The organism is Rhizobium sp. G187 (assembly GCF_051549525.1).
Taxonomy (GTDB): Bacteria; Pseudomonadota; Alphaproteobacteria; order Rhizobiales; family Rhizobiaceae; genus Allorhizobium.
In genome coordinates this window covers 53,524-165,718 of sequence record NZ_JBPUGM010000006.1, presented here as the reverse complement: position 1 = coordinate 165,718, position 112,195 = coordinate 53,524, and the positions used below count along the sequence as shown (strand labels likewise).

Annotated in this window: 112 protein-coding genes and 1 riboswitch (2 of these 113 running past the window's edge); of the genes, 55 read left to right on the top strand and 57 right to left on the bottom strand. The window is 60.3% G+C overall.

Annotated elements, in window-relative coordinates; all coding sequences use genetic code 11:
* Positions 1-59, bottom strand: partial view of an anti-sigma factor gene (locus ACSV9I_RS17750; protein ID WP_438330151.1) — the 5' end (the start) only. Its footprint begins 658 nt before the window's first position; 59 of the gene's 717 nt are visible here — the first part of the coding sequence; it begins with the start codon at positions 57-59; the stop codon falls past the left edge of the window.
* Positions 31-591 carry a sigma-70 family RNA polymerase sigma factor gene (locus ACSV9I_RS17745; RefSeq protein ID WP_054156238.1) on the bottom strand — a complete coding sequence of 187 codons (561 nt, stop codon included), beginning with the start codon at positions 589-591 and terminating at the stop codon, positions 31-33. Before ACSV9I_RS17745 ends, ACSV9I_RS17750 begins: the two co-directional genes overlap by 29 nt.
* Positions 592-750: 159 nt before the next feature.
* Here ACSV9I_RS17745 and argB point away from each other — a divergent pair, with 159 nt between their 5' ends.
* A complete protein-coding gene (gene argB / locus ACSV9I_RS17740; protein WP_054156239.1) occupies positions 751-1,638 on the top strand; it encodes an acetylglutamate kinase in 888 nt (295 codons plus the stop codon).
* Between the two features lie 27 nt (positions 1,639-1,665).
* On the opposite strand, the gene ACSV9I_RS17735 is transcribed toward argB, so the two are convergent.
* Complete coding sequence (locus tag ACSV9I_RS17735; RefSeq protein WP_438330150.1) at positions 1,666-3,189, bottom strand: MFS transporter; 1,524 nt, start codon at positions 3,187-3,189, stop codon at positions 1,666-1,668.
* A gap of 97 nt (positions 3,190-3,286) precedes the next feature.
* Positions 3,287-4,201, bottom strand: a complete 915-nt coding sequence (locus tag ACSV9I_RS17730) for an EamA family transporter (RefSeq protein ID WP_054156240.1) — start codon at positions 4,199-4,201, stop codon at positions 3,287-3,289.
* A gap of 317 nt (positions 4,202-4,518) precedes the next feature.
* On the opposite strand from ACSV9I_RS17730, the gene ACSV9I_RS17725 reads away from it, so the two are divergent.
* Both ACSV9I_RS17725 and ACSV9I_RS17720 read left to right on the top strand, forming a co-directional pair.
* A complete protein-coding gene (locus tag ACSV9I_RS17725) occupies positions 4,519-5,238 on the top strand; it encodes a pyrimidine 5'-nucleotidase (RefSeq protein ID WP_438330149.1) in 720 nt (239 codons plus the stop codon).
* A 111-nt stretch (positions 5,239-5,349) separates the two neighbouring features.
* Entirely contained in the window at positions 5,350-6,030 is a 681-nt protein-coding gene (locus tag ACSV9I_RS17720) for a calcium-binding protein (protein ID WP_438330148.1), read from the top strand.
* A 40-nt stretch (positions 6,031-6,070) separates the two neighbouring features.
* On the opposite strand, the gene ACSV9I_RS17715 is transcribed toward ACSV9I_RS17720, so the two are convergent.
* Positions 6,071-6,949: an LOG family protein gene (locus ACSV9I_RS17715; RefSeq protein ID WP_438330147.1), complete on the bottom strand. Its 879-nt coding sequence runs from the start codon at positions 6,947-6,949 to the stop codon at positions 6,071-6,073.
* Between the two features lie 136 nt (positions 6,950-7,085).
* On the opposite strand from ACSV9I_RS17715, the gene dapD reads away from it, so the two are divergent.
* The 3 genes from dapD (at position 7,086) to ACSV9I_RS17700 (ending at position 9,873) form a co-directional block, all read left to right on the top strand.
* Complete coding sequence (gene dapD / locus ACSV9I_RS17710) at positions 7,086-7,946, top strand: 2,3,4,5-tetrahydropyridine-2,6-dicarboxylate N-succinyltransferase (protein WP_438330146.1); 861 nt, start codon at positions 7,086-7,088, stop codon at positions 7,944-7,946.
* 150 nt (positions 7,947-8,096) lie between these two features.
* A complete protein-coding gene (dapE, locus tag ACSV9I_RS17705; protein WP_438330238.1) occupies positions 8,097-9,293 on the top strand; it encodes a succinyl-diaminopimelate desuccinylase in 1,197 nt (398 codons plus the stop codon).
* Positions 9,277-9,873, top strand: a complete 597-nt coding sequence (locus ACSV9I_RS17700) for a hypothetical protein (RefSeq protein WP_438330145.1) — start codon at positions 9,277-9,279, stop codon at positions 9,871-9,873. Before dapE ends, ACSV9I_RS17700 begins: the two co-directional genes overlap by 17 nt.
* 10 nt (positions 9,874-9,883) lie before the next feature.
* On the opposite strand, the gene truA is transcribed toward ACSV9I_RS17700, so the two are convergent.
* The 4 genes from truA to ACSV9I_RS17680 all read right to left on the bottom strand — a co-directional run bounded on the left by truA (position 9,884) and on the right by ACSV9I_RS17680 (position 13,736).
* Positions 9,884-10,639 (bottom strand): tRNA pseudouridine(38-40) synthase TruA, encoded by a 756-nt coding sequence (gene truA, locus ACSV9I_RS17695; protein WP_438330144.1) that lies wholly within the window; start codon positions 10,637-10,639, stop codon positions 9,884-9,886.
* The gene (fmt, locus tag ACSV9I_RS17690; protein ID WP_438330143.1) at positions 10,639-11,583 is read right to left on the bottom strand and encodes a methionyl-tRNA formyltransferase; all 945 of its coding nucleotides are present in this window, start codon (positions 11,581-11,583) and stop codon (positions 10,639-10,641) included. The genes truA and fmt overlap by 1 nt, the downstream gene beginning before the upstream one ends.
* A gap of 60 nt (positions 11,584-11,643) precedes the next feature.
* Entirely contained in the window at positions 11,644-12,156 is a 513-nt protein-coding gene (def, locus tag ACSV9I_RS17685) for a peptide deformylase (RefSeq protein WP_054156247.1), read from the bottom strand.
* 71 nt (positions 12,157-12,227) lie between these two features.
* Positions 12,228-13,736: a methyl-accepting chemotaxis protein gene (locus tag ACSV9I_RS17680; RefSeq protein WP_438330142.1), complete on the bottom strand. Its 1,509-nt coding sequence runs from the start codon at positions 13,734-13,736 to the stop codon at positions 12,228-12,230.
* Between the two features lie 199 nt (positions 13,737-13,935).
* Between ACSV9I_RS17680 and ACSV9I_RS17675 the strand changes: the two genes are divergently transcribed.
* The 3 genes from ACSV9I_RS17675 to ACSV9I_RS17665 all read left to right on the top strand — a co-directional run bounded on the left by ACSV9I_RS17675 (position 13,936) and on the right by ACSV9I_RS17665 (position 18,679).
* Positions 13,936-15,159 (top strand): DNA recombination protein RmuC, encoded by a 1,224-nt coding sequence (locus tag ACSV9I_RS17675; RefSeq protein WP_438330141.1) that lies wholly within the window; start codon positions 13,936-13,938, stop codon positions 15,157-15,159.
* A gap of 45 nt (positions 15,160-15,204) precedes the next feature.
* Positions 15,205-16,104: a ribokinase gene (locus ACSV9I_RS17670; RefSeq protein ID WP_438330140.1), complete on the top strand. Its 900-nt coding sequence runs from the start codon at positions 15,205-15,207 to the stop codon at positions 16,102-16,104.
* Between the two features lie 241 nt (positions 16,105-16,345).
* The gene (locus tag ACSV9I_RS17665; RefSeq protein WP_438330139.1) at positions 16,346-18,679 is read left to right on the top strand and encodes a methyl-accepting chemotaxis protein; all 2,334 of its coding nucleotides are present in this window, start codon (positions 16,346-16,348) and stop codon (positions 18,677-18,679) included.
* 62 nt (positions 18,680-18,741) lie between these two features.
* Here the strand turns inward: ACSV9I_RS17665 and ACSV9I_RS17660 are convergent, their stop codons facing one another.
* Entirely contained in the window at positions 18,742-19,686 is a 945-nt protein-coding gene (locus tag ACSV9I_RS17660) for a nucleoside hydrolase (protein WP_438330138.1), read from the bottom strand.
* Between the two features lie 200 nt (positions 19,687-19,886).
* Between ACSV9I_RS17660 and ACSV9I_RS17655 the strand changes: the two genes are divergently transcribed.
* Entirely contained in the window at positions 19,887-20,144 is a 258-nt protein-coding gene (locus ACSV9I_RS17655) for a DUF1150 family protein (RefSeq protein WP_054156253.1), read from the top strand.
* Positions 20,145-20,228: 84 nt separating this feature from the next.
* Here the strand turns inward: ACSV9I_RS17655 and trmB are convergent, their stop codons facing one another.
* The 15 genes from trmB to trpS all read right to left on the bottom strand — a co-directional run bounded on the left by trmB (position 20,229) and on the right by trpS (position 33,809).
* The gene (gene trmB, locus ACSV9I_RS17650) at positions 20,229-20,930 is read right to left on the bottom strand and encodes a tRNA (guanosine(46)-N7)-methyltransferase TrmB (RefSeq protein WP_438330137.1); all 702 of its coding nucleotides are present in this window, start codon (positions 20,928-20,930) and stop codon (positions 20,229-20,231) included.
* A gap of 7 nt (positions 20,931-20,937) precedes the next feature.
* Complete coding sequence (gene metK / locus ACSV9I_RS17645) at positions 20,938-22,176, bottom strand: methionine adenosyltransferase (RefSeq protein ID WP_054156255.1); 1,239 nt, start codon at positions 22,174-22,176, stop codon at positions 20,938-20,940.
* Positions 22,177-22,340: 164 nt separating this feature from the next.
* A complete protein-coding gene (locus ACSV9I_RS17640) occupies positions 22,341-22,760 on the bottom strand; it encodes a helix-turn-helix domain-containing protein (RefSeq protein WP_054156256.1) in 420 nt (139 codons plus the stop codon).
* A gap of 146 nt (positions 22,761-22,906) precedes the next feature.
* Positions 22,907-24,502, bottom strand: a complete 1,596-nt coding sequence (gene lnt / locus ACSV9I_RS17635) for an apolipoprotein N-acyltransferase (protein WP_438330136.1) — start codon at positions 24,500-24,502, stop codon at positions 22,907-22,909.
* 82 nt (positions 24,503-24,584) lie between these two features.
* Positions 24,585-25,928 carry a hemolysin family protein gene (locus ACSV9I_RS17630; RefSeq protein ID WP_438330135.1) on the bottom strand — a complete coding sequence of 448 codons (1,344 nt, stop codon included), beginning with the start codon at positions 25,926-25,928 and terminating at the stop codon, positions 24,585-24,587.
* Positions 25,929-25,940: 12 nt separating this feature from the next.
* On the bottom strand, positions 25,941-26,447 hold the full coding sequence (gene ybeY, locus ACSV9I_RS17625) for an rRNA maturation RNase YbeY (RefSeq protein WP_438330134.1): 507 nt from the start codon (positions 26,445-26,447) through the stop codon (positions 25,941-25,943).
* An 18-nt stretch (positions 26,448-26,465) separates the two neighbouring features.
* Positions 26,466-27,521 (bottom strand): PhoH family protein, encoded by a 1,056-nt coding sequence (locus ACSV9I_RS17620; protein ID WP_054156259.1) that lies wholly within the window; start codon positions 27,519-27,521, stop codon positions 26,466-26,468.
* Between the two features lie 39 nt (positions 27,522-27,560).
* A complete protein-coding gene (gene miaB / locus ACSV9I_RS17615; protein WP_438330133.1) occupies positions 27,561-28,955 on the bottom strand; it encodes a tRNA (N6-isopentenyl adenosine(37)-C2)-methylthiotransferase MiaB in 1,395 nt (464 codons plus the stop codon).
* 67 nt (positions 28,956-29,022) lie between these two features.
* Positions 29,023-29,823 (bottom strand): lysophospholipid acyltransferase family protein, encoded by an 801-nt coding sequence (locus ACSV9I_RS17610; RefSeq protein WP_438330132.1) that lies wholly within the window; start codon positions 29,821-29,823, stop codon positions 29,023-29,025.
* Positions 29,824-29,853: 30 nt separating this feature from the next.
* Positions 29,854-30,282: a Fur family transcriptional regulator gene (locus ACSV9I_RS17605; RefSeq protein WP_054156262.1), complete on the bottom strand. Its 429-nt coding sequence runs from the start codon at positions 30,280-30,282 to the stop codon at positions 29,854-29,856.
* Positions 30,283-30,326: 44 nt separating this feature from the next.
* A complete protein-coding gene (locus ACSV9I_RS17600; RefSeq protein WP_054156263.1) occupies positions 30,327-30,824 on the bottom strand; it encodes a GNAT family N-acetyltransferase in 498 nt (165 codons plus the stop codon).
* Position 30,825: 1 nt separating this feature from the next.
* Positions 30,826-31,473, bottom strand: coding sequence for a tRNA (adenosine(37)-N6)-threonylcarbamoyltransferase complex dimerization subunit type 1 TsaB (tsaB, locus tag ACSV9I_RS17595; RefSeq protein WP_438330131.1), 648 nt, complete (start codon positions 31,471-31,473; stop codon positions 30,826-30,828).
* A 45-nt stretch (positions 31,474-31,518) separates the two neighbouring features.
* Positions 31,519-32,082: a NifU family protein gene (locus tag ACSV9I_RS17590; RefSeq protein WP_054156265.1), complete on the bottom strand. Its 564-nt coding sequence runs from the start codon at positions 32,080-32,082 to the stop codon at positions 31,519-31,521.
* Positions 32,083-32,180: 98 nt separating this feature from the next.
* Positions 32,181-32,672, bottom strand: a complete 492-nt coding sequence (locus tag ACSV9I_RS17585) for a universal stress protein (protein WP_054156266.1) — start codon at positions 32,670-32,672, stop codon at positions 32,181-32,183.
* A gap of 72 nt (positions 32,673-32,744) precedes the next feature.
* Positions 32,745-33,809: a tryptophan--tRNA ligase gene (gene trpS, locus ACSV9I_RS17580; RefSeq protein WP_438330130.1), complete on the bottom strand. Its 1,065-nt coding sequence runs from the start codon at positions 33,807-33,809 to the stop codon at positions 32,745-32,747.
* 393 nt (positions 33,810-34,202) lie between these two features.
* On the opposite strand from trpS, the gene ACSV9I_RS17575 reads away from it, so the two are divergent.
* Positions 34,203-34,625: a YcbK family protein gene (locus tag ACSV9I_RS17575; RefSeq protein WP_438330129.1), complete on the top strand. Its 423-nt coding sequence runs from the start codon at positions 34,203-34,205 to the stop codon at positions 34,623-34,625.
* Here ACSV9I_RS17575 and murJ read toward each other — a convergent pair.
* The 3 genes from murJ to mutS all read right to left on the bottom strand — a co-directional run bounded on the left by murJ (position 34,616) and on the right by mutS (position 41,779).
* Positions 34,616-36,208, bottom strand: a complete 1,593-nt coding sequence (murJ, locus tag ACSV9I_RS17570) for a murein biosynthesis integral membrane protein MurJ (RefSeq protein WP_438330128.1) — start codon at positions 36,206-36,208, stop codon at positions 34,616-34,618. The genes ACSV9I_RS17575 and murJ overlap by 10 nt on opposite strands.
* A 2-nt stretch (positions 36,209-36,210) precedes the next feature.
* Complete coding sequence (locus tag ACSV9I_RS17565; protein ID WP_438330127.1) at positions 36,211-39,036, bottom strand: [protein-PII] uridylyltransferase; 2,826 nt, start codon at positions 39,034-39,036, stop codon at positions 36,211-36,213.
* 91 nt (positions 39,037-39,127) lie between these two features.
* Positions 39,128-41,779, bottom strand: coding sequence for a DNA mismatch repair protein MutS (gene mutS / locus ACSV9I_RS17560; RefSeq protein WP_438330237.1), 2,652 nt, complete (start codon positions 41,777-41,779; stop codon positions 39,128-39,130).
* A 198-nt stretch (positions 41,780-41,977) separates the two neighbouring features.
* On the opposite strand from mutS, the gene ACSV9I_RS17555 reads away from it, so the two are divergent.
* Positions 41,978-44,263, top strand: coding sequence for an NADP-dependent malic enzyme (locus ACSV9I_RS17555; protein ID WP_438330126.1), 2,286 nt, complete (start codon positions 41,978-41,980; stop codon positions 44,261-44,263).
* Positions 44,264-44,289: 26 nt separating this feature from the next.
* On the opposite strand, the gene ACSV9I_RS17550 is transcribed toward ACSV9I_RS17555, so the two are convergent.
* The gene (locus ACSV9I_RS17550; protein WP_438330125.1) at positions 44,290-45,207 is read right to left on the bottom strand and encodes a LysR substrate-binding domain-containing protein; all 918 of its coding nucleotides are present in this window, start codon (positions 45,205-45,207) and stop codon (positions 44,290-44,292) included.
* Positions 45,208-45,322: 115 nt separating this feature from the next.
* Here ACSV9I_RS17550 and ACSV9I_RS17545 point away from each other — a divergent pair, with 115 nt between their 5' ends.
* Positions 45,323-45,541 (top strand): hypothetical protein, encoded by a 219-nt coding sequence (locus tag ACSV9I_RS17545; protein ID WP_438330124.1) that lies wholly within the window; start codon positions 45,323-45,325, stop codon positions 45,539-45,541.
* A 43-nt stretch (positions 45,542-45,584) separates the two neighbouring features.
* Here ACSV9I_RS17545 and ACSV9I_RS17540 read toward each other — a convergent pair whose 3' ends face one another.
* The 6 genes from ACSV9I_RS17540 to ACSV9I_RS17515 form a co-directional block, all read right to left on the bottom strand.
* Positions 45,585-46,439, bottom strand: a complete 855-nt coding sequence (locus tag ACSV9I_RS17540; protein ID WP_438330236.1) for a GNAT family N-acetyltransferase — start codon at positions 46,437-46,439, stop codon at positions 45,585-45,587.
* Between the two features lie 104 nt (positions 46,440-46,543).
* Positions 46,544-47,035 carry a signal peptidase II gene (gene lspA, locus ACSV9I_RS17535; RefSeq protein ID WP_438330123.1) on the bottom strand — a complete coding sequence of 164 codons (492 nt, stop codon included), beginning with the start codon at positions 47,033-47,035 and terminating at the stop codon, positions 46,544-46,546.
* Positions 47,036-47,038: 3 nt separating this feature from the next.
* A complete protein-coding gene (locus ACSV9I_RS17530; protein ID WP_054156277.1) occupies positions 47,039-47,899 on the bottom strand; it encodes a TrmH family RNA methyltransferase in 861 nt (286 codons plus the stop codon).
* Positions 47,896-49,029 (bottom strand): class I SAM-dependent methyltransferase, encoded by a 1,134-nt coding sequence (locus ACSV9I_RS17525; protein ID WP_438330122.1) that lies wholly within the window; start codon positions 49,027-49,029, stop codon positions 47,896-47,898. The genes ACSV9I_RS17530 and ACSV9I_RS17525 overlap by 4 nt, the downstream gene beginning before the upstream one ends.
* An 82-nt stretch (positions 49,030-49,111) precedes the next feature.
* Complete coding sequence (locus ACSV9I_RS17520) at positions 49,112-49,456, bottom strand: LapA family protein (RefSeq protein WP_438330121.1); 345 nt, start codon at positions 49,454-49,456, stop codon at positions 49,112-49,114.
* Positions 49,457-49,548: 92 nt separating this feature from the next.
* A complete protein-coding gene (locus tag ACSV9I_RS17515) occupies positions 49,549-49,854 on the bottom strand; it encodes an integration host factor subunit beta (protein WP_054156280.1) in 306 nt (101 codons plus the stop codon).
* 316 nt (positions 49,855-50,170) lie between these two features.
* Between ACSV9I_RS17515 and lptC the strand changes: the two genes are divergently transcribed.
* The 6 genes from lptC to ptsN all read left to right on the top strand — a co-directional run bounded on the left by lptC (position 50,171) and on the right by ptsN (position 55,255).
* Entirely contained in the window at positions 50,171-50,854 is a 684-nt protein-coding gene (gene lptC, locus ACSV9I_RS17510) for an LPS export ABC transporter periplasmic protein LptC (RefSeq protein ID WP_054156428.1), read from the top strand.
* Positions 50,855-50,895: 41 nt separating this feature from the next.
* Entirely contained in the window at positions 50,896-51,405 is a 510-nt protein-coding gene (locus ACSV9I_RS17505) for an LptA/OstA family protein (protein ID WP_438330235.1), read from the top strand.
* 15 nt (positions 51,406-51,420) lie between these two features.
* Entirely contained in the window at positions 51,421-52,218 is a 798-nt protein-coding gene (gene lptB, locus ACSV9I_RS17500) for an LPS export ABC transporter ATP-binding protein (protein ID WP_054156429.1), read from the top strand.
* Positions 52,219-52,358: 140 nt separating this feature from the next.
* Positions 52,359-53,921, top strand: a complete 1,563-nt coding sequence (gene rpoN, locus ACSV9I_RS17495; protein ID WP_438330120.1) for an RNA polymerase factor sigma-54 — start codon at positions 52,359-52,361, stop codon at positions 53,919-53,921.
* Positions 53,922-54,143: 222 nt separating this feature from the next.
* Entirely contained in the window at positions 54,144-54,719 is a 576-nt protein-coding gene (gene hpf, locus ACSV9I_RS17490; protein ID WP_054156283.1) for a ribosome hibernation-promoting factor, HPF/YfiA family, read from the top strand.
* A 71-nt stretch (positions 54,720-54,790) separates the two neighbouring features.
* Positions 54,791-55,255 carry a PTS IIA-like nitrogen regulatory protein PtsN gene (gene ptsN, locus ACSV9I_RS17485; RefSeq protein ID WP_438330119.1) on the top strand — a complete coding sequence of 155 codons (465 nt, stop codon included), beginning with the start codon at positions 54,791-54,793 and terminating at the stop codon, positions 55,253-55,255.
* A gap of 67 nt (positions 55,256-55,322) precedes the next feature.
* Here ptsN and grpE read toward each other — a convergent pair whose 3' ends face one another.
* Positions 55,323-55,949, bottom strand: a complete 627-nt coding sequence (gene grpE, locus ACSV9I_RS17480) for a nucleotide exchange factor GrpE (RefSeq protein ID WP_054156284.1) — start codon at positions 55,947-55,949, stop codon at positions 55,323-55,325.
* Positions 55,950-56,053: 104 nt separating this feature from the next.
* Positions 56,054-57,127, bottom strand: a complete 1,074-nt coding sequence (gene hrcA / locus ACSV9I_RS17475; protein WP_054156285.1) for a heat-inducible transcriptional repressor HrcA — start codon at positions 57,125-57,127, stop codon at positions 56,054-56,056.
* A gap of 183 nt (positions 57,128-57,310) precedes the next feature.
* On the opposite strand from hrcA, the gene rph reads away from it, so the two are divergent.
* From rph to hemW, 3 genes are all read left to right on the top strand, one after another.
* Positions 57,311-58,027: a ribonuclease PH gene (gene rph / locus ACSV9I_RS17470; protein ID WP_438330118.1), complete on the top strand. Its 717-nt coding sequence runs from the start codon at positions 57,311-57,313 to the stop codon at positions 58,025-58,027.
* A gap of 87 nt (positions 58,028-58,114) precedes the next feature.
* Positions 58,115-58,759, top strand: coding sequence for an RdgB/HAM1 family non-canonical purine NTP pyrophosphatase (gene rdgB, locus ACSV9I_RS17465; protein ID WP_438330117.1), 645 nt, complete (start codon positions 58,115-58,117; stop codon positions 58,757-58,759).
* Between the two features lie 6 nt (positions 58,760-58,765).
* A complete protein-coding gene (gene hemW, locus ACSV9I_RS17460) occupies positions 58,766-59,944 on the top strand; it encodes a radical SAM family heme chaperone HemW (RefSeq protein WP_438330116.1) in 1,179 nt (392 codons plus the stop codon).
* Between the two features lie 103 nt (positions 59,945-60,047).
* Here hemW and dnaA read toward each other — a convergent pair whose 3' ends face one another.
* The 4 genes from dnaA to mutM all read right to left on the bottom strand — a co-directional run bounded on the left by dnaA (position 60,048) and on the right by mutM (position 64,548).
* Positions 60,048-61,598, bottom strand: a complete 1,551-nt coding sequence (gene dnaA / locus ACSV9I_RS17455; RefSeq protein WP_438330115.1) for a chromosomal replication initiator protein DnaA — start codon at positions 61,596-61,598, stop codon at positions 60,048-60,050.
* A 798-nt stretch (positions 61,599-62,396) separates the two neighbouring features.
* Complete coding sequence (gene rpsT, locus ACSV9I_RS17450) at positions 62,397-62,663, bottom strand: 30S ribosomal protein S20 (RefSeq protein ID WP_054156289.1); 267 nt, start codon at positions 62,661-62,663, stop codon at positions 62,397-62,399.
* A gap of 191 nt (positions 62,664-62,854) precedes the next feature.
* The gene (locus ACSV9I_RS17445) at positions 62,855-63,628 is read right to left on the bottom strand and encodes an enoyl-CoA hydratase (RefSeq protein WP_054156290.1); all 774 of its coding nucleotides are present in this window, start codon (positions 63,626-63,628) and stop codon (positions 62,855-62,857) included.
* 29 nt (positions 63,629-63,657) lie between these two features.
* Entirely contained in the window at positions 63,658-64,548 is an 891-nt protein-coding gene (gene mutM, locus ACSV9I_RS17440; protein ID WP_438330114.1) for a bifunctional DNA-formamidopyrimidine glycosylase/DNA-(apurinic or apyrimidinic site) lyase, read from the bottom strand.
* 140 nt (positions 64,549-64,688) lie between these two features.
* Here mutM and ubiE point away from each other — a divergent pair, with 140 nt between their 5' ends.
* The 7 genes from ubiE (at position 64,689) to ACSV9I_RS17405 (ending at position 71,823) form a co-directional block, all read left to right on the top strand.
* A complete protein-coding gene (ubiE, locus tag ACSV9I_RS17435; RefSeq protein ID WP_438330113.1) occupies positions 64,689-65,465 on the top strand; it encodes a bifunctional demethylmenaquinone methyltransferase/2-methoxy-6-polyprenyl-1,4-benzoquinol methylase UbiE in 777 nt (258 codons plus the stop codon).
* A gap of 5 nt (positions 65,466-65,470) precedes the next feature.
* The gene (gene ubiB, locus ACSV9I_RS17430) at positions 65,471-67,045 is read left to right on the top strand and encodes a 2-polyprenylphenol 6-hydroxylase (RefSeq protein WP_438330112.1); all 1,575 of its coding nucleotides are present in this window, start codon (positions 65,471-65,473) and stop codon (positions 67,043-67,045) included.
* 99 nt (positions 67,046-67,144) lie between these two features.
* On the top strand, positions 67,145-68,632 hold the full coding sequence (locus ACSV9I_RS17425) for a sensor histidine kinase (RefSeq protein ID WP_438330111.1): 1,488 nt from the start codon (positions 67,145-67,147) through the stop codon (positions 68,630-68,632).
* A 2-nt stretch (positions 68,633-68,634) separates the two neighbouring features.
* Positions 68,635-69,072, top strand: a complete 438-nt coding sequence (locus tag ACSV9I_RS17420; RefSeq protein ID WP_054156295.1) for a response regulator — start codon at positions 68,635-68,637, stop codon at positions 69,070-69,072.
* A 13-nt stretch (positions 69,073-69,085) separates the two neighbouring features.
* Positions 69,086-70,129 carry a histidine kinase dimerization/phosphoacceptor domain -containing protein gene (locus ACSV9I_RS17415; protein WP_438330110.1) on the top strand — a complete coding sequence of 348 codons (1,044 nt, stop codon included), beginning with the start codon at positions 69,086-69,088 and terminating at the stop codon, positions 70,127-70,129.
* 132 nt (positions 70,130-70,261) lie between these two features.
* Positions 70,262-71,476 (top strand): bifunctional phosphopantothenoylcysteine decarboxylase/phosphopantothenate--cysteine ligase CoaBC, encoded by a 1,215-nt coding sequence (gene coaBC / locus ACSV9I_RS17410; protein WP_438330108.1) that lies wholly within the window; start codon positions 70,262-70,264, stop codon positions 71,474-71,476.
* Positions 71,473-71,823 (top strand): MmcQ/YjbR family DNA-binding protein, encoded by a 351-nt coding sequence (locus tag ACSV9I_RS17405; RefSeq protein WP_438330107.1) that lies wholly within the window; start codon positions 71,473-71,475, stop codon positions 71,821-71,823. Before coaBC ends, ACSV9I_RS17405 begins: the two co-directional genes overlap by 4 nt.
* Positions 71,824-71,838: 15 nt before the next feature.
* Here ACSV9I_RS17405 and ACSV9I_RS17400 read toward each other — a convergent pair whose 3' ends face one another.
* The gene (locus ACSV9I_RS17400) at positions 71,839-72,663 is read right to left on the bottom strand and encodes a class II glutamine amidotransferase (RefSeq protein ID WP_438330106.1); all 825 of its coding nucleotides are present in this window, start codon (positions 72,661-72,663) and stop codon (positions 71,839-71,841) included.
* A 245-nt stretch (positions 72,664-72,908) separates the two neighbouring features.
* Between ACSV9I_RS17400 and ACSV9I_RS17395 the strand changes: the two genes are divergently transcribed.
* Both ACSV9I_RS17395 and ACSV9I_RS17390 read left to right on the top strand, forming a co-directional pair.
* A complete protein-coding gene (locus ACSV9I_RS17395) occupies positions 72,909-73,820 on the top strand; it encodes a pirin family protein (protein WP_438330105.1) in 912 nt (303 codons plus the stop codon).
* 86 nt (positions 73,821-73,906) lie between these two features.
* The gene (locus tag ACSV9I_RS17390; RefSeq protein ID WP_438330104.1) at positions 73,907-74,305 is read left to right on the top strand and encodes a GFA family protein; all 399 of its coding nucleotides are present in this window, start codon (positions 73,907-73,909) and stop codon (positions 74,303-74,305) included.
* On the opposite strand, the gene thiD is transcribed toward ACSV9I_RS17390, so the two are convergent.
* A complete protein-coding gene (gene thiD / locus ACSV9I_RS17385; RefSeq protein ID WP_438330103.1) occupies positions 74,302-75,120 on the bottom strand; it encodes a bifunctional hydroxymethylpyrimidine kinase/phosphomethylpyrimidine kinase in 819 nt (272 codons plus the stop codon). The genes ACSV9I_RS17390 and thiD overlap by 4 nt on opposite strands.
* A 55-nt stretch (positions 75,121-75,175) precedes the next feature.
* Positions 75,176-75,272: riboswitch (TPP riboswitch) on the bottom strand.
* A gap of 147 nt (positions 75,273-75,419) precedes the next feature.
* Between thiD and ACSV9I_RS17380 the strand changes: the two genes are divergently transcribed.
* Positions 75,420-76,094, top strand: a complete 675-nt coding sequence (locus tag ACSV9I_RS17380; protein ID WP_438330102.1) for an HAD family hydrolase — start codon at positions 75,420-75,422, stop codon at positions 76,092-76,094.
* 39 nt (positions 76,095-76,133) lie between these two features.
* Here the strand turns inward: ACSV9I_RS17380 and ACSV9I_RS17375 are convergent, their stop codons facing one another.
* On the bottom strand, positions 76,134-77,717 hold the full coding sequence (locus ACSV9I_RS17375; RefSeq protein WP_438330101.1) for a peptide chain release factor 3: 1,584 nt from the start codon (positions 77,715-77,717) through the stop codon (positions 76,134-76,136).
* 85 nt (positions 77,718-77,802) lie between these two features.
* Here ACSV9I_RS17375 and dut point away from each other — a divergent pair, with 85 nt between their 5' ends.
* Complete coding sequence (dut, locus tag ACSV9I_RS17370; protein ID WP_438330100.1) at positions 77,803-78,279, top strand: dUTP diphosphatase; 477 nt, start codon at positions 77,803-77,805, stop codon at positions 78,277-78,279.
* 42 nt (positions 78,280-78,321) lie between these two features.
* Here the strand turns inward: dut and ACSV9I_RS17365 are convergent, their stop codons facing one another.
* Positions 78,322-78,906 (bottom strand): LysE family translocator, encoded by a 585-nt coding sequence (locus ACSV9I_RS17365; protein ID WP_438330234.1) that lies wholly within the window; start codon positions 78,904-78,906, stop codon positions 78,322-78,324.
* 173 nt (positions 78,907-79,079) lie between these two features.
* On the opposite strand from ACSV9I_RS17365, the gene ACSV9I_RS17360 reads away from it, so the two are divergent.
* The 3 genes from ACSV9I_RS17360 (at position 79,080) to ACSV9I_RS17350 (ending at position 82,005) form a co-directional block, all read left to right on the top strand.
* A complete protein-coding gene (locus tag ACSV9I_RS17360; RefSeq protein WP_438330099.1) occupies positions 79,080-79,697 on the top strand; it encodes a LysE family translocator in 618 nt (205 codons plus the stop codon).
* 161 nt (positions 79,698-79,858) lie between these two features.
* On the top strand, positions 79,859-80,824 hold the full coding sequence (gene cysK / locus ACSV9I_RS17355; protein ID WP_438330098.1) for a cysteine synthase A: 966 nt from the start codon (positions 79,859-79,861) through the stop codon (positions 80,822-80,824).
* Positions 80,825-80,949: 125 nt separating this feature from the next.
* Positions 80,950-82,005 carry an HWE histidine kinase domain-containing protein gene (locus tag ACSV9I_RS17350; RefSeq protein ID WP_438330097.1) on the top strand — a complete coding sequence of 352 codons (1,056 nt, stop codon included), beginning with the start codon at positions 80,950-80,952 and terminating at the stop codon, positions 82,003-82,005.
* A gap of 93 nt (positions 82,006-82,098) precedes the next feature.
* Here ACSV9I_RS17350 and ACSV9I_RS17345 read toward each other — a convergent pair whose 3' ends face one another.
* From ACSV9I_RS17345 to rsmI, 9 genes are all read right to left on the bottom strand, one after another.
* Positions 82,099-83,628, bottom strand: coding sequence for a YifB family Mg chelatase-like AAA ATPase (locus ACSV9I_RS17345; RefSeq protein WP_054156434.1), 1,530 nt, complete (start codon positions 83,626-83,628; stop codon positions 82,099-82,101).
* Between the two features lie 187 nt (positions 83,629-83,815).
* A complete protein-coding gene (gene gshB / locus ACSV9I_RS17340) occupies positions 83,816-84,775 on the bottom strand; it encodes a glutathione synthase (protein WP_438330096.1) in 960 nt (319 codons plus the stop codon).
* Between the two features lie 95 nt (positions 84,776-84,870).
* Complete coding sequence (locus tag ACSV9I_RS17335) at positions 84,871-85,362, bottom strand: cupin domain-containing protein (RefSeq protein WP_438330094.1); 492 nt, start codon at positions 85,360-85,362, stop codon at positions 84,871-84,873.
* A 100-nt stretch (positions 85,363-85,462) separates the two neighbouring features.
* A complete protein-coding gene (locus ACSV9I_RS17330; RefSeq protein ID WP_438330093.1) occupies positions 85,463-86,581 on the bottom strand; it encodes an ABC transporter ATP-binding protein in 1,119 nt (372 codons plus the stop codon).
* Positions 86,582-86,595: 14 nt separating this feature from the next.
* Positions 86,596-87,438, bottom strand: coding sequence for a sn-glycerol-3-phosphate ABC transporter permease UgpE (gene ugpE, locus ACSV9I_RS17325; RefSeq protein WP_438330092.1), 843 nt, complete (start codon positions 87,436-87,438; stop codon positions 86,596-86,598).
* A gap of 10 nt (positions 87,439-87,448) precedes the next feature.
* Positions 87,449-88,330 (bottom strand): ABC transporter permease subunit, encoded by an 882-nt coding sequence (locus ACSV9I_RS17320; protein ID WP_438330090.1) that lies wholly within the window; start codon positions 88,328-88,330, stop codon positions 87,449-87,451.
* A gap of 71 nt (positions 88,331-88,401) precedes the next feature.
* Positions 88,402-89,700, bottom strand: a complete 1,299-nt coding sequence (locus ACSV9I_RS17315) for an extracellular solute-binding protein (protein ID WP_438330089.1) — start codon at positions 89,698-89,700, stop codon at positions 88,402-88,404.
* Positions 89,701-89,835: 135 nt separating this feature from the next.
* The gene (locus ACSV9I_RS17310) at positions 89,836-90,204 is read right to left on the bottom strand and encodes a YraN family protein (protein WP_438330088.1); all 369 of its coding nucleotides are present in this window, start codon (positions 90,202-90,204) and stop codon (positions 89,836-89,838) included.
* Positions 90,201-91,175, bottom strand: coding sequence for a 16S rRNA (cytidine(1402)-2'-O)-methyltransferase (rsmI, locus tag ACSV9I_RS17305; protein ID WP_438330087.1), 975 nt, complete (start codon positions 91,173-91,175; stop codon positions 90,201-90,203). Before rsmI ends, ACSV9I_RS17310 begins: the two co-directional genes overlap by 4 nt.
* 161 nt (positions 91,176-91,336) lie before the next feature.
* Here rsmI and dnaN point away from each other — a divergent pair, with 161 nt between their 5' ends.
* From dnaN to ACSV9I_RS17275, 6 genes are all read left to right on the top strand, one after another.
* On the top strand, positions 91,337-92,455 hold the full coding sequence (dnaN, locus tag ACSV9I_RS17300) for a DNA polymerase III subunit beta (protein ID WP_054156315.1): 1,119 nt from the start codon (positions 91,337-91,339) through the stop codon (positions 92,453-92,455).
* Between the two features lie 118 nt (positions 92,456-92,573).
* Positions 92,574-93,161, top strand: coding sequence for a phospholipid N-methyltransferase PmtA (gene pmtA, locus ACSV9I_RS17295; protein WP_054156316.1), 588 nt, complete (start codon positions 92,574-92,576; stop codon positions 93,159-93,161).
* A gap of 153 nt (positions 93,162-93,314) precedes the next feature.
* Positions 93,315-94,019: an orotidine-5'-phosphate decarboxylase gene (gene pyrF, locus ACSV9I_RS17290; RefSeq protein WP_438330086.1), complete on the top strand. Its 705-nt coding sequence runs from the start codon at positions 93,315-93,317 to the stop codon at positions 94,017-94,019.
* Positions 94,020-94,044: 25 nt separating this feature from the next.
* Positions 94,045-94,332, top strand: coding sequence for a DUF1330 domain-containing protein (locus ACSV9I_RS17285; protein WP_054156317.1), 288 nt, complete (start codon positions 94,045-94,047; stop codon positions 94,330-94,332).
* 131 nt (positions 94,333-94,463) lie between these two features.
* Positions 94,464-95,444, top strand: coding sequence for a complex I NDUFA9 subunit family protein (locus ACSV9I_RS17280; protein ID WP_438330085.1), 981 nt, complete (start codon positions 94,464-94,466; stop codon positions 95,442-95,444).
* 211 nt (positions 95,445-95,655) lie between these two features.
* On the top strand, positions 95,656-95,814 hold the full coding sequence (locus ACSV9I_RS17275; protein ID WP_197278290.1) for a hypothetical protein: 159 nt from the start codon (positions 95,656-95,658) through the stop codon (positions 95,812-95,814).
* A 75-nt stretch (positions 95,815-95,889) separates the two neighbouring features.
* Here ACSV9I_RS17275 and ACSV9I_RS17270 read toward each other — a convergent pair whose 3' ends face one another.
* Positions 95,890-96,696 (bottom strand): undecaprenyl-diphosphate phosphatase, encoded by an 807-nt coding sequence (locus ACSV9I_RS17270; RefSeq protein WP_054156319.1) that lies wholly within the window; start codon positions 96,694-96,696, stop codon positions 95,890-95,892.
* A gap of 145 nt (positions 96,697-96,841) precedes the next feature.
* Between ACSV9I_RS17270 and ACSV9I_RS17265 the strand changes: the two genes are divergently transcribed.
* From ACSV9I_RS17265 to guaA, 13 genes are all read left to right on the top strand, one after another.
* Positions 96,842-97,534 carry a glutathione S-transferase family protein gene (locus tag ACSV9I_RS17265; RefSeq protein WP_054156320.1) on the top strand — a complete coding sequence of 231 codons (693 nt, stop codon included), beginning with the start codon at positions 96,842-96,844 and terminating at the stop codon, positions 97,532-97,534.
* 10 nt (positions 97,535-97,544) lie between these two features.
* Complete coding sequence (gene queG / locus ACSV9I_RS17260) at positions 97,545-98,711, top strand: tRNA epoxyqueuosine(34) reductase QueG (protein WP_438330083.1); 1,167 nt, start codon at positions 97,545-97,547, stop codon at positions 98,709-98,711.
* Positions 98,702-99,586, top strand: coding sequence for an SDR family oxidoreductase (locus ACSV9I_RS17255; protein WP_438330082.1), 885 nt, complete (start codon positions 98,702-98,704; stop codon positions 99,584-99,586). Before queG ends, ACSV9I_RS17255 begins: the two co-directional genes overlap by 10 nt.
* Positions 99,587-99,947: 361 nt before the next feature.
* Positions 99,948-100,310: a septal ring lytic transglycosylase RlpA family protein gene (locus ACSV9I_RS17250; protein WP_054156323.1), complete on the top strand. Its 363-nt coding sequence runs from the start codon at positions 99,948-99,950 to the stop codon at positions 100,308-100,310.
* A gap of 101 nt (positions 100,311-100,411) precedes the next feature.
* The gene (locus ACSV9I_RS17245) at positions 100,412-101,698 is read left to right on the top strand and encodes an RsmB/NOP family class I SAM-dependent RNA methyltransferase (RefSeq protein WP_438330080.1); all 1,287 of its coding nucleotides are present in this window, start codon (positions 100,412-100,414) and stop codon (positions 101,696-101,698) included.
* Positions 101,699-101,813: 115 nt separating this feature from the next.
* Complete coding sequence (locus ACSV9I_RS17240; RefSeq protein ID WP_438330079.1) at positions 101,814-103,094, top strand: imelysin family protein; 1,281 nt, start codon at positions 101,814-101,816, stop codon at positions 103,092-103,094.
* Positions 103,095-103,184: 90 nt separating this feature from the next.
* On the top strand, positions 103,185-104,669 hold the full coding sequence (locus ACSV9I_RS17235; protein ID WP_438330233.1) for a di-heme oxidoredictase family protein: 1,485 nt from the start codon (positions 103,185-103,187) through the stop codon (positions 104,667-104,669).
* The gene (locus ACSV9I_RS17230) at positions 104,669-105,778 is read left to right on the top strand and encodes an imelysin family protein (protein ID WP_438330078.1); all 1,110 of its coding nucleotides are present in this window, start codon (positions 104,669-104,671) and stop codon (positions 105,776-105,778) included. The genes ACSV9I_RS17235 and ACSV9I_RS17230 overlap by 1 nt, the downstream gene beginning before the upstream one ends.
* Before the next feature lies 1 nt (position 105,779).
* Entirely contained in the window at positions 105,780-106,856 is a 1,077-nt protein-coding gene (locus tag ACSV9I_RS17225; RefSeq protein ID WP_438330077.1) for a DUF1513 domain-containing protein, read from the top strand.
* A 64-nt stretch (positions 106,857-106,920) separates the two neighbouring features.
* A complete protein-coding gene (locus tag ACSV9I_RS17220) occupies positions 106,921-107,373 on the top strand; it encodes a TspO/MBR family protein (RefSeq protein WP_438330076.1) in 453 nt (150 codons plus the stop codon).
* A 69-nt stretch (positions 107,374-107,442) separates the two neighbouring features.
* Positions 107,443-107,892 carry a PaaI family thioesterase gene (locus ACSV9I_RS17215; protein WP_054156330.1) on the top strand — a complete coding sequence of 150 codons (450 nt, stop codon included), beginning with the start codon at positions 107,443-107,445 and terminating at the stop codon, positions 107,890-107,892.
* Entirely contained in the window at positions 107,889-108,527 is a 639-nt protein-coding gene (locus ACSV9I_RS17210) for a 5'-methylthioadenosine/S-adenosylhomocysteine nucleosidase (protein ID WP_438330075.1), read from the top strand. Before ACSV9I_RS17215 ends, ACSV9I_RS17210 begins: the two co-directional genes overlap by 4 nt.
* 76 nt (positions 108,528-108,603) lie before the next feature.
* Entirely contained in the window at positions 108,604-110,166 is a 1,563-nt protein-coding gene (gene guaA / locus ACSV9I_RS17205; RefSeq protein WP_438330074.1) for a glutamine-hydrolyzing GMP synthase, read from the top strand.
* A 67-nt stretch (positions 110,167-110,233) separates the two neighbouring features.
* On the opposite strand, the gene ACSV9I_RS17200 is transcribed toward guaA, so the two are convergent.
* Both ACSV9I_RS17200 and ACSV9I_RS17195 read right to left on the bottom strand, forming a co-directional pair.
* On the bottom strand, positions 110,234-111,748 hold the full coding sequence (locus tag ACSV9I_RS17200) for a mechanosensitive ion channel family protein (RefSeq protein WP_438330073.1): 1,515 nt from the start codon (positions 111,746-111,748) through the stop codon (positions 110,234-110,236).
* A protein-coding gene (locus tag ACSV9I_RS17195) for a Tll0287-like domain-containing protein (RefSeq protein WP_438330072.1) crosses the window boundary here: on the bottom strand, positions 111,745-112,195 show its 3' portion. 446 nt of this gene lie beyond the right edge of the window; only the last 451 of its 897 coding nucleotides appear in the window; its start codon lies beyond the right edge, outside the window; it ends in the stop codon at positions 111,745-111,747. Before ACSV9I_RS17195 ends, ACSV9I_RS17200 begins: the two co-directional genes overlap by 4 nt.

The following is a 112,195-nucleotide window of genomic DNA, read 5'->3' as shown; positions in this document are numbered from 1 at the left end:
TCTCCGGCCAGGACCTCGTCCCGCGATCTGTCACCCTTGCTCTGGTCGGGCGTGCTCATCCATGCACTCTCTCAGTTTCAACAGGCTGCGTCGCAGCCATGTGCGCATCGTGTTCAGCGGAACGGCGAACTTATCGGCCAGTTCCTGGTACGATAGTCCCTCGACATAGGCCTGTCGGACGGCCAGCGCCCGATCAGGATCCAACGCCTCCATGCATGTGTCAATGCGTGCGCCTTCAGAACGCAGCATCGCCGACTGTTCAGGGTCCGGGCCGAGATCGGCCAGATCTTCCGCCTCGTCCAGGTCCTCACCCTGCGGCCGCCTCGCCCGCAAGCGGTCGATGCAGCGGTAACGCGTGATGGCGCATAGCCATCCATAGGCGTTAAGGCCGTCACCCGTATAGCTGCCGGCCTTGTTCCAGATCTTGACGAAAACGTCCTGCAACGCCTCTTCGGCATCGCCCCTGTCCTTCATCATACGAAGGCAGATGGCAAAAAGTTTCGGCGAAACTTTCTGATAGATCGCCGAAAACGCCGCACGGTCGCGCAGGGCCACACGGGCCAGCAGCTCGCCGATGTCATCGCGTTCCATATATCCCCCGTCTCCAGCCCGATGCAATGTAGCGCAATATTGTCGTTCGACAATGCGACAGCACGAAGATGCATGTCATCCCGCGCTTATATTGCAGGACGATTATTCCATCGCGGCAACAGTTGCGCTAAAAGGCCGCCATTCAATGCGAGGTTTCCCATGTCAGCGTCCGAAAGCGAAATCCAGGCCCGCCTTCTTGTTCAGGCCCTGCCCTTCATGCAGCGTTACGAGAACAAGACCATTGTGGTCAAATATGGCGGCCACGCCATGGGCAATCCCGAACTCGGCAAGGCCTTTGCCGCCGATATCGCGCTCCTGAAGCAATCCGGCGTCAACCCGATCGTCGTGCATGGCGGCGGGCCGCAGATTGGCGCCATGCTCGCCAAGATGGGAATCGAATCGCGCTTTGAGAACGGCCTTCGCGTCACCGACCAGAAGACGGTCGAAATCGTCGAAATGGTTCTGGCAGGCTCGATCAACAAGGAGATCGTCGCCCTGATCAACCAGACCGGCGAATGGGCGATCGGGCTCTGCGGCAAGGACGGCAACATGGTCTTTGCCGAAAAGGCGCAGAAGAAGGTTCGCGATCCCGACAGCAATATCGAGCGCGTGCTCGATCTCGGCTTTGTCGGCGAGGTGGTCGAGGTCGACCGTACCCTGCTCGACCTGCTCGCCCGCTCCGAGATGATTCCGGTCATCGCCCCGGTCGCGCCCGGCCGTGATGGCGCGACCTACAATATCAATGCCGATACCTTTGCCGGTGCCATTGCCGGCGCGCTCAATGCCTCGCGCCTGCTCTTCCTCACCGACGTTCCCGGCGTGCTCGACAAAAACGGCAAGCTGATCAAGGAACTCTCGGTCGCCGAAGCCCATGCGCTGATTGCCGACGGCACGATTTCCGGCGGCATGATCCCGAAGGTCGAGACCTGTATCGAGGCTATCAAGGCCGGCGTGCAGGGCGTCGTCATCCTGAACGGCAAGACTGCCCATTCCGTGTTGCTCGAGCTCTTCACCGAAACCGGCGCGGGCACACTGCTCGTTCCCTGAGCGAATGACGGCTTGAACCTCTGTCGATCACTCGATCGGCAGAGCTTGCTCCAGTCTCTTACTGGCAGGCGTCGTCGTTTGCATGGACAACACAGCCACGAGCACGACGGCATAAGCTACAAAATTGTAGATCAGCCCGAGTGCCAAGCCCTCGGCATAGACCGCCTTGCCGGTTAGACCCTCGGCGGCATTGCGAACAAGGTCCGAGAAGAAAATCTCGCTGACAATCGCAATGCCCAGCACGCTACCCATCTGCTGGATCGCCTGCAAGGCCCCGGATCCGGCACCGGCATCTTGCGGCGGCACGCCCGCCAGAACCAGTTGAAACATCGGTGCGATTGCGATGCCCATGCCAAGGCCGCTCAGCAGGAACCAGGGCAAGAGCGCCATGCGATCAATGGTCTCGCCGACCGTCTGGATCTCGGCGCGCAACAATCCCATGCCGACGATGACCATCACCACGCCCACGATGACCCGAATGCGTGGCGTTACATTGCCGAGACGGCCGGAAATCAGGGATGCTACAAAGATCCCGACCGAAAAGGGAACAGTGGTCACGCCGGATTGCAGTGGCGTGAGGCCATAGCCCTGCTGGAGGAACATCGCGAAGATCAGAAAAAAGCCGGGCAAGGTGGAGAAAAAGGTCGCCGTCATCAGCGAGCCGATGACGTAGTTGCGGTTTTTCATCAGCGGCACGGGCAGCAGTTCGGGACCGCCCATCCGGTGTTGACGCCGTTCCCAGAGCGCGAAAGCCAGACCGACAGGCAGGGCAATCGCAAGCATGACGAAACACCAAAGCGGCCAGCCGAAGCTCCGGCCTTCGATCAGTGGGAAAATCACGCAGAAGATCGTTGCTGCGGCTAGCACGATGCCGCCGAAATCGTTCTTGATGCCCGGCTTTGGCGGCAGCGACGGGATGAGCCGCCATCCGAGCATAATAGTCACGATACCGACCGGAATATTGATCAAAAAGATCGGCCGCCAACCGAGGCCCAGGACATCAAGGCTGATCAGCCAGCCGCCGAGAATGGGGCCTGAGACCGAAGCGAGGCCGGCGCTGAGACCAAAGAGGGAAAAGGCCGCCGCCCGCTCCTTCGGCGGAAACATCATCTGGGCGATCGCCAGCACCTGCGGCGTCATGACGGCTGCCCCGGCCCCCTGCAGGAGGCGTGCAGCTACGAGCGAGCCGATTCCGGGCGCCATGCCGCATAGCAGGGACGCAAAGGTGAAGGCCGCGACGCCAGCGATGAAGACCTGCTTCTTGCCCCTGACATCCCCCAGCCTGCCGAATGGGAGAAGCCCCAAGGCAAAGACCAGCACATAACCTGCAACGACCCATTCTATCTGGCTTGAGGTCGCGCCCAGTTCCGACTGCAGGCTGGGCAAAGCGACATTGACGATGGTTACGTCCAGTAGGTTCATGAAGTTTGCCAGCATCATCACCGCCAGCGCTGTCCACCGTTTCGGATAGGGATGCTGTGCTGCGGCGGCCTCGGCGCTTATGGGTTTTGCGCGGGCAAGTGGGGCGGCGGCGGGTTGATCGGTCTGCATTGCTCTCTCCCCGGCCGACAGGCGCGTTTACTGCCTCCGGTGTATCGTGAGCTCCCAGCCTCTGCAACCGCCCGTTCCCGACGCGACACCGCGGGCATCAAACCAGGACCAGCAACAACACTCCGAGGACGATCAACAGACAGCCCGCGATCTCCAGGCGATTGATTTTCTCCTTGAAGATGAAGAGTGCCGAGGCGAAGGTGAAGAGCATTTCCACCTGAGCCAGTGCCTTGACCACAGCCACCTGCTGCAACGTCATCGCGATAAACCAGCCGAAGGATGCTGTGGCTCCAACGAAGCCGACCAAGCCGCTTATCTTCCATGCCGCCCGGATGCGGGTAATCTCCTCACGCTCACGCCAGAGCATCCATGCCAGCATAACAACCGTCTGCACGACAATGACCACGCAGAGCGTATAGCCGGCCTGTACGATGGCATCCGGCTTCGGCAGGCTTGGCGCAAGCGAAAGGGAGGCTGCGCGGTATGCAATTCCAGACAAGCCGAAGAAGAAGCCGGAGGCAAGGCCAATCAGCGCCGTGGGGTTGCCGACCGATGTGATGAGCGCAACTGGCCTGAGTGCCGTACGGGCAACCGAAATGGCCATGACGCCAAGAATTGAGACGAAGATCGCCGCCAGCGTGCCCGTGGTGATCGTCTCGCCGAACAATAGAAGAGCGATGAGCGCCGCCTGGGCCGGCTCTGTGCGCGAATAGGCCGTACCGACGGCAAAATTGCGAAAGGAGAAGAGGTGGACGAGGAGAAACGTGGCGGCTATCTGAGCCAGCGCGCCAACAACAGCCCAGCCAGCAAAAATAGAGCCGGGCACCGGCATCGGACGGTCAAGGCCGAAATGAAGTATGCCGAGATAGAGGAAGGCAAAGGGCATGCCGAAGCCGAAGCGAACGAAAGTCGCGCCGGTGGTGCCCATATGGCCTTTCAGATGTTTCTGCAGTACGGAGCGCATATTCTGAAGGAAAGCGCTGCCGATCGTTATGATGGCCCAAAGTTCCATGGGGAGTAATCCGGAATATGCTGCCGCTATCTCCAGTGAGGGCGGCTTGCGAGACAGGGAGAGTGACGCAGTTCTATGACGGCCGGATCAGCCTTCATGCACCATCGTCGAGAAGACCGGATGGAAGCGCGACGGCAGGCGCTTGCGGTCCTGAAGGACCACGAACACTTCAAAACTGCATGTCGGCATTTTCTTTCCCATTCCCATCGAATAGCACTTCCCGGAACGCCGACAAATCCTATTTTGCTCGGGCGCCAATGCCATCCCGTCCATAGCCGATGCATTTCCATGCTGCCGGCCTCTGTCATAAGATGATCATGACCCTACCTCAGAAGCTCCCCGCGCCTGCCGATTTCGCCCATGTTCAAGATTGGGTCTTCGATCTCGACAACACGCTCTATCCGCATCACATCAACCTTTTCGCGCAAATCGATCGCAACATGACGGGATTCGTGGCCGAACTCCTGCAAATGGCGCCGGACGAGGCGCGGGCATTGCAGAAACGCTATTACCACGAACACGGCACGACGCTGGCAGGCCTGATGCTGCATCATAACGTCGATCCCAACGCCTTTCTGGAGCGGGCGCATGCGATCGACTATTCGCTGCTGAAGCCGGATGAAGGGTTGGGCGCTGCGATCAAGCGACTGCCGGGTCGTAAATTCATCTTCACAAACGGTACGGTCGCTCATGCCGAAGCGGCAGCGCGCGCGCTCGGAATCCTCGACCATTTCGATGACATCTTCGACATTGTCGCGGCCGACTACGTTCCAAAGCCAGCAGGCGCGACCTATGACAAGTTCGCCGCGCTCAATCGCGTCAATACGAAGAACGCCGCAATGTTCGAAGACCTGCCACGCAATCTGATGGTACCCAAGGCGCTGGGCATGAAAACCGTTCTCCTGGTCCCCCGCAACCTAGGGGCAGCAATCCTCGAAACCTGGGAGCGGGTCGAGCACATGGACGAAGGCAGCGTCGATTTTGTCACCGACGATCTCACCGGTTTTCTCGGTCACATCCTGGAAGACGCCGCATAGGTCTGGCCAAGCTTACCAAAGTTTCATCCAGCTTACCGATCGTTAAGTAGGTTGATTGCCAGCGCCGGGTTAGTTTCGGGACATCGAAACAGGTCACCGAAAGGATCCCAGATGAACGGCAAGACCCTTACCCTTACGGCCGTGGCGGCCTCTCTCCTGCTTGGCACGGCGGCTTCTGGCGCCTACGCCCAGGGACATGGCGACCGTCGTGGTCCCGGTCGCGGCGGCCCGGAAGTGCGCTTCGTGCAGATGTTGCAGATGGCCGACACGAACAAGGACGGCAAGATCGCCAAGGACGAAGCTAGGACGGCAGGCGAGGCGCTCTTTGTCTCGATCGACGCCGACAAGGATGGTACGCTGACACCAGGCGAAATGCGCCAGCATCACGAAAAGATGCGGGCCGAAATGCAGGCCGCGCGGGCAGCTGCGAAGGCGAATGCTCCGGACGATGAAACAGCCGTCGGCCCTGGCGAGGACGGCCCTGGTCCTGGCGACATGGCAGAAGGCCCAGGCGGCGGCCGCCATGATGGAAAGCATCATGAGGGCAAACGTCACGGCTGGCACGGAGAGCGTGCAGACCGGGGTGAGCGCGGCGAAGGTCGCGATCGTGGCCCTGGCGGCATGGGTGGTCCTGGCCGGATGATCCGCGTTGCTGACACAGACGAAAACGGCCAGATCAGCAAGGCGGAAGCAACCGCCATGGCGGACAAGATGTTCGAACGTATGGACACAAACAAGGACGGGTCTATCAGCGCCGACGACATGCCGAAGCGGCCGATGATGTTCCGCTAAGGGCGGGCGTCACCCCTTCCTGATGAAGCAGTGCGGCCCCTTATGGGGCCGTTTCTTCGTTGAGATCATAGAAATCGGCAATGATCTGCCAGGCTTCTTCCGCCGTCTCGGCGAAGTGCAGGAGATCGAGATCCTCCGGCGCAATGGTGCCGAAGGCGGCCAGCGCCTCGAAATTGATGATGTCGTGCCAGAAGGCCTTGGAAAACAGGATCAACGGGATCGGCGCCATACGCTTGGTCTGGATCAACGTGACCGCCTCGAAGAATTCGTCGAGTGTTCCGAAGCCACCGGGGAAGATGGTGATCGCCTTGGCGCGCATCAGGAAATGCATCTTCCGGATGGCGAAGTAGTGAAAATTGAAGCTCAGCTCCGGCGTGACATAGGGGTTCGGTGCCTGCTCATGCGGCAGCACGATGTTGAGACCGACTGACGGCGCACCAACATCGGCCGCACCGCGATTGCCGGCCTCCATGACCCCCGGCCCGCCGCCGGTGACGACGACATATTCGTGGTAGTCGCTGCGCAGAGATTGCTTCGAGCATAGCTGGGCGAACTTGCGCGCTTCCTCGTAGTAGATCGAGGCGTTCTCCAGGTTCTTCTTCTGAATGTCGTTCTTGGCCGCCCAGGCTGCCTGACCGGGGGCTGGAATGCGGGCGCCGCCGAACATCACCACGGTGGACTTGATGTTGCGCTCGGTGAGGATCATCTCCGTCTTCAGAAGCTCGAGCTGCAGGCGCACCGGCCTCAGCTCTTCCCGGCAGAGGAATTCATCGTCGGCATAGGCAAGGCGATAGGAGGGCGAAGCCGATTGCGGGGTCTTCGGGATGACCTCTGCCGTCTGCCGATCGGTGGAACTGTCCTTCAGCGGATCCCAGGAGCCATCCTTGCGCCGGTGCTTACCGTTCTTCAATTTCGCCATGCCTCTTCCTTTCGTACGCACAGGTCCGCACAGCTGTTTTCAGACAGCTTCTAATGCGCTAGAGCTTTGCGCGAATTTTCGATCAGATCCTGATCGCTTCATCCCCAAGGTAGACAACGAAGTTTAAGGAATTCAGATGAGCGCCTCCGATCTCTCCCAGCTCGAACACGTCATCGAGGCGGCCTTCGAGAACCGCGACACGGTCTCGACGGCAACCAAGGGCGAAATTCGCGATGCCGTCGAAGAATCCCTCAGCCTGCTCGACAGCGGCAAAGCCCGCGTTGCCACCCGGGGTGAAGACGGCACCTGGACCGTGCATCAGTGGCTGAAGAAGGCCGTGCTTTTGTCGTTCCGCCTCAACGACATGGAAGTGGTCAAGGGCGGCCCCGGTGCTTCCACCTGGTGGGACAAGGTACCGTCGAAATTCGAAGGCTGGGGCGAAAGCGAATTTCGCTCTGCCGGCTTCCGCGCCGTGCCGAACGCTGTCGTTCGCCGCTCGGCTTATGTGTCCAAGGGCGTGGTTCTGATGCCGTCCTTCGTCAATCTTGGTGCCTATGTCGGTGAAAACACCATGGTGGACACCTGGGCAACCGTCGGCTCCTGCGCCCAGATCGGTGCGAACGTGCATCTGTCCGGCGGCGTCGGCATCGGTGGCGTGCTGGAACCGCTGCAGGCTGGCCCGACCATCATCGAGGACAACTGCTTCATCGGCGCGCGTTCGGAAGTCGTTGAAGGCTGCATCATCCGCGAAGGCTCGGTGCTGGGCATGGGCGTTTACATCGGCAAGTCGACCAAGATCGTCGACCGCGCCACCGGCGAAGTGATGTATGGCGAAGTGCCGCCCTACTCCGTCGTCGTCGCCGGTTCGATGCCCTCGGCCAATACCACCATGGCAAATGGCCTGCCCGCGCCGCATCTCTACTGCGCCGTCATCGTCAAGCGGGTCGACGAGAAGACCCGTTCGAAGACAGGCATCAACGAACTGCTGCGCGACTAAGCGCCCCTGCCGCGGCAATACCCTTGCCGCGGCGCCCCTCTGCCCCCTCGGCAGATGACAGTATCTGAGGGATCGACTACTTCTCGCTCGTATCATTCCGTGCCGCACAGCCGTATGAACCGGTGGCAGGCCAATCCCGTAAAGCTCGACATGAACGCGACTAATCCTCTCGCCGTCCTTCAGGCCCTTATCCGCTGCCCTTCAGTCACGCCTGCAGAGGGTGGCGCACTTGATGTGCTTCAGTCTCTTCTTTCGCCGCTGGGTTTCGCCGTCGAGCGGATGATCGCGCAGGATGAAAACACACCGGACATCGAGAACCTCTATGCGCGCGCCGGGAACAGCGGACGACATTTAATGTTCGCGGGTCATAGCGACGTGGTGCCCGTCGGGGACGAAAAGGCCTGGAGCCTCGGGCCTTTTTCCGGCGAGGTGAAGGACGGCATGATGTATGGCCGCGGTGCCGTCGATATGAAGGGCGGGATTGCGTGCTTTATCGCCGCCTATGCCCGGCTGGTCGAAGCCGGCCGTGTGCCTGTTGGCTCGGTCTCGCTGCTGATTACTGGCGATGAGGAAGGCCCTGCCGTCAACGGAACGACGAAACTTCTGCAGTGGGCTGCCGAGCGCGGCGAGCGCTGGGATGCCTGCCTCGTCGGTGAGCCGACCAATCCCGATGCGATCGGCGACATGATCAAGATCGGCCGCCGGGGATCTGTGTCCGGAACAGTCACGGTGCGCGGCGTGCAGGGCCATGCGGCCTATCCGCATTTGGCGGACAACCCGGTGCGGGGTGCGCTGTCCATGGCAAAGAGCCTAATGGTTCCCGCCTTTGATGCAGGCTCCGACAACTTCCAACCATCCAATCTGGAAGTGACGACGATCGACGTCGGCAATCCGGCGACCAATGTCATTCCCTCGAGCGCCAGCTTCAAGTTCAATATCCGCTTCAACGACCTTTGGGATGCAGACACGGTGAAGGCCGAAATCCTGCGCCGCCTTGATGCCGCAGCAGCTGATGCAGATCTTCGTCCCGGACGCGACCCCATCGGCTATGACATCGTCTGGTCGGAACGGCCGAGCCATGTGTTCCTCACTCGCGACAACGCCCTCATTGCATCGCTCACTCGCGCTGTCGAAACAGTCACCGGTCGTGTGCCGAAGCTGTCGACGACCGGCGGCACATCGGATGCGCGCTTCATCAAGGATTACTGCCCGGTGGTGGAGTTTGGCCTTGTTGGCCAGACGATGCATATGGTCGACGAAAGGGTGGCCGTCGCCGACCTCGAAACCCTCACCGTGATCTATCAGACCTTCATCGAGCAATGGTTCGCCAATGCCGACGCTGCGTGAGGTCGAAATCTATCTGAGGGGCCTCTGGCTCCTGTTCCGGCAGGATGGCTCTGGCCTTGCCCATCTGGATTTCTCTGACCGCGGCGCGCTGCGTTCCTTTTGGGCGATCCTCTGGGCAGCCCCCGCGATCCTGATCTCTTTCGCGTGGTGGCGCGTTCTCTACCTGCAAGACCTGCCACCTGGCCAATCCGTCGGCGGACTGTTCTTTTTTCGTCTGACGCTGATCGAAGCGACAAACTGGGTTGTACCGCTTGTCATGGTCGGTATCGTCTGCTGGGTCATCGGCATTGGTGAGAAATTCGCGTCGATCGTGGTCGTCACCAACTGGCTGGCGCTGCCGGTTTCCTACGGATACGGCGTGCTGGTTCTGCTGATGATGCTGGTTCCGACCCTTGGCGGCATCGTCACCTTGCTCTGGTTCGTCCTGACCATTGCCCTGATCTCGGCCCTGTTCCGGATTTTGCGCATGATTGTCGGCGATCACGTGCTGACGGTTGCGACCATTATTCTGGTCCTGCTCGTGCCTTCCATGATCCTCTCAGAAATCCTGCAAGGCTATCTCGGCATCCTGCCCGCCTGATAAGTGCCCATCACGGATCGCCCGGATAATCCACCCGCATGAAGTACAGGCCTGTCGGCGGAGCGACCGGGCCGCAGGCGGCACGGCTGCGGGCCTCAAGAGCTGCGCGTACATCGGCGGGGGTCATCTTGCCCTCGCCCGCCAGCTTCAACGTGCCAGCGAAAGATCGGATCTGATTGTGCAGGAAGCTCTGGGCCGTGGCCCGGATTTCGATCAGATCGCCATCCCGCGTCACATCAAGCCGATCCAGCGTTCGGACGGGACTGGCGGCCTGACAATGAACTGAGCGGAAGGTAGTGAAGTCATGATGGCCGACGAGTTGCTGTGCCGCCTCATGCATGGCTTCGTGATCGAGCAGTTTCGGCACCCACCAGGCGCGGTTCGCCTCCAGTGCCAGCCGCGCCGGTCGGGTGATAATCCGATAGAGGTAATGACGGCGCAGCGCCGAGAAGCGGGCATCGAAGTCATCGGCGACGGCCTGAACGTCGACCACGGCCACCTGTTCGTCGGCCATGGCCAGATGGGCGTTCAAGGCATTGCGCAGCTTGACCGGAACCCAGTCACGGGAGAGATCGGTGTGAACCACCTGGCCCCTGGCATGAACGCCAGAGTCGGTTCGTCCAGCGCCCCTCACGACCACGGTTTCCGCCGTCAGTGCGAGGATTGCCTTTTCGAGAGCCGCCTGAATCGAATGGCCGTTTTCCTGCCTCTGCCAGCCGACATAGGCGGAGCCGTCATATTCCACGGTCATCCGGAAACGGGGCATCAGGCGATCACCGTCCCCTTGGCCACAGGCGTTCCGCGCAGGAAGTCTTCACCCGGCAGCGGCCTGCCGCCCGCCTTCTGCAGGCGCACAAGACTGACAGATCCGGTTCCGCAAGCGATCGTCAAGCGGTCGTCCAGTACCGTACCGGGTGCACCTAACGCGCCGTCGGCCTGCTCGAGATGGGAGCCAAGCAGCTTCACCCGTTCCGGCTTGCCATTGACTTCAATTTCGGTCCAGGCACCGGGGAACGGCGAAAGCCCGCGGATGTGATTGTGAACGTCTGTCGCCGGCCGGCTGAAATCGACGCGGGTCTCCGCCTTGTCGATCTTGGCAGCGTAGAGCACGCCGTCATCCGGCTGCGAAACCGTATCCAACCTGCCCTCTTCCAAAAGCCCGATCGCCTCGACCATAGCCTCGGCGCCGATAAGGCTCAGCGCGTCATGCAGTTCGCCAGCGGTCATGTCCGGCGCGATTGTCAATTTGCGGGTCAAGGCGACGGGGCCTGTATCCAGCCCCTTGTCCATCTTCATGACCATCATGCCAGTCTCTGCATCTCCGGCCATGATTGCCCGCTGTATGGGGGCGGCACCGCGCCAGCGCGGCAGGAGCGAGGCGTGACCGTTATAGGCGCCGAGACGTGTGCCATCGAGGATTGACTGGGGCAGGAGCAAGCCATAGGCGACGACGACGGCCACATCAGCACCCAGCGCTACGAAGGCGTCCACGTCGGCCCTATCGCGGAAATTAACGGGGTGCCGGACCTCGATGCCCAGGCTTTCGGCCGCCTGATGCACGGGCGATTTCTGCAGGTCCAGCCCACGTCGGCCACCCGGACGGGGCGGCTGGGTATAGGCCATGACAATCTGATGGCCGGCTGCATGCAGCGCCCTGAGCGTGGCTACGGAGAAATCCGGCGTGCCCATGAAGATGATGCGGAGTGCCATTCTCGTCTCGCCTTCAAGCCTTGTGGGAACGCATTGGCGAACCCGACATGTCCAAACCGCTCAGATCTTCGAGCGAGCGGCCTTGGTGAACCGCTTGATCACCATCTCGCGTTTGAGACGGGAGATATGATCGATAAAGAGGACACCGTTGAGATGGTCGATCTCGTGCTGCAGGCAGGTTGCCAGCAAACCGTCGGCTTCCACCGTCTGCTCCTTGCCGCTTCGGTCGATGGACTTCACCGTGACAGCTGCCGGGCGCTCGACTTCGGCATAATAGTCCGGGATCGACAGGCAACCCTCTTCATAGACCGAACGCTCCTCAGAGCTGGTAACGATTTCGGGGTTGATGAAGACGAGAGGCTGCCGCTCCTCGCCCTCCTTGGCAACATCGATCACCAGAAGACGACGCGGCACACCGACCTGGATGGCCGCAAGGCCGATGCCGGGTGCGTCATACATCGTCTCCAGCATGTCATCGACGAGCTGGTTGAGTTCGGAATCGACACGCTCGATCGGCGCAGAGACCTGTCGCAGAAGCGGATCGGGCAAAATGATGAGAGGCTTGATGGTCATGCCGCTCCCTTAGCGCATGTTCGATACGGAGGAAATCGAAAAACGCGCCGATTTCCGCCCGCAAACGTCGATCAGGCGGCCCTGCGTCGCCCGCCATGCGTCGGTGTGCCTGCAACGTCGCCATCCACGCGTGTCTTGATGTGGCTGAGCAGTTCGACAAGCCCTGCGACTTCGGAGCGCAAGTGGCGTGTCTCTTCGGATGTCCGGTCAACCATATCACTGTTTTCATGGGTAAGAACGTCGATATCGCGGGTTGCCTTGTTGACCTCGCTCAGGCCGAGCGCCTGGTCACGGGCAGCAGTCGCTATATCCGACACGAAGGTATCAATCGCATCGATGCGGGCGATGATGTCGGTCAGGGCTTCACCGGTACCAGTGACAAGGCCGACGCCTTCCTTCACCTGGTCAGAACTCTGCGAGATGAGTTGCTTGATTTCCTTCGCAGCGTCAGCGCTGCGTTGGGCAAGCTGGCGAACCTCTTGTGCAACGACAGCAAATCCCTTGCCGGCATCACCAGCTCGGGCGGCTTCGACACCTGCGTTGAGCGCCAGCAGATTGGTCTGGAAGGCGATCTCGTCGATGACGCCAATGATCTTGAAGACCTCGGTCGACGACTTCTCGATTGCCCCCATGGCGGATACGGCACGGGACACCACATCGCCGGAAGACTTGGCTTGCTGCTGTGTCTCGCGGACGGCAAGCGAAGCCCGTTCGGCATTCGAGGCTGTCTGGCCAACGCTGACCGAAAGCTGCTGCAAGGCGGTTGAGCTTTCCTGCACGCCGCTGGACTGACGTGCAGTGCGTCCAGCCAGCTCGCCAGAGACGCGGGCGATCGTATCGGTGCCAGTAAGAATGCCTTCCGAAGCACGGCGAACCGCCGCGAACGACACGTTCAGACGATCCACGGTCTCGTTGTAGAAGTCAGCCATCTGGCGGAAGTTTTCCGGCAGATCCGTTGTCATTCTCGCCTCGAAGTCGCCTTGGGCCAAAGCTTCCAGGCCCTTACGCAGATGCTCCATTGCGATCGCCTGATCGGCCTCGACGCGCGCGCGTTCTTCTTCCAGCGCCCTGCGGCGCTGCTCGAGTTCGTCGAGATAAACGGAAATCGCATAGTCCATGTCGAGCATTGCGGCCTTTACGATAGCCCGCTGCTTATCTGCAAGGTTTGCCGCATGTTGCTTGCCGAAGGGGAATGGCCAGTGTTTGACGAGAACGCCAGCCAGAAGTTCACTGACCAGCATGGAATAGCCGCCGATATACCAGCGTGGTTCCAGGCCAATCCGTGCATGGGCCTTGCCGACTGCGGTCACGCCACGCACGTAGTTCTCGTCGAAATTGCCGCTCGCAACATTGTCCCAGTGGCCGACCTGCGCCGATTTCGCACCGTTCATGTGCCCCTTGTCGCGGAAGTGTCCGACAATGCGTGGGGTTCTTGAGATCTTGGCATACAACTTGTCAAGCGCGCCGCCGATCACATCCCGAATGGTGGGCCGCAATTCACTCAGTGTATTGCGCGTAGACTGATCAATTTCCAGGAAGTCCAGGCGTTCGGCAAGATCTTGGTTTGGCTTCGGGGTCATGGACACAACGCGATTCGTTCACAAAGTTAAGGTTAAACAAATCTCTCACTTATTTCTGAACAGGAACTAAACGGAATGCCTCGTTGACCAACTTCGTGACGGCTGTCCGCTCACCGTCAGATTCGAGGAGGTGTTTTTTCGATCGGGGATGTTCACTCTTTGATCTGTAGGCAGCGACCGAATCAGCTATTATCGTCGCATGAACATCCAGGACATTCCGGCGGTGACCATCGGCTCAGTCACCCTTTCACCCGTGCTGCTCATGTCGCTTGCGGCAGCCGTGGTACTGATCCCAATTCTTCTCGCGTTGATTGGCGCACACCGCGCATCGCGGCAGCGGGCAGACATGATGGAGCAGGCCCTGCGGCGTGACGAGGCTGCGGAGATGCGGTTGGCCGAACTTCTGAAAGCCCAGGCCGAGATGCAGGGGCGCCTGGCGACTATGGCCGAAGTGTTCGGTAGCCGGCAGGCGGAGCTGAACCAGTCGATCAGCCAGAGGCTCGACGGCATGACGCATCGGCTCGGTACGACGATCACCGAGCAGACAAAATCGACGCATGACAACCTTCGGACGTTGCAAGAACGGCTCGCGGTGATCGACGCTGCTCAGAACAACATCCAATCTCTCGCCAAGGATGTTGTCGGTTTGCAGGCGATCCTCTCCAACAAGCAGACCCGGGGCGCCTTTGGCCAGTCACGCATGGAGACAATCGTGGCCGACGGTCTGCCGATGGGAGCGTACGAGTTCCAGTCGACCCTTTCGAACGGTTCACGGCCAGACTGCACAATCCGCATGCCAAACAACTCGCCGCCACTGGTCGTCGATGCCAAGTTTCCTCTGGAGGCATGGAATACGATCCGCGAAACCGAGAATCCGGACCAGAAGAAAGCCGCCGCCCAGCAATTCCGCCGCGACATGGAAGTCCATATCCGGGACATTTCCGAAAAATACCTGCTCGCCGGCGAGACCCAGGAGATGGCGTTTCTCTTCGTGCCATCGGAATCGATCTTTGCCGAAATCCACGAGAACTTCGAGGGTATCGTGCAAAAAGCCCACAGGCAGCGCGTAGTGATCGTTTCCCCGTCCCTCCTGATGCTGTCTATCCAGGTCATCCAGGCCGTTCTCAAGGATCAGCGGATGCGTGAACAGGCGCACCTGATCCAGGGCGAGGTGGTGCGCCTGATGGAAGATCTTGGACGTCTGGACGACCGGACACGCAAACTGCAAAGCCATTTCCTCGCCGCTCAAAAAGATGTCGAGCAAATCATCACCTCGTCCGACAAGATCGCCAAAAGGGGTGCAAAAATCGAAGCGATGGAGTTCCAGACCGCAGGTGCCTTGCCGCCGGGAGAGGAGCCTCAAGCGCAGGCCGTCGAGAGCCGGAGCGGCCTGCTCAAGCTCAGGGTTGTTGACGAAGACTGAGGGGCTGGTCCAAAAGAGCGCAGACAGCAAACAGGATCAACGCCCATGATCACCGTCTTCGGCTCCATCAACATGGACCTCGTTGCCACCACACCCCGGCTTCCCAGCCCCGGTGAAACCGTACCGGGCACCGGATTTGCCACCGCAGCCGGGGGCAAGGGTGCCAATCAGGCGCTGGCGGCCCGGCGGGCTGGCGCAACTGTTAAGATGGTGGGGGCCGTTGGACAGGATGAATTTGCGAGCCCCGCGCTCGACCTCCTCGAACGAGCCGGCACCGATCTCTCCGGCGTTGCCCATGTCGAGGGCCCGACAGGCACGGCACTGATCCTTGTAGGCGGTGACGGTGAGAACATGATCGCTGTTGTTCCCGGCGCGAATGGCACGGTCAACTCGTCCCAGGCCGAAGCTGCTGTATCCGCACTACAGCCTGGCGACTTCCTCATGCTCCAGCTGGAAGTGCCCGCCGATGCTGTCAAGGCGGCGCTCGTTGCCGCCAAGGCGAAGGGCGTTCGCAGTGTTTTGAATACTGCTCCGCTGACGGCAGATGCCGCAGAACTGGCCGCGCTGGCGGATATCGTCATCGCCAATGAGACCGAATTTGAATTGCTGACCGGCCGCGAAACTCTTGAACCTTCCGCCCGTGAGGCGTTGCTGATGGAGATGCATGGCAAGACGGGTCAAATCCTGATCGTCACGCTTGGTGCGGATGGGGTTATTGCTGGACAGGGCGGCACACTTCACAGGACGAAGGGGCTGAAGATCGAGCCGGTCGATACCGTCGGCGCTGGCGACACGTTCTGCGGCTATCTCGCGGCCAGCCTCGATTCAGGGGTCTCTTTCGACATGGCCCTGCGACGCGCCGCAGTTGCGGGCTCGCTGGCATGTCTCACGGCTGGCGCACAGCCGTCCATTCCGCTCGCTGCGGATGTCGATGCCAGAACCTGAAATGTCTTTGTCAGAATAGCGGCCCTGAATTTCGGCCAACTACCGCAGGTTTTCTGCACGCGCTGACGTTTTTTTACTCAAACTTTACAGATGGCAACTCATCTTCGGTGACGAAGACGGGCCGCTGTTCATGCGGGACGACGACACCTCCCCTCGTTGCTCCATGAAGGAGCACTCCCCTGCCTTCCAAGCGCATCACGCGCAACGGATGCTTTCGTTCCCATGTGTCCATGAGGAAGAAATGTCTATTTTCCGAGTGCAATCCTTAGCCAGCAAACTCATACTCGTGACGGGCGTGGCAATTGCCATCGTTCTATTCTTTTCCAATTTGGTTCTAATCTCGCAGACACGGCAACGTGTTGAAGCGCTGACCATGGATCAGGCCAATGCCGAGGCCAAAGCCATCGCCACCGACGTCGGCGCAGCCGTCGGCGAACTCGCGGGGGCAGCGCGCTCAATGGCCGGTGTTATCGGTCGCGGCCATGAGGGCAAGTATCTCGACCGCAAGTCTGTCGTCGACATTCTGAAAGCCAATGTTGAGAAGAACACCTTCGCATTCGGAAGCTGGTTCGGCGAGGAACTGAACGCGTTCGACGGCCAGTCGCCACAAATGGCGGGCAAAGTTGACTTTGGTTCATCTAAGGACGGCAGTTTCAACCCCTATTGGACGAAGAGCAAGGATGGGGGATACACATTCTCGACCTTCGATTCCGACTTCGAAGCCGGTTGGTATTCGCTGGCCGCCAAGAGCTTGAAGGGTGCCATCACGCCCCCGTACGCAGAGCAGACCACCGGCGAGAACACGGCCATGACCTCAATCGCCTATCCTGTCATCGCCAATGGCAAGCTGATTGGCGTGAGTGGCGTCGACATTTCTCTCAAGGCGATGTCTGACAAACTCAACGCATTGCACCCGTTCGGAACGGGTCGAGTGACGCTAGTTTCGCAATCCGGCAAATGGATTGTTGCACCAACGCCAGACCTTCAGATGAAGGATTACGACGGCACGGGTAGTGAGCTGGTGAAATCGGCTATCACCTCGCTCAAGGGCGGCGTGATTTCCAATCTAGGAGAGGGCGAGAATAGCTTTGATCGCGTCGTCTATCCGTTCGCTTTGCCCGATGTGAACACCAATTGGGTCGTTCTCGTCGATGTGCCGCATGCAGCCATCAGCGCTCCTGTGCGGGCACAGACCTATATGATGGTCGTCGGTGGCCTGATTGTGTTGGGTGCTGTTATGTTTGCGCTGTACTGCGCGGTTCGCACCTTCGTTCAGAAGCCGCTTAACGGCCTCGTGGGCAGCGTCCAGGCCTTGAGTGCAGGGCGCTATTCCGAGCCAGTCTTCGGTCAGGGCATCAAGGACGAGGTCGGCGTCGTCGCTCAGGCGCTTGAAGGTTTCCGCCACCGCCTGGCGGAAAGCCACACGCTTGCAGCTGAGGCTGACGCACAACGGAATGCAGCAGAAGGCGAACGCCGTCGATCCGAACAGGAGCGCAACGAAACCGCCTCGGTTCAGCAGCAGGTGGTATCAACCCTCGGCAATGGCCTGGCGCAACTGTCCGGCGGCAACTTGACCTACCGCATTGAAGATGATTTCCCCGGCGAATATGCAGCGCTCAAACGCGACTTCAACAGCGCAGTCGCAAGCCTTGAGCAGGCGATCGCCTCGGTCAATGGCAGCGTAGTCAACATCTCCGCTGGCACCTCAGAGATTTCCGAAAGCGCGGCCGACTTGTCTCGACGCACCGAACAGCAGGCGGCAAGCCTTGAGGAAACGGCGGCGGCGCTCAACGAGCTCACCGAACAGGTCAACTCCAGCGCCGATAACGCAAAGACAGCCGCCACGACCGTGAGCCTGGCAGTGAAGGATGCCGAAAAGTCCGGCGAGGTGGTCCAGAAGGCCGTGACCTCGATGCATGGCATCGAGCAATCATCGCAGGAGATTTCCCGCATCATCAGCGTGATCGACGAAATCGCCTTCCAGACCAACCTGCTGGCGCTCAATGCCGGCGTTGAGGCGGCGCGGGCTGGGGAAGCGGGCAAGGGTTTTGCCGTCGTTGCCCAGGAAGTGCGCGAGCTTGCACAGCGTTCGGCCAATGCTGCGAAGGAAATCAAGACGTTGATCAACACGTCGGCCGCCCAGGTCAAGGACGGGGTCGAATTGGTCGGCGAAGCCGGTCTGACCCTTGAGAAAATCTCTCTGCAGGTCATGCAGATCAATGGGCTGATCCGCCAGATCTCCGGTTCCGCCAGCGAACAGGCTGTCGGGTTGAAGGAGATCAACCAGGCCGTCAACCAGATGGACCAGGTGACCCAGCAGAATGCGGCCATGGTCGAGGAAACGACAGCGGCGAGCATGACGCTGCGCAACGAGTCGGATACGCTGAAAAACCTCGTTGCCCGGTTCCAGGTTTCAGGTTCACAGGCTGGCGGCCGCGCATCGCATGCCGCCGCACTGACGGCAACGGCGCAAACGCTTCGCACTGCCGCTGCACCGACTGGCTATCAGACCGCTCCACGGAAGGTGGCGGCCGGTGGCGGGGCTGCGAGTGGAGGAAGCTGGGAAGAGTTCTGAGACGAGCGTTCGTAGCAGCAAAACAATCAGGGGCGCCAACTGGCGCCCCTTCTCTTTTGCAGTCAAAGACGGGCGAAGCGTTCTGTCAGGAGCGCAAAGAAACCGTCGGCATCAACGTGGCGCATGACCGTCGCATTGGGCTCACGACCGGACACACGCCACCAGTCAACGACCGTCATACCAACTGTCAGGGGTGACTCCAGCTCGATCTCGACATTGCAGTGGCGGCCACTGAACAGCTCCGGCTTCAGCAGATAGGCGACAACCGTCGGATCGTGCAGCGGGCCGCCGTCGGAGCCGTACTTCTCCTCGTCGAAGCGCTCGAAGAACTGCAGCCACTCGACCATGGCCTTTGCCGGCCGCGTGCCAATCTCAGCGATCTTCGCAACGCGAGCTTTGGTTGTCAGGAGCTGATGGGTCACATCAAGCGGCATGATGGTAACCGGTACGCCCGACTTCAAAACGACGGCCGCGGCGTCCGGATCGACATAAATGTTGAATTCGGCAGCGGGCGTAATATTTCCGCCTTCGAAGAAGCCGCCACCCATCATGACGATCTCGCGAATGCGTGGAGCAATGTCGGGCGCCTTTTGCAGGGCCAGCGCGACATTCGTCTGCGGCCCGAGCGTGCAGAGCGTGACGGAACCGGCCGGCTCCCGGCGGATCGTCTCGACGATGAAGTCAACCGCATGCTGCGCTTCTACCGGCATCGTCGGCTCGGGCAGGACCGCCCCATCAAGCCCTGTCTTGCCATGCACATGCTCTGCCGTCACCAGACTGCGCTTCAGGGGATGCGACGCACCCTCGAATACGCGGCGTGCCTCCTGGCCGCAGAGTTCGCAGACGATGCGGGCATTGCGGCTTGTCAGGCTCAAGGGCACGTTGCCGGCCACCGTCGTGATGCCGAGCAGGTCCAATTCGTCTGGACTTGCAAAGGCGAGCATGAGGGCAGCGGCATCGTCCTGGCCGGGATCGGTGTCGATGATGATCTTGCGAGGCTCTGTCATGGGGTAATCCTGATGTTGAGCAGCGAGCGATGCAGAGCGGCGCACATTTTGTCAAGCGAAGGCGCACGTAGCGCGCGCATCACTTATGTCCACGGCCGACCCGCCATAGCGGCGATTCTTGCGCTAAAAATTAACACTTCCATCGCAGTATGAAGGTCACGGCATGCCTGCCGTCTCTCCCTCATTCGTGGAGGATCGGAATGTTACTACGAGAAGTCACCGCCCGCCTGACGCAATCCGAATTGGCCCATCTTGGTGCCGGCGAGGTGGGGTATATCCGCAAGATGAAGTTTGACGACGTTTCCCGCTGCTTCCCTGAAGCACCGGAGATCGATCCCGAGCTCGACCTTTGGGCCCTCTTCGCAGCAGACGGTACACCGATCCTGCTGACCGACAATCGCTCCAGCACCTTCTTCAAGGCGGCCGAAGACGACCTGAAGACCGTCTCGTTGCACTGAACACCAGGCTGGTCAAGATGATCGGGCATCTGCGGCGATGCCCGGCCCTTCCCCGCGGCCATGGAACCTGGGTGTTGAGGGCTCTCAGCGCTTCAAGAAGGTGAGATAGGCGGATGAGCGTCCTTCGCGGCGCGCCTTTGCCTCATAGCGTGTGCCTGGCCAGCCCTCATAGGGTGTGAGCCAATCAGCAGCATTGCGGGCAGTCCATTCGAAACCACCATGGTTTCGGCAATGCTGAAGCGTCCAGTTTACATAGGTGTCGATGTCGGAGGCGAAACAGAAGGTTCCGCCCGGCTTCAGCACCTTATGAAAGCGCTGCAGATTGACCTCGGAGACGAAACGCCGCTTCCAGTGCCTCTTCTTCGGCCAGGGGTCGGCATAAAGAAGATCGATCTGATCGATCTGGCCTTCCGGCAACCAATCGAGAAGCTGCGTCGCATCATCGTCATAGACCCGGATGTTCTTCAGCCCCTCGGCCTCGACGACCGCCAAGAGTTTCGCCATCGAGTTGACGAAGGGCTCTACGCCGATGAAGCCGGTCGAGGGATTGGTGCGGGCACGATGAACCAGATGTTCGCCGCCGCCAAAGCCAATTTCCAGACGGACCTTCTCGACGGATACGGGGAAGAGCGACTTCAGGTCTGCCGGAACGGCAGATGCCAAGTCAACCTTGAGTTCGGGCAGGATCGTTTCCATGCGCCCAACCTGCTGCTCGCGCAACGGCTTGCCCTTGCGTCGACCGAAGAAGGCTTCGGTCGACCTCGTCTTGCGTTCCGCGTCCGTCATAATGCCTTCAAGCCTTGAGAGCGTCCTTGAGAGGCTTGACCAGATCGAGCTTCTCCCAGGAGAAAGAACCGTCGCGGCCAGCCTTGCGGCCGAAATGGCCATAAGCCGACGTCTTAGCATAGATCGGCTTGTTCAGGTCAAGATGGCGACGGATGCCCGATGGGGACAAGTCCATGACCTTGCGGATCGCTGCTTCGACTTCGTCCTCGGTAACCTTGCCGGTTCCGTGCAGGTCGACATAGATCGAGAGCGGCTGGGCGATGCCGATCGCGTAGGAAATCTGGATCGTGCAGCGCTCGGCAAGGCCGGCTGCAACAACATTCTTGGCCAGATAACGCGCGGCATAGGCCGCCGAACGGTCAACCTTCGTCGTGTCCTTGCCGGAGAAGGCGCCGCCACCATGGGGGGCCGCACCGCCGTAAGTGTCGACGATGATCTTGCGGCCGGTGAGGCCGGCATCACCATCCGGGCCGCCGATGACGAACTTGCCGGTCGGATTGATGTACCAGTTGCAATCATCGGCGATCTTCAGCTCGCCGAGGGCTTCGCGGATGAAGGGCTCAACGACCTGACGGACCTTCTTGGAGTCCCAGCTTTCATCGAGGTGCTGGGTTGAAAGCACGATCGATGTGGCTTCTGCCGGCTTGCCGTCGACGTAACGGACGGTCACCTGGCTCTTGGCGTCGGGACCGAGCTTGCCGACATCGCCCTCACCCTTCTTGCGCGCCGTGGAAAGCGTCTGGAGGATCTTGTGGGAATAGTAGATCGGCGCCGGCATCAGATCCGGCGTTTCCGTGCAGGCATACCCGAACATGATGCCCTGGTCACCGGCGCCTTCGCTGTTCGAGCTGTCGGCAGCCTTGTCGACGCCCTGGGCGATGTGCGCGGATTGCGAATGCAAAAGCACGTCAATCTTCGCCGTTTTCCAGTGAAACCCATCCTGCTCATAGCCGATGTCGCGGATCGCCTTGCGGGCGACCGACTTGAACTTGGCCGGATTGATGACCTCGTTGCCATTCTTGTCGGTCTTCATCAGGCTCGGTGGGAGGCGAACTTCCCCGGCGATGACGACGCGATTGGTGGTGGCGAGGGTTTCGCAGGCGATGCGCACGGTCCAGGGATCCACCCCGGTCTTGGCCGCTTCACGATAAACTAGATCGACGATTTCGTCGGAGATGCGGTCACAAACCTTGTCCGGGTGACCTTCGGAAACGGATTCGCTGGTGAAGAGATAATTGGCGCGCATCGGGATTCCCCTCAAAGTATGGATGGCCGCATGGTTACTCAGTTCAAGTTTCAATGACAAGCACACAACCACATAAATATATCTTTATGTGAGCAAACTTTTTCGCGGAGGCCAAAAAAAAGCGGCCATCAAGACCGCTCTCTTTTCCCGTATCTAAAACCGGCTCACTCGACGTCAGCGTCCGCAGCGAGGGTCTTTACGAGATCAATGATCTTACGGCGAACCTTCGGGTCACCGATCTTCACGAATGCACGGTTCAGCTGAAGACCTTCCGAGGAGGAAAGGAAGTCCACAACGTAGTTCGAGCTCGAAGCTTCGGCCATACCACCCGACGCATTCGCTTGGTCGCCTGGTGCATCTTCGAAGAAGAAGGAAACCGGGACATTCAGGATGCTCGAGATGTTCTGAAGCCGGCTGGCGCCAACGCGATTGGTGCCCTTTTCATACTTCTGGATCTGCTGGAAAGTAATGCCAAGGCTTTCGCCGAGCTTCTCCTGGCTCATGCCAAGCATGGTGCGACGAAGCCGAATTCTACTGCCGACATGGATGTCAATCGGGTTCGGCTTCTTCTTGTTCTCTATCATTAACATTGTCCTGACCAATGAGTTGGCGTTGCAACCACAATCCCCCGCCTCAGAACATAACGACACGTTGTACCCGCCGTCGCAGAACCGTTAGCATACTTGCAGAACCATGGCTTAAGCCACTATGCAATTTTAGGGGTTTTTGGTCAATTGATCCTTCTAATAAAACCCATGCGAGAAATGAGCGCCGTCACAGCAAATCCAAGCTGGACCAACCAAAAGTTTAGGTTGTGATCAAATTTGTATCGAACCGGTACAATTTTACCACCAACGCTTGCATCAGCAGCTCCTTGACTACCCAAATTTAGTCCAGTCAATACACGCCCCAGGGGGTCAATGACTGCCGAAATCCCGTTATTGGCGTTACGAATGAGGTAAGTTCCGTTTTCGACCGCGCGCAAACGCGCCTGCAGGAAGTGCTGATACGGCCCTGGCGTGTTGCCGAACCAGGCGTCGTTGGTGACGTTGAGGATCGCACTTGCCCCGCCGATATCGGCCGGGATTTCGTTCGGGAAAATGACCTCGTAACAGATCAGCGGATAAAGACTGAGACCCGAAGGTAGGGTTAGAACATTGCGGGAGGCCGCGGCAGAGAAGCCACCCGGCAGGCTGATGACCTCTTCCACTCCGAACTGGCGCAGGATTGATTCAAACGGCACATACTCACCGAAGGGCGTGAGGTGGACCTTGTCCGCAGCACCGAGGATCTGCCCTTTGTCGTCAATCATGTAGACAGAATTAAAGTAGCGCGGCTCAGATCCCGCTGCCTGGGCTTCCGCTCGAACGGCACCGGCCAAAAGGATCTGGCCGTCCTGCAACACTTCACCGATGCGCACGAGTGCGTCGGGATTATCGGTCAGGATGAACGGGACCGAAGTCTCCGGCCACACGATAATGTCAGGGCGCGGCTTACCGTCAACTGGTGGTGCAGCAGTGAGCGCAAGGTGTTTCTCAAAGATTTCGACCCGATCTGTATTTTCGACCTTGTCTGCCTGATCGATGGCTGGCTGGACCAGCCGGATCGTGACCTCTTTGCCATCAGAGCCGAGCGGCGGCGCCAGGTAAAGACGATAAGCGCCATAGCTGAAATGCGCGACCAGCAAGAGGGAGGCAAGTGCCAGACCCGGAAGAGCGCCGCGCCGCGTCCCCAGCAATGCGGGCGCCGCGAAGACGAAGACTGAAAGGGTCGTGATAGCGAACAGGCCGAGGACCCAGTCCGATTGCATCATCAGCGGCACAGGCATGGCTGCATAACCAATGACATTCCACGGAAAGCCCGTTGCAACAAAACTTCGTAGCCATTCCATCAAACCAAAGCCAAAGGCGAGTGCCGCAATCCGCCCCATGCCATCGGACCACAGCAAGCGAGCGATGGCGGTGGCCAGACCGTAAAACACCGCCAGACACGCCGGAAGACCGAGGACCGCCAATGGCAGGGCCCAGGCGAATTCGTCAGCCTGAATCAGCAGGGCACCGCCCAACCACCAGAGACCGGCAACGAAATAGCCGAAACCAAACCACCACCCAGTGGCGAAGGCCGAGCGCAAACCAAGAGAAGCGCCCCGTTCAGGGTCACCGGTTGCGCCATCCAGCAACCAGACCAGCAGCGTGAACGAGACGAACATCGCCACGAACACGCTGAATGGCGCAAGTGCCAAGGCGCCGATTGCCCCGGCGATCATCGCCAGTACCGCTCGCCGCCATCCCCACAGCAGCACGATCCTGCCGGCAAGCGTTTCCATGCCATTCCCCCGCAATGCGAATCAATGGGCGCAGTCTTTCAAAATTTAACGGGAAAGTCCCGCCCTGGCAGGGCGGGTCAGATCAGGCGTCGCCGTTGGGCTTTTCGGCGGGTACAGCCAGCGTGGCCAGTGCCGGCGAAACAATATCGCCGCCAGCCGGCTCGACCACTGGCGGAACGGGGCCCTGTTTCGCCTTACCGCGCGGCTTCGGCTCAGATCTCGCCTTCTGGTCCGGCTTTGCCTTCTGTTCGACTGGCTTGGGGGCGACCTCGGCTTTCGTCCTGACTTTCGCCTCAGGAACGGCCGAATTCTTGGTTTCCATTTCGACCTCGGGCCGATGGTCGGGATCGCCCTTGACGGTGCGTCGACGTGCCGCTGCACGTTTGCGCGCAACGCGGACGCGCTTGATGCGGCGTGGATCGGCATCGAGAATGTGAAATTCGAAGCCCGGCAGGGCCTGGACAACCTCGCCGCGGGCTGGAATGCGGCCAAGGGCCGAGAAGATCAAGCCGCCCAGAGTATCGACATCCTCGACACGATCCGTGACGTCGAAATCAGGTCCAATCGCCTCGGCTATTTCCTCAAGCTCAACGCGGGCATCAGCGACGAACACATCGTCCGAGATCCGGCTGAACATGACTTCTTCGTCGTCATGCTCGTCATCGATGTCGCCGATGACCATTTCGACGATATCCTCATGACTGACCAGGCCGTCCGTGCCGCCATATTCATCAATCACCAGTGCCATCTGGGTACGGGCTGCCTGCATGCGCCCCAGCAGATCTGAAGCGAGCATCGACGGCGGGACAAAGAGGATCGAGCGAATAATGCCAGCCTCTGCCACCGTCTTGTTGAGATCGATCCGGTCGAGGTCGAAATTCATCTTCGGCTTTGCCGACTTGTCGGCTGGCTTCTCGACTTCCACGCCCGCACCGACGCCAGCCTTGGGACGCCGACGGCTGCGAGCCTGCTTGGTGAGGAAGGACAGGAGGTCGCGGATATGAACCATGCCGCGCGGGTCATCGAGTGTTTCCGCATAGACAGGCATGCGTGAACGGCCCGAAACCTCGAAGATCGTCATCAGTTCACCGATCGTCACGCTTTGATCGACGGCTTCGATGTCGACGCGCGGGACCATGATATCCTCGACACGGACCTCGCGGAAACGGAGGATGTTGTGCAACATCGCCCGCTCATCCGGCGTAAAGGCGTCGCCCAGATGCGCATCGGCATTCAGGGCAACCGCGAGATCCTCGCGGAGGCTGGTGCCGGATGACGGCCTCAGCATGCGGGCAAGTCTTGCCCAGAATGAATTGGTGCTTCGGGTCGAGCTTTCCGCTCGCGAAGGACTACTGCCCTCTTCGGAGGACGAGCCGTCTGACCCGTCTTTGGCCTCGGGGGCCGATTTCGTCGCAAAGTCGCTCATGGTTCCAAACTATCAGATCGGGTCTTGGCCCGCATAGGGGTCAGATAGGCCAAGTGTCGCCAAAATGCGAGTCTCCAGCCCTTCCATTTCTTCCGCATCGTCGGTTTCGATGTGATCGTAGCCGAACAGATGCAGAAATCCGTGAACCAGCAAATGGTTCAAATGGTCATCAAAGCTCTTTTCGAGATCGACCGCCTCCCGCTCGACCGTCTCGCGCGCGATGATGATGTCGCCGAGCATTGGCCCCGGCATGTCGCCGGGTGCGATCGGGAAAGCCGGAAAAGAGAGCACATTGGTCGGCTTGTCCTTGCCCCGCCATTCGGCGTTGATGCCACGAATGGTTTCATCGTCAGCAAAGACAAGAGATACTTCCGTTGGCTGCGCCGGAAAAGGCTGCTCTTCTTCAGAACGAAGCACATCTTCCGCTGCACCGAGGACGCGATTGGCCATCTGGTGAAGCGCGTCCTCGTCAGGCCAGCCGTCAACCTCGACGGCGATTTGTATATCCAGTTTGGTCATGTTCGTTTCGGCGACCGGTCAGGTCGCAGGCTGCTCGCTTTCGTCCGGAACCTTGTATTTGGCGTCATAGGCGCGAACGATACGGCCCACCAGCGGATGGCGCACGACATCGGTGTCCTTGAAGCGGACCACAGAGATGCCCTCGACCTCCCTCAGGATCTGCAATGCCTCCACAAGGCCCGAGGTCACGCCACGCGGCAGGTCAACCTGGCTCGGATCCCCGGTAATGATCATCCGGCCGTTTTCGCCAAGGCGAGTGAGGAACATCTTCATCTGCATGGACGTGGTGTTCTGCGCCTCATCGAGAATGATCGCCGCATTGGCGAGCGTTCGGCCACGCATGAAGGCCAGAGGCGCAATTTCGATCACGCCGGCGGTGATCGCCCGCTCGACCTTGTCGCCCGGCATCATGTCATAGAGCGCGTCATAGAGGGGGCGCAGATAAGGATCGACCTTGTCCTTCATATCGCCGGGCAGGAAGCCAAGGCGTTCTCCGGCCTCAACGGCCGGACGGGTGAGCACGATACGATCGACCACACCACGCTCAAGAAGCTGCGCGGCCTGGGCGACGGCGAGATAAGTCTTGCCGGTACCGGCGGGGCCAACGCCGAAGACAAGCTCTGACCGCTCGAGCGCCCGCATATAGGCGTCTTGCGTCGGCGTGCGCGCCGCGATGGTTTTCTTGCGGGTTGAAATCTGGGCCATGGTCAGCTTGGCCTTGCGCTCCATGGTCGGCAAGGACAGCTGATCGTCAGCGGCAACCGCCATGCGGATAGCCCCTTCGACATCCGAGGCTTCAACCGAGCCGCCGCTCTGCAGGCGTGCATACAGGAAATCGAGCGCGCGGCGAGCCTGATTGGTGGCCAGGAGCTCGCCGGAAATGGCGACAGAATTGCCGCGGGCGTGCGCCTCGACCTGCAGACGCTGCTCAAGCAGCTTCAAGTTCTGGTCGAACTGGCCAAAGAGTTCGCTTGCAAGCCGATTGTTCTCGAACGTCAAGATGAAGTGATTGGCGTCGGTCGCAGCTGTCCGGACATTGCGCGAAGGTGAGGAAACCACTTCTGTTGCGTTCAAGCGATCAGGCTCCTGTTGGATCAGGTTCAGGCCCTCACTCTAACCCTCTGCCACCTCGGCAAACAAGCTGTTTGGGCCGGCTGCGGTGATTCGTACCTGTATAATGTCACCGATTTGCGATGACATTGCATCAACATTCACAGATTGCAGCCAAGGCGACCGTCCGATCAACTGTCCTGGCATCCGCCCAGGCTTCTCCAGAAGGAGATCAATGGTGCGGCCGATCATCGACTGCATGAAGGCCTGTTGCTGTTCGAGCAGCAGCGCCTGAAGCCTTGCCAGTCGTTCAGTCTTCACGTCTTCGGCCACGTGATCCGGTAGATCGGCGCCGGGCGTTCCGGGACGTGTCGAATACTTGAACGAATAGGCTTGCGCGTAATTCACCTCGCGCACGAGCTTCATCGTGTCCTCGAAATCCTCTTCCGTCTCGCCGGGGAAACCGACGATGAAATCGCCTGACAGCGCGATATCCGGCCGCACAGAACGGATACGCTCGATCAGGGCGACATATTCGGAGGCCTTGTGGCGACGGTTCATTGCTTTCAGGATCCGGTCCGAGCCCGATTGCACGGGCAGGTGCAGATAGGGCATCAGCATTCGCAGGTCGCGATGCGCCTCGATCAGGCGGTCATCCATGTCGCGCGGGTGGCTGGTGGTGTAGCGTAGGCGGGCGAGGCCCGGAACTTCCGCGAGCTTGTAGAGGAGGTCGCCAAGGCCGATCGCCCTGCCCTTCTCGTCTTCACCATGCCAGGCATTGACGTTCTGGCCGAGCAGGGTCAGTTCGCGCACGCCGCTATCGACCAAACGCCGGGCTTCCATCAGCAGCTGAGAAAGCGGACGGGAAACTTCAGAGCCGCGGGTATAGGGCACGACACAGAAGGTGCAAAACTTGTCGCAACCTTCCTGAACCGTGAGGAAGGCGGTAACCGAACGCGGCTTGCCGGTGACCTTGGTCGGATCCGGCAGGTGCTCGAACTTGTCTTCGAGTGCATATTCGGTATCGACCACGCGTTCGCCACCGCGGGCCTTATGCAGGGCCTGCGGCAGGCGGTGGTAGGTCTGCGGGCCGATGACCACGTCGACGGCGGGTTCGCGGCGGGAGATTTCCTCGCCCTCTGCCTGGGCGACGCAGCCAGCGACGCCGATCATGAATTCCTTGCCTTCCGCAGCACGCGCTTTCTTGTGCTCGCGCAGACGGCCAAGGGCGGAATAGACCTTCTCTGCGGCCTTTTCGCGGATATGACAGGTGTTGAGCAGGACGAGATCAGCCTCTTCCATGACCTCGGTCGGGGCGTAGCCGTCCGCTGCCAAGGCATCGGCCATCCGGCCGCTGTCATAGACGTTCATCTGGCAGCCATAGGTCTTGATGAAGACCTTGCGCGTGTTGGCGCCCGGCGTCTGGGCTTCTGGAATGCTCACGGTGTCCTGGGTCATGCCGCGCTATTTAGTGCTTTTCGCCTTGCGGTTAAACCGAAAAAATCAGGACTCTCGCAGCAAAGGTCTAGCGGCGCTTGAAGCGGCCGCGCAGATGGGCGAGCAGCATGCCTCGCAATTGGCTCTCGGTCTGCAGTGTGAGGGCCTTGCGACTGTCACCCCGGCGAAAATCGATGGTCTCGCCGAAGGTAACATCGACATCCAGGGCGCCGGCCCGCAACACGCCGATCAGGTGGGGCAAAAGGCCCACATCACCGGGCCAGCCGGCGATTGGCCGATGATATCGACCGAGCGGCAGACCTTGCACGCGGGTATAAGCAATGGCAACCGGCTGGACATGGACAACACCATCGCCCTCCTTCGGGAGGGCCGCAGCCGCAGCCCCGAACAGCGATGATTTGAGCCCTAGTATGCGATTGCCGTCCGATGTCGTTCCCTCGGGGAACAGGACGATGATTTCTCCATCGGCCATACGGGCGGCGATCTCATTGACCTGTTCGCCGGTGCGGCGCTTTTCCTCACGCACGACGAAGATCGTCTTTTGCAGGCGCGCCAACGCACCAAACACCGGCCAGCCGGCAACCTCCGTCTTGGCGATAAAGGCCACATCCGCCAGCGAACCAAGCACCAGGATATCTTTCCAGGACGCATGGTTGGCCGCGACCATAAGGGGCCGGCGGCGGTCAAGTGTTCCATGGGGAATCACGCGAATGGCGAGAGCGTAAAGCGCGAAGCGATGCCAAAGGCGTGGAAGCCGGCGGCGCAGCGGCCAATCGAATTTCAAGGCAAGCAATTGGACCGGGACAAGCAGTGCCGTCAAAAATACAAGAAGCGACAGGAGGACGGTGACACGCACCCAGTTGATCAAAACGCCCTCACCATCAGGTCGGCCATGATGTCACTGCTCATCCTTGGAGAGCGCGATCCCGTAAAGTTCCAATCGGTGCCCGACGAGGCGGAAACCATGTTCGCGGGCGATACGCTCTTGCAAGGCTTCAATTTCCGGCGAGTGAAATTCCACCACAGTACCGTTCTTCACGTCGATGAGATGGTCGTGGTGCTCTTCCGGTACCGTTTCATAGCGTGAGCGGCCGTCACGGAAGTCGTGACGCTCGATGATACCGGCATCTTCGAACAGCTTCACCGTGCGATAAACGGTCGAAATCGAGATCTTGGCGTCGACGCGTGAGGAGCGGCGATACAATTCCTCGACATCGGGATGATCGTCCGAATCTTCGAGAATGCGTGCGATCACACGACGCTGCTCGGTCATCCGCATGCCGCGTTCGGCGCACAGCACTTCCAGCGATTTCAAGGCGTCTTTCATTCGTTCAGCATATCCGCATATCGTCGCTTCGTCCAACCGACCGGTTAGCGAAGATCGCGTCGCATGACAAGCGCTGAGGACCGGCGGCCATTTTCGTCGGTATAATAGGCCGGACGTTCGCCAGCTTTTTCGAAGCCCAGCTTGCGATAGAGACCAAGGGCTGCGGTATTGCCGTCATCAACTTCGAGGAACATGGCCTCGCCGCCGCGATTGCGGGCTTCCCGCATACCAGCCTGCATCAACCGCCAACCAAGTCCATAGCGACCATAATTCTCGGCAACAGCGATCGTCAGGATTTCCGCCTCGCCTGCCACTTCGCGCGAAAGTACGAAACCGGCGAGCGGCGCTTTGAAGATCAGCGTATTCGTCTGCCATGCGGCAAAGCCAAACGTATTCGGCTGGAGGAGGAGGCTCAAGAATTCGCCGTCGCCCCAGGCACGCGGAAAACGCTGTCCATGAAGTTCGGCGACAGAGCGGCAATGGTCGGAGACCATGGGGACGATTTCAAATTCGGGCTGTCGGCTAAATAGGCTCTCGCGCATCTCATGCTCTCGCAACTGCAAAGCCCGTCTGCGGTTTCGCATCGGGTCCACGCAGATAAAGCGGCTTGGCCTTGCCCTGAGCTTTCGCCTCTGCAGCAAGCTGCGCGACAATCGCGATCGGATAATGATCCGGCGAGGTCTCAGCCTCCGGATCAACCAGCAGAGAGGCCGCCGAACCGACGGTTATCAGTCCCGGCGCTTTTGCACGGACCAGGTAATCTTCCAAAGTCACGAGCGCCGGCTCGTCGGAAGGCTGCCCTTGGCGGAAGGCCTGTACATAGACTTCGTCACGATGGGCATTGATCGCGGCGAGAACGGTTTCATCACTTGGGGGTGCCGCGTGTGCAAGAACGGCAAGCGTGTTCACGCCGACACATTCGACGCCAAGCGCCAGTGCCAGACCACGAGCCGCGGCTACGCCCACCCTTATGCCCGTGAAGGAACCTGGGCCGACAGTCACGCCGATCCGGCCAATTGCATCCATTTCGAGGCCGGCCGCATCCAGGGCCTCATCGATCATGGCCATCAGCCGCTCGGCATGCCCCCGACCTATTGTCTCGCTGACGCTGGCCAGAAGTGTGCATGCGTCCGTGTCATAAACGGCTGCCGCGCAATCCACACCCGCTGTGTCGATCGCCAGAACGATCATGCTGTCCCCTGCCCTTGTCCCGTCGCATCTGCCCCCTTTTGGGTCTCAGACGGCTTCGACTTCCTGAACTTCCGGCACGAAATGACGCAGAAGGTTCTGCACGCCGTGCTTCAGCGTTGCCGTCGACGACGGGCAACCGGCACAGGAGCCCTTCATGTTGAGGAACACCTTGCCGTCCTTGAAGCCGCGGAAGGTGATGTCGCCACCGTCCTGGGCAACGGCCGGGCGAACCCGCGTTTCAAGCAGTTCCTTGATCGTCGCGACGATGGTTTCATCACCGGCGTCAAAGAACTCTTCATCGCTATCAGTTTGGGCAGAAGAAGATGCAGAGCCCATGACCGGCGCGCCGCTCATGAAATGCTCCATGATGGTGCCGAGAATGGCGGGCTTGAGGTGCTGCCATTCAGGACCGTCTTTGGTGACGGTAACGAAATCATACCCGAAGAAGACACCGGTGACGCCGGGGATTGCAAAAATGCGCGAAGCCAGTGGCGAGGCGCCGGCGCTTTCGACGTCGCGGAATTCTGCCGTGCCGGTGTCCATGACGACCTTGCCGGGCAGGAATTTCAGGGTCGCCGGATTGGGGGTGGCTTCGGTCTGGATGAACATGGTGGCCTCCGCGGGTGAAACGCCGCTCAAATTTAGAATATTTCCAAAATAGTCGCTTCCTCGTCACTATTCAAGACAAGGAGCCTCAAGCAGTCGACTTAGCACAGGGCGTCGATTTCTTCATTTGTCAGCGTGTCCGGCAGGACCGTGACCGGGATCGGGAAGGCTGCCCCCCGCCCGGCGATCATCGAGACCAGCGGGCCGGGACCTTCCTTGGTCGAGCCGGCGGCCAGAACGAGGATCGCAATATCGCGATCGTCCTCGATCAGCGTGTTGATCTCACTGAAGGCACTGCCCTCACGGATCACGATTTCCGGCTCGACGCCTATGGTCTCGCGCACCGTCTGTGCGGCCTTGGCCATGATTGCTTCGGCCTCTTCGCGCGCTTCCGCCCGCATGATCTCCTCAACGCCGAGCCATTGCTGGAAATCGCCTTCCGGGATCACGTAGATCAGGACCAGGCCACCATTCGAATTCTTGGCGCGTCGCCCGGCATAGTGCACGGCGCGGGAGCATTCCGGGGTGTTGTCGATCACCGCCATGAACTTGCGGCGATGACCTTCAAGACGTGACAGACGCGTTGAAACCATGCAGAGCTCCGCAGCCGGACTGAGATCGAATGACGCATGCAGGTTCCGGACGGACCCACATGCGCCGAGACCTTATCGCACGAATCCGATGATGTCGCGGACTTCGTTCATGGTCTTTTCAGCCCGGGCCCTTGCCCGCTCGCCACCATCGCGCAGGACGGCATCGATATGGGCAGGGTCTTCCATAAGGCGGCGCATCTCAGCGTTGATTGGCGCCAGAACCTCGACGGCAAGATCGATCAGCGCCGGCTTGAAGACGGAGAACTGCTGTCCGCCGAATTCGGCAAGCACGTCCGCCTTGGACCTGTCGGCAAGCGCGGCAAAGATGCCAACGAGATTGTCAGCTTCGGGACGGCCTTTCAGGCCTTCCGTCTCGCTCGGCAGCGCATCCGGATCGGTCTTTGCCTTGCGGATCTTCTTCGAGATCGCCTCCTGATCATCCATCAAATTGATGCGCGAGAGATCCGACGGATCGGACTTCGACATCTTCTTTGTGCCGTCCTTGAGGCTCATCACGCGCGGCGCCGGACCATCGATCAGGGGCTCGACCATCGGAAAATAGGCATGCACCGGTTCTTCACCAACGGTGATGTCAACGCCAAGACCTGTGGGCGCAATCTTCTCCTTGAAGTCCAGATTGAACTTCATGGCGATGTCGCGGGCGAGTTCGAGATGCTGCTTCTGATCCTCTCCCACCGGCACATGTGTCGCGCGGTAAACCAGGATGTCGGCTGCCATCAGGCTCGGATAGGCGTAAAGGCCGAGCGAGGCCTGTTCGCGGTCCTTGCCGGCCTTATCCTTGAACTGCGTCATGCGGTTCATCCAACCGATGCGGGCGACGCAATTGAAGATCCAGGCCAGTTCCGCATGCTGCGGCACCTGAGACTGGTTGAAGACGATGTGCTTCTTGGGATCGATGCCAGCAGCCAAGAAGGCCGCGGTGATCGAACGAATCTGGGTCGTCATGTCCTCGTGGACGAGTTGGGCCGTCAGCGCATGCAGGTCGACGACGCAATAGATGCAGTCGTTGTTTTCCTGGAGCGCGACAAACTTGCGGATCGCACCGAGGTAATTGCCGAGATGGAGATTGCCGGTGGGCTGAACGCCGGAGAATACCAGCGGCTTGAACTCAGTCATGGTTGTCCTCAACAGGCTGGTGGAGGGCCCGATCTACAGATCGTGTCGGTCAGGGCTTATGCACGCAGCCGGGGCCGCGATCAAGCGTCCAACCCCGTAAGCATCTCGTTCCAGCGCGATTTCAGGGGGTTGGCAGGGGAAAAATGACAATGGTCACACGCGGTGTGACATCCGCCACAGAAAGTGACAATTCAATTCGAATTTCGTTCAACAATCCGGCCACTTAGAGAAACCCCGCCAAGCCCCTCCAAGATGCATCAGAGCGCCTATAAATGATGCAACCGCGCACGCCTTGAGCAAAACACTTCAAATTTGCCACATTCTCCGGAATAAAAGCCTTCCGCCGGCGACTTGGCTCGCTCGCTCCGACAAAACCATTCCAGAAGGTTCTCAATGCGCACATTGTATCGCGTAGCGCTCTGCTGTTTCCTCACGGCCAGTCTTTCGGTTCCCGCACAAGCCACAGACATACGGAAGAAGAAGCACTTCTTCATGAAACACGACTACACCGCCGCCTATACGCTCCAGCGCGTCAGTGTTCGTGCAACCTGCTTCCCCGACCGCTTGAAGGCGATCCTGGCACACATTGCCAAGGAGACTGGCAAGAAGCCAATCGTGACCTCCGGACACAGGCCAAGGGCTGGAAAGTCGCAACATTCCAACTGTCTCGCGGCCGATATCAGGGTGCCGGGCGTCTCCGAGAAGACCATTGTGGCCGTAGCAGCCAGAGCGCCCGGCATCGGCGGTATCGGCCGCTATTGCAATGGCATTGTGCATGTCGATATCGGACCGCAGCGCCGCTGGAATTACTGCTGATCGGTGGGTTCTGCTGGCGCCTTTGCCTTGCGCTTGAGGTTCCGGCGGATCATGCCGAGATCGGCGCCGCCGATTGCAAAGGCGATGCCGAAATAGACTGGCATTGCCAAGGCAATTAGGGCACCCAGCGCCAGGAGCTGGTACAGTAGCGGGCTCTGTGGCGTGAGCCAGGCACTCAATTCTCCGGAGGCATAGACGAGCATGGCAGCCATGACGCCTGCCGCCACGAGCAGGCGAAGAGTGCGCGTCACAAGGCTCCACTCGAACATCAGATGCTTGCGCCAGACGAGGACCGAGAACAGAAGGATCGTATTGGTCCAGCCGGCTGCGGCTTCTGCTATGGCGATGCCGCTTTCCTCGAAGATTGGGAACAGGGTAAGTGCCAAGCCCGTGTTGAGTGCCACCGAGACCATCGTGAAGCGCATCGGCGTTTTCGTGTCTTCGCGGGCATAGTAGCCCGGCTGCAGCGCCTTGATCAGCACGAAGCCCGGCAGTCCGAGACCGTATATGGCGAGGATCGACGCGACGACAGCGGTGTTCTGTTCGCTGAAAGCGCCACGCTCGTAGAGCACGCGAATGATCTCATCGGACAGGACCCAAATACCCACGGCTGCCGGCAACGTCAGGAAGAGGACGAATTCGATCGATCGGTTCTGAAGGTTTGCCGCCTCCTTCATATGGCCGCCCTTGAGTGCCCGTGCCAACTCCGGCAGGAGCACGACCGCAACCGCAACACCGACGACGCCGAGTGGAAGCTGATAGATGCGGTCGGCATATTGAAGGGCCGAGATCGCGCCTTCCTTGCCCGACGCGATGGCCTGGCCAATCAACTGGTTGATCTGGGTGATGCCGCCAGTGATCGCAGCGGGCACAGCAAGGATCAGCAGGCGCTTGACGTTCGGCGTGAATCGCGGCCGCTTGAAACCGATGCGAATGCCGGCATGGCGCACACCGAGATAGACGACGGCAAGCTGCATAAGGCCTGCGGCCAGCACCGACCACGACAGGGCCCAGGCAGTCGCTGCCGGGTCAGAGCCAGTCCAGAGCGACCAGCCAAGGGCGGCAATCATCAGGACATTGAGAAAGACAGGCGCAATCGCCGCGGCGAAGAAGTGATGCAGCGAATTCAGCATGCCGCTCAGCATCGCCGTCAGCGACATACACATGAGATAGGGGAACATGACGATCGCAAGGCGCACCGTCAGGTCGAATTTCTCGGCATCATCGGCAAAACCAGGCGCAATGATCCACTCGACAAGCAGCGGCATGGACAGCTGCATGCCGATGGTCAGGATCATCAGGACCGAAAAGAGAACCCCGAAGACTTCCTCGGAGAAGCGCTTTGCGCCATCGATGCCGTTCGCTTCAATCTCTTTCGCAAAGAGCGGCACGAAGGCCGCATTGAAAGCCCCTTCAGCGAAGAGGCGACGGAAGAGGTTTGGAAAGCGGAAGGCAGCGTAGAAGACGTCGGCGATGGGCCCCGTGCCCAAGGCGGCGGCCATGAGGGTTTCGCGGGCGAAACCGAAGACCCGGCTGCCGAGCGTCGCGCCACCGACGGTCATGAATTTCTTGACAAGGCTCATTCTCAGGCTCGCGCCTTCTTCGGTAAGGGTGCCGCCCTGGGTGGCTGTGCAATGATGCCGGAGGGCATATTATCCCTGAGTTCGTCTGGCTGATCGACCATGACGGACTTCAACCGGTTGCCGATATTCGCCTGCCGGTTTTCATTCGTCACCTTCTGGCCAACGAGATCTGTGACGTAGAATGTGTCGATGACCTTTTCGCCGAAGGTGGTGATGCGGGCGGAATGAATATCGAGCGACAGATCGGACAGGACCGCCGTGATCTCGGCCAGGAGGCCGATACGGTCGAGGCATTCGACCTCAATGACGGTGAATTTGTTCGACAGGGCATTCGAAATCCGTACATCGGGCTGGACGGGGAATGTCTTGTTCTTCTTCTTGCCCTTGGAGCGCGTCGCGATCATCTCCGGCAGACGCTTGCGGCCGGAGAGCACGTCCTCGATCATCTTGCTGATCGACGCGGCACGGCGCATTTCGTCATCGTCGATCGGGAATTCACGGTTGATCAGGATCGTATCCAGAGCGCGGCCGTCTGACGTCGTGAAGATCTGGGCATCGGCGATATTGGCCCCGGCTGCGGCACAGGCGCCGGCGATGATCGACAACAGGCGCGGATGGTCGGGCGACAGAACCGTGATTTCGGTGATTGCATGGAATTGGTGCGTGCGCACCATGGTCGCCAAGGCCTTGCCCGCCTTGTCCGATTCCCGGATGAAATTGGCGTGACGAACCTGATCCTCGAAGTCGACCGAGAGCAGATAAGGCTCATAATGCAGCTTGGTATAGGTGCGCTGGTCCTTCTGGCTCCAACCTTCCAGCGCCGTCGAAAGCCTTTCGGCAGCATGCTTGGCGCGCTCCTTGCGGGAGACCTGGCTGAAGCCACCGGACAGGAGCAATTCTGTCTCGTAATAAAGCGTGCGGAGCAACTGGCCTTTCCAGCCGTTCCAGACCCCCGGGCCAACGGCCCGGATGTCGCAAATCGTCAGCACCAGCAGCATCTTCAAGCGGTCGAGCGACTGCACTTTCTCGGCAAAATCGGTGATCGTCTTGCGGTCGTGCAGGTCTCGTGTTTGGGCGACCATCGACATCAGCAGGTGCTGGTCAATCAGCCATGCGACCATCTCCGTCTGCTTGGGCGAAAGGCCGAGACGCGGGCAAAGCTTGCGAGCGACCTTGGCTCCGGCAACCGAATGATCTTCCTGACGGCCCTTGGCGATGTCATGCAACAGAACCGCCACATAGAGCGTTTGGCGATCCTCGATCTCCGGCATCAGCTTGTTGGCGAGCGGATGCGCCTCTTCCGCCTTGCCCTTGTCGATCTCGGACAGGACTTCCAGCGTGCGGATGAGATGCTCGTCGACAGTGTAGTGATGATACATGTTGAACTGCATCATCGACACGATCTTGCCGAACTCGGGAATGAAACGGCCGAGAACGCCGGCTTCGTTCATCCGGCGAAGGATAAAGCCGGGGTCCTTGCGCGAAGTCAGGATAGACAGGAAGAGGCGGTTGGCCTCCTCGCTTTCACGGAAATCATTGTCGATCAGCGACAGCGACCGGGTGACGGCCTTCAGCGCATCCGGATGGAATTCAAGACCGTTGAGATCGGCCACATGGAAGAGCCGCATGATCGACATCGGGTCCTTCTTGAAGACACCCGGATCGGCGAGCGCAATGCGGCCCCGATCATCGATGAACTCGCTGGCGCCTGCAATCTTGCGCGGCCGGTTGGCAAAGCGGCCAATCATCCCGCCAATGCCGGGCACGGCTTTTGCCTGCTGGTCCTCGAGCGCTGCCGAGAAGATGCGCGTCAGATCGCCCACGTCCTTGGCCACGAGGAAGTAATGCTTCATGAAGCGCTCGACGGCGGACAGGCCGGGGCGCGCCTGATAGCCGAGGCTCTTGGCGATCTCGGGCTGGATGTCGAAGTAGAGGCGCTCCTCCGGCTTGCCGGTCAGATAGTGCATATGGCAGCGCACGGCCCAGAGGAAATCGTCAGCCTTGTGGAACAGCCGCAATTCCTGGCGCGAGAGAACACCCAGACGCACCAGATCGCTGGTTTCGCGGACGTGGTAATTGTACTTGGCAATCCAGAACAGGGTCTGGAGATCCCGCAGTCCGCCTTTGCCTTCCTTAACGTTTGGCTCGACGAGATAGCGGCTGTCACCGGCCTTGCGATGGCGCTCATCGCGCTCGGCAAGCTTGGCTGCGATGAATTCGGGGGCCGTGCCGGTCGTAACTTCCTGGTCAAAGCGCCCAGTCAGCTCATCGACGATCGCCTCATTGCCGCAGACGAAGCGGGTCTCGAGCACCGCTGTGCGGATGGTCATGTCGGACTTGGAAAGACGGATGCATTCCTCGACCGTGCGCGTTGCATGGCCAACTTTGAAGCCCACATCCCAGAGGAGATAGAGGACAAACTCCACCGCCTTGTGCATGGTCGCCGAGGCCTTTGGCGGCAACAGGAATAGCAGGTCAATATCAGAGCCCGGCGCCAGCGTGCCGCGGCCGTAACCACCGACGGCTGCGACTGCGAGACCGTCCATGCCGTCCGAATAGACATGCTTGCGGGCAAAATCGAAGATCAGTGTGATCAATTGATCCTGGATCCAGGAAATCCGGTTGGCGCAGAGCAGGCCGCTTCCATCTTCAAGGAGCTGAAGACGGGCTTGCTCACGCGCATCGGCACTCGCCTTCTTCAGGACGGGTAGCAATCTGGCTCGCGTGTCGAGCAGGTTTCCGGAACCGGCGCCGACCACCGCCTGGCAGGACGCCTTCAAGGCCTGGACATCGAGAAGATCGTCGAAGGAAAGGTCTGCTTTGGCCATTGGCGCGGCATGCTCTCTGCTGCCCGGGAATCAGCCCGGATTTGGTGGCGCTATAGCGCTTTTTGAGCGCCTTTGACAGCCACTCTAGAGATCAAGGCTTGCCAAGTTGTTTCTTCAGATCATAGAGCGCGTCCAACGCCTGACGCGGCGTCAGGTCGTCGAGATCAAGCGAACGTAGCGCTTCTTCGATCTTGGACGGCCCCGCCTTTGCGATCTCCTCGCGGCGCACCGCGACCTGGAACAGTGGCAGATCGTCGATCAATTGCGCAGCCGGATTCTTGCGATCGCTGTCTTCAAGGCGTGTCAAAACCTCCCTCGCCCTGGCGACAACAGCCGCCGGCAAGCCGGCAAGGCGGGCGACCTGGATGCCATAGGAGCGATCAGCGGCACCGGGACCGACCTCGTGCAGGAAGATGACGTCGCCGTCCCATTCCTTGACCCGCATGGTCACGTTGGACATCCGGGCGAGCTTTTCCGACAGCGCCGTCAGCTCGTGGAAATGGGTGGCGAAAAGCGAACGGCAGCGGTTTGCCTCGTGCAAGTGCTCGACCGCTGCCCAAGCGATGGACAAGCCATCAAAGGTGGCGGTACCGCGGCCGATTTCGTCGAGGATGACCAGCGAGCGATCCGTTGCCTGGTTGAGAATGGCGGCTGTTTCGACCATCTCGACCATGAAAGTGGAGCGACCACGGGCCAGATCGTCGGAAGCGCCTACGCGGGAAAAGAGCCGATCGACCACGCCGATATGGGCGGCGCCGGCGGGCACGAAGGACCCCATCTGGGCGAGGATGGCGATCAGTGCGTTCTGACGCAGGAAGGTCGATTTACCGCCCATGTTGGGGCCAGTCAGCAGCCAGATGGCACCGGGGCCTTTTGTATCGGAGGGTGAAAGGTCGCAATCATTGGCGATAAACGGGCTTGCTGCTTGGCGGCGCAAAGCCTGCTCGACCACCGGATGACGGCCGGCTGTGATGGCGAACATTCTCGAATCGTCGACCAAGGGACGGCAATAGCCCTGCTCCTCCGCCAAAGCCGCAAGACCAGCTGCGACATCGATGGTGGCAAGAGCGCGGGCCGCCGCCTTGATCGGTTCGGCGGCGGCGATCACCTGCGCGACCATCTGGTCAAAGGCCGCAAGCTCTAGCGCGAGCGCCTGACCAGCAGCATTGGCGATGCGGCTTTCGAGATCGGCGAGTTCAGTGGTGGTAAACCGCATGGCATTCGCCATGGTCTGCCGATGGATGAAGCGCCCCTTGGCTTCGTCGCTATCCGTCATCGGACCGGCATTGCCGGCAGTGACTTCGATGAAGTAGCCAAGCACATTGTTGTGCTTGATCTTCAGCGATTTGATCCCGGTTTCCTCGGCATATTGCAGCTGCAGGCCGGCAATCACCCGGCGCGACTGGTCACGAAGCGCGCGCAACTCATCGAGTTCAGCGAGGGCACCATCACGCAGGAAGCCGCCATCGCGCTTTAGCAGCGGCAGTTCGTCCGCTAGTGTTGCCGAAAGATTGGGCGCGAGATCGACCGGCAGACCATGCAGATCTGCCAACGCATCGGCCAGTTCTTTCGGCACATTTGCAGGATCAACAAGACGGGCGACATCGGCAGCAGCGGTCAGGCCAGCGACAATCGCGCCCAGATCGCGTGGGCCACCACGGTCGAGCGCCAGACGCGACAATGCACGGGGCATATCGGGCACGCGCTTCAGCGCATCGCGCAACCGGTCAACCAGAAGGCTGTCGGCGAGCAGGCGGGCGATTGAATCCTGGCGTTCGGCAATCGCCTCCGGATCGGTAAGCGGCGACATCAGCCGCTCGGCCAGCAAACGCGCTCCGCCGCCGGTGACCGTGCGGTCGATCGCTTTCAACAGCGAGCCATTGCGCTCGCCCGACAGCGTCTTCACCAATTCGAGATTGGCGCGAGTCGCGGGGTCGATGAACAGCGTCGAGGCGGCATTCTGGCGCTCGGGCAAGCCAAGCGGCGGACGCTCGGCAATCTGCGTTTTTTCGACATAGGCCACGGCGGCGGCGGCCGCTGCAATCTCAGCGCGGGAGAAACTGCCGAAACCTTCCAGAGTGCTGACACCGAAATAGCGGGCAATGCGCCCCTCGGCGCTGGCGCTATCGAAGAGCACGGCTGGCTGCGGCACGACCACGCGGCCCAGCACGTCGAAGGCTGGCTTCAACTCTTCATCGTAAAACAACGTGTCGGGCACGATCAGTTCGCGCGGTTCGATGCGCAAGATGTCGGCGAGAAGCCGTGTCTCCGTGGTTTCGGCGAGGCGGAAAATGCCGGTCGAGATGTCGATCCAGGCGAGCGCAAGCTGCGGAGCAGATCCACCGCGAATACGCACCAGCGCCATTAGATAATTGGATTCGAAAGGCGAAAGGAGCTTGTCCTCGGTGATCGTGCCCGGTGTCACGAGCCGGACAACATCACGCTTGACGACAGATTTCGAGCCGCGCTTCTTCGCCTCTGCCGGATCTTCGATCTGTTCGCAGACGGCAACCCGGAAGCCGAGACTGATCAACTTTTGCAGATAGTCATCGGCGGCATGAACCGGCACGCCACACATCGGGATCTCTTGGCCAAGATGCTGGCCCCGCTTGGTGAGCGTTATGCCGAGCGCGCGGGAGGCATCAACGGCATCTTCGAAGAAGAGCTCGTAAAAATCGCCCATGCGATAGAAGAGAAGGCTGCCGGGGTTGGCGGCCTTGATCTCGATGTATTGCTCCATCATCGGAGTGGCAGATGCGCGGCTTTCCTCGGAGGTCAGCTCTGCAACGTTCAGCACCTCGCTGTGGGCGGCTTGATATAGCGTCACGGGCTCAATGTTTTCTTGGAGATAAAGTCGTGCAACACTAACGGCTCAAGGCGCGGAAAAACAACCATGATGGGCCGGCGAACGCCCGCTGCCCACAGCTAGGTGAGAGAACGAATGACGAGCGAGACGAAAACCGGTCGGACGAAAGTCTCGGTGACGGAACAGGAAGCCCTGGACTTTCACTCCCAGGGCCGACCAGGCAAGCTGGAAATCACCCCGACCAAACCCATGGCCACCCAGCGCGACCTGTCTCTGGCCTATTCCCCCGGCGTCGCGGTTCCCGTGAAAGCCATCGCCGCCGATCCCGCCACGGCCTATGACTACACGACCCGCGGAAACATGGTCGCCGTCATCTCGAACGGCACCGCTATCCTGGGCCTCGGCAATCTCGGGGCGCTCGCTTCCAAGCCAGTCATGGAAGGCAAGTCGGTTCTCTTCAAGCGCTTTGCCGATGTCGATTCGATCGACCTTGAGGTCGATACGGAGAACGTCGACGAGTTCATCAACTGCGTGCGCTATCTCGGACCCTCCTTCGGCGGCATCAATCTCGAAGACATCAAGGCGCCGGACTGCTTCATCATCGAGAGCCGACTGCGCGAACTGATGGACATCCCAGTCTTCCATGACGACCAGCATGGTACGGCGATCATTGCGGCAGCTGGCCTGATCAACGCACTCAAACTGACCGGGCGCGACTTCAAGACGACAAAGCTGGTCTGCAACGGCGCGGGTGCTGCCGCGATTGCCTGCATTGAGCTGATCAAGGCCATGGGCTTCAATGGCGAAAACATCATTCTTTGCGATACCAAGGGCGTCATCTTCCAGGGCCGCACCGAAGGCATGAACCAGTGGAAGTCGGCACATGCGGTGAAGACCGACCGACGGACACTGCGCGAGGCCATGGTGGGTGCCGACGTGGTATTCGGCCTTTCGCAGAAGGGCGCACTGTCTGCCGACATGATCGCCTCGATGGCGCCGAACCCGATCATCTTCGCGATGGCCAATCCGGACCCGGAAATCACACCGGAGGAAGTGGCCGAGATCCGGTCCGACGCGATCATGGCGACGGGGCGCTCGGACTATCCGAACCAGGTCAACAACGTTCTCGGCTTTCCCTATATCTTCCGCGGCGCACTCGACGTGCGGGCAAGCCAGATCAACGACGCGATGAAGATCGCGGCCGTCCGGGCCCTGGCCGATCTTGCCCGCGAGGACGTGCCTGACGATGTGGCAGCAGCCTATCAGGGCCAGCGTCCGCGCTTCGGGGCGCAGTACATCATTCCGGTCCCCTTCGATCCGCGTCTGATATCGGCCATCCCGGTTGCAGTGGCCCGCGCCGCTATGGAAAGCGGCGTAGCGCGCAAAGCGATCGACGATCTCGGTGCCTATGCGCATGAACTGTCTGCGAGACGCGATCCGATCGCGGCTGCCACGCAGCGGATCTACGAACATGTCCGCAGCCATCCGAAGCGCGTCGTCTTTGCCGAAGGCGAAGAGGAACAGGTGATGCGTGCGGCGATTGCCTTCGCCAATCAGGGGCTCGGCACTGCCATCCTGCTCGGCCGCGACGAGCCACTGAAGGCAACGGCGGAACGGGCCGGCATCGATCTCGACCGACCGGGCATCGAGGTGGTCAATGCTCGTGTCTCGACGCGGGTCGAAGCGTATACCGAATATCTCTATGCCCGCCTGCAGCGGAAGGGCTACCTGCATCGCGACGCACAGCGGCTGATCAACACAGACCGCAATCACTTTGCCGCCTGCATGGTGGCGCTCGGCGATGCCGATGCCATGGTGACGGGCACGACGCGCAACTACTCGACAGCGCTCGAAGACGTGCGCCGCTGCATCGATACAGCCGCCGGGCACCGGGTGATCGGCGTATCGTTGGCGCTGGCGCGCGGACGGACGATCGTGGTGGCAGATACCGCCGTACACGACATGCCGACAGCCGATGAACTGGCTGATATTGCCGAAGAAGCGGCCGGTGTCGCGCATCGGCTGGGGCTCGAGCCGCGAGTGGCGCTGCTTGCCTATTCCACCTTCGGCCATCCAACCGGTGAGCGCTCCGAACGGGTTCGGGAAGCGGTCAAGATCCTCGACCGGCGGGGCGTCTCCTTCGAATATGACGGCGAGATGGGGGCTGACGTGGCGCTCAACAGCCACCGAATGGAGCAGTATCCGTTCTGCCGCCTCTCGGGCACGGCGAATGTTCTTGTCATGCCGGCAATCCATTCGGCAGCGATATCAACCAAGATGCTGCAGGAACTGGGCGGACTAACCGTCATGGGACCGCTTTTGATCGGGCTCGAAAAGTCAGTCCAGATCGCCCAGATGGGGGCAAAAGACAGCGACATCGTCAACATGGCGGCGATTGCGGCCTATAATGCGGCGGTCTGATTAAGGCGCATTTTGCTGGAAATGCTTCAGGCGAACACCGGAGCGGCTTTTGCGAGCCGCTCCATGTCAGCTTCGATCTCCTGGCGCAGCCAGCGCTTGAACTTCTCGACCTTGTTGCTGCGACGGGCATTCTCCGCAGTGACGAAGTAATGGCCAAAGCCGGTTTTGACCGCCGGGCCAAACGGGGCGACCAATTGGCCATACTGCAACTGATGTGACGCCAGCGTCTGCCAGGCCAGCATCACGCCCTGCCCGGCAATGGCGGCATCGAGGCATAGCGAAGCCTCGCTGAAGCTATGGCGCGCCTTGATCTCGGCCCCGGCCAGGCCAACGGCCGAAAGCCAGACATCCCAGGCAAACATGGCACGGCCATCAATAACCTTTGGCAGGTCTAGGATATCGGCGGGCCGGCGGAGTGATGCCGCCATGGCCGGCGTACAGACCGGCACCACGCGCTGCTGCAGGATCAGTTCCGCCTTGAACCCGGACCAATGCCCACGCCCCACCCGGATACGCAGATCGACATCCGTCTGCGCGGCATCCGTGAGCCGGTCGTTCGCATCGATACGCAGGCTGATCTCCGGAAACGCCTCGGAGAAATCGGAGATGCGATGGACAAGCCAGCGCGCGGCAAAGACCGGGGCGACGGAAATGGTCAGCATGCTGTCGTCGTTCCGGCGCGCCAGAGCGACGGAGGCGGACAGGTGACGAAAACCATCGGAGAGCCGGGCCAGGATATCAGTGGCAGTTTCGGCCGGGACCATGCCCCGGCTGGTGCGCTCGAACAGAGTTCGGCCCAGTTGTTTCTCCGTCTTGATCACCTGCTGACTGATGGCGCCGATCGAAACGCCAAGCTCATCAGCGGCGGCTTGCAGCGAACCGAGGCGTGCCACGGCCTCGACCGCGCGCAGACCGTTGAGATGGACGTGATTGAGCGCTTTCATATAGAAAAGCTATAGTCGACCCAGACAAAACTCAATTGAATTCTAAACGATACAAGCAGAAATAAGACCTCATTGAAACCGACTTCGCCAGAAGCCGCGCGCAGGAGGCAAGATCATGTTCAAGTTTTTCTGGACAAAGCAGTCAGCTTTTTTGACCTGTTACAAGCAGGACTGGCGGCACAACCCGTCAGGGCACCCCGCCCTTCTGCAGATGAACCCGAGGGAACTCGCTGACATGCCGATGGTACCGGAGTTGCCGGTGCGGATGAATGATGTTCCAGCCAAGGCTACACGCGGCTGCGCCGAGCCTAGCCAAAATACCTGCCTCGCTTAACGCACAGCAAGATCCCCGCATCTGCGCGGGGTGAGCAGAACACTTAGCTGGCGCTGGCGAAACGACCGGCGTCGGCACCGTAATAATTGACGTAGCGGCCCGAAATGCTGGCGATCGGCAGGATGATCAAGACGTCGGTCGTATTGAAGGCCTGATCAACGACTGCGCCATTGCCAATCATGGCACCAAGGCGCAGATAACCTTTGATCAAAGGCGGCATGGCAAACAGCGCCCGGCGCGCATTGATCGCTTCCTCGGGCATGAGGTCCATTTCACGGTGAAGATGCGGCAGAGCATCGACCGCCCAATCACCCTTGGCGACAGCATTGTGGTAGAGGAACGAGAGGGCGAGCGCGTGCTCTTCCGGACGCACACCGGGGAAGGAGCCGCAGCCGAACATCGCATCGATACGGTGCTGCAGCGCATAGGCCCAGCAGCCCTGCCAGAGCAGCTCGACGGTGCGTTTGGTGCGATATTGCGGCAGAACGCAGGAGCGGCCTAGTTCCATGAAACGCTTGCCGGGATGGCGTGCGACAAGGGGATCAACGTTGAATTCGGAGCCAGAATAGAAGCCGCCATTGGCCTTGGCCACTTCATGGCGTAGCAGACGATAGGTGCCGACGACCTGATCTTCCGCATCGCCCTCAATCGAGCGATCAAGGACCAGCAGGTGGTCGCAGAGACCGTCCCAGCTATCGACATCCCGCTGACGGCGCGCGCAATCAGGATCGACCTGCGCCTTCATCTCCTCGACAAAAACACGGTAGCGAACGGCCTGAGCCGCATCGATCTCGCGCTCAGACCGGGCAAGCCGCGTTTCCAGGCTGCCGATCCTTCCCAGGACCTCACGCGTGTCGGGGCGGACGAGCGGCGCTGCCGCACTGGCTTCGAGAACCATGTTTCGGTCGATCAGGTCCATGCTCATTCAACCCATCCGCGTTGTCGTCAGCCGCCTTTAAACACGCGACTGCTACAGGAAAGTGACAGAGACGCCGGCCCGGATCATGCCTTGGGCGTCTTGGCCCGACGATGCTGGATGATTTCGTCAATAACAATGCAGCCGGCGCCGAGTGTAATGAAACTGTCGGCCAGATTGAAGACCGCGAAGGACCAAGTATCTGTGTAGAACAGGATATAGTCGACCACGTAGCCGTAAGTGAACCGGTCGATCAGGTTGCCAAGCGCCCCCGCGATAATCATGGCAAAGCCGAGATGGGCGAAATGCTGATCCGCAGCCGTCTTCCGCCAGAGCCAGAGCACGAAGGCAACGATGGTGAGGCGCATGCCGACGATGAACCAACCGTCGAGATGCGACAACATGGAGAAGGCAACGCCGAGATTGTGGGTTCGATAAAGGGCCCAGAACGGGAGCACGGGAACCAGTTCATGCATCGGCAGATAGATCTCCACCGCATACTTGATCACCTGGTCGAGCAGAAGGGCTATACCAATAAACAGGATGACCGGCAGCGGCCGGTTGAAAACGGCAAGCATGCTTTACTTCGCTCCATCGAGGGTCAGCAGGTGCCGACGCACCTCGAACAGCATCACGCCGGTGGCCACTGCCAGATTAAGCGAATCCGCCGTTCCGACCTGTGGAATGCGCGCGAGCTTGTCTGCCGCTCCCGCCAGCTCATCCGGCAAACCAGACTGCTCATTACCCATCATCAGGATGACCGGCTTCGACCGGTAGTCGATCGTGCGATAATCAACAGCACCGGCGAGATGGGTGGCAACGAGGCGCGCATCGACCGATTTCTTCCACTTCAGGAAGTCGGCAACTGTCGTCTTGACCAGTGGCAGAGCGAACATCGACCCCATGGTCGCGCGCACTGTTTCGAGTGAAAACGGATCGGTGCTGTCGCCCACCAGAATGACGCCGGCTGCACCGGCTGCATCTGCGGTTCGGATGATAGTACCCAGATTGCCAGGATCCCGTACGCGGTCAAGCGCGATCCAGGTCTCGTTCTCCTTGGGTTTCACATCCTTGAGCGCGGTCCAGCGCTGCTCGATGACGGCCGCGACCATTTGCGGGTTTTCGCGGCGCGTGATCGACGACATGACCTTGTCATTGACCTCAAGCACCAGACCACCAGACGCGACCGTGCGGGCGGCAACCTTCTCGACCAGCGGCTTGCCCTTGCCAGCCTTCGCATAGACGAGGGTGCGGATTGTCCAGCCGCGATCGAGCGCATCGATCACAAGCTTGAGCCCCTCCGCCAGGAAGGTCCGGCTCTCGTCGCGCGCCTTCTTCAAAGAGAGGGCCTTTATGTCCTTGATGATCGGGTTGGCGAGGCTGGTGACCTCCTTCACCTGCCCAACCCGGCGCGGTCCATCGTGGCGGTAGTCGTCAGTCATTTCGGCACCCAGCGGCTGTAAAGAGAGGTCGAAAGGGCGCGGCCCGGCGTCTTGCCGTCAAGGCCTGCCTCGCGGATCACAAGCTCCCCGGACTCGACCAGACCGCCCTTGCCGCGCATCGTCTCGCGCATCAGTTCGTGGATCGAATAGAAGCTGGCGCGGATCGAATAGGCGGTCAGGACGAGGCCAACAGCCTTCGGGGCCAGCAATTCGCGGCAAACATCGAGCATTAGCGGCAGATGATCGAAAAGGTGCCAGACCTCGCCATTCGGACCACGGCCGAATTTCGGCGGATCGGTCAGGATGATGTCATAGTGGTTGCCGCGGCGCTCCTCCCGCAGGATGAACTTCATCGCATCCTCGCAGATCCAGCGGATCGGCGCCTTGTCGAGCCGGCTCAGCGACTGATTTTCGCGTGCCCAGCCGATTGCCTTTTTCGACGCATCAACATGCGTCACCTCGGCACCGGCAGCAGCCGCGACGAGCGAGGCAACGCCGGTATAGCCGAAGAGGTTCAGGACCTTCAGCGGACGCCCGGCCTCCTCGATCCGCTGCTTCATCCACGACCAGTGAGCGATCTGCTCAGGGAAGACGCCAACATGGCGAAACGCGGTGAAACGGCCGTGAAAATCAATGTCCAGCAAAGACAGCGGCCAGGTTTCGCCAAGAGCCTCTCGCTGGAAACGCCAGCGACCCATGCCATCTTCGTCGGTATCGCCTGTGAAAACCGCATCCGCCTTGTCCCAGACATGGGCCGGCAGTGACTTCTGCCACAGGGCCTGCGCTTCCGGGCGCACGATGCTGTAGGATCCGTAGCGCTCGAGCTTGAGACCGTCGCCGCTGTCAATCAGGTGGAAATCGCCGGCTCCGGTGGATTCCAGGATCAGCGGAACGCGCTCTGCGGGTAGGTCGCCGGCTCTACGGGTAAGCAATCGCTGCGGCTCTGTGGCTGCGGCTGCATCAGGGGCCGCCGCCACCTTCGCGCGGGATGCCGCGTCTGAGGATGCGGATTTCGGCCCACGCGTGTGGTTCGCACCCGGCCTGCCGGCGTGCGGCTTGTCATTGCCGCGTCCCTTCGCCTTTCCGGCTTCGAATGGCTTCGCGCCCGGGCGCCGTTGCTTGTCCTTCACCTGATCCTATCCGTGGCTTTTATTGCAATTCCGCCTGCCCATAGCATCGCGGGGAAATTGCGCAAAGCTGTTTTGCCGATCGCTATTTCGCCTCGAGGGCTGGGAGCCCGGCACCCGCAATCTGCTCGGCACGGTTCTTCTGCCGATCGGCCTCCGCCTGCCACTGGGCGGCCACGCGGGACTGCGTCCGGGCTTGCTTGCGATGCTTGCCCTGCGAGAACCAGATGACGGCTGCACCAATCACCACGCCGAGCATGACCGCGAGGATCAGCAGCACGAAGAGTGGGGACGCCACGGAAAGAGCGGGGTCTGCCGGATCGAAGGGATTGAGGGCCAGGCGCACAGTTTGCCGATTGGCCACAGAGAGCACGATCAGCACCAGGCCGAGCGGCAGGACAACCAAAAGGGTCAGCAATCTGCGTATCATCTAAAGTCTCCCAGAACGGCTCGAGGGCCCGATCCGAGCCCTCGTTTGCCCCAAGGTAAAGTCGGGGAGGAAATTTTCAATGCGAAAAGGCGTCACGCCTCGTCGTCGTCATCGCCCATGCCCGGATTGAGCCGTTCGCGCAATTCCTTGCCCGTCTTGAAGAAAGGCACCCACTTCTCTTCAACGAACACCGTTTCGCCGGTTCGTGGATTGCGTCCGGAGCGTGACGGACGATTCTTCACCGAAAAGGCACCGAACCCACGCAGCTCGACGCGATTTCCGCCGGCCAGCGCATCGGTGATCTCGTCCAGCACGGCATTGACGATATTCTCAACGTCACGATGATAGAGATGCGGATTGCGGGCCGCGACGATCTGCACCAATTCCGACTTAATCACGCGGACCCCCTGCCCATACCTGTTGTGACATGCTCGCCTGTTGTGAATTGCCTGGCGCCAAGGTGCCAAAGCGAAAAAGCACAGTCAAGGAACTACTTAACAGTGCCGGGCCAAGTTTTCCAGTCCCTCGACAGCGCCACCGACGATTGGTGGCCGGTCTCAATTTCTCCGCATCATCACGGCATAGGGCAACTCGCCCTTGAAGAGGCCCACTTGACCTCCTTTCTATTGGCAAGCCACGATTTAAATGCGAAAGGTCGGAGACGGCGTTGAAACGCCCGTCCCGCGAATCGCGCGACCAACAGGTATCCGGAACATGCTGCAGACGACATCGGAGAAAAGCCAGGGAAGCGGCGTCTCGGCCGGTGACCGAGCCTATCGTCAGGCGGTCCACCATTCGGCCCGCGTGAGACGGTTGCGTATCGTATTGCCCTTGGCGGCGCTCGTGGTCTCTGTTGTTTTCGCTGGCGTCTCTTTCGTCCGAAGCCTGATGCCGGAGGAAATCCAGATCGAATCCGCCAAGATTGAAGATGGCAAGGTGGTCATGGCGAAACCGGCGATTGCCGGGCGGAATTCCGAAGGTGTGCGCTATTCGATGCGGGCCGAGCGGGCGCTTCAGGACATGAAGAATCCGAACCTGATCACACTTGATACGATTTCGGCTGCCGTGCCGGTCAGCGACAAGGTTATCGCGCGGGTCGAAGCCCAGAGCGGGACCTTCGACCGCGCCGCCAATTTCCTGACACTGGACAAGCCCTTCACCTTGAACCTCAGCAGCGGCATCGATGCGCAGTTCAATTCTGCCCGTCTCGACATTGCAGGTGGCTCGATGGAGACCGACGATCCGGTGGCGATCCAGACCAAGGGCGCAGCGATTGTTGCGAACTCCCTCAATATGAAGGATAAGGGAAAAACAATGATTTTCTCCGGGGATGTCAGACTGAATCTGGATCCCGCATCCCTCCGTTCCAACCGGTCTATGGAAGCCGTCCAGCAATGACATACCGCTCAACCAAACAGCGTCTTCAAGCCAGCATCGTGATGGGCTCCCTTCTTGCAGCCTGTCTGCCGGCCCTTGCGATGGCTCAATCTACCGACCGCCAGATGAACGGTCTGAAACTGTCGAACGATCAACCGATCCAGATCGAAAGCGACCAGCTTGAGATCCGCGAAGCCGAGCGCAAGGCCTTCTTCACAGGCAATGTGAAGGTCGTCCAGGGCGCAACCACGCTGCAGGCCGGAACGATGACGGTCCTTTACCAGGGCGAAGGCACGTCCGTGACCCAGGGCAATGCCGACATCGACAAGATCGACGTCGACGGCAAGGTGTTCCTGTCTTCCGGAACCCAGCAGGCGACGGCCGACAAGGGGCGCTTCGATCTCGTCGCCCAGGTCTTCGTTCTGGAAGGCGACCGTGTCGTGCTTTCCGAAGGACAGAACGTCTTTGTCGGCTGCAAACTGACCGTCCAGATGACGTCCGGCCAGGCAAAACTCGACAGCTGCGGCCGTCGCGTCCAGATCCAGCTCGACCCTAAATCCCAGAAGAAATAACGGACCGGCGTGAACGTGCAGCTTCCATTCTTCTCCCGGTCCAAAGCCGCCGCCGTCCCGGACGGCCAGTCGGCCGATCGCGCGCGCTACGAAGGCACGCTGATCGCGCATGGCCTGACCAAGACCTATAACGGCCGGCGCGTGGTCAACGGCGCATCGCTCGTCGTTCGTCGTGGCGAAGCGGTTGGCCTGCTGGGCCCGAACGGCGCCGGCAAAACAACCTGTTTTTACATGATCACCGGTCTCGTCCCGGTCGATGCTGGGACGATCTCGCTCAACGGCTACGACGTGACATCGATGCCAATGTATCGTCGCGCCCGCCTTGGCGTTGGTTACCTGCCCCAGGAAGCATCCATCTTTCGCGGTCTGTCCGTCGAAGACAATATCAAGGCCGTGCTTGAGGTCCATATTTCGGACAAGCGGAAGCGCGAAGCGAAGCTGAACGAGCTTCTCGATGAATTCCATATTCAGCGTCTTCGGAAGTCACCGGCTGTCGCCTTGTCCGGCGGTGAGCGCCGCCGCCTGGAAATCGCCCGCGCGCTTGCGACCGATCCGACATTCATGCTGCTTGATGAACCGTTTGCCGGCGTCGATCCGATCTCCGTGTCCGACATCCAGAACCTTGTGCGACACCTGACGGCTCGCGGCATCGGCGTCCTGATCACCGACCATAATGTCCGCGAGACACTCGGCCTGATTGATCGGGCCTATATCATCCATGCCGGTGAGGTTCTCACCCATGGCCGCGCCAATGACATCGTCAACAATGCGGATGTCCGCCGTCTTTATCTCGGCGACAAATTCAGTCTTTGACGGCTGCCACGAATTATCCGCCTCCAGCCTCCGAGTGACTTGACCAAGCTGTAATAAAAAGCAATTTTTGGGCCAAGTGGATTTCGCCTGTCTTGATCGACGGGCGCCTCGGAGGATTGTAGGGGAGTTTAGCGTCCGGCATGGCCTTATCCGCCAATCTTTTCCTGCGACAAAACCAGTCTTTGGTGATGACACCGCAGCTGGTGCAGTCGATCCAACTGCTCCAGATGACGCATCTTGAGTTGATGCAGTTCATTGCTCAAGAGGTGGAACGCAATCCGCTGCTCGAAATGGCGGCAGATGATGGTGATGCAGGCATCGATATTGCCGAATTTAGCGACAGGCACACAACAGGCAGCGATGTCACGTCCGAACGGGACGAGGTCGCCCAGGCACCGGCTCTTGCAAGTGACTGGTACGAGTCTGGAGCCAGCGACAACCTGAACGACCGCCTCGACACAAACTACGATATGGCCTTTGCCGACGAAGGCAGCAGCCAGCGGCTCGATGCGCCGGAATTGCTCGGGCAATGGAAATCGATGCCCGGGGCCTCCTCCCCTCATGGCGACGATTACGATCTGGACGAGTTCGTTGCCGGACAGGTAAGCCTGCGCGACCATCTTGAACTGCAGATTCCCTTTCTCGTCAGCACAGCAGCCGAACGCCTGATCGCCTCCATCTTGCTCGACCATCTCGACGAAGCTGGCTATCTGCGCGCGGATCTCGACGAAATCGCCGGTCGCCTTGGCAAACCTGTCTCCGAGATAGAGGCGGTCCTGACCCAGCTGCATGGTGTCGAGCCGACTGGTGTTTTTGCGCGATCGCTCGGCGAATGCCTTTCTTTGCAACTCAAGCAGCGTGACCGCTTCGACCCCGCCATGGCCGGGCTTGTTGACAATCTCGAACTGCTGGCAAAACGCGATTTCGCCTCACTGAAGAAGATCTGCGGCGTCGACGAGGAGGATCTCCTCGATATGCTGAGTGAAATCCGCAAGCTTAACCCCAAGCCGGGCAGCGGCTTCGAGCACAGCGTGACGGAGTCCGTGACCCCGGACATTGTCGTGCGTGCGGATGGAGCGTCAGGCTGGAGGGTCGAGCTCAATCCTGATGCCTTGCCACGCGTGCTCGTCAATCACGCTTACATGACCCAAGTGTCGGCCACGGCCACAAGAGGCAATGAAGATGCAGGCTTCATCTCGGACTGCCTCCAGACTGCCAACTGGCTTACACGCAGCCTTGACCAGAGGGCCAAGACCATTCTGAAGGTCGCGAGCGAGATCGTGCGCCAGCAGGAGGGTTTTCTCACCCATGGCGTCGGGCATCTGCGACCGCTCAATCTGAAGACCGTGGCCGATGCGATCAAGATGCACGAATCCACCGTCAGTCGCGTGACGACCAACAAGTTCATGATGACGCCGCGTGGACTGTTCGAATTGAAGTATTTCTTCAGCGTTTCGATCGCCTCCGCGGAAGGCGGGGACAGTCATTCCGCGGAGGCCGTTCGACACAGGATACGGACGCTGATCGCACAGGAAAGCCCGGAAGCCGTACTTTCGGACGACGACATCGTGGTGTCGCTCAAGTCAACCGGCGTGGATCTCGCCCGCCGGACGGTGGCCAAATATCGGGAGGCGATGAATATCCCCTCCTCCGTCCAGAGACGGCGCGAAAAGCGAGCCGCCGTCAAGGCCGGGGCCGTTTAGGCGTTAACCCTCAAAGTGCCCGGTATTAACGGGTCGTTGACATTTTGGGCAGCGGTGGGTAGAAGCGCGCCGCAATCAACAGCGCACTCTGCTGACTGCGGAAAATTCCCAAGGAAACGCCCAGGAACATACTTCACACGCACCGATCGTTCGAAAAGCTTGGACGCGGACCGCGCATGGCGTAAAATAGCCGGGCAAACCAAACATAAGAAGGGAAACTCCATGAGTGTGCGTGTATCCGGCAAACAGATGGAAATCGGTGAATCGTTCCGCCAGCGGATCGAGGAGCGGATCCAGGACGCCGTTACGAAGTACTTCGACGGAGGGTATTCCGGGCAAGTCGTGGTGTCGAAGTCGAATTCTCGCTTCGCAGCCGATTGCCTGGTGCATCTCGATACCGGCGCCAACCTGCATGCTGCAGGCGAAGCGAACGATCCGCAGGTAGCATTCGATACCGCTTTTGAGCGTGTCGAGAAGCGTCTGCGTCGTTACAAGCGTCGACTGAAGGATCATCACGCCAATGGCGTGGCGAATTCTTCGATCGAGGTGGCTTACACGGTCATGGACTCCCTTGCCGAGGAACACGACGAGGTGCCCGAGGATTATGCGCCGGCCATTGTTGCGGAGAGCACGAAAAAGCTTCGGACGATGTCGGTCGCGACCGCGGTCATGGCTCTTGATATGACGGATGAGCCCGTTCTTCTGTTCAGAAGCCCGGGAAATGAACAATTGAATATCGTTTATCGTCGCAATGACGGTAATATCGGGTGGATCGATTCCGCCAACATCAAAGGCTGACGAGTCGGCCGGCGGGCGAAGGGTGTTAAGCCCAGCGCCCGCCTCGGCTTTGAAGCATGAAGGAAATTGATATGGCCTTGGCAGATTTGCTGCACCAGGATGCTGTGATACCCAGCCTACGCGTGAATTCTAAGAAGCAGCTTCTTCAGGAACTTGCGGCCAAGGCCTCGAAGCTGACGGATATTCCCGAACGGGAAATCTTCGACGTCATCCTGCAGCGCGAGCGGCTCGGCTCGACCGGCGTCGGCAATGGCATTGCCATCCCACACGGCAAACTGAACAAGATCAGCAAGATCACCGGCGTCTTTGCACGGATCGAGACACCAATCGATTTCGAGGCGCTCGACGACCAGCCCGTTGATCTCGTTTTCCTACTTCTCGCACCGGAAGGTGCGGGCGCAGATCATCTGAAGGCCCTATCGCGCATCGCACGCGTGCTGCGAGATCAGGATTTGGTCAACAAACTGCGCGCCACTGATTCCGCGTCGGCAATCTATACCTTCCTGAACGAAGAGCAGACCTCGAACGCGGCCTGACGGACAAACTGTCATGCGATTAAAAAAAGCGCCCAGTGGGCGCTTTTTCTTTGTCTGAAATCCGCTTTCAAGCCTTTGCGGCGTCGTCGCCGGTGGCATCACCCTTGGGGCCACCCTTGGCAACGCCGACCATGGCCGGTCGCAGAACCCGCTCGCCGATCGCATATCCGGCCTGGACAACCTGGACGACGGTGTTGTTGGGAACGTTCGGGTTCGGCACTTCGAACATAGCCTGGTGGAAATTCGGATCGAATTTCTGACCTTCAGCCTCGATCTTTCGCACGCCATGGCGCTCAAGCGTCGCCAGCATGCCGCGCTCGGTCATCTCGACGCCTTCAATCAGCGCAGTGACGCCTGCATCGGCTGCAGCGCGGGCCTCTTCAGGGAAGGTTTCGATTGCACGGCGCAGATTGTCGGACACCGACAACATGTCACGGGCAAAACCGGTCACTGCATAGGACTTGGCGTCCTTGATCTCGCGCTCGGTCCGGCGACGCAGATTGTCCATATCGGCTGCAAGCCGCAGGAAACGGTCGCGAAGGTCTGCGTTTTCGGCCCGCAGCGCTTCGGTCGGATCCGCTTCGGTCTCGTTAACCGTTTCAGTTTCAGGCGCCAGCTGGTCCGCGAGCGCCTCGGTTGCGTGCGCCTCTGCGGCTGCCGCGTCAGGTCCGTTCTTCGTTGTATCTTCGGTCATGACGTTCTCCGGATAGATTGCCTATTCGAACCGGGAGGTTTCGAATTTGAGCCCGATATCAGGGTTTCACTTGAAAAAATCAAGGCTTTGCCGCGAATGCCCGGCTAACGGCCAGCGCGCGACAGCCGCGCCATCAGCTGCGCGGTGTAGTCGACCATGGGGACGACACGCGAATAGTTGAGCCTGGTTGGACCAATGACGCCGACTGCACCAACGATGCGATTGTCTCCGTCCCGGTAGGGGGCGACGATCAGCGACGAACCGGAAAGCGAAAACAGCTTGTTTTCCGAACCTATGAAGATCCTGACACCCGGTCCCGTTTCAGCAAGATTGAGGATCTCGATCAGGCTCTCCTTGCGCTCGAGATCATCAAATAGCAACCGCAGCCGATCGAGATCGTCCGCACCTGCCACACCTTCCAGCAGATTGGCATGACCGCGGACGATGAGGCGGGTGGCCATATCTTCCGCAGCACTTCCGGACCAGACGGCAAGCCCCCGCTCAACCAGATCCTGGGACAGCGCGTCTAGTTCCGTCGAGACCTGCACTTTCAGCTTTTCCAACTGCCCGCGCAATTCGGGCAATGTCTGGCCCGTCAGGTTGGCATTGAGAAAATTGGCCGCCTCTGTCAGTTGCGATGCCGTCACGCCGGCGGGCAACTCGATGATACGATTTTCGACCTGGTTCTGTTCGCCGACCAACACGGCAAGCGCCTTGGTTGGCTCAAGGCGGATGAATTCGACATGCTTGAGTACAGGGTCGTTCTTCGCCGAGATCACCAGCCCTGCCCCGCGCGAAAGGCCGGACAGAAGACGGCTCGCCTCCGAAAGCATCGCCTCTATGGAGTGATCGGGCGTTACGGGCCGCAATTGGCGCTCTATACTGCCACGGTCCTCCTCCGAGAGATCCCCGACCTGCATGAAGCCATCAACGAAGAAGCGCAGTCCGGCTTGCGTCGGCAGTCGGCCGGCACTCACATGCGGCGCATAGATCAGGCCGAGATCTTCAAGGTCGCTCATGACATTGCGGACCGACGCCGGCGAAAGCGACATCGACAGCAAGCGCGACAGATTGCGCGACCCCAGGGGATCTCCCGATTCCAGGTAGGTCTCAACGATGCGCCGGAACACTTCCCTAGAGCGATCGTCCAGAGACGCAAAGACGTCGGCAGGTGTCATCTCGGATGATGGCTTCATCGCGTTCGGGCGGGCGTGGCTACTATCATGACAGAGACTATAGGGCCTCCGCGAGCAATGAAAAAGCACTTTCGTTGCCGGCAGCGCATCTGCTTGCTTCGTGGTTTTCCTTTGCAAATGACGGCTGCCAACCTTAGAAGGCAACGGATACACGAGGAGATGATGATGCGGCCATCCGGCAGAAAAACAGACCAAATGCGCAAGGTTTCATTCGAGCGCAACATTTCCAAACATGCCGAAGGCTCCTGCCTGGTGAAGTTTGGCGATACGCATGTCCTGTGCACGGCAAGCCTGGAAGACAAGACGCCGCCATGGCTGCGCAATTCCGGCAAAGGCTGGGTGACGGCAGAATACGGCATGCTGCCGCGTGCCACGGGTGAGCGGATGAAGCGCGAGGCCGCATCCGGCAAGCAAAGCGGCCGAACGCAGGAAATCCAGCGGTTGATCGGTCGCTCACTGCGCGCCGTTGTCAGCCTCGAAGCGCTGGGCGAGCGCCAGATCTCCATCGACTGCGATGTTATCCAGGCCGACGGCGGCACCCGTACCGCCGCAATCACCGGTGCGTGGATCGCCCTGCATGATTGCCTGAAGTGGATGGAGGCCCGCAACATGGTGAAGGTCGAGAAGGTCCTGAAGGACCATATCGCCGCCATCTCCTGTGGTATCTTCGCCAACCAACCGATAATCGACCTCGACTACCTCGAGGATTCGGCTGCGGAAACGGACGCCAACTTCGTCATGACCGGATCAGGCGGGATCGTCGAGATCCAGGGAACGGCCGAAGGCAAACCCTTCAGCCAGGAGGAGTTCCTGACGCTGCTCTCCCTCGCCCGCAACGGTATCGACGAACTGGTCGGCTTGCAGAAGCAGGCCATCGGCTGACAGCACGGATTGCCCCGCGATTTTCAGCGCGGGGCATTTTTGCCAAGCGTCGGGCAGACGGCCTGCCCCGGAACCTCTGAGGACAGCATGCGCAAACTTGATACCCGCACCATCGTTGTTGCCAGCCACAATGCTGGCAAGATCGCCGAGATCGCTGATCTGATTGGCCCCTTCGGTTTCTCGGCGAAGTCGGCGAAGGACCTCGCCTTCGTCGAGCCGGATGAAACAGGCACGACCTTCGAAGAGAATGCGGCAATCAAGGCTCTGGCATCTGCCAGAGCTTCAGGCCTGCCGGCGCTGTCCGATGACAGCGGCCTTGTCATCGACGCACTCGACGGCGCACCGGGCGTTTACACTGCCAACTGGGCCGAGCGCGAGGATGGCAGCCGTGACTTTGCCATGGCGATGGACAAGGTAGAGGCGGCCCTGCAGGAGCGCGGTGCCACGCAAGCTGCCCAGCGGACTGCCCGTTTCGTCAGCGTCCTGTGCCTTGCCTGGCCGGACGGGCACACGGAGTTCTTCCGTGGTGAGGTCGAGGGTTTTGTCGCCTCCGCTCCACGCGGGACGGCGGGCTTCGGCTATGACCCGATCTTCCAGCCCCTCGGCCACGAACGGACCTTCGGCGAGATGACCTCGGACGAGAAACATGGCTGGAAGCCCGGCGATGCAGAGGCACTCTCGCATCGGGCCCGCGCCTTCAAGCTCTTCGTCGAAACCTGTCTGGAGGCGTAAACCGCCGTGCTCACGGATGCCCCCCTTCTCCCCGACACCGGTGAACCGGGTTTCGGCATCTATGTGCACTGGCCCTTCTGCGCGGCCAAATGCCCGTATTGCGACTTCAACAGCCATGTCCGGCACCAGGCGATCGACCAGGAGCGTTTCGCAGCAGCTTTTCTGCGGGAGATGGATGCGGTTCGGTCGTTAAGCGGCCCCAAGACCGTCACCAGCATCTTCATGGGCGGCGGCACACCATCGTTGATGGACCCCCGGACGGTCGAGGCGATCCTCGATGGCATCGCAGCGCGTTGGCACGTGCCTGCTGGCATCGAAGTGACGATGGAGGCCAATCCCTCGAGTGTTGAGGCGACGCGGTTCCGCGGCTATCGCGCAGCCGGCGTCAACCGCGTCTCGCTCGGTGTTCAGGCGCTCAACGATCCCGACCTCAAATTCCTCGGCCGACTGCATGACGTGGCAGACGCGCTCAAAGCCATCCGACTCGCCCGCGATATCTTCCCGCGCATGAGTTTCGATCTGATCTACGCGCGGCCAAACCAGTCCGTCGACGCTTGGGCGCAGGAGCTGAAGGAAGCCTTCTCCTATGCGGTTGATCATCTTTCACTCTACCAGCTGACAATCGAGGAAGGCACCGCTTTCTATGGATTGCACAAGGCCGGCAAACTGATCGTGCCCGACGAAGAGCATGCCGCCACCCTCTACGAGGCGACACAGGAGATTACCCAGGGTTTCGGCATGCCGGCCTATGAGGTTTCCAACCACGCCCGACCGGGAGCGGAAAGCCGGCATAACCTCACCTATTGGCGCTACGGCGACTATGCCGGCATCGGCCCGGGGGCGCATGGACGGCTGACACAGCGTGGCGGAAAGATCGCGACAGCCACCGAACGACATCCGGAGACCTGGCTTTCCGCCGTGGAAGTGAATGGTGATGGCATCATCGACCGCGAAGACCTCGATGACGAGGCACAGGCAGACGAACTCCTGCTGATGGGCTTGCGGCTGCGCGAAGGCTTGGATCTTGCCCGCTGGCAGCAACTCGCCGGCCGTGACCCCGACCCGGACCGCGAACAGTTCCTGATCGACCAGGGTTTTGTCGAGCGGCTCGGCAATTCACGGCTGCGCTGCACGCCGAAAGGCATGCTGGTCCTCAACGCCGTGGTCGCAGATCTCGCCAGCTGATCCGCTGCTGCCTGGCAAGATATTTCACGAACCCGTAGACCAAATAAAAATCCCGCCGATCTTTCGATCGACGGGATGGGTTATTGCTGGGCCGACGCCCAACTTATTCGTTGATCAGACGGCGGAGCAGTTCGATTTCCTGCGACAGCTTCTGGTCGGCCGAGATCAGCTCTTCGATCTTGCGGACGGCATGCAGAACCGTCGTGTGGTCGCGCCCGCCGAAACGGCGACCGATCTCGGGGAAGGAGCGCGGCGTCAGCGTCTTCGACAGATACATGGCGATCTGGCGTGGCTTGACGATAACGCGTGTGCGGCGGTTTGATACCAGTTCCTGGCGCGAGACATTGTAGTGTCGGGCCACAACGCGCTGGATGTCCTCGATGCGCACCCGCTTCTGATCACCGGCGCCAACGAGATGCGCAAGCAATTCGTCGACGCGCTCGATCGACAGGTTAGGCTCAAAGGAGCGACGGAAGAGCAACTGATTGAAGGCGCCTTCCAGGTCTCGTCCGCTGCTGGTGATATTGTTCGCCACGTGCTCGAGGATCTCGACCGGAATGTCCAGCGAAGCATCTTCGGAACGGGCCAAAGCAAGCCGGGTCTTCATCATGTCGAGCCGCATGTCGTAGTCAGGCGCTTCCATTTCGATGGCGACGCCGCCCTGCAGGCGCGAGCGGACTCGGGGATCGAGCGATTCCAGTTCCCACGGTGCGCGGTCGGCGGCAACCACGACCTGCTTGGCGCTGTCGAGCAGCATGTTGAGCAGGTGACAGAATTCATGCTGGATCATCTTGCCCTGCAGGAACTGCATATCGTCGATGATCAGGAGGTCGATGTTGCGCAGCGAGTCCTTGAGGGTCAGCGCATCATTGTCGCGGATAGCGGTGGCAAAGCGCCACATGAAGTATTCGGCCGTCAGGTAGACAACACGCGGAGCACGCGGGCTGTGCACGGCGGCATTGGCGATTGCCTGCAGCAGATGGGTCTTGCCCAGACCGACAGACGAATGAATGAACAGCGGATTGAAGCGGACAGCGCCAGCACCGGCCTCGGCAATGGTGCGGGCGGCGGCAAGCGCCACGCGGTTGGACGCGCCCTCGACGAAGGAATCGAAGGTGTAGCGACTATCCAGCGGCGAGCCGAACAGAGGGCTGGCCGAGCTTGACCGGGTCGTTGCCGTGTTGGTTGCCGGAACGGCTGCGATCTGGGCTACGCTTTGCGGGCCATTGCGGCGCACGGCTGGCGTCGCGGTCGTCTCGCCCACGGGCGGACGCTCCTCTGCTGCCGGGCCACGGGTGCTGCGGCTTGCGCTGCGCACCAGGATTTCGACCTTCAGGATGCTCGCATCTTCCGCCTGGAAGATAGAGGTGATCAGGTCGAGATAACGGTTGTTGATCCAGGATTTCAGGAATGCCGTCGGGACGGTCAAGCGTACAACGCTCTTCGACGCCGAGTGCAGCTTCAAGCGGCCGAACCAGCTCTGATAGACGTCCTGACCGACCTGCGCCTTGAGGCGGAGGCTGAAACGCTCGAACAGAGCATTGTGGTTCATTTCGGCATTTTCCTCTGCCCCTGTGGAGCACACGGCGACCTGCGCCGTCCGTGCATTGTCCTCGTTAGCCAATGCACCGGCCGTCATCGATTTCATATGCATATTGCCGCCTTCCAAACAGTCCAGGCGTCGGGCGTTCTTGGGCCACCCGACAGCGCTTCATAATGCGCCGGCTCGCGCACGAACCGGCAGTCCCCAACTCGATCAAGCTTCAGCCAAAAGCTCTCTCGAGACTTTCGTCGGCCCCCGCCGACGTCAATTTCCAAACGCGGATCGCATCCTCGACATACAGATCCAGATGCCTCTTATGATTGTTTCCAACCACACGAGTACAAAGCCGCCATCATGCGGAAGCGCGGACGCTTCCGATGCAATGCCGACACATTTTTGAGAACACGGAATGGAAACATTCCGCCTCAGCAAGGTCGACGCGCCCGGTCGGTTTAAACCTTCCGGATTGGCTCAGTTGCCAGTCCCGCGCCCCTTGCTGAGATCCATTTACGCAGGATCAAAAGCCAAGATCAACTGTGATTTTTAAGCAAATGTAAGCCGTGGCCATTGACTCTTTGTACTTCATTTTTGCGTCACATTCAGACGGAAAAGAATCCCTGTCGAATCAAAGGGATTCACATTTCCGGGCATTTCCGTGGGGGCGAACGGCGAAAAAATAAAAATTCGCTTGACTCGCATACTGCCGAGTCTCGCCTCCCTCCGAGCGCCCACCACACGAAGTACCTCGATTAAGTTACTGAAAATTAAAGAATTTTTCTGTCACGCAAATGACAAGTCACAGAATGAACCATATCGTTCATCGCCGATATTTTTGTATCAATCGAAAGCAACGCAAAAAGCCCGGCGAAAAGCCGGGCTTGTCAGATTCAGGCGAAAAAGTGTCGAAACTTAGACGGCCAGAGCCTTAACGCGGGCTGCGAGACGCGAGATCTTGCGCGACACCGTGTTGGCGTGAACCACGCCCTTGGTGACTGCACGCTGCATCTCTGGCTGGGCTGCCTGAAGGGCGCCCTTTGCAACCTCTGCGTCACCAGAAGCGATTGCTTCTTCGACCTTGCGGATGAAACCACGGACCCGCGAACGACGAGCCTTGTTGACTGCAGTGCGGCGAGCGATCTTGCGGGTCGCCTTCTTCGCCGAAGTTGTGTTGGCCATGGATGCCTCTCTTCGAATTCAAACCAAAGCCCACCATGGCCGCATCGGGTCGGAGCGACCTGCTGTCTCAGCACGTGGGGAGCTGTTTCATGAGAAAACCGCAGGGGTGTTCTCAACCGTGGGCGGGCATATAGCGGGAAAGCGCGATTGCGTCAACGCGGATTCTGCAGGAATCGCGCCCTCCCTTGCGCTTATCTGTTGCGGAAGGAAGGCTTCCGCTTTTCGACGAAGGCGGCCATGCCCTCCTTCTGGTCCTCGGTGGCAAACAGCGAGTGGAAGAGACGGCGCTCGGAGCGCAGGCCTTCCGTCAATGTCTGCTCGAAAGCGCGGCCAACGGCTTCCTTGGCCATCAGCACAGATGGCAGCGAGAAGGATGCAATCTTGGTTGCCGCTTCCACCGCCTCGTCCAGTAGACGCTCAGGCTCGACCAGGCGGGCGACGAGACCGGCGCGCTCGGCTTCGACCGCATCCATCATCCGGCCGGTGAGGCAGAGATCCATGGCCTTGGCCTTGCCGATGGCGTGGGTCAGACGCTGCGATCCGCCCATGCCGGGAATGATGCCCAGGGTGATCTCGGGCTGGCCGAATTTCGCGGTCTTAGACGCGATGATGAAGTCGCACATCATGGCAAGCTCGCAGCCGCCACCCAAGGCAAAGCCGGAGACCGCTGCGATGATTGGCTTCCGGAAGCCGGCAACCTCGTCCCAGCCGCCGATGAAGCCGCCGGTATAGGCGTCGACGAAATCGAGCGACTGCATCTCCTTGATGTCGGCACCGGCGGCGAAGGCCTTTTCGGAGCCGGTGAGCACCACAGCACCAATGCCGGCGTCGGCTTCCAGCTCGCCGAGCAATTCTCGCAGTTCGCGCATCACGGTCGAATTGAGCGCGTTCAGCGCCTGGGGTCGGTTGAGCGTGATGATCGCGACCCGGTCGCGGCGTTCGGTCAACAGCGTTTCGAAGGACATGTCTCTCTCCCTGGCTGGCGCTTGCGGCGCTACTTCTGGCAGCGGCGACAATAGAATGTCGAGCGGCCGGATTGAACTATCCTTTCGACGGTACCGCCACAACCATCCGTGAGGCACTCCCTCCCTTCGCGGTCATAGGCGCGGAAGAAGTGCTGGAAGTAGCCCAGCGTGCCATCCGTCTGGATATGATCCCGCAGCGAGGAGCCGCCCGCCTCGATCGCATCGGCGATAACCTCGCGGACGGAATCCGCAAGCAGCGTCAGTTCCGGCTTCGGCTTGCCGGTCTTGGTCACCAAGGTCGAGACCTTGCGGGTGGGTGACAGGTGTGAGCGCCAGAGCGCTTCGCAGACATAGATGTTGCCGAGACCGGCGATGACCTTCTGATCGAGCAGCGCACTCTTCAAGGGCTGACTGCGATCGGCAAAGCGGGTGGCCAGGTATTCCGCCGACAGCCGGTTACCGACAGGCTCTGGGCCGAGTTCGCGGAAAGCGGGGTAATCGTCGAGTTCGGTACGGTTGACGAGATCCATGAAGCCGAAGCGGCGGGGGTCATTATAGATGACGCGGACAGGGCCTTCTGCGCGCTCCAGATGAAAGAGGACGTGATCGTGCTTTTCGTCCTTTCTGCGCTCGTGGTGGAAGACGCCCGGCATATTCGCCGCCGCCCCCTCTTCGATGCGGAAGGAACCGGACATGCCGAGATGGGCAATCACGGTTGCGCCATCGTCCAGGTCAATGAGCAGATATTTGGCGCGGCGCGAGAGGGATGCAATCCGGCGGCCCTCCACCCTTGCGGCAAAATCGCGCGGCAGGGGGAAGCGCAAGTCGGGTCGGCGCAGCTCAAGTCGCTCAAGCCGCGCACCTTCCATCGTCGGCGCCAGGCCGCGACGGACTGTCTCTACCTCTGGCAATTCCGGCATTTCAGCCCATCTTTCTGTTTGAAGCGCCTGTTTTACGGTCTATAGACCAGCCTTGAAGCGGGTTCACTTGCGCAGATAGCGCGTGAGAACCCTTTTCGCTATGGTCCCGCCCAACCTTGTCCGTACTGTGGAGTGAACCGATGACTGCAAGCCGCATTTCCGCCGATGGCGGCATGGAAACCTCCTATGGGTTCCGCCAGGTCGACGAGCAGGAAAAGCAGGGCCTGGTCAACGATGTCTTCCACAAGGTGGCGAAGCGCTACGATATCATGAACGACGTGATGTCGGCCGGCCTGCACCGCGTCTGGAAGGACGCCATGGTCTCGTCGCTCAATCCGCGCAAAGACGAAAACTACAAGGTCCTGGATGTTGCTGGCGGCACCGGTGACATCGCCTTCCGGATTGTTGAGGCATCGGGGCGCAAGGCGCATGCGACCGTGCTCGATATCAACGGCTCAATGCTGGGCGTCGGCGCCGAGCGTGCCGAAAAGAAGGGTCTCGCCCAAAACCTCACCTTTGTTGAGGCCAATGCCGAGAGCCTGCCCTTCGAGGACAATACCTTCGACGCCTATACGATCGCGTTTGGCATTCGAAACGTACCGCATATCGACGTGGCGCTGACTGAAGCTTTCCGTGTCTTGAAGCGCGGCGGACGGTTGCTGGTGCTCGAATTCTCCGAGGTGGAAATGCCGCTGCTGGACAAGGTCTATGATGCCTGGTCCTTCAACGCGATCCCGCGCTTCGGCAAGATGATCACGGGTGATGCCGAGCCCTACCAGTATCTGGTGGAATCGATCCGCAAATTCCCGAACCAGTCTGACTTTGCCCGGATGATCGAGCGAGCCGGCTTCTCCAGCGTGCGCTTCACCAACTATACCGGCGGTATCGCGGCCCTGCATTCCGGCTGGAAGATCTAATTCCTATGAGCACTATTGGAGCATATTTCCGCCTGGCGCAGGTCGGCTGGGTGCTGGTCCGGGAGGGCGTTGTGGCAGCGCTTCCGTCAGAAGGCCTTCCTCCAATCGTGAGCCTTGCCAAAGCCGCCGTCGCGCCACTTGCCCGCAGCCGCGCGAAAACCGCGGAACGCTCCGACCGCCTTGCACGCGCCGTGGCGCGCCTGGGACCATCCTACGTGAAGATCGGCCAGTTCCTTGCCACCCGACCCGATGTTGTCGGTGCCGATTTCGCCGAAGATCTGGCGGGTCTCCAAGACCGCATGGACTTCTTCCCGACGTCCGCGGCCAGGACCACAATCCAGGAATCGCTTGGACGACCGGTCGAGGATCTTTACGCCGCATTCGGCGAGCCAATTGCCGCCGCCTCGATCGCCCAGGTTCATCCGGCCGAGGTCGCCGGTCCATCAGGGCGCCGCAAGGTCGCGGTCAAGGTCATCCGCCCGGGCGTGCGCAAGCGTTTCGCTGACGACCTTGAGGCCATGTATCTGGTGTCGCATCTGCAGGAGCGCTTCCTGCCGCATACCCGCCGTCTGCGTCCGGTCGAGGTAACGAGAACGCTTGAGCAGACCACAAAGGTCGAAATGGACCTTCGGCTCGAAGCCGCTGCCTTGTCGGAGATTGCCGAAAATACGAAGAACGATCCGGGTTTTCGCGTTCCCGAAGTCGACTGGGAGCGCACCGGTCGCGATGTCGTGACGATGGAATGGATCGACGGCATCAAGATGTCGGATGTCGACGCCTTGAAAGCGGCAGGACACGACCTCGACGCGCTTGCCGATACCCTGATCCAGTCTTTCCTGCGCCATACGCTGCGCGACGGCTTCTTCCATGCCGACATGCATCCGGGCAATCTTTTCGTCGATCCGGCGGGCATGATCGTCGCCGTCGACATGGGCATTGCTGGCCGTCTCGGCAAGAAAGAGCGCCGCTTCCTCGCGGAGATCCTGTTTGGCTTCATCACGAGGGACTACCTGCGCGTCGCTGAAGTGCATTTCGAGGCCGGCTATGTGCCGTCACACCACAATATCTCCTCGTTTGCCCAGGCAATCCGGGCAATCGGGGAGCCGATCCACGGACAGCCGGCCGAGACTATTTCGATGGGCAAGCTGCTGACCCTCCTGTTCGAAGTAACCGAAATCTTCGACATGGAGACGCGGCCGGAACTCGTGATGCTGCAGAAGACCATGGTGGTCGTCGAAGGTGTGGCACGCATCCTGAACCCCCGCTTCAATATGTGGAAGGCAGCCGACCCGGTCGTCTCGCAGTGGATTCGCGACAATCTGGGGCCAAAGCGCATCGCAACGGATCTGAAGGACGGGGCCAAGGCTGCGCTCAGGCTCGCTGAGGCCCTGCCGGAGATCGCCGCCAAGACGGAAAAGCTCCATGGCGAGATCATGCGGATGAGCGAGCACGGCCTTCGTTTCGACGAAGAAACGGCAGAGCGCATCGGACGTGCCGAGGCCCGTCATACCCGGCTCGGCCGCGTTGCACTCTGGATCATCGCCATTGCCGCCGTGGTCATCGCCATACAGGTTTCCTGAGGCGTACAGCCAGCGAATAAAAATTATCGAGCCCGATGGAACAATGGGCCAGGCTGCGCGTTCAACGACATTCCGCCTACCTTGTTCCCCGGGAGTTTCATGTCTGCGACCCAATCCGGCTTCGTCCGATCGACCCTGCTTTTCCTGCTGATCGGCACCGGCATCCTCGTTGGCATCATCGTCGCGACATTCGGGCTGGTCGAGCGAACGCAGGAGACATTCACCTACATCCTCCAGGAACGCGACATACGCCGCATGTCTGCTGACCTGATGCAGAAGCTGACCGATGCAGAGACAGGACAGCGCGGATTCGTCATCACAGAGGATGAACTCTTCCTCAAACCCTACGAAGATTCGGTCGGCGATATCCGCCAGCAACTCGTGAGGCTGGAAGAGGCCGTAAAGGATCGACCCGCCAAGGCACAGCGCATTCTGGAACTGCGCAGCAAGGTCGATGCGAAGCTGAATGAACTCGGCCAGTCGGTGAACCTGGTTCGGAGCGGCCAGCGCGATGAAGCGATCGCTCTCACAGAGGCCGACCTTGGACGGGTCTTGATGGCCGATATCCGCGTCATTCTCGATATGTTCAAGGCAAAGTCCGACGAGAATGTTCAAAGCGGAACCGTGGAACAGCTTAAGGCGACGCGGCAGCTTCAGTGGATCACAATCGGGGGCGGCATCGCGATCATTGCGGTGATGGGCGGCGCACTGCTCGTGGTCGCCCAGCACATACGGGCGCTTGCTGCCTCGCGGGTCGAAGTGGAGCAACTCAACGCTGGCCTCGAAGAGCGTGTGGCCGAACGGACCGAAGACCTGATGCAGGCGAACCAGGAAATCCAGCGTTTCGCCTATATCGTCACGCATGACCTTCGCGCGCCGCTTGTCAACATCATGGGCTTTACGGCCGAGCTGGACACGTCATTGCGCGCGCTACAAGCCTATGTGCTGAACGACGGCAAGACGCTTTCAGAGCAGGAAATACAGGAGGCCCGTCTCGCCGCCGCGGAAGACCTGCCCGAAGCAATTGGCTTCATCCGTTCATCGACTCGCAAGATGGACGGGTTGATCAATGCAATTCTCAAGATATCGCGCGACGGCAAACGACAGCTGAAGCCTGAACCAGTGGAGCTGAAACCGTTGCTGGAGACCATCAGCAACAGCGTCTACCACCAGATCAGCGAAAGCAACGGGACGATCGAGCTCGCGATCGGCGTCAACCAACTGACGACCGACCGTCTTTCGCTCGAACAGATTGTCGGTAACCTTTTCGACAATGCCATCAAGTACAAGCAGCCCGACCGCCCGCTGACCCTGCAGGTGCGCGCCACGCCGGAAGGACGGCATATGGTGCGGATCGAGGTTGAGGACAACGGACGGGGCATCGCAGACCATGATCACGAACGTATTTTCGAGCTATTCCGTCGATCCGGACATCAGGACCAGGCAGGCGAAGGCATTGGCCTTGCCCATGTTCGCTCCTTGGCACGGAACCTCGGGGGTGAGATAACGGTTCGCTCCCGTTTGGGAGTAGGGTCGACATTCGTCCTGCGACTGCCATCAGATTTGTCTCGTTTGGTACGGAGTTGACAATGAAAGCAGTGGGCAAAGAAGTTACGATCGTGATGATCGAGGATGACGAGGGCCATGCTCGTCTCATCGAAAAGAACGTGCGCCGCGCCGGCGTACACAATGAAATTGTACCGTTCACGAATGGTACCGCGGCACTCGACTATGTTCTTGGAACCGACCGCTCGGGTCTCGTTTCCCAGGATCGCTATCTGCTGATCCTTCTTGATCTCAATCTTCCCGACATGTCGGGCACTGACATACTCGATCAGATTAAATCCAATCCGCATACGCGCAAACTGCCAGTCGTCATCCTGACCACGACGGATGACGAACGCGAAATTCAGCGGTGCTACGACCTTGGGGCCAATGTCTACATCACCAAACCTGTCGATTACGACAATTTCGCCAATGCGATCCGCCAGCTCGGTCTTTTCTTCTCTGTCATGCAGATCCCCTGAAGAGAAGAGCGCCATGTCGGCCTTTCGCGTCCTGTACCTGGATGACGACGCCGCCATCGTGCGCCTCGTGCAGAAGCATCTTGGCCGTCTGGGGCACGAGGTCGTTCATGCGGACTGCACGGAAGACATGCTGACACATCTGAACGGTGGCAGCTTCGATGCCGTCGTTCTGGACCACTATCTGCGCCAGACGACAGGGCATGAAGTCCTGGCGCAGATGCGTGAAGCCGGAATGCATATACCGGTGGTCTATGTCACGGGGTCGAACGAGGCGCAGATCGCCATCGAGGCGATCAAGGCTGGCGCTGCCGACTATGTGATCAAGACAGTGGGTGATGACTTCCTGTCGCTTCTCACCAGCGCGATCGAACAATCGATCGCCAATGCACAGTTGCGTGCCGCCAAGGCACGGGCCGATGAGGAAATCCGCCTCGCCAAAGAACGTGCCGAAGCCCTGCTCGCGGAGGTCAATCATCGCGTGGCCAATTCTTTGGCACTCGTGGCAAGCCTGCTGCGGCTGCAGATCTCGAGCGCCAAGAGCGACGAGGTCAAGGCGGAATTGGCTGAGACCCAGGCACGCATCACCGCGATTGCCGGCATGCACCGCAGTCTTTACACCTCCGACGACGTCAGCCGCGTCGAACTCGACCGCTATCTTAACCGACTGACGGCAGAGCTCTACAATTCTCTCCATAGTGCCGAACGACCAATCCGTCTGCTGCTTGAGGCCGACGCCATCTCGATCAGCGCAGACAAGGCCGTTTCGGTCGGCATGGTGGTGACGGAACTCGTCACCAACGGCTTCAAATATGCCTATGCTCCAGGAGAGGCCGGCGATATCCGCGTCATCCTCAAGACCGTTTCCGAGGACGAAGCCCTTCTGAGAGTTGAAGATGATGGGATCGGCATTGATCCCAGCAGCGCGCCCAAGGGAACTGGACTCGGCAGCCGGATCGTCAAGTCCATGGCCGCGACACTTGGCGATGGCCTCCGCTATCTCGAGGGCACAAAGGGTGCGGTGGCCGAGGTGCCCTTACGCCTCACCAACGGCAGCTAATGGCGGAACCCTGATCCGCAAACTTCGGCACCTCCAGTCGATGCTACCGCCATTTACCACTTCAGTTGCCTGCATTTGCCTGACGCGCAATTTCCGATAGGGTCGCGCTCGACAGAAAGGGGTTACGTTTTCATGACCTTGGCCGGAAAGCGCATTTTGCTGATCATTGCGGGTGGCATCGCCGCCTACAAGAGCCTCGACCTCATCCGACGGCTACGCGAGCGGGGCGCCAGTGTGCGGCCGATCATGACCCGCGGCGCCCAGGAATTAATTACGCCGCTTGCAGTCGGCGCCCTTTCGGCAAGCCATGTCTACATCGATCTGTTTTCACGCGAGGACGAGCAGGATGTCGGCCATATCCGGCTGGCACGGGAATGCGACCTCATTGTCGTCGCGCCCGCTACGGCCGACCTCATGGCCAAGATGGCGCATGGACTGGCGGATGATCTGGCCTCGACCGTGTTGCTCGCCAGTGACCGGCCCATCCTCATTGCGCCAGCCATGAACCCGAAGATGTGGCAAAAGCCGGCAACACAGCGCAATCGTCAGACGCTGGAACGCGACGGGGTCCATTTCATCGGCCCGATGGAAGGTGAGATGGCGGAAAGCGGCGAGCGTGGCCTCGGCCGCATGGCTGAGCCGCTCGATATAGCGACGCATGTTGAAGGCATGCTGGCCGGCCCGAAGCCGCTTGTCGGTCTGAAAGCCGTCGTAACCTCAGGCCCGACACACGAGCCGATCGACCCGGTGCGCTATATCGCCAATCGCTCGTCCGGCAAGCAGGGCCATGCGATTGCGGCAGCCCTCGCCCGGCTTGGAGCGGAGGTAACACTGGTCTCAGGCCCGGTGACGTTGCCTGATCCGGCTGGACTGAACGTGGTCCATGTCGAGCGCGCCGAAGAGATGCGCGACGCCGTCTTGGCCAGCCTGCCGGCTGATATTGCCGTGATGGTCGCAGCCGTTGCTGACTGGCGCGTCATCACGTCTGCTGGTCAGAAGATCAAGAAGCAGCCGGGAGAGGCTCCACCGCCGCTTCAACTCGCGGAAAATCCCGACATCCTCAAGACCATCGGTCATCACGAGATGCGACCACGGCTGGTGGTCGGCTTTGCTGCCGAGACGGAACATGTCGAGGAGAACGGCAAGGCCAAACTTCAGAGGAAGGGCGCTGACCTCATCGTCGCCAATGATGTGTCTCCGGAGACCGGGATCATGGGCGGCGACCGAAATCGAGTCCGGTTGATCACCCATGCGGGGATCGAGGCCTGGCCTGACTTGTCCAAGGAGGAGGTTGCAGACCGCCTTGCCTTGTGGATCGCAACCCAGGTCGGAGGTAGCAGCGCATGAGCATTTTTACGCGAGAAGGCTTTTCCGCCTTTGCCAGCAAATATCCCGGCACGAGCCTTTCCGACCAATGGGACAGTTGCATCGCCAAGGTGGGTGACAAGGTCTTTGCGCTCCTCACCGACCAGGAGCGCCACCTTGCCTTCAAGGTCAGCGAGGAGACATTTGAGATCCTGACCTCGCTCGACGGCGTGACACAAGCACCCTATTTCGCAAAACGCAAATGGGTGGCCGTCGAACCGGGGACGGCGTTGTCCGAGGCCGAGCTTTCGGAATATCTGGACCGATCCTATCGTGCCGTCAGTGCCGGGCTCACCCGCAAACTGCGCACCGAACTCGGGATAGCCTGAGCGTTTGCGCCAGGATCAACCCACCATGACCTGAAGAGCGGCATCCTGAGGCGGCGCGCGCTCGACGACAGGCTGAAACTCGGCGGCATCCAGACCCTTATCGCTGAGAATGACTGCACTGCCCGCCGGGATTTCGACCCAGGTATCGGTTTCGTCATTCAGCGGTTCGGAGACAAGACAGTAGCTCCCCTTCGGCCCCATGGGTGCCGCATAAAGCGTCGGTGCATGTTCATCGGTCGAGTAGCGCACGGCATAGAGCGTGGAACCGTCCGAAAAGGCTGCCGTCATGCGGACGCGGGCATGGCCGGTGAGATGGAGGCTGATCTGTTCGACAAAGCCGACCGCCTCTGCCATGGCCGCGATTGGGCGTTCGCGCAGGCCAAACTGGAGTGCCAGCAGGAAGAGCAATTCGCTGTCGGTGGTGCCGACGCGGGCGTGAAAATGCTCATCGTCGAGCATCGCTTCCATCGGCCGGCGAATGCGGTCGAAATGATCGATCTGGCCGTTGTGCATGAAGGACCAGCTGCCATGCACGAAGGGGTGGCAATTGTCGCGACGCGTTGCGCCATGGGTGGCGGCGCGGACATGGGCAAGGAAGAGCGGTGACCGGATCTGGCGAGCAAGGCTTTTCAGGTTACAGTCGGACCAGGCCGGAAGCACATCGCGAAAGCGACCAGGCTCGGGTCTGTCACCATACCATGCGATGCCGAAACCATCGGCATTGGTCGCCGTCTTGGCGCGGGTAGCGCAGTGGGATTGCTCGATCAGCGAGTGTGCCGGTGAGGTCACGAGCTCCTCAAGAAAGATCGGTTCTCCGCGATAGGCTGCCCAGCGACACATCTTGTCTTCACAACTCCTGTGCCGCAAAACACGGCGACTTTCCGACAGTCTTCGCCCGAATGGCTAACGATCTCTAAACATCACGATATTCATGACAGAAATTTGTCGGTGCTCGCAACGGTTTTTTGCAGCGCAATACGAGCAAAAGTGAACACTGCGTTCCTCTTGCATCCCATGCGGCAGGCTCTGAAATCGCTTATATCACTGAAACAACAGACCATCATCCGCGATGAGGAGTACGCGACATGTCCATTCGTCCCGTCAAGCATGAGAGCCTTGCCATGCCAACCATGGAAGGCGCCGGCGTCAAGCTGCACCGGGTCTTCGGCTTCGGCGACACGTCGATGACCGATCCTTTCCTGATGATGGATGACTTCCGCAACGACAATCCCGGCGATTACCAGCGCGGTTTCCCATGGCATCCGCATCGGGGCATCGAGACGATCACCTATGTTCTCGCCGGCACGGTCGACCATGGCGACAGTCTCGGCAACCACGGCACGCTGGGCGCGGGTGACCTGCAATGGATGACGGCCGGGAGCGGCATTCTGCACCAGGAAATGCCGAAAGGCGATTTTGCCGGACGTATGCACGGCTTCCAGCTTTGGGCCAACCTGCCATCATCCCTGAAGATGACCAAACCGCGCTATCAGGATATCAAGGCTACCGACATTCCGGTCGTGGTGGACGATGATGGCACCTCGGTCCGCATCATCTCAGGCGACTTCTGGGGCCGCAACGGTCCCGTCGATGGCATCGCTGCCGATCCTGTCTATGTCGACATTTCGGTGCCGCCGGGCAAGCGGAAGACCTTTCCGGTCGACACCTACCGCTCGGCCTTCGCCTATATCTTCGCAGGGTCCGGCTCGTTCCGCGACGCCTCGAAACCGTTCGGCGTGAAGGTCGAGAAGGAGTTCATGGGCGAGGAGCTGAATATTCGTGACCTTTCCGGTAACCGGACGCTGGTTGTTTTCGACACCGGAGACGAGATCACCGTCCAGGCCGGGGAACAGGGGATACGCTTCCTGCTCGTGACCGGAAAGCCAATCAAGGAGCCTGTCGCGTGGCATGGTCCGATCGTGATGAACACGCGCGAAGAGCTGATGCAGGCCATGCGCGAACTCAACAACGGAACCTTTATCAAGGCCGATCATTAATAGAGCACAGTCAAGTTCAACTTGCCCGGCGGCCCTCCAACCGCCGGGCATTTTTTTGGCAGAACCTACTTGCGTGCGAGGGCGATATGCGGATCACCGGTTCCTGCCATTGCGGAGTCATCCGTTACGAAGCCGAGGTCGATCCATCGGCTGTGGGCATTTGCCATTGCACCGATTGCCAGCAATTGACGGGGTCGGCCTATCGGGTGACCATCTCCACCTCGCCTTCGAAGTTTCACATCCTGTCCGGCAGCCCTAAGGGCTATCGCAAGCTTGGTGACAGTGGACGCCCGAGCGATCAGTTTTTCTGCGGCACATGCGGCTCACCGCTCTGGCGCGTCTCAGCCGAGACGGGCGAGATCGGCATCCGGCTGGGCACTGTGGATCAGCGATCGCAACTGAGCCCAACCCACCAATCCTTCGTCGCCTCAGCGCTGCCCTTCGCTTTCGATATCAGCCAAATCCCCAAAGATTCGAATAGTTAATCGCGCCAGAGTGCGTGGAAATGATGCACCGGTCCGTGGCCGGCTCCGACACTCAACTGATCCGACATCCTGACCGCTCCTGCCAGCCAATCCTTCGCCGCATGAACGCTATCCTCAAGGCTCCTCCCCTTCGCCAACTCGGCAGCAAGGGCGCTGGATAACGAGCATCCGGTTCCATGCGTGTTGGCCGTCTTTATGCGGACAGCTTCGAACCAGGTCACTTGCCCTTCCGACACCAGAACATCGGGGCTCTGTTCACCGACCAGATGCCCGCCTTTGACCAGGACCGCGCGCGGGCCGAGCGTGGTCAAGCGATTTGCCTGCGCTCCCATCACGGTCCGCTCACGTGCTTCCGGCTCACCCAAAAGCGCCGCAGCCTCCGGCAGATTGGGCGTAAGGAGGGATGCGAGCGGCAGAAGATCGCGCTTGAGAACTTCGATTGCCTTCGGGTCGAGCAAGGGCGCGCCGCCTTTGGCGATCATCACGGGGTCAATGACAATTGCTACCCCCTGATGGGGCCTCAAAGCGTCAGCCACCGCGCGCGCAATCCCGGCATTGGCGATCATGCCGATCTTCACCGCATCGACCCTCACATCGGCAAAGACCATCCGGATCTGCTCTGCGACGAATTCCGGGTCGAGGGCCTGCACCGCCGATACACCTTGGGTATTCTGGGCTGTCAAGGCGGTGATGGCGGCCATGCCATAGCAGCCTCGAGCCGCAAACGTCTTCAAGTCGGCTTGAATGCCGGCACCACCTGATGGATCGGAACCGGCGATGGACAGCACATTGCGGATGGCGGAATTGGTCGACATGGCAGCATCTCTCTTGGGGGCGACGGAGATGCAACGGAACGGCACGCAAGAAGCGGTGGAGCCCCGAGCGACTCCCTCCGCCAGCATGATCTGGTTCAGGTTCAAAGGGTGCTTCTCAGCCCGGCTTGCGCCAGACGCCCCTGTCTCTCGGGAGGAAGACTAGATCAACGCAAGCGCCCTGTCACCCGCCGTGTCGTGCCAACGGACACCGCCATTCCGCATCCGCATCGCACTTGCCGCCGATGGCCCTCCTGGGTTAGGTCCGGGAATACTTCCACGGTTCTCGCAGGACGGCACTCTTGACCTCTTCCTCCCCCAATCTTTTCGACAGGCATTATCAGGGCTTCCTTTTCGACATGGACGGCACGCTGTTGAACTCAATCGCCGCTGCCGAGCGCGTGTGGAGCCGATGGGCGCTTCGCCACGGCCTGGACGTCGAGACCTTCCTGCCGACCATGCATGGCAAGCGTGGGGTCGACACGATTGCCGCGCTCAACCTGCCGGGCATTGACGTGGTGAAGGAAGCGCTGGACGTCGAGCGCGGCGAGATCGAGGATCTGGAGGGCGTGATTGCTCTACCGGGTGCAATCGCCTTCCTGCAGTCGCTGCCGCCGGAACGCTGGGCAATCGTTACCTCCGCACCCGCCGCCTTGGCCCGGGCCCGCATTGGAGCAGCCGGGCTGCCGCAGCCGCGCCAGATCGTGACAGCCGAAGATGTTAAGATCGGCAAGCCGGATCCGGCGGGTTACCGCTTAGGCGCCGAAAAGCTGGGTATCGATCCGGCAAATTGCCTGGTGTTTGAAGACGTTCTGGCCGGCGTTCAGGCGGGAGAAGGTGCCGGGGCGGACGTGGTCGTGGTGACCTCCACCCATCAGCACGTGCTTGAAACGCGCTATCCGACCATTTCGGACTACGAAGACCTTCGGATCGAGACAGATCCGGACCTCGGCATGCGGATCATGCGCCTCGGCTGATTGCCGGGGTTTTGAGAACCCCGGCTTTACCGGCCTCAATCACGCCGCCTTGGCGACGTGATATTCCTTGATGGCGACCATCTTGATCGCCGGATAGCGCTCGGCTTCGTAGCGCAGCGAGAACTGATCCTGCGCCATGAAGACCGGATCGCCATCCAGATCCCGGCAGATATCGCCACGACGGGCGGTCATGAACTTGTCGAGGTCAGCTGCATTTTCAGCCGAGATCCATCGGCAGACCGAAAAGCGCGACATTTCGAACGAGACAGGCAGGGTGTATTCACCCTGAAGGCGCTCCTTCAACACGTCGAGCTGCAGCGCGCCGACCACGCCGACGATCGCCGGCGAGCCGTCTTCCGGCGAGAAGAGCTGCACGACGCCCTCTTCGGCCATCTGCTGCAGGGCTTCCTTCAGCTTCTTGGCCTTCATCGCATCTTCCAACCGGACGCGGCGCAGGATTTCCGGCGAGAAGTTCGGCACGCCCTGGAACACCAGAGCCTCACCCTCGGTCAGCGTATCACCGATGCGCAGGGTGCCGTGGTTGGGGATACCGACCACGTCGCCCGCGTAAGCCGTATCCGCCAACTGGCGCTGCGAGGCAAAGAAGAATTGCGGCGCGGTCAGACCCATCTGCTTGCCGGTGCGGGCAAGCTTGGCCTTCATGCCGCGTTCCAGCTTGCCGGAGCAAATGCGGGCAAAGGCGATACGGTCGCGGTGGTTCGGGTCCATGTTGGCCTGGATCTTGAAGACGAAGGCCGTCATCTTTTCTTCCGAAGCATGCACGGTTCTGACATCGGCCACCTGGTCACGCGGCGGCGGCGCGAATTCGCCAAGCGCATTGATCAGATCGCGCACGCCAAAATTCCTGAGCGCCGAGCCGAAGAAAACAGGCGTCATATGGCCTTCGAGGAAAGCCTTGTGATCGAAGGGCTTGCAGGCTTCCTGCGCCAGTTCCAGCTCGTCGATGAAGGTGTCTCGTTCGTTTTCCGGCAGGTTCTCAGCGACGTTCCGGGGGCTGTTGACGGCGAGCGCCTCGACCTGCTTGTCCGAACCACGGAAGGTGTTTTCGACCAGATTGTAGGAGCCGCAGAAGCTTTTGGAACGGCCCACCGGCCAGGTGATCGGGGCTGTATCCAGCGCCAGCTTCTCTTCGACCTCGTCAAGGATCTCGAAGATGTCGCGGCTTTCGCGGTCCATCTTGTTGACGAAGGTGATGATCGGAATGTCGCGCATGCGGCAGACTTCAAACAGCTTCAGCGTGCGCGGCTCGATACCCTTGGCGGCGTCGATGACCATGACAGCGGCATCGACCGCGGTCAGCGTACGATAGGTGTCGTCAGCGAAGTCTTCGTGGCCGGGCGTATCGAGAATGTTGAAGACATTGCCTTCATATTCAAAGGTCATCACCGAAGTGACCACCGAAATACCGCGCTCGCGCTCGATCTTCATCCAGTCCGAGCGGGTCTGGATGCGATCCTTTTTTGCCTTCACTTCGCCGGCAAGCTGGATAGCGCCACCGAACAGCAGCAGCTTTTCGGTGAGCGTCGTCTTACCCGCGTCCGGGTGGGCGATAATAGCGAAGGTGCGGCGGCGGGAGACCGCCTCTGCGAGCGTTTCAGCCATGGTTTTGGAATTCCTTTTGGTCGGCGGTTATCTAGCGTTTCGACGGCCAATATGCAATTGAGCGCGAGAAACAAAGGAATCCGCCATGTCTCCGATCCAAGCCGACATCCTGGGCCCGGTTCTCAAGCTGAAGCGCCTGCCGCATGGCGAGGGCCTTGCCCTTCCGAGCTACGAGACACCAGGGGCGGCCGGCATGGACCTCAGGGCCGCCGTTGAAGATGGCGCGCCGATGACCCTTTCGCCCGGCAAACGCGCGCTGGTGCCGACCGGTCTGATCATGGAAATACCCCAAGGTTTCGAGGCGCAGATCCGCCCTCGCTCCGGCCTCGCCTTCAAGAACGGCGTGACCTGCCTCAACACACCCGGCACCATCGACAGCGATTATCGCGGCGAGGTGAAAGTGCTCCTGGTCAATCTCGGCGACGAGGATTTCGTCATCGATCGAGGGATGCGGATAGCACAGATGGTGATTGCGCCCGTAACGCAAGCGCGGGTCGCAGAGGTCACCGAGACGAGCGACACGGCGCGGGGCGCTGGTGGGTTCGGTTCAACTGGTGTTTGAAAGGCGGCCGGGCAGCCACGTTATCCGCTTGGTCAGCACAGCCTAGCGCTGTGCCTCCGTCACCATCCGGATCGCCAGCGCCGCCAGCACCGTGCCCATCAGCCAGCGCTGGACGAGCATCCAGAAGGGGCGTCCGGCGAGAAACAGGGCGATTGAGCCCGCCGTGACTGCAATCATCGCATTGACCGTGACGCTGATGACGATCTGCGTGATGCCGAGGCTCAGCGACTGCAAAAAGACACTGCCGCGTGCCGGATCGACGAATTGCGGCAGCAGTGACACATAGAGGATCGCGACCTTCGGGTTGAGAAGGTTGGTCAGCAGGCCCATGCTGAAGAGTTTCTTCGGACTGTCGACCGGCAGATCTCGCACCTGAAAGGGCGAGCGACCGCCGGGCCTCAAAGCTTGCCAGGCCAACCAGCCGAGATAGAGCGCGCCTGCAAGCTTCAGCGCTTCATAGGCGATGGGTACGGCGAGAAGCAGCACGGTGATGCCGAGTGCGGTCAGCACCATGTAGATGACGAAACCAAGCGCCACACCGCAGAGCGAAACGAGCCCTGCCATCGGGCCCTGGCAGATCGACCGCGAGACCAGATAGATCATGTTGGGGCCGGGCGTCAGCACCATGCCGAGGCAGATCAGGGCGAAGGCGGAAAAAGCGGGCAGGCTCAGCACAACACTCTCTCCGCGCAAAGATGAACATTGCTAAGCGCATTGGGCGACCGGCTGCAATCGCGATCGTGTCACCGTTGCAAGTCTTTCACGCGAAGATTAGACATGAGGGAAATTGGAGGGGCCCCATGACACTGACGACGATCATCGCCTATTGCAGCGCGCTGTTTATTGCAGCGGCCATTCCCGGCCCCGGCATGACAGCAATCGTGGCGCGGGCGCTCGGCTCCGGCTTCCGGCCAACCTTTTTCATGGGGCTCGGCCTGATCCTTGGCGATCTCGTTTATCTGACGGCCGTTATTCTCGGCCTCGCGGTGCTTGCCAAGACATTTGCCACCGCCTTCCTTGCCCTGAAATTCCTCGGAGCCGCTTATCTCATCTATATCGCCTGGAAGCTTTGGACTGCGGGACTTCTGCCCCAGGATATCAGGGCCGAACGCGCAATGAAGCCTGGCCTGTCCTTCCTATCCGGGCTGCTTGTCACGCTCGGCAATCCGAAGACCATGCTGTTTTACGTGGCGCTGGTGCCGACGCTGATCCCACTCGCCGAAATCCGCCTCGCCGACTACGTGGTTCTTGTCGTGGCGACATTCCTGGTGCTGATGGCGGTACTCCTGCCTTACATTCTGCTGGCGGCCCAGGCGCGCGGTCTGTTGAAACGTCCGACGGCACTGAAAGCCCTGAACCGCTCTGCCGCCGGCATTCTGGCCGGCACTGCTGCTTATATTGCAACACGCGCGGCCTGATCGCCACCACCCGCCAAAGCCTTGGCAGGAATATACAAATCTAGGACCGATCCGGGGCGTTTTTTCCACTGCCGGGCGGTCGCTTGGAGTGGTTGTGCTGGCGGGGTGTTGGGCGCGCGCCTAAGTTAGATGGCAAAGACATGAGCAAGGGAGAGATACCTATGACCGAGAAGAAACCAGGCCGTGGCCGGATCTATGGCTCGATCACCGAGACAATCGGTGACACGCCGATCGTGCGGCTCGACAAGCTGGCGAAGGAAAAGGGCGTGCAGGCCCATCTCCTCGGCAAGCTCGAATTCTTCAATCCGATTGCTTCGGTGAAGGACCGCATCGGCGTGGCAATGATCGAGAGCCTGGAAGCGCAGGGCAAGATTGTGCCCGGCAAGACCACGCTCATCGAGCCAACCTCCGGCAATACCGGCATCGCACTTGCCTTTGCCGCAGCCGCCAAGGGCTATCGCCTCATCCTCACCATGCCGGAAACCATGTCGATCGAGCGCCGCAAGATGCTGGCGCTTCTTGGTGCGGAACTGGTGCTGACCGAAGGCGCCAAGGGCATGAAGGGCGCCATCGCCAAGGCCCAGGAACTGGCTGAGACAACGCCGGATTCCGTCATTCCGCAGCAATTCGAGAACCCGGCCAATCCCGAGATCCACCGCAAGACCACCGCTGAGGAAATCTGGAACGACACCGACGGCGGGATCGATATTCTGGTCTCCGGCATCGGCACCGGCGGCACCATCACCGGCACAGGCCAGGTGCTGAAGAGCCGCAAGCCCGGCCTGCAAATCGTCGCAGTCGAGCCAGCCGACAGTCCAGTCCTTTCCGGCGGCGCTCCGGGCCCGCACAAGATCCAGGGCATCGGTGCCGGTTTTGCACCGGCAATCCTCGATACCGGCGTCTATGACGAAGTTGTTGCCATTACCAATGACGAGGCCTTCGAGACCGCCCGTCTCGTCGCGCGCCTCGAAGGCGTACCGGTCGGCATTTCCTCAGGCGCTGCACTCGCCGCAGCGATCAAGGTCGGCCAGCGGGCGGAAAATGCCGATAAGACCATCGTCGTGATCATCCCCTCTTTCGCGGAGCGATATCTCTCGACGGCACTGTTTGCGGGCCTCGGCGAGTAATCGATAGCGAGCGGTTATCAGATCTAGCATCTGGTATCCGCTTTAATCCCTACGATTGCGGGGGCCAGAGCAGTAAGGTAAGGCTGGGTCAGATCACGAAAATTTGCTCAGTTGCTCTAGGATCGATGCGCGCACTTCTCCAAGCCTTGCCGGCATTCACCTCCATTGAAGATCGCTTGTCACTGCGCGCCGAAGTTGCGACCTATGTTGCAAGTGTGACGGTGTTCGTCATCGCACTTGCAGTCCGGGCATGGTTCGATCCGGTCTTGCCTGCCGGTTTTCCCTTTCTGACATTTTTTCCAGCGGTCATCCTGTGCGGCTTCGTCTTTGGTGTCCGGCAGGGCCTGCTTGTCGCTACACTCTCCGGGCTTGCATCCTGGTATTTTTTCATAAGTCCGGGCCAATTTGATTTCTCTGGTGGCACGCTGCTCGCCATGGGTCTTTACCTGTTTGTCGTCATCACCGACCTGACGTTGATCCATCTCGTCATGCAGGCCTACCGCTCGGAGTTCACCACACGCCAAGAAATCCAGAGACTGGCCGACCGGCAAGACGTTATGGCGCAGGAACTCGACCATCGCCTCAAGAACATTTTCGCGACGATCAATGCGATCATCAGTCTATCGCTCAAAAATGCGTCCAGCGCCGACGAACTGGCCGCCCGCCTTCGCGAACGGCTCAATGCGCTCGGCCGCTCCAATCTCCTTTTGCGCGGCTTGCGCGACGGCGAGGACGCCTCGCTGCAGAGTGTCATCTTCCAGGCGCTCGAACCCTTCGCCGTTGTCGGTACCTCACGCCTTACTGCCTCTGGCCCACGCATTCCAATCGGTGGCCAGACGGTGGTCGTCTTAAGCCTCATCCTGCATGAGCTTGGAACCAATGCAGCAAAGTATGGTGCGCTCAGTGTCAATAGCGGACATATCCGTCTTGCGTGGCATCTGACGGAGGCGTCAGAGGAAGAACCTGCGGCGCTTGTGATCGAATGGCGGGAAACCGGCGGACCGGAGCCGCAAACTCCCAAACCGGGCGGCGGCGGCTTTGGGTCGATCCTCATGCAACGCGTCATTAGCGGCGTAAAAGGAAAGGCAGAGGTCGCGCTTCCGCCGAGCGGTGCGCTGGTTAAACTGTCACTGCCTCTTGACACTCTGCGCCCGGAAGAAATCTCCGGCGATCGCATGTGACTCCGCTATGCTGACATTGCGAGACTGGCGTGTCAGTTATGAAACCCTGAAGAGCCCCCTATCCCAGTTTTTATGAGCCGAGTTGCGGCATTCTCAGGCGGCGGCTGCAAGGCGCTCCGAAGCGATCCGATAGGAAATTGCCTCAGCGAGATGAATGCGGCCGAGCGTTTCACTCCCGTCCAGGTCCGCAAGCGTGCGCGCCACTTTTAACACGCGATGATATCCCCGTGCCGAAAAGCGGAATTTCTCCGCCGCATCGCGTAACAGTTGAAGCCCTGCGGCATCGGGCTCGGCGAGCGTCTCGATCAAGGATGTCGAGCAGCGGGCATTGGTGGAAAATGGAAGTCCGAGACGGGCGAAGCGGTCTCTCTGCCGGTCGCGAGCCTCTGCCACTCTCTTTGCCACGGACGCGCTCGATTCCGCCACGCTCGGGCGGATCAGGTCCGTGGCCGTCACAGCCGGCACGTCGATGCGGATATCGATGCGGTCCATCAGTGGCCCGGAAATACGGCCCTGATATTCTGTCTGGCAACGCAGACCGCGCGCACAGACGTGTCCGGGTTCGCCCGCCATGCCGCAACGGCATGGGTTCATCGCGGCGATCAGCTGGAAATTGGATGGGTAGGACACACGATGATTGGCGCGTGCGATGATACACTCGCCAGTCTCCAGCGGCTGGCGCAAGGCATCGAGCACAGGCGGCATGAATTCCGGTAGTTCATCCAGGAAAAGAATGCCGTGATGGGCAAGTGAGGCCTCACCCGGCCGGGCTCTCAGGCCTCCACCAACAAGCGCCGCCATGGTGGCGGAGTGATGCGGCGTGCGAAAAGGCCTGCGGTCCGAAAGCTTGCCACCGGATAACTGTCCGGCGATCGAATGCACCATGGAGACTTCCAGCAGTTCGGCGGCCGATAGAGGCGGCAGGATCGAGGGCAGCCGCGCAGCGAGCATCGACTTTCCCGAGCCAGGTGGTCCCACCATCAGCAGATTGTGGCCACCGGCGGCGGCAACTTCCAGCGCCCGCTTGGCGCTCTCCTGCCCCTTGATGTCGGCCAAATCCGGAAGATTAGCGGCCAGCGCGCGAACAGACGGCTCCGGCCGCGTCAGTACCTGGTGACCACGAAAATGATTGGCGAGCGCAATCAGGCTGCGCGGAGCGAGAATATCGACGTCCGGACCTGCCCAGGCCGCCTCCGAGCCACTATCGCCAGGGCAAATCAGTCCCTTGCCCAGCGCATTGGCGGTGATGGCGGCCGGAAGTGCGCCGGTAATAGCCGCAATGGTTCCGTCCAGATTGAGTTCGCCGATGACCAGGTAGCCCGCGAGGGCATCGCCGGGAATTGCCCCGAGGGCCGCCATCAACCCAAGCGCAATCGGCAGATCGAAGTGGGAGCCTTCCTTCGGCAGATCGGCAGGCGCCAGGTTGACTGTCACCCTCTTCGGCGGCAGGGCGAGGCCGGAGGCATGAAGCGCTGCCTGCACCCGTTCACGGCTTTCGGCCACCGCCTTATCCGGCAGGCCGACGATCTGCATGCCGGTCTTTCCCGGCGCCACCATAACCTGAACTTCAACGGGCACGCCCTCAATGCCCTGGAATGCTACCGTACTGACACGCGCCACCATTGCCCGCCCACCGACTAGATACCCATCGACCAGCACAACTTCATATTGCGTGTATCGACGGACACAATCTTGCATGACGCGAGGCGCTTGGCAAGAACATTTGCGGAACACATACACCTATGAGGATGCATCGAGTTGCGCGCGGTTGCAGAGACGGAACGTCCCGAGAACTATGTATCCGACCTGCTTATGACGCAGTTGTCTGGCGCTTGCGTTCGATGGCATCCCAGAGGAGGGCCGCAATATCAGCGCCACCGAACTTCTTGACCTCGCGAATGCCGGTCGGCGACGTGACGTTGATCTCGGTCATGTAGTCACCGATGACATCGATGCCGACGAGCAGGAAGCCGCGTTCGCGGAGGGCGGGTCCGATCCGTGCGCAGATCTCGCGCTCGCGCGCCGTCAGTTCCGTCGGCTCTGGCCGACCGCCGGCATGCATGTTGGAGCGCGCATCGTGTTCAGCCGGAACGCGATTGATCGCGCCAACAGGCTCGCCATCGACCAGGATGATGCGTTTGTCACCCTTGCGCACGGCCGGAAGGTAGCCTTGAGCGATAAAGGGCTCGCGGAACATCTGGTTGAACATCTCCATCAGCGAGGAGAAGTTGCGGTCATCACGGGTGGAGTGGAAGACGCCGGCGCCGCCATTGCCGTAAAGCGGCTTCAGAATGATATCGCCCTGCTCTTCCCGGAAGCGGGCGATCTCCGCTGCGTCTCTCGTGATCAGTGTCGGCGGCATCAAATCGGCGAATTCGGTGACGAAGATCTTTTCCGGCGAGTTGCGCACCCAGGCCGGATCGTTGACGACCAGCGTCTTCGGATGGATGCGTTCGAGAAGGTGCGTGGCCGTGATGTAGGCCATGTCGAAGGGCGGGTCCTGGCGCAGCAGCACGACGTCCATGGTCGACAGATCAACCCGCTCGGGCGCGCCCAGCGTGAAATGGTCGCCTTTGACGTCGCGCAGCTGCATCGGCTCGACCGTCGCAAAGATCTTGCCGTCGCGCATGGAAAGGCGATCGGGGGTGTAATGGAAGAGCTTGTAGCCGCGGGCCTGAGCCTCCAGACTCATGGCAAAGGTGCTGTCGCCCGCAATATTGATCGTCGATACGTGGTCCATCTGGACCGCGACGTTCCTGATCTCAGCCATGTCTTCATCCCCGTTGAAAGCATGGCAGATTTAGGCGCTGGCTGTGCCGAACGCAACGGCACGGCCCTTGAATTTTGCTGAAGGAAGATCGCGCCTCAGAGTGCCTTTTGTGCTCCGCCCCGCATGGCATTGCGCAGGCGATAGAGGCTTGCGAGGGGGCCTGGGAATGGCTTGCGCAGGAATGCAACCTTGCGCACATAGGTCTCGATGCGCCAGGTGGACCAGGTGCCGGCGCGGAAGTAGGCGATATCGCCGGCGCGCAGCAGGCGCTGATTGCCATCTGCGTCGGTAACATTCACCTCGCCGTCCTGAATGACCACTGTCTCGTCCCAACCGAAATACCAGCGGAACTCACCCGCAGTACAGTCCCACACAGCCGTGGAGCTTGCCTCGTCACCGCTGGTCGAATGCTCCCCGACCCGGGCGAGCGGCGTACCGCGGATGATCCAATCCGGATTAATGGGCGCTGCACGAAAGGCAAGATTGTTGCCATTGGCAGCAATCATCGGCGCATCGACTTCGGCCTGGCGTTTCGGCTGAGCCAACAGCACAGCGGCCATACCGGCCATCAGAAGTTTGAACGGCATAAGATATCCCCTCGGCAAACCACGGAGGGAAACTAACAGCGAGCCCCTAAAACGGCGTTTGGCGGATTGTTAAAATTGAAACAATCCGCCGCCCTGATATTCAGGCAAGAACAGGCTCAGAAGACATGCCCTGCGCCTGGGGCTCTGCCGCTAAAGCAAGCGTCTGAGGCACCAGGCGTTTCCCATCGCGCGTCGAGAAGAAGTGCAGCCGCTCCGGCGCGATCGACAGGATGAGGCGATCACCCAAGCTTGCAGAAGAGGAGACGACGGCAGTCAGGGGCTGGTCACCAACCAGCCCGTGAACCAGCCGCTGAGCGCCCAGTTCCTCGACATAATCGATCACGAGCTCCAGGCTTGCCTCATCTGCAGTGCCAATGACCAGATCTTCTGCCCGCATCCCGACGCGGACGGGTCCTTCCGGCCAGATGCCGGCAAGCGGTATCTCGGTGTCACCGATGATCAGGCGGTCGCCAACGATCTCGCCATCGATCAAGTTCATCGCGGGGGAACCGATGAAGCTCGCGACGAAAGTCGAGGCCGGACGGTTGTAGACCTCGAGCGGTGTGCCGATCTGCTCGATCCGGCCACCGTTCAAGACGACGAGGCGGTCGGCCAGCGTCATCGCCTCGAGCTGGTCATGGGTGACGTAGATCGCCGTCGTCTTCAGTCGCTTTTGCAGCTTGCGAATTTCGCCGCGCATGGTGACACGCAGCTTTGCGTCAAGGTTCGACAGCGGCTCATCGAAGAGGAACACGGCCGGCTTGCGCACGATCGCGCGCCCCATAGCGACGCGCTGACGCTGGCCGCCGGAGAGAGCTCGCGGTTTGCGGTCGAGATATTTCTCGATCTCCAGCATCTTGGCCGCTTCCGCCACACGGGCAGCGATCTCCGCCTTCGGCGTGCCACGGTTCTTCAGTCCGTAAGCCAGATTGTCGTAGACCGTCATATGCGGATAAAGCGCATAGTTCTGGAAGACCATGGCGATGTCGCGATCCGCCGGTTCAACCTGGTTGACCACGCGGTCGCCAATGGAGATCGTGCCTTGCGAGATTTCCTCCAGCCCGGCCACCATGCGCAGAAGGGTGGACTTGCCGCAGCCGGAGGGGCCAACGAGCACGATGAATTCGCCGTCTTCGATCTGGATGTTGACCGTGTCGACGGCCTTGGCACCGCCCTTGTCGTAGATCTTGCAGACCTCGTTGATGTCGATGGACGCCATGGCAGCCCCTCCTCTCACTTGTCGGTTTCTGTCAGGCCCTTGATGAACCAGCTCTGGAACACCACCACCACGATGACGGGGGGCAGGAGTGCGAGCACGGCCATGGCAAAGGCTTCGTTGTAATCGGGAATCTGCGAGCCGACCCAGACCTGCAGGATCTGCTTGATGCCGCGCATCAGCGTGTAGAAGCTCTCATCCGTGGTCATCAGCATGGGCCAGAGATATTGGTTCCAGCCATAGACGAACATGATGATGAAGACGGCCGCGATCATGGTGCGTGAAAGCGGCAGCAGGATATCGATGAAGAACTTGAAGGGACCGGCGCCATCAATGCGCGCGGCCTCCAGGAGCTCGTCCGGGACCGACTTGAAGAACTGACGGAAGAAGAACGTGCCGGTGGCCGATGCCAGAAGCGGCAGGATCAGGCCCTGATAGCTGTTCAGCAGGTGCAGCTCACTCATAACCTTGTAGGTGGGCATGATGCGCACTTCGAGCGGCAGGAGCAGCGTGGTGAAGATCAGCCAGAAGGCAAGGGTTGCAAAGCGGAAGCGGAAATAGACGATGGCATAGGCGGCCAGCATCGAGAGCACGATCTTGCCGATGGCAAAGCCCAGGCCCAGGATCAGCGAGTTCATCGCCATCGTCAGGCCTGTCACCTGGCCGGTGAAGCCGCCGGACTTGAAGAGGACCTTGTTGTAAGTCTCGGTGAAATCGTCGCCGACCGACAGCATAAGACCGTTTGAGTGGATCTCGGCAGCCGAATGGGTCGATGTCGTGAAGGCGACCACCAGCGGTCCGAGCATGAAGATGACGCCTGCGATCAGGATCAGGTGGTCGAAGAATTTGGTGCGGTACATGGCGCTTTCCTCAACCGTAATGGACGCGGCGTTCGATGAAACGGAACTGGATCATCGTCAGCATCAGCACCACCAACATCAGGATGACTGACTGGGCCGAGGACGAGCCGAGGTCATTGCCGCGGAAGCCGTCGAGATAGACCTTGTAAACCAGCGTGATCGGGTTGTTGGCCGGCTTGTCCTTCACGATGACATCGATGACGCCGAAAGTGTCGAACAACGAATAGGTCATGTTGATGACCAGCAGGAAGAAGGCGGTCGGGGTCAAGAGCGGCAGGATCACCGTCCAGAAGCGGCGCGTGCCAGACTTGCAATCGATGGCTGCGGCCTCGCGGATGGAGGCCGGGATGCCCTGCAGGCCGGAGAGGAAGAAAATGAAGTTATAGGGGATCTGGTTCCAGACAGCGACCATGACCATGGCAAGGGCGGTATCGAAGTAGTTGAGACCAACCTTCATGTCCCAACCGAACAAGGCGGCAAACTTCACGAAGGGGCCGATATGCTGATCAAAGAGCATCATGCCGATCAGGCCTGCCACCGGCGGCGCGATGGCATAGACGACGATCAGCAGCGTCTTGTAGGCAGCCTGCCCACGGATCACGGCGTCAGCCTTTACGGCGAGCAACATGCCGATCGACAGGGCGAGGAAGGTGACGATCAGGCTGTAGCCGATCGTGAAGCGGGCGATCTTCTGGTATTCCGGCGAGGTCAGCGCATCGGTGTAATTATCGGCGCCCACGAAGGTCGAGCCAAAGCCGAAGGGGTCCTCGATGTAGAAGGACGAGGTGATCGCCTGCATCGACGGCCAGTAAAAGAAAATCGAGATGATCGCGAACTGCGGCAGCAGGAACAGATATGGCAGGTATCGCGAGTTAAACTGGACGCGCTTCATGGTGCCCTCTCAATGCAAGTCCCGGGGGCTTTTCACCCCCGGGTGTCTCGGTCAGGTCAGGGAATGAAAGATCAGCCGGCCGTCTTGGCGAAGCGGGCGAGAAGCTCGTCGGCTTCCTTCTTGATCGTCTCCATGGCTTCCTTCGCGGTGGTTTCGCCAGCGAAGAGGCGGTTATACTCGCGCTCCATGATCACGCGGATCTGCGGGTAGAAACCGAGGCGATAACCCTTGTTCCACTCGGCAGACGGCAGCTGCAGCTGCTGGATGCCGACTTCGGCAGCAGGCTTTTCCTTGTAGTAGCCTTCCGACTTCGACAGCTCATAAGCAGCGTTGGTGATGGCAACGTAGCCGGTGGCCTGATGGTAGAACTTCTGGACTTCGGTCGAGGTCAGGAAGTTGAAGAAGGAGGCTGAGCACTTGTTTTCTTCAGCCGACTTGCCAGCCATTGCGAAGAGAGCTGCGCCACCGATGAAGGAGTGAACGCCAGCGCCTTCGATCGAGTCCCAGTAAGGCAGGAAGGTTGCCGAGAAGGGCATTTTCGCCGTCTTCTGCAGGCCACCGAAGGAACCCGACGAACCGATCCAGAGAGCAGCCTTGCCTTCTTCAAAGACCTTCTGGTTGTCGTTCCAGGCAGCGCCGTAATAGCCAAACAGGCCCTGATCGTACCAAGACTTCAGCTTGTCGTACATCATGACGTGACGCTCGTCGGTCACGTTGATCGTGGTGTCGGCAATGCTGTCATAGCCATTGTTGTTGGAGGCGAACTGGATGTTGTTGCGCGCGAAGAAGTTCTCGGTGAACTGCCAGGTGAGCTGCGCCTGTGCGAGCGGCAGGTAACCTGCTTCCTTCAGCTTCGGCGCGATGGCTTCAAACTCTTCCCAGGTCTTCGGAGCTTCAACGCCAGCCTTCTTCAGGGCTTCGTCATTGATGTACATGATCGGCGCCGAGGAGTTGAACGGCATGCCGACGAACTTACCATCGGAGTCAGCGTAGAAATAGCGCACGCCCTCGATGAAGGCTTCGCGGTTGAACTCGAAGCCGTTGTCCTTGAGGAGGTCTTCGGCAGCGATGGTCGCGCCCTTGGCGTTGATGATGGTGGCGGCACCGGCATCAAAGACCTGCAGGATGTTGGGCTGCTCGCCCGAACGGAAGGCGGCGATGCCGGCCGACAGAGCCTCTTCATAGGTGCCCTTGGAAACAGGGGTTAGAACGCACTCGGCCTGGGCAGCGTTGAACTTCTGGGCGATCTCGTTGATGACTTCGCCGTTGCGGCCGCCCATGCCGTGCCACCAGGTGATGTTGGTCGCGGCAAGCGTCGTTGATGCGGTCATGGTCAGGGCCAGAGCGGCCAGGGAAATCTTCTTGATCATGGGACAGATCCTCTCCACCGGTTGTTGCGGTGAGGGCTCCATTAGGCGCGCTCCATGACAGCGCGTTTACTGTTTTGTGACAGTGCCGTCACAAAACGAGGGTTTCACAAATTCAGGATCGAAAGTAAAACGAAGCTAAAATGCATCTTCGAGATGAACGGGCCAGCGCCACGGCCGCACGACGACGATATCATGGCGAAGTGACAGTTTCGCGGCATCCGATTGCCTGCGTAGCCAGTGATCGGCGGCGTTGGCGATCCGCCGTTTCGAACTAGAGCTGACGGCATCGACGCCTGCGAGTACGCTCTTTCGGGCTTTCACTTCGATGAAGGCGACGAGATCGCCACGGCGCGCAATGATATCCACCTCGCCGGCCTTCGTCCGGTAGCGGAAGGCAAGGATACGGTATCCCTTGAGCAGCAGTGAAGCAGCCGCCCGATATTCGGACCAACGGCCCAGTCGTTCGGCACGGATACGTCTGAGATCCGCGCCGTCTCGCTTCATGCAGCACCCTTGAGCGCCAGAAGCCTCTGATAAAGCTCTTTGCGCGGGAGGCCGGTCAACCTCGCTGCCTCGGTAGCCGCCTTTGCCGTGGGCATGGTCAGAGCCAGCTCAGCGAGCAGGCTGTCGACATCAGCGGCATCCGGAGCGGCTTCGGGCGACGGCGGGCCGATCACCAGCACCACCTCGCCCTTGACCGTCTTGTCCGCATAGTCCGCGGCCAGATCACCAAGCGGACCGCGACGGAATTCTTCGAAGGTCTTTGTCAATTCCCGGCAGACCGATGCGCGACGTTCTGCACCCAGTTCGTCAGAGGCGGCGACCAGCGTATCGCCAATCCGGTGTGGCGATTCAAAGAAGATCAGTGTCGCCGGGACTTTGGCGAGTTCGCGCAGGCGATCCCGCTTCGCCTTGTCCTTGGTGGGCAGGAAGCCGGCAAAGAGAAAGGCCTCGTTCGGCAGACCTGATCCGACAAGGGCGGCAAGCGGTGCCGAGGCCCCGGGGATCGGCACGACCCGATGGCCGGCCTCGATCGCAAGCTGGCCGAGCCGGTAACCCGGATCGGAGACGAGTGGCGTCCCAGCATCCGAGACCAGTGCCACGGACTTCCCGGCTTCGAGGGCAGCGAGCAGCCGGGCCCCTGCCTCATCGGCATTATGCTCGTGATAGGCGTAAGGGCGGTTCTCTATACCGTAGCGGTCAAGCAGCACTCGCGTCACCCGCGTGTCCTCGCAGGCGAGCACATCGGCACCAGCCAGCGTTTCGAGCGCCCTCAGCGTGATGTCGCCAAGATTGCCGATTGGCGTCGCAACGAGATAAAGCGCCGGCTCCATGGGCCGGGCCGCCACCAATGTATCATTGATGCGGTAACGCTTTGCGGGGACTGGACTTGCCTGGGAATTCTGCTGTTCGATCATGGCGTCTTTATCGTCCACCCCCGTCTCTTCGGCAAGGGCGGCGCTTGTATAAACCATTCCGGCAAGCTCTTCGGTGGACCAAGGTGGAAAACCATGTGGCCTCTTGCATTTCTGGTTCTTTTGCTGCCATTTTGCCCGTCCACATTGTCCGGCCCAGGGCTGGCAGCCTCCTTAGATCCGGACACCCGGAAGACGACATATCGAAAGCGGTAGCGTCCATGCGCATTACTCTTGAACGGTCCAATCTCCTCAAGTCTCTGAACCATGTCCATCGCGTGGTCGAGCGCCGGAACACCATCCCGATCCTCTCCAACGTCCTTCTGAAGGCCGAAGGCGCGGCGCTGGACATGAAGGCGACGGACCTCGATCTGGAAATCACCGAAAGCACGCCGGCGATGGTCGAGCAGGCTGGATCAACGACTGTTCCGGCCCATCTGCTCTACGAAATCGTCCGCAAGCTGCCGGACGGTTCGGAAGTGCTGCTCGCGACCACGCCCGACGGGGCCTCGATGACGGTTGCCTCAGGCCGCTCGAAGTTTTCGCTCCAATGCCTGCCGGAATCGGACTTCCCGGACCTGACGGCTGGAACCTTCACGCATAGCTTCAAGATCAAGGCATCCGACTTCAAGATGCTGATCGAACGCACCCAGTTCGCGATTTCGACCGAAGAGACCCGCTACTATCTGAACGGCATCTTCCTGCACACCATCGAAGCGGGCGGTGCATTGAAGCTGCGGGCCGTCGCGACAGACGGACACCGCCTTGCCCGCGCAGATGTGGACGCCCCCTCGGGCTCCGAAGGCATGCCGGGGATCATTATTCCGCGCAAGACGGTCGGCGAATTGCAGAAGCTGATCGACAATCCCGAACTGATCATCAGCGCCGAAATCTCCGATTCGAAAATCCGCCTTTCAATCGGCTCAATCGTGCTGACGTCGAAGCTCATCGACGGTACCTTCCCAGACTATCAGCGCGTCATTCCGCAGGCCAATGACAAGGAAATGCGCGTCGATTGCCAGACATTTGCCCGCGCTGTCGACCGTGTTTCGACCATTTCGTCCGAGCGCGGTCGCGCGGTGAAGCTGGCCCTTTCGGACGGCCAGCTTCTGCTCACCGTGAACAACCCGGATTCGGGCAGCGCGACCGAAGAAGTGGCGGTCGGCTACGAAAGTGACGCCATGGAGATCGGCTTCAACGCCAAATATCTCCTCGACATCACCGCGCAGCTTTCGGGCGAAGATGCGATCTTCCTTCTCGCTGATGCGGGATCACCAACCCTCATTCGTGACACGGCCGGCGCTGATGCGCTCTATGTTCTGATGCCGATGCGCGTGTAAAAAATACGCCATTTTCTTTCCTGCTCGCGCCGCTTGACCTTGTTTTCGCGATAATTAGGTCTGAGATTGTTGTAAGACTTCCGCATGAGGCGGTGGCGATCAGGAGAGGAATGACGGCATGCGGTTGAAGCAAAGGTTCGAGCAGAAATTCGATGAGGAAATTCGCTTCTTCAAGGGAATGATGCAGGGACCAAAGACCGTCGGCGCCATCGCTCCGACGTCATCCGTGACGGCCCGCAAGATGGCGAGCGTGGTTGAGCCACGATCAGGTCTGCCGGTTCTTGAACTCGGCCCTGGGACGGGCGTGATTACCAAGCAGATCCTGGCGCGCGGTGTGCCGGCCGAAAAGATCGTTTCAATCGAGTATTCCAAAGATTTCTATCAGCGACTGACCCAGGACTATCCAGGCGTTCACTTCATTCATGGCGACGCCTTCGACATCGACAATACCCTTGGCGCGCTTGCGGGCCAGACATTCGACAGCGTGATCTCGGCCGTACCATTGCTCAGTTTTCCGATGCAGGCGCGTATCAGCCTTCTGGAAAAGCTGCTTGACCGCCTGCCGGCTGGCCGGCCGGTCGTGCAGATCACCTATGGCCCCGTCTCGCCCATCGTTGCCAATCCGGATCGCTACCATATCCAGCATTTCGATTTCATCGTCCGGAACATCCCGCCCGCCCAGCTGTGGATCTATAGCCGCGGCTGACCCGACAGGGGCACAGCTTCGGCGTTTGCCCCTCAGAACTCCATATTGGCGCATTTCAAAGGGGATGACGGGAGAAGGCGCCCGGGGAACCCTTGCAGATTGGCGCATCTCATGCGAGTGGACGCCCATGGGGATCAGGCAGGAGTCATCGTCTTGAGTGCACGTCACCGTCTCATCGTCGGACTGGATGTCCCGACCGTCGCCGAAGCGGAAGCCGTCGTCAACACGCTCGGCAGCAGCATCTCCTTCTACAAGATCGGCTATCAGCTCGCCTTTGCCGGCGGGCTGGAATTTGCCTGCGACCTCGCGCGCGACGGCAAGCAGGTCTTTCTCGACATGAAGCTGCTCGACATTGACAACACGGTAGCGTCTGCAGTCGAGAATATTGCCCGCATGGGCATGACCATGCTGACGCTGCACGCCTATCCCAAAACAATGGCAGCAGCAGTCAAGGCCGCCGAAGGATCAGGCCTGTGCCTGCTCGGCGTGACAGTCCTCACCTCGATGGACAGCCAGGATCTGATCGATGCCGGCTACGAATATGATCCGCATACGCTGGTTCTGAAGCGCGCAGAACAGGCGCGCATCGCCGGCATGGGCGGTGTTGTCTGCTCGGCGGAAGAGGCTTCAGCCGTTCGCAAGATCGTCGGGCCGAAGATGGCGATCGTGACGCCGGGTATTCGCCCCGCTGGCGCCGACCACGGCGACCAGAAGCGGGTGATGACGCCTGCCGACGCCATTGCAGCCGGATCAAGCCACCTCGTCGTCGCGCGCCCAATCGTCAAGGCGGACGATCCGAGGGCCGCCGCACTCGCCATCCTGGCGGAAATGGACGACGCGCTGGCCAAACAGGCATAATTCACCAAGCAAACGGGAGAACGGCATGCCCAAGGGATACTGGATCGCACGCGTGGATGTTCGCGACCCCGAACGCTACAAGGACTATGTCGCTGCAGCCAAACCCGCCTTTGAAAAATACGGTGCGGTCTTTCTCGCTCGCGGTGGCGCTCATACGCAGCTGGAAGGCCCGGTTCGCGCACGCAACGTGGTCATCGAGTTTCCGTCGCACCAGGCAGCTGTGGATTGCTACAACTCGCCCGAATACCAAATCGCGGCCAAGATCCGTCAGGAAGTGGCCGATGCCGAGATGGTCGTCGTCGAGGGTATCTGAGCACTTGCGTCTGAGGCTCTTTGTCCCGCGTCTAAGGCCTTGACGGGCCTTTCCCCAGACCAACGATTCGGCTAAGAGAAGCCGAGATCGCGCATATCGTGTGCGCCCATGCAGTTCAGGGGAGCCAGTCCATGACCTTGTCCAACCTTCCGCCGCTCGTCACCGTCTTCGGAGGTTCGGGCTTCGTCGGTCGGCATGTGGTCCGGGCGCTCGCCCGTCGCGGCTATCGTATCCGCATCGCCGTTCGCCGCCCGGATCTGGCCGGCTTCCTGCAGCCGCTTGGCAATGTCGGGCAGATTTCCTTCGTCCAGGCCAATCTGCGCTACCGTGACTCGGTGGATGCGGCTGTGAACGGCGCTGACCATGTCGTCAACTGCGTCGGCATCCTGTTCGAAAGCGGACGGAATGGCTTCGACGCCGTGCAGGAGTTCGGCGCGCGCGCCGTGGCGGAAGCGGCCCGCAAGGTTGGTGCGAGCCTGACCCATATCTCCGCCATTGGCGCTGATGCGAAGTCGGATTCTGCCTATGCCGCCAGCAAGGGGCGCGCGGAAGCTGGCATCAAGGCCATCCTGCCGGACGCAACCATTCTCCGCCCGTCGATCGTTTTCGGTCCGGAAGACGGCTTCTTCAACAAGTTCGCGGCCATGGCGCGAATTGCTCCCGTCCTGCCGCTTGTCGGCGGCGGCAAGACGAAGTTCCAGCCTGTTTATGTCGGCGATGTCGCCGAAGTGGTGGCCCGCGCTGTGGATGGCTCGATTGCCCGCGGCAAGATCTACGAACTCGGCGGCCGTGACGTCTCCACCTTCAAGCAGTGTCTCGAGATGATGCTCGACGTGGTCGGTCGCAAGCGCCCGCTTCTCGCCCTGCCCTTCGGCGTGGCTTCGCTGATCGGCAGCATCGCCTCGGCGATCCCCCTGATCACGCCTCCGCTGACGAGCGACCAGGTCAAGCTCCTGAAGAAGGACAATGTCGTCTCGGCCGAGGCCAAGGCAGAGGGTCGGACGCTTGAAGGCCTCGGCATTGAGCCGGTGACCATGGCCTCAATCCTCCCGACCTATCTGGTCCAGTATCGCCCCCATGGCCAGTATAGCGGCTCCGGCAAGGATGCCTGAACACGTCTATTTTGGGTCTGACTGCGTGCTTTTGTGACATCGGACACTTCCGTTGCACAAAAGCCGCAGCTTAACCAAGACTGCCGTTAACCCTCGGTAAAGCATGGATATGCTATTGCCGTTCCCCGAGCCCACGGGTACACACAGCCCGCACGACGATCGGGCGAGACGGTCGCCAGTCCATATTCACGATAGTTTCGAGAGGCATTCCATGGGCAAACCCATCGCACTGTTTTTTGCGTGTGCGGCGCTGGTGATCATCGCAGGCTCCTTCGTGGCTCCCACCACGGTAGCCGCGAACAAGGGTAACTGCACCCCGGCATACGGCATTGATCCGTGCAGCACGGCGTCGATCCCGAGCGGTCAGTAATTTTTTTCCCTATGCAAAAAGGCCGCCTTCGGGCGGCCTTTTTGTTTGTCTGCCGTGAAGCCTTGCAGCGGCATCTCAGCCGAGCACGATAAGCGCCAACAGCCCCACCGTTCCAACGGCAATCCGCCAATAGGCGAAGGGTGCGTAACCGCGTTTCGAGACGAAATTGAGCAGCGAGCGCACGACGAACAGCGCCGAGACGAAGGCTGCAACAAATCCGATCCCGATGATCAATCCATCGTCAACGCTCAGCGCGTCGCGGTTCTTGTAGAGATCGAGGGCGAAGGCACCGACCATGGTCGGCATGGCCAGAAAGAACGAAAACTCCGCGGCAGACCGCTTGTCAGCCCCCAGGAGCAGCGCGCCGACAATCGTTGCCCCCGATCGCGATGTGCCGGGCACCATGGCGAGGCACTGGAAGAAACCGATCTTCAGCGCGAGCGACAGGGGATATTCGGTGACATCATGATAGCGCGGGGTCAGCGGCTTACGGTCGATCCACAACAGCACAAAACCGCCGAGGATCAGGACAATACAGATAAGCAGAGGCGTCTCGAATAGAACCGTCTTGATGAAGTCATGCGCGAGCGCACCGATGACAGCTGCCGGCAGGAAGCCGAGAAGAACAACACCAACGAAGCGGCGGCTCTTTTCGCTCGACGGCAGCGACATCGCAATCTGCCAGAGCTTGGTGAAATAGACACTGAGGATCGCGAGGATCGCGCCGAGCTGGATGAGCACGGCAAATGTGTTTCCCGGCGATTCGAAGCCGAGGAAATGGCCAGCAAGCAGGACATGGGCGGTCGAGGATACCGGAATGAATTCCGTCAGTCCTTCGATCACGCCGAGGATAAGCGCGCTGACAATCGATTGATCTTCCATAAGGTCTCCTTCTGGAGGAAGGCTTGGGAGGGCCGCGTGACATGCTTGTGTTGAAGCATGTGAGCACCTATAGCTTGGAAGCCGAAACCATGACCAGCCCTCGATATCGAGCTGCGGCACACCAACACCCGAGAATCCGAGTCCCATGCCGACCCTGTATCATCATTCGATGTCCACCGCGTCACGTTTCATCCGTCTCGTGCTCAGCGAATACGGCTTCCAGGTGGATCTGGTGGAAGAGCAGACCTGGGAGAAGCGTCGGGAATTCCTGGCGCTCAATCCTGCCGGCACACTGCCCGTCTATGTTGACGACAACATGCGCGCGCTCTGTGGCGCCGTGGTGATTTCCGAGTTCATCGACGAGACCCATGGCGTGCTGAAGCGTGATCGCCGCCTTTTTGCCGAGGATCCCTTCCAGCGGGCGGAAATCCGCCGGCTGACCGAGTGGTTTCTGGAAAAGATGGAACAGGACGTGACGCGGCCTTTGGTGCGCGAACGGGTACACAAGCTGCTGATCCCGAATGGGCTCGGCGGCGGCGCGCCGGATTCCAAGGTTCTGCGCACGGCGCGCACCAATATTCGCCATCATATGAAGTATCTGAGCTGGCTTGCAGGCTCCAGGCAGTGGCTGGCCGGCGAACGCCTGAGCTATGCGGATCTGTCGGCAGTCGCAGCTGTCTCGGTGCTCGACTATCTTGGAGAGATCGACTGGAACGAGTTCCCGATCGCCAAGGAGTGGTACCAGCGCCTGAAATCCCGCCCCTCCTTCCGGCCGTTCCTGATGGAGCGGGTGCGCGGCATTACCCCCGTCTCGCACTACGCCGATCTCGATTTCTGACGGGTTTCCGATGATCGAGCCGCAGACCGATCCGAAGATCAGGAAGCGGCGGGAAGTCCTGACGCGCTTCCTGCGCCAGGAAGCGGCAGCGCAGGGCTTCGACCTCTGTCGAGTGACCTTGCCGGATGCGATACCGGACGCGCCGCAACGGCTTCAAGCCTTCCTGGACGCTGGCCGTCACGGCACAATGTCCTGGATGGAAGAGACGAAGGAGAGGCGGGCCGATCCGCGCGTGCTGTGGTCGGATGTGCGGTCTGTCGTGATGTTCGGGATGAATTATGGTCCCGATGAGGATCCCCGGCATCTCCAGGCCCTGCCCGACAAGGCTGCCATTTCCGTCTATGCACGCAATCGCGACTATCACGACGTGATGAAGGGTAAACTCAAGGAAATCGCCACCCGCTTTGCTGCGCGGGCCGGCGCGGACGTGAAAGTCTTCGTCGACACCGCACCTGTGATGGAAAAGCCGCTGGCGGCGGCGGCCGGTCTCGGTTGGCAGGGCAAACACACCAATCTGGTCAGCCGCGATTTCGGGTCCTGGCTGTTTCTCGGGAGCCTGTTCACCACGGCTGATCTGGAGATCGACGCCGCCGAGCGCGATCACTGCGGCTCCTGCCGAGCCTGCCTCGACGCCTGTCCGACGGATGCCTTCCCTGCGCCCTATCAGATCGATGCCCGACGCTGCATTTCCTACCTCACCATTGAGCACAAGGGAGCGATCGACGTTGCGCTTCGGCCTGCCTTCGGCAACCGGATCTACGGCTGCGACGACTGTCTTTCCGCCTGCCCCTGGAACAAGTTCGCAGCCGCTGCGCGCGAGATGAAACTCGTGGCGCGCGAGGATCTCAAGGCACCTGATATCGCCTTTTTCCTGACGCTGGACGATGCTGCCTTTCGCACCCATTTCAGTGGCTCGCCCGTGAAGCGCATCGGCCGCGACCGCTTTGTCCGCAACGTGCTGATCGCCGCCGGCAATTCCGGCTCAAGCGAACTGGTAAAGGCCTGCGAGGCGTTACTCGGGGATCCCTCGGCGGAGGTGCGCGGAATGGCCGTCTGGGCGCTGTCCCGGCTGCTGGAGGCCTCTCACTTCGAGACCTTGCGACAAGCCGCTCTGGGACAGGAAACAGACGACAGCGTACGGGAGGAATGGATGAGGGAAACTGACAGATGCATATGATGATCTTCGGCGCCGGCTACTCCGGCAAGGCAATCGGCGCCTTGGCGGCAAGCCGTGGTATGACGGTAACCGGCACCACGCGGAGCGCGGAGAAAGCCCAGGCGCTTGAAAAGCGAGGCATACGCCCGGCGCTGTTCGATGGGGAAACGCTGAGCGAAGCGCTCCTGGAGACGCTTTCGACGGTCACACATCTGGTTCAGTCGATTGCGCCCGGCGCAAGCGGCGACCCACTCATCCGCCTCCTTGGCCCAGCCGGCCTTCGCAAGGTCATGCCGCAACTCCAGTGGGTCTCCTATCTCTCCACAGTCGGCGTCTATGGCGATCATGACGGCGCCTGGGTGGACGAGGAAACAGTGCTCAACCCCGTCTCGCAACGCTCCCTCGAGCGCGTCGAGGCTGAAGCGGCCTGGCAGTCCTTAAGTACCCAGGAAGATTTGCCACTCGCAATCCTTCGCCTCTCCGGCATTTATGGTCCCGGGCGCAACACCTTCGTCAACTTCGACAAGGGCACGGCGCGGCGACTGATCAAGAAGGATCAGGTGTTCAACCGCATCCGGGTCGAGGACATCGCCACAGCCGCACTCTTCCTTGCCGAACCCCGCCTCGGCGGCATCTTCAACGTCACCGACGACGAGCCCTGCCCGCCGCAGGACGTGGTGACCGAGGCCGCCCGCCTGCTGGGCGTCGAACCGCCGCCGGAACAGCCGTTCGAAACGGCAGAGCTGACACCCATGGCGCGCTCCTTCTATGGAGAGAACAAGCGGGTCTCGAATGCGAAGATCAAGGCGCTCGGCTTTGCCTTTCGATTTCCCGAATACCGCGCATCACTGAAAGATCTGTGGGACATGCGGACGCGCAAGATCACAGCGCAGTGACATCATTCTATACTTGATCACCTTGCAGCAACAGCCGCAGGAGAACAGCCACAGCACTCGGCGGAGAGGTGAAAGCCTCTCCGCCCATTTTTTTGGCAATCGGAAGAATTTTTCTGCCCCCGAAATGTGAACGCCATCTGAGTGGCCGTGTTGGAATTTTCGTTTCCGTTTGATTCCTGAATCAAAAGAATTTTCTCTAATCCTTCATATATCATTAACCATTAATTTTCGCCTTTCCATCTCACGAATGTTACAGATTGTAACGTTACGTGATTGGATTGTGGCACGTTTTTGCCATTTTTGACCGGCTCTAGGCGTCTTGACGCAAAAGAAAACTAGCAACAACGACTAGGACAAGAATTTGACTAAGAACCGACTGACCGTGCTTGCTGCGGCAACTATTGCTGCGCTCTGTGCTTTCACCCCGGCCAATGCTGCTATGAAATCTTCCTGCGGTGGCGCATCCTGGTATGCACTCACCTCCAAGACTGCATCCGGTGAACGGATGAACGCTTCCCTGATGACGGCCGCCCACAAGACGCTGCCTTTCGGCACCAAGGTGAAAGTCACAAATGCACGCAGCGGCAAAAGCGTCGTCGTGCGGATCAATGATCGCGGCCCCTTCATCCGCGGGCGCGTCCTCGATCTTTCCAAGGCTGCGGCCCAAAACATCGGCATGGTCCGTTCCGGTCATGCAAAGGTCTGCTACGAGATCATCGGCTGATATCTCAGCTTTGCGCGTAACGGCGCAGGTCGGAACCAAGACTTGCTCTTGGCTCCTTTCGCCGTTACCAGGCATTCTTCTTTGAATGAGGAGAATGAACCATGCGCCTGGGCGGACGCCTCTCCGGTGCGATCGAAGTCTTGAACGATATCGAGACCCGTCGCCGTCCCGTAGCCGATGCCCTCAAGGACTGGGGCCTGTCGCATCGCTTTGCCGGCTCCGGCGACCGTGCGGCGATCGGCAATATCGTCTACGACGCCCTGCGCATGAAACTGTCGCATGCCTATCTGATGGATGACGACAGTGCCGCTGCTCTCGGCTGGTCGGTGCTGCTGCGCCAGTGGGGCATGAGCCTCGAGGCTTTGGCCAGCGAATTTGATGGCGACAGTTTTGCCCCGGCACCGCTCGGTGAGAGCCAGATCGCCGCCTTTAGCACCCGCAATCTCAGCGATGCGCCGCTCCATGTTCAGGGTGACATCCCGGACTGGGTTCAGCCGTCCTTCGAAGAGGCTTTCGGGGAAGACTGGCTCAATGAAGCCAAGGCACTCGCCACCCGGCCGACGCTCGATCTGCGCGTGAACACGCTGAAGTCCCGCCGTGACAAGGTCTTGAAGGCTTTGGAGCGCGCAGGCGCGCAGGCCTCCCCAATTGCCCGCTTCGGCATGCGCGTGCCAGCCGGCGAAGGCCCGTCGCGCCTTCCGAACGTCACGGCCGAAATCAGCTTCCAGAAGGGCTGGTTCGAGGTCCAGGACGAAGGCTCCCAGATTGTTGCGGATCTCGTCGATCCGCATGAAGGCGAACAGGTCCTCGACTTCTGCGCCGGTGGTGGCGGCAAGACGCTCGCCATGGCGGCTGCCATGAACAACAAGGGTCAGGTGCACGCCTATGATTCCGATCGCAAGCGACTGGCTCCGATCATCGAGCGACTGAAGCGCGCGGGCACGCATAATGTTCAGGTGCATGACGGCAGCAAGGGGCTCACCAATCTTAAGGAGCGCTTCGACCGAGTGCTCGTTGATGCCCCCTGCACCGGCACCGGCACCTGGCGGCGACGCCCTGACACCAAGTGGCGCCTGACGGACCGCAATCTGCAGGAACGCGTTGGCCAGCAGCACGAGGCCCTGACAGAGGCGTCCGCCTTCGTGCGGCCGGGCGGCTCTCTCTTCTATGTGACGTGCTCGGTCCTGCCGGAAGAGAACGATCGCCAGGTCCAGGCCTTCTGCGCGGCCAATCCGGGTTTCGAGATCGTGTCCGTTCTATCAGACTGGAAGCGGCTGTTCGGCGCCGATGCCCCGGCACCGCGCTCGCTCGATGGAAAGACCGTCACGCTCAGCCCCGCCAGCATGGATACCGACGGTTTCTTCTTCTGCCGCATGAAGCGGATGTGACGAAGGTCAAGCCATTCGCATTTCAGCATAGTCGAGTATTTGACACCAGTTTTCTTTTCGGCCAAGACAGGGCGTCCAAACACAGGGGCGCCCGCAGGCGCCGAAGGGAGACACCATGATCCGGAAATCCGTCATCAGCGCGTCCATGGCGCTGCTGATCTCGTCGGCCGCGTTGATCGCCGGCACCGCAGCCGCCGCACCGTCTGCGACCGAGGTGCTGACGCACTACACGGCGCTCGCGCACGCCAAATTCGAAGATTCGCTGACCACCGCCAAGGCGCTCGATGCTGCCATCGACGCCCTGATCGCCACGCCGAGCGAGGACACGCTGAAGGCTGCACGCGCTGCCTGGATTGCGGCCCGCGTGCCGTACCAGCAGACCGAAGTCTACCGCTTCGGCAATCCGATCGTCGATGCGTGGGAAGGCAAGGTCAATGCATGGCCGCTCGACGAAGGCCTGATCGACTATGTCGACGCCGGCTATGGCACCGAGAGCGACGGCAATGCCCTCTATGTTGCCAATGTCATTGCCAACCCGAAGATCAAGATCAACGGCGAGGATGTCGACGCGAGCACCATCACCCCGGCCTTCCTGGCCGAGACGCTGCACGAAGCCGGTGAAGTTGAGGCCAATGTCGCCACCGGTTATCACGCGATCGAATTCCTGCTTTGGGGCCAGGATCTGAATGGGACGGGCCCGGGCGCCGGCAACCGCCCCTTTACCGACTATGACACCAAGGCCTGCACCAATGGCAATTGCGACCGCCGCGCGGCCTATCTGAAGGCCGCATCGACGCTGCTCGTCACCGATCTTGAAGAGATGGTCGCGGCCTGGGCACCCGAAGGGGAAGCCACGAAGAGCGTGCTTGCCGATGAGAAGAAGGGCATTTCGGCCATCCTGACCGGCATGGGTTCGCTGTCCTACGGCGAACTCGCTGGCGAACGCATGAAGCTCGGCGTGCTGTTGCACGATCCGGAAGAGGAGCACGACTGCTTCTCCGACAATACCCATGCCTCGCACCAGAACGACGCGATCGGTATCGCTTCGGCCTATACGGGCGAATACACCCGCGTCGATGGCACCAAGCTCTCGGGTCCGTCGCTCTCCGAACTGGTTGCCGCCAAGGATCCTGCGCTCGATACCGAACTGAAGGGCAAGCTCGACAAGACGCTGGCCGCCATGAGCGCCATGGCCGAGCGTGCGAAGACCAAGGAAGCCTATGACCAGATGATCGGTGAGGGCAATGCCGAAGGCAATGCCACGGTGCAGGCCGCCATCGACGGGCTGATCGACCAGACCCAGAGCATCCAGCGCGTCATTGCGTCGCTGGAGCTTGGCACGATCGAGCTTGAAGGCTCCGACAGCCTTGATAATCCTGGTGCAGTTTTCCAGTAAGCAGCAAAGGCGGGCCGTGCCATAAGGCGCGGCCCGATCCCTCCCTCAATGACGTCATCCATTCTCCGCGCAGCGAGCCTGCTTCTTGTCATGTCGGCAGGCGTCCTGTCCGGACCCGCCCATGCAAGCGAGCCTTCGCTGCGCCCGGACCTTTCGCCGAAGGACCGCGCCCGGGTGGCAGCGGTCACGCGTCCTACAAGCGATTTCAGCAAGGCTGAAAGCTTCGAGCTGATGCAGGGCGGTGCGGGCACCTCGACACACGGCGTCAATGCCGATTCCTTTTCGCAATTCTCCACCAACATCACCTTTGCCGAAGAGCAGGACTTCAAGCTCGGCAATGCCCTTTTCCGCAAGCTCTGGGTCTCTTCCCCCTCCTCCACCCAGGCGTCCGACGGACTGGGCCCCCTGTTCAACGCACGCGCCTGCCAGAGCTGTCACCTCAAGGATGGCCGTGGCCATCCACCGGAAGGGGATCGCGACCAGACCTCAATGTTCCTCAGGCTTGCACGCCCTCCGACAACGCCCGAAGAGAAAGCAAAGCTTGAGCGGCTTGAGATCGCCTCGCTTCCTGATCCCGTCTATGGCGGCCAGTTGCAGGATCAGGCCGTGCCGGGTCTTGCCGCCGAAGGTCGTATGGTGATCAGCTATCAGGAAGAACCCGTCACGCTTGCTGGCGGGGAAACGGTGATGTTGCGCCGGCCGACCTATTCCGTGGCCGACCTGAGTTACGGCCCACTCGATCCGGCCACCGTGCTTTCGCCGCGCATCGCCAATCCCATGATTGGGCTGGGGTTGATCGAGGCGATTGCGGATGATGACATTGTCGCATTGGCCGACCCCGATGACCGGAACAAGGATGGGATTTCCGGCCGAGTTGCCCGCGCGCGCGACCATCGCACCGGAGAAATCAAACTCGGGCGCTTCGGCTGGAAGGCGCAGAATGCATCGGTGCGCGACCAGAGCGCCAGCGCCTTTGCCGGCGATATCGGCCTATCGACTCCTGATGATCCGCGTCATTTCGGTGACTGTACGTTACGTCAGCAGAACTGTCTTGCCGCCGCGACCGGCGTTCAGCCACGCCTTGGCGATACGGAGGCGCCCGATCCGGTGCTCGACCTTGTCACCTTCTATGCAAAGAACCTTGCCGCGCCGAAGCGCCGCGACGTCGACAGCGGCGCTGTGCTTCGCGGCAAGCAATTGTTTTACGAGAGCGGCTGCATCGCCTGTCACCGACCGAAATTCGTCACCAGCCGCCGTGCCGAAAACAAAGCACAGGCTTTCCAGCTGGTATGGCCCTATTCCGACTTCCTTCTGCATGACATGGGCGAAGGTCTCGCCGATGGCCAGGCGGTCGGCGATGCCACCGGCCGGGAGTGGCGCACCCCTCCGCTCTGGGGTATCGGTCTCACAGAGGTCGTCAGCGGGCATACTTTCTTCCTGCATGACGGCAGGGCGCGCAATCTGACCGAGGCCATTCTCTGGCATGGTGGCGAAGCAGAAGCCGCCCGCAATGCCTTTGCCGCCGCCAATATTGAGGACCGCAAGGCCCTGATCACGTTTCTGGAGTCACTTTGATGCGGTTCTTTACACGATTTGCCCTTCTCGCTTCCATCGCCCTTCTGCCGCTCCCGGCACCCGCCCAGGAGACGGAGACGAGTGTGGGCGTCCTCGATGCGGCAAAGGTGCCGGCAGTGATGGCGCGCGCCGTCGATGACTTCATCCGCCCTGGCTACCGCCATTTCACTGAAGATGCCGATACCATGGAGGAATCCATGGCTTTGCTCTGCGATGCGCCATCGGCGGAAAGCCTGATGAATGCGCAATCGACCTTCGGCGATCTCGTCGAGGCCTGGTCTCGGATCGAGATCGTCCGTGTCGGTCCTGTGATTGAAGGCAACCGCTTCGAACGCATTCTTTTCTTTCCCGACCGCAAGGGCACCGGCCTCAAGCAGGTGCAGGCGGCGCTCGCCAAGCCCGATCCGAGCGTGACCTCTGTTGACACGCTGAAGGACAAGAGCGTCGCCATGCAGGGGCTCGGCGCGTTGGAATTCGTGCTGTTCGGCACCGATGCGGAGACGCTCTCGACCACTGAGGGCCGCTATCGCTGCCAGTATGGTACGGCGATCGCGGCCAATCTACAGCGCCTTGGTGCAGAGCTCTCCGCAGCCTGGGATGCGCCCGATGGTGTGGCGGCTGCCTGGAAGATGCCTGGACCAAGCAATCCGCTCTACCGCGATGAGGCGGAGGCAGCCAAGGAGCTGCTGGGCGTCCTGGTGCATGCGGCCGAAACAATCCGCGACCAGCGAATTGAAAACTTCTACAAGGGGGAGCCAAAGAAGGCGCTGCCGCGTCAGGCGATCTATTGGCGGTCGGGCAATACCTTCCGTTCGATCACCGCCAATATCGAAGGCCTGCGCGACCTTCTCGACCGTTCGGGCATGGCCGAGCTTCTGCCCGAAGGCAATCGCTCGGTCGTTTCCTCGACCGATTTCGTGGCGCGGTCCCTGTCGCGGGTCTCCGGCGACATCAAGCCTGATGTCGCACACGTCTTCGAGGACCCGGCCCAGATCGCCAAGCTCGACTTCCTGCTGCTGAACAGCCGCGACCTCATCCTGCGCCTCAACAACGATCTCGGCGGCGGGATCGGCCTTGCTGCCGGCTTCTCCTTCTCTGACGGCGACTGAGATGATTGGCAGCCCGCTTATCGATCGTCGCGCCTTTATCCGCTCGGCCGGACTTGCCTTCCTCGCGGGCCTTGCACCCCGCGGTGCATTCGCGCTTTCGCAGGCCGACGCTGTCTATGCATCGGGATTGAAGCGGCCGGATGGCAGCTTTGCCATCGGGCTCGTCAGCGAAGCCGGCGCTCTGATTGATGAGATCAGCCTTCCCGGTCGCATCCATGGCCTCTGCCACAGCCCGGTCAACGGCCTCTCTGTCGCCTTTGCCCGACGCCCGGGTACATTTGCCGTGGTCTTCGATTCTGAAAAACGTGTTCAACCACGCATCATCAGCGCGCCCGAGGGGCGACACTATTTCGGCCATGGCGCATTTTCGCCGGATGGCCGGCTTTTCTACGCCAGCGAAAACGATTTTGACGCCAATGCCGGCGTAATCGGCGTCTATGATTGCATCGCCGGCTTCGAGCGGGTGGGCGAAGTTCCGGCGCATGGCATCGGCACCCATGACATCACAGTCACCCCGGAGGGCTTGCTGGTGATTGCCAATGGCGGGATCGAAACCCATCCCGATTTCGGCCGCACCAAGCTGAACCTCGACCATATGGAACCGTCCCTGGTGCTCGCCGATGCCAGAACCGGGACACTGATCGAAAAGCACATCCTTCCGGCCGAACTCAGCCGGCTCTCCACCCGGCACCTCGATATCGCAGCCGATGGCAAGGTCTGGTTCGCCTGCCAGTACGAGGGCCCTCGCACCGACCGGCCGCCACTCGTCGGCCATTTCGCCAAGGGGCAGGCACTATCTTTCGTTCAGTTGCCCGATGCGACAACCGATCGGCTCGGCAATTATGTTGGTGCGATTGCGGTCAACAAGAGAGAAGGCCTTGTCGGCATCGCTTCGCCAAAGAACGGTCTCTGGGCCGTGCTGGACGGGCGCGATGGTCGGCTTCTGTCCGAGACCGTGCTTGCAGATGCGGCCGGCATCGCCGCCTCGCCAAACAGCTTTGCCGTCTCGTCCTATCGCGGCGACTTCCTCGGCCAAACGGCGGCCGTTGCCTGGGACCAGCATATTGTCCGCCTCTGAGCAGATCCTGGCCTTGGACTGAAGGGGGCTGGCCAAGCAGTCCGGACCGCCCTAGATCGTGCTTATGCGCACCATCATCACTTATGCTGTCTTCATCGTTATCGTAGTCACTGCCGGGATCCTCTCAGGGCTCTCGAATGGCCCTGGCGACTGGTATCAGGCTCTGGAGAAGCCATTCTTCAACCCGCCAGCCTGGCTCTTCGGTCCTGTCTGGACGATCCTCTATGTATTGATCGGCGTAGCCGGTGCCCGCATCTGGCAGCGTGCGCCGAAATCGGCTGCGATGCAGCTCTGGTTTGCCCAGATGGCCTTCAACCTGCTTTGGTCACCCGCCTTCTTCGGCCTGCAGAACCCGGAACTGGGCCTAGTCGTGATCACCGGCATGTTGGCGACGATCATTGCCTTCATGATCACGGCGAAGCCGGTTGATCGGGTTTCGCCCCTCCTTTTCGCGCCCTATCTGGCCTGGGTCGGTTTCGCGAGCCTGCTCAACCTCAGCATCGCGTTCCTCAACTGATTTCGTCTGACCGCAAGCTTGCCTGATATCGAAGGTCGTGCCACCTTCCCCGCCAAAAGGACGGGGTGAATGGTGGATATCGATCAAGACGCGGCAGAGACGCGCATTCGCGAGAGTTTTGCGCGCCAGGGAGCAATGAAGACGCTTGGCGCCACCTTGTCCAGCGTGAGCCCCGGCGTGGTCGAGATCGAGCTCTCCTTTGACGAAAAACTGACGCAGCAGCACGGCTTCCTGCATGCCGGTGTGATTTCCGCTGCCCTCGACACCGCCTGTAGCTATGCCGCCCATACGGTGATCGAACCCGATGCATCGCTTCTGACGATTGAATTCAAGGTCAATCTGATGTCGCCCGGACGCGGTGAGAGGTTCCTGTTTCGCGGCGAAATCACCAAGCCGGGTACGAACATCATCGTTGCCGACGGACGCGGTTATGCGCTGACCGACGGACCGGCCAAACTGATTGCATCCATGACCAGCACGATGATGGTGATCCGCGGACGAGAGGGAATTTCCGGATGATCTACGAGATGAAGTCGATCGCGGGCAAGAACGTCCTGTTCGTCATGGCCGCGGATGCCGAATATGGCGTCTTCCTGCGCACGCGCATCTCGCCGCTGATGACGGGCGTCGGGCCGGTCGAGGCAGCCGTCGTGCTGACACGGGAACTCGCCCGGCTGGCACACCACGGAGACCTGCCGGATCTCGTCGTATCGCTGGGATCTGCCGGTTCGGCAAAGCTTGAACAGGCTGAGATCTACCAGGCCTCGGCCGTGTCCTATCGCGACATGGATGCCTCCGCTTTCGGCTTTGAGAAAGGCAAGACGCCCTTCCTTGATCTGCCGGTTGCCGTCGAACTGCCGCTCCGGATCCCCGGACTTCCGACAGCCAGTCTTTCGACGGGCGCCAATGTCGTGTCCGGCGCCGCCTACGAGGGCATTGCCGAGGACATGGTCGACATGGAAACCTTTGCGATCCTTCGTGCGTGCCAGACCTTCGAGATACCGCTGATCGGCTTGCGCGGCATTTCCGACGGCCGACACGACGTCAACCATATCGACGACTGGACGCAGTATCTGCATGTGATCGACAAGAAGCTCGCGCTTGCAGTCGACAGCCTGCAGACCGCGTTGGAAGATGGCGTATTCTGGTTCTGAGCGGCTGCACAAAAAATCCAGGATCTGCCGGCATTCGGCCATTGAAAGATGGCCCCTTTTTCTTTAAAGGCTCGCCATGACCCAGACAGCACATCCCGACAGTGTTCTCATCGTCGATTTCGGCAGCCAGGTAACGCAGCTGATCGCCCGCCGCGTTCGTGAATCCGGCGTGTATTGCGAAATCGTCCCCTTCCAATCCGCTGAAGACGGCTTCAATCGCCTGAAGCCGAAGGCCATCATCCTGTCGGGAGGCCCAGCTTCCACGCTGGATGAAGGCAGCCCACGCACACCGCAGGTGCTTTTTGACAGCGGCCTGCCGATCTTCGGCATCTGCTACGGCCAGCAGACCATGTGCGCCCAGCTTGGCGGCAAGGTAGAGGGTGGCCATCACCGCGAATTCGGTCGCGCCTTCCTTGAGGTCGAGCAGGATTGCTCCCTCTTCGAAGGCCTCTGGTCTGTCGGCTCTCGCCATCAGGTCTGGATGAGCCATGGCGACCGCGTCACAGCAATTCCCCCAGGCTTCCGCGTTCTGGCCACATCGTCTAACGCGCCCTTCGCCTTCATCGCAGACGAAGCGCGCAAGTATTATGCCGTGCAGTTCCACCCGGAAGTGGTTCACACGCCTGATGGTGCGAAGCTGATCCAGAACTTCGTGCACAATGTCGCAGGCCTGAAGGGCGACTGGACCATGCATGCCTATCGCCAGAAGGCGGTCGAGCAGATCCGTGCTCAGGTTGGCGACAAGCGCGTCATCTGCGCGCTGTCTGGCGGCGTCGATAGTTCGGTCGCAGCGCTCCTGATCCACGAGGCCGTCGGCGATCAGCTGACCTGCATCCTGGTTGACCACGGTCTGATGCGCAAGAACGAGGCAGCCGATGTCGTTGCCATGTTCAAGGAACACTACAACCTGCACCTCATCCATGTAGACGCCGTCGACAAGTTCGTCGGCGAACTGGAGGGCGTGTCGGACCCGGAAACCAAGCGCAAGATCATCGGCCGCCTGTTCATCGAGACCTTCGAGGAAGAAGCCAAGAAGCTCGGTGGCGCCGATTTCCTTGGTCAGGGCACGCTGTATCCCGACGTCATCGAAAGCGTCTCCTTCACCGGCGGCCCCTCGGTGACGATCAAGAGCCACCACAATGTCGGCGGCCTGCCCGAGCGCATGAAGATGCAGCTCGTCGAACCCTTGCGTGAACTCTTCAAGGATGAAGTCCGCGTGCTCGGCCGCGAGCTTGGCCTGCCTGACTCATTCATTGGCCGCCACCCCTTCCCCGGTCCGGGCCTTGCCATCCGCTGCCCGGGCGGCATCACCCGCGAGAAGCTGGACATTCTGCGCGAAGCCGATGCGATCTATCTCGACGAGATCCGCAAGGCCGGCCTCTATGACGCCATCTGGCAGGCCTTTGCCGTGCTCCTGCCCGTCCAGACCGTCGGCGTCATGGGCGATGGCCGCACCTATGAATTCGTCTGCGCGCTGCGTGCCGTAACCTCGGTCGACGGCATGACCGCCGACTTCTACCACTACGACATGGAATTCCTCGGACGGGCTGCCACCCGCATCATCAACGAGGTCCGTGGCATCAACCGCGTCGTCTACGACGTGACGTCGAAGCCGCCAGGCACGATCGAGTGGGAATAAGGTTCTGACGAGACAGTGTGAAAGGGGCTGCCGAAAGGTGGCCCCTTTTCATTTCGCCTACCGTCGATCATGCCCGTTGACGCTTGGTTCCTGCGAGAAGGTCGGCCAGCATGGCACCCTGAATATTCGCCTTCAGGCTCGGCATTGACGCCAATATCCGACCCCGCAAAGCAGCCCCTGCCAGATGTTCCGCCAATATGGATTGGGTTTCGGCGTCAAAAACGAGAAGATCAGCCGAGTGAACGACGGTGCGCTTGCGCGTCGCGACCGGTTCCAGCTGCAGCCGACCGGCCCAACCGAAGGCGTCACCTTCCGCCAGATGCCGGAGCGGACGGTCCGGGGATCTCGACAGGAAACGCTCCCTGTCAGCTGGAGCAGGAATGCGGGAGGCGAGCGCATGGTACAGCAGATAAGGATCTGTCGTGAGGCTTCCATAGTGGTCCGCGAGGGTGAAGGCGACCGGCCCCAGAAAGAGCGCCGCCTGACGGGCAACATCACGGATAATCGCGAGCGGCATCTGGGGTGAGCGGGAGGAATCCAGGAGTGCATCAAGGATCGGCGCGAGTTCCGCGTCAAGGTCGATCTCGTGCGGCAGCACCTCTTCATGCAGCCCACCATCAACGACAAAGCCGGCCAGATCTGGTGCAACGGTCTCTCCCGGACCAAACCTGAGCAGGCGTCCGGATCGGACGATCTCCTCGGGGAATGACGGGACGGCAAGGCGGACCGGCGCCCTTGTGTCGTGCCCATCGCCGGTCATGGCGATACCTTCCCGGTCGAATGCATACCACAAGGTGGTAAGGAGCCTCGAACCGAGCGATGTCGCATCAATCGGCTTCGTAGTATGCGCGCGCAAGGCGTAGCGCATCACACCCGTTTCGGCGAGCGGGCCGAGCAGGACGATGGAAGGCAAAGGGTCGGTAAGGAGGCCGGGTACTCCGCGATCGAAAACGGCTTCTGCGACCTTGAAGACGCGCATGGGTGGGACATGATCGGGCACGAGAAAGTTCAGGGTCCTGCGTACAGGGTCTCCGCGCCGCACCACTTCAACGGCGTCGGTCGCCAGCGTGCTGTTGGGCAAGACCACCGAGCTTCCATCGGGTGTGCGCAGGAAAATCGAACGCCATTTCAGCGCCACGACCTCGCCCTCCACAGGCCCCTTGCGGATAAAGTCGCCGACCCGCAAGGGCCGCTCCAGCTCCAGGGATAGACCCGAGAACAGATTGCCCAGCGTGTTCTGTAACGCAAAGCCGAGAACGAGCGAAACAATGGCCGAGGTTGCAAGGAGATTGGTGATATCAAAGTGCATGCCGTAATGCAGCCAGAACAGCATGGCCGAGGCATAGATCACGATCGAGCTTATGACCTTGACGAGATCCGTTGTACGACTGTTTCCGTCGCTGTCGTCGACAAGACCTGCGATCAAGAGTTCGACGAAGCGCGCCACGCTGAGCGCCGTGAGAAAGCAGGCGCTATCACGCAGAACGGGGCCCCAGGCGGCACTGTCAGGCGCCAGCGTAACAAAGAGCAACCATGTGAGCGCGGTCGATGCCACCAAGAGGGCCGAAAGCAGATAACTCATGGCTCCCTCTTTCTACCGCCCAGGTCTGGGAACAGACGCAGCGCCTCGTTGAGGCTGATCCGCAAACGGGAAATCGACTGCTCGAGATCGTAGAACTGCCCGTTCATCCGCACCCTCGGCTCCGCCGTCTGCCAGTGGGAGCCAAGGCTGGTTTCGATGGTCTGCCGCGTAATGGTCTCAAGCGGGTGCGTGACATAGCGGCGCAACAACAGCAGGAAGACAGCAAGGGACAGGACGAAGACGCAGGTCAGGGCGCCGATGGTCACGGCAAGGCTTCTGGCAGCCTGCGTGTTGGGACCAGCCACCGGCACTTCAACCAGCTGCATTCCAATCACGTCACCCATCCGCCAACCAAAGCCATTGTTACCGTATTTCGCCACCATTGAGGCCGGCGCCACCTGTGGTGTCGAGTGGCACTGGAGGCAGGCCTCGCTGGGCATGCGTAGT

Bases quoted from the DNA above. Each gene is read 5' to 3' on its own strand.
- ACSV9I_RS17745 (WP_054156238.1), bottom strand. From the start codon at position 591: ATGGAACGCGATGACATCGGCGAGCTGCTGGCCCGTGTGGCCCTGCGC.
- argB (WP_054156239.1), top strand. From the start codon at position 751: ATGTCAGCGTCCGAAAGCGAAATCCAGGCCCGCCTTCTTGTTCAGGCC.
- ACSV9I_RS17735 (WP_438330150.1), bottom strand. From the start codon at position 3,189: ATGCAGACCGATCAACCCGCCGCCGCCCCACTTGCCCGCGCAAAACCC.
- ACSV9I_RS17730 (WP_054156240.1), bottom strand. From the start codon at position 4,201: ATGGAACTTTGGGCCATCATAACGATCGGCAGCGCTTTCCTTCAGAAT.
- ACSV9I_RS17725 (WP_438330149.1), top strand. From the start codon at position 4,519: ATGACCCTACCTCAGAAGCTCCCCGCGCCTGCCGATTTCGCCCATGTT.
- ACSV9I_RS17720 (WP_438330148.1), top strand. From the start codon at position 5,350: ATGAACGGCAAGACCCTTACCCTTACGGCCGTGGCGGCCTCTCTCCTG.
- ACSV9I_RS17715 (WP_438330147.1), bottom strand. From the start codon at position 6,949: ATGGCGAAATTGAAGAACGGTAAGCACCGGCGCAAGGATGGCTCCTGG.
- dapD (WP_438330146.1), top strand. From the start codon at position 7,086: ATGAGCGCCTCCGATCTCTCCCAGCTCGAACACGTCATCGAGGCGGCC.
- dapE (WP_438330238.1), top strand. From the start codon at position 8,097: ATGAACGCGACTAATCCTCTCGCCGTCCTTCAGGCCCTTATCCGCTGC.
- ACSV9I_RS17700 (WP_438330145.1), top strand. From the start codon at position 9,277: ATGCCGACGCTGCGTGAGGTCGAAATCTATCTGAGGGGCCTCTGGCTC.
- truA (WP_438330144.1), bottom strand. From the start codon at position 10,639: ATGCCCCGTTTCCGGATGACCGTGGAATATGACGGCTCCGCCTATGTC.
- fmt (WP_438330143.1), bottom strand. From the start codon at position 11,583: ATGGCACTCCGCATCATCTTCATGGGCACGCCGGATTTCTCCGTAGCC.
- def (WP_054156247.1), bottom strand. From the start codon at position 12,156: ATGACCATCAAGCCTCTCATCATTTTGCCCGATCCGCTTCTGCGACAG.
- ACSV9I_RS17680 (WP_438330142.1), bottom strand. From the start codon at position 13,736: ATGACCCCGAAGCCAAACCAAGATCTTGCCGAACGCCTGGACTTCCTG.
- ACSV9I_RS17675 (WP_438330141.1), top strand. From the start codon at position 13,936: ATGAACATCCAGGACATTCCGGCGGTGACCATCGGCTCAGTCACCCTT.
- ACSV9I_RS17670 (WP_438330140.1), top strand. From the start codon at position 15,205: ATGATCACCGTCTTCGGCTCCATCAACATGGACCTCGTTGCCACCACA.
- ACSV9I_RS17665 (WP_438330139.1), top strand. From the start codon at position 16,346: ATGTCTATTTTCCGAGTGCAATCCTTAGCCAGCAAACTCATACTCGTG.
- ACSV9I_RS17660 (WP_438330138.1), bottom strand. From the start codon at position 19,686: ATGACAGAGCCTCGCAAGATCATCATCGACACCGATCCCGGCCAGGAC.
- ACSV9I_RS17655 (WP_054156253.1), top strand. From the start codon at position 19,887: ATGTTACTACGAGAAGTCACCGCCCGCCTGACGCAATCCGAATTGGCC.
- trmB (WP_438330137.1), bottom strand. From the start codon at position 20,930: ATGACGGACGCGGAACGCAAGACGAGGTCGACCGAAGCCTTCTTCGGT.
- metK (WP_054156255.1), bottom strand. From the start codon at position 22,176: ATGCGCGCCAATTATCTCTTCACCAGCGAATCCGTTTCCGAAGGTCAC.
- ACSV9I_RS17640 (WP_054156256.1), bottom strand. From the start codon at position 22,760: ATGATAGAGAACAAGAAGAAGCCGAACCCGATTGACATCCATGTCGGC.
- lnt (WP_438330136.1), bottom strand. From the start codon at position 24,502: ATGGAAACGCTTGCCGGCAGGATCGTGCTGCTGTGGGGATGGCGGCGA.
- ACSV9I_RS17630 (WP_438330135.1), bottom strand. From the start codon at position 25,928: ATGAGCGACTTTGCGACGAAATCGGCCCCCGAGGCCAAAGACGGGTCA.
- ybeY (WP_438330134.1), bottom strand. From the start codon at position 26,447: ATGACCAAACTGGATATACAAATCGCCGTCGAGGTTGACGGCTGGCCT.
- miaB (WP_438330133.1), bottom strand. From the start codon at position 28,955: ATGACCCAGGACACCGTGAGCATTCCAGAAGCCCAGACGCCGGGCGCC.
- ACSV9I_RS17605 (WP_054156262.1), bottom strand. From the start codon at position 30,282: ATGAAAGACGCCTTGAAATCGCTGGAAGTGCTGTGCGCCGAACGCGGC.
- ACSV9I_RS17600 (WP_054156263.1), bottom strand. From the start codon at position 30,824: ATGCGCGAGAGCCTATTTAGCCGACAGCCCGAATTTGAAATCGTCCCC.
- tsaB (WP_438330131.1), bottom strand. From the start codon at position 31,473: ATGATCGTTCTGGCGATCGACACAGCGGGTGTGGATTGCGCGGCAGCC.
- ACSV9I_RS17590 (WP_054156265.1), bottom strand. From the start codon at position 32,082: ATGTTCATCCAGACCGAAGCCACCCCCAATCCGGCGACCCTGAAATTC.
- ACSV9I_RS17585 (WP_054156266.1), bottom strand. From the start codon at position 32,672: ATGGTTTCAACGCGTCTGTCACGTCTTGAAGGTCATCGCCGCAAGTTC.
- trpS (WP_438330130.1), bottom strand. From the start codon at position 33,809: ATGACTGAGTTCAAGCCGCTGGTATTCTCCGGCGTTCAGCCCACCGGC.
- ACSV9I_RS17575 (WP_438330129.1), top strand. From the start codon at position 34,203: ATGCGCACATTGTATCGCGTAGCGCTCTGCTGTTTCCTCACGGCCAGT.
- murJ (WP_438330128.1), bottom strand. From the start codon at position 36,208: ATGAGCCTTGTCAAGAAATTCATGACCGTCGGTGGCGCGACGCTCGGC.
- ACSV9I_RS17565 (WP_438330127.1), bottom strand. From the start codon at position 39,036: ATGGCCAAAGCAGACCTTTCCTTCGACGATCTTCTCGATGTCCAGGCC.
- mutS (WP_438330237.1), bottom strand. From the start codon at position 41,779: ATGATGGAGCAATACATCGAGATCAAGGCCGCCAACCCCGGCAGCCTT.
- ACSV9I_RS17555 (WP_438330126.1), top strand. From the start codon at position 41,978: ATGACGAGCGAGACGAAAACCGGTCGGACGAAAGTCTCGGTGACGGAA.
- ACSV9I_RS17550 (WP_438330125.1), bottom strand. From the start codon at position 45,207: ATGAAAGCGCTCAATCACGTCCATCTCAACGGTCTGCGCGCGGTCGAG.
- ACSV9I_RS17545 (WP_438330124.1), top strand. From the start codon at position 45,323: ATGTTCAAGTTTTTCTGGACAAAGCAGTCAGCTTTTTTGACCTGTTAC.
- ACSV9I_RS17540 (WP_438330236.1), bottom strand. From the start codon at position 46,439: ATGGTTCTCGAAGCCAGTGCGGCAGCGCCGCTCGTCCGCCCCGACACG.
- lspA (WP_438330123.1), bottom strand. From the start codon at position 47,035: ATGCTTGCCGTTTTCAACCGGCCGCTGCCGGTCATCCTGTTTATTGGT.
- ACSV9I_RS17530 (WP_054156277.1), bottom strand. From the start codon at position 47,899: ATGACTGACGACTACCGCCACGATGGACCGCGCCGGGTTGGGCAGGTG.
- ACSV9I_RS17520 (WP_438330121.1), bottom strand. From the start codon at position 49,456: ATGATACGCAGATTGCTGACCCTTTTGGTTGTCCTGCCGCTCGGCCTG.
- lptC (WP_054156428.1), top strand. From the start codon at position 50,171: ATGCTGCAGACGACATCGGAGAAAAGCCAGGGAAGCGGCGTCTCGGCC.
- ACSV9I_RS17505 (WP_438330235.1), top strand. From the start codon at position 50,896: ATGGGCTCCCTTCTTGCAGCCTGTCTGCCGGCCCTTGCGATGGCTCAA.
- rpoN (WP_438330120.1), top strand. From the start codon at position 52,359: ATGGCCTTATCCGCCAATCTTTTCCTGCGACAAAACCAGTCTTTGGTG.
- hpf (WP_054156283.1), top strand. From the start codon at position 54,144: ATGAGTGTGCGTGTATCCGGCAAACAGATGGAAATCGGTGAATCGTTC.
- ptsN (WP_438330119.1), top strand. From the start codon at position 54,791: ATGGCCTTGGCAGATTTGCTGCACCAGGATGCTGTGATACCCAGCCTA.
- grpE (WP_054156284.1), bottom strand. From the start codon at position 55,949: ATGACCGAAGATACAACGAAGAACGGACCTGACGCGGCAGCCGCAGAG.
- hrcA (WP_054156285.1), bottom strand. From the start codon at position 57,127: ATGACACCTGCCGACGTCTTTGCGTCTCTGGACGATCGCTCTAGGGAA.
- rph (WP_438330118.1), top strand. From the start codon at position 57,311: ATGCGGCCATCCGGCAGAAAAACAGACCAAATGCGCAAGGTTTCATTC.
- rdgB (WP_438330117.1), top strand. From the start codon at position 58,115: ATGCGCAAACTTGATACCCGCACCATCGTTGTTGCCAGCCACAATGCT.
- dnaA (WP_438330115.1), bottom strand. From the start codon at position 61,598: ATGCATATGAAATCGATGACGGCCGGTGCATTGGCTAACGAGGACAAT.
- rpsT (WP_054156289.1), bottom strand. From the start codon at position 62,663: ATGGCCAACACAACTTCGGCGAAGAAGGCGACCCGCAAGATCGCTCGC.
- ACSV9I_RS17445 (WP_054156290.1), bottom strand. From the start codon at position 63,628: ATGTCCTTCGAAACGCTGTTGACCGAACGCCGCGACCGGGTCGCGATC.
- mutM (WP_438330114.1), bottom strand. From the start codon at position 64,548: ATGCCGGAATTGCCAGAGGTAGAGACAGTCCGTCGCGGCCTGGCGCCG.
- ubiE (WP_438330113.1), top strand. From the start codon at position 64,689: ATGACTGCAAGCCGCATTTCCGCCGATGGCGGCATGGAAACCTCCTAT.
- ubiB (WP_438330112.1), top strand. From the start codon at position 65,471: ATGAGCACTATTGGAGCATATTTCCGCCTGGCGCAGGTCGGCTGGGTG.
- ACSV9I_RS17425 (WP_438330111.1), top strand. From the start codon at position 67,145: ATGTCTGCGACCCAATCCGGCTTCGTCCGATCGACCCTGCTTTTCCTG.
- ACSV9I_RS17420 (WP_054156295.1), top strand. From the start codon at position 68,635: ATGAAAGCAGTGGGCAAAGAAGTTACGATCGTGATGATCGAGGATGAC.
- ACSV9I_RS17415 (WP_438330110.1), top strand. From the start codon at position 69,086: ATGTCGGCCTTTCGCGTCCTGTACCTGGATGACGACGCCGCCATCGTG.
- coaBC (WP_438330108.1), top strand. From the start codon at position 70,262: ATGACCTTGGCCGGAAAGCGCATTTTGCTGATCATTGCGGGTGGCATC.
- ACSV9I_RS17405 (WP_438330107.1), top strand. From the start codon at position 71,473: ATGAGCATTTTTACGCGAGAAGGCTTTTCCGCCTTTGCCAGCAAATAT.
- ACSV9I_RS17400 (WP_438330106.1), bottom strand. From the start codon at position 72,663: ATGTGTCGCTGGGCAGCCTATCGCGGAGAACCGATCTTTCTTGAGGAG.
- ACSV9I_RS17395 (WP_438330105.1), top strand. From the start codon at position 72,909: ATGTCCATTCGTCCCGTCAAGCATGAGAGCCTTGCCATGCCAACCATG.
- ACSV9I_RS17390 (WP_438330104.1), top strand. From the start codon at position 73,907: ATGCGGATCACCGGTTCCTGCCATTGCGGAGTCATCCGTTACGAAGCC.
- thiD (WP_438330103.1), bottom strand. From the start codon at position 75,120: ATGTCGACCAATTCCGCCATCCGCAATGTGCTGTCCATCGCCGGTTCC.
- ACSV9I_RS17375 (WP_438330101.1), bottom strand. From the start codon at position 77,717: ATGGCTGAAACGCTCGCAGAGGCGGTCTCCCGCCGCCGCACCTTCGCT.
- dut (WP_438330100.1), top strand. From the start codon at position 77,803: ATGTCTCCGATCCAAGCCGACATCCTGGGCCCGGTTCTCAAGCTGAAG.
- ACSV9I_RS17365 (WP_438330234.1), bottom strand. From the start codon at position 78,906: ATGGTGCTGACGCCCGGCCCCAACATGATCTATCTGGTCTCGCGGTCG.
- ACSV9I_RS17360 (WP_438330099.1), top strand. From the start codon at position 79,080: ATGACACTGACGACGATCATCGCCTATTGCAGCGCGCTGTTTATTGCA.
- cysK (WP_438330098.1), top strand. From the start codon at position 79,859: ATGACCGAGAAGAAACCAGGCCGTGGCCGGATCTATGGCTCGATCACC.
- ACSV9I_RS17350 (WP_438330097.1), top strand. From the start codon at position 80,950: ATGCGCGCACTTCTCCAAGCCTTGCCGGCATTCACCTCCATTGAAGAT.
- ACSV9I_RS17345 (WP_054156434.1), bottom strand. From the start codon at position 83,628: ATGGTGGCGCGTGTCAGTACGGTAGCATTCCAGGGCATTGAGGGCGTG.
- gshB (WP_438330096.1), bottom strand. From the start codon at position 84,775: ATGGCTGAGATCAGGAACGTCGCGGTCCAGATGGACCACGTATCGACG.
- ACSV9I_RS17335 (WP_438330094.1), bottom strand. From the start codon at position 85,362: ATGCCGTTCAAACTTCTGATGGCCGGTATGGCCGCTGTGCTGTTGGCT.
- ACSV9I_RS17330 (WP_438330093.1), bottom strand. From the start codon at position 86,581: ATGGCGTCCATCGACATCAACGAGGTCTGCAAGATCTACGACAAGGGC.
- ugpE (WP_438330092.1), bottom strand. From the start codon at position 87,438: ATGTACCGCACCAAATTCTTCGACCACCTGATCCTGATCGCAGGCGTC.
- ACSV9I_RS17320 (WP_438330090.1), bottom strand. From the start codon at position 88,330: ATGAAGCGCGTCCAGTTTAACTCGCGATACCTGCCATATCTGTTCCTG.
- ACSV9I_RS17315 (WP_438330089.1), bottom strand. From the start codon at position 89,700: ATGATCAAGAAGATTTCCCTGGCCGCTCTGGCCCTGACCATGACCGCA.
- ACSV9I_RS17310 (WP_438330088.1), bottom strand. From the start codon at position 90,204: ATGAAGCGAGACGGCGCGGATCTCAGACGTATCCGTGCCGAACGACTG.
- rsmI (WP_438330087.1), bottom strand. From the start codon at position 91,175: ATGGTTTATACAAGCGCCGCCCTTGCCGAAGAGACGGGGGTGGACGAT.
- dnaN (WP_054156315.1), top strand. From the start codon at position 91,337: ATGCGCATTACTCTTGAACGGTCCAATCTCCTCAAGTCTCTGAACCAT.
- pmtA (WP_054156316.1), top strand. From the start codon at position 92,574: ATGCGGTTGAAGCAAAGGTTCGAGCAGAAATTCGATGAGGAAATTCGC.
- ACSV9I_RS17285 (WP_054156317.1), top strand. From the start codon at position 94,045: ATGCCCAAGGGATACTGGATCGCACGCGTGGATGTTCGCGACCCCGAA.
- ACSV9I_RS17280 (WP_438330085.1), top strand. From the start codon at position 94,464: ATGACCTTGTCCAACCTTCCGCCGCTCGTCACCGTCTTCGGAGGTTCG.
- ACSV9I_RS17275 (WP_197278290.1), top strand. From the start codon at position 95,656: ATGGGCAAACCCATCGCACTGTTTTTTGCGTGTGCGGCGCTGGTGATC.
- ACSV9I_RS17270 (WP_054156319.1), bottom strand. From the start codon at position 96,696: ATGGAAGATCAATCGATTGTCAGCGCGCTTATCCTCGGCGTGATCGAA.
- ACSV9I_RS17265 (WP_054156320.1), top strand. From the start codon at position 96,842: ATGCCGACCCTGTATCATCATTCGATGTCCACCGCGTCACGTTTCATC.
- queG (WP_438330083.1), top strand. From the start codon at position 97,545: ATGATCGAGCCGCAGACCGATCCGAAGATCAGGAAGCGGCGGGAAGTC.
- ACSV9I_RS17255 (WP_438330082.1), top strand. From the start codon at position 98,702: ATGCATATGATGATCTTCGGCGCCGGCTACTCCGGCAAGGCAATCGGC.
- ACSV9I_RS17245 (WP_438330080.1), top strand. From the start codon at position 100,412: ATGCGCCTGGGCGGACGCCTCTCCGGTGCGATCGAAGTCTTGAACGAT.
- ACSV9I_RS17240 (WP_438330079.1), top strand. From the start codon at position 101,814: ATGATCCGGAAATCCGTCATCAGCGCGTCCATGGCGCTGCTGATCTCG.
- ACSV9I_RS17235 (WP_438330233.1), top strand. From the start codon at position 103,185: ATGTCGGCAGGCGTCCTGTCCGGACCCGCCCATGCAAGCGAGCCTTCG.
- ACSV9I_RS17230 (WP_438330078.1), top strand. From the start codon at position 104,669: ATGCGGTTCTTTACACGATTTGCCCTTCTCGCTTCCATCGCCCTTCTG.
- ACSV9I_RS17225 (WP_438330077.1), top strand. From the start codon at position 105,780: ATGATTGGCAGCCCGCTTATCGATCGTCGCGCCTTTATCCGCTCGGCC.
- ACSV9I_RS17220 (WP_438330076.1), top strand. From the start codon at position 106,921: ATGCGCACCATCATCACTTATGCTGTCTTCATCGTTATCGTAGTCACT.
- ACSV9I_RS17215 (WP_054156330.1), top strand. From the start codon at position 107,443: ATGGTGGATATCGATCAAGACGCGGCAGAGACGCGCATTCGCGAGAGT.
- ACSV9I_RS17210 (WP_438330075.1), top strand. From the start codon at position 107,889: ATGATCTACGAGATGAAGTCGATCGCGGGCAAGAACGTCCTGTTCGTC.
- guaA (WP_438330074.1), top strand. From the start codon at position 108,604: ATGACCCAGACAGCACATCCCGACAGTGTTCTCATCGTCGATTTCGGC.
- ACSV9I_RS17200 (WP_438330073.1), bottom strand. From the start codon at position 111,748: ATGAGTTATCTGCTTTCGGCCCTCTTGGTGGCATCGACCGCGCTCACA.